Raw genomic sequence first — 115343 nt, forward strand, 5'->3', positions numbered from 1 at the left:
TCGGTGACGATTTCTTCGGTGAGCAACAGCGGCCCGAAAAGCTCGGTGCCCCAGGTGAGTTGCTTGAGGGTGACGAAGGCATGCGCCGAAGCCAGGGTGCCGATGGCACCTTCGAGCATGGTCCCGCCGTACAGGGCAATACCGGCCGCTTCGGCAATCTGCGCGGTGCGCAGCACCGCGCGAGGGCCGCCGTTCTTGGCGATCTTCAGGGCGAAGATGCTGGCCGCGCCGTCGGCTGCCAGGCTGAAGGCGTCCTCCACGCTTTCGATGGACTCATCAGCCATGATCGGCGCGGGGCTGCGCTGGTTCAGACGGATCTGTCCACCACGGTTGATCCGCGAGATCGGCTGTTCGATCAGGTCGATGCCGTTGTCGCCGAGAATCTGGCAAGCGCGGATGGCCTGGGATTCATCCCAGTACTGGTTGACGTCGACGCGCACGCTGGCGCGCTCGCCCAAAGCCCGCTTGATGGCAATAACATGCTTGAGATCGGCATTCACCTCGTTGGCGCCGATCTTCAGCTTGAAGATGCGGTGCCGGCGAATGTCGAGCATGTATTCGGCTTCGGCGATGTCCTTGGCGGTGTCCCCGGAGGCCAGGGTCCAGGCCACCTCCAGGCTGTCGCGAACACGGCCTCCGAGCAGTTCGCTGACCGGCAACCCGAGGCGCTTGCCCTGGGCGTCGAGCAGCGCGCTTTCCAGGCCGGACTTGGCGAAGGTGTTGCCCTTGGCTGCCTTGTCCAGGCGCAGCATGGCGGCGTTGGTATTCGCCGCATCCTGACCGACCAACAGCGGGCCGAGGTGGCTGTCGATATTGGTCTTGATGCTCTCCGGACTCTCGTTGCCGTAGGCCAGGCCGCCAATGGTGGTGGCCTCGCCAATGCCTTCGACGCCGTCGCTGCAACGCACGCGGATGATCACCAGCGTCTGCTTCTGCATGGTGTGCATGGCCAGCTTGTGCGGGCGGATGGTCGGCAGATCGACGATGACCGTCTGGATGCTTTCGATCAGGGCGCTTGTCATGTAACGGCTTCCATGGTTTTCGATCGGAGATTCACGCCTTGGCAACTCAAGGCGTGCTGATCGTGTGAACGAGACAATGCGTACCGATGGCTTCAGCGCATCAGTGCGAATATGACTTCATCGAACCTGTCTGGCGGTTGTCTGGCTAAACGCCCAGATACCGCTCGGATAGCTGCGGTTGTTCCGCCAGCTCTGTCGGCGTGCCCTGCCAGACCTGACGCCCTTTCTCGATGATGTGGTGGCAATCCACCACTCGCGCCATTTCCTTGAGGTTCTTGTCGATCACCAGAATCGTCTCGCCCTCAGCCTTGAGCGTGGCCAGGCAGCTCCAGATGGTTTCACGGATGATCGGTGCCAGCCCTTCGGTTGCCTCGTCGAGAATCAACAGGTTGGGATTGGTCATCAGCGCGCGGCCAACAACCAGCATCTGCTGCTCACCGCCAGATAGAGTCTTGGAAAGCTGGTCCTGCCGCTCTTCGAGGCGCGGGAACAACTTGTAGATACGGTTGATATCCCATTTCCCGGACTTACCCTGTCGCGCCGTGGCCAGCAGGTTTTCCTTGACGCTTAGGCTCCCGAAAGCCCGCCGGCCTTCCGGAACCAGCCCCAGCCCGGCTTGGGCAATACGAAACGGATCGGCTCCGCGCATTTCCTTCCCATGAATGCGGACACTGCCTGCACTGGGACTGATCAGCCCCATGATGCTTTTGACCGTTGTGGTCTTGCCCATGCCATTGCGGCCGATCAACGAGACCACCTGGCCCTCTTCGATCTTCAGATGCATGTCGAATAGCACCTGCGACAAACCATATCCCGCTTGCAATCCAGTCACTTCAAGCATGTTCTTCTCCCAAATAGGCAGCCCGAACCTGAGGGTCGTTGCGCACCTCTTCCACACTGCCGGTAAGGATGGTTTTGCCGTAGACCAACACGGTGATGCGGTCGGCCAGGGCGAAGACCGCGTCCATGTCATGCTCGACCAGCAAGATGGCGTAGCGGCCCTTGAGCTCGTTCAGCAAAGTGGTCATGCGAACCGACTCCTCGCCGCCCATGCCGGCCATGGGTTCGTCGAGCAGCAGCAGCGAAGCCTCCTGCGACAATGCAAGGGCAATTTCCAGCTGGCGTCGTTCGCCATGAGACAGCTCACTGACCAGCCGCTCGGGACGCTCCCCAAGCCCCACACGAGCTAGGTAGTCCTGTGCTGGATCAAGCAAGCTGGCGTCGCTGGCCAGCGGCTTCCAGAGGCCAAAGGTGCGACCCTCCCGCGCAGCGATCGCGAGGGCGACGTTTTCCTGCAGGCTGAATTCGGGGTACAGCTGGCTGACCTGAAAGGAGCGGGCCAGGCCCAGGCAGGGCCGGGCGTGGGCGGGCGTCGCGGTAATGTCCTGCCCGGCAAACCAGATGCTGCCGCAGTCAGGACGCAACTCGCCGGCAATTTGTGAAATCAGCGTGGACTTGCCGGCGCCGTTGGGCCCGATGATGGCATGCAGCTCACCAGGCATGATGTCGAAAGTGGCACCGTTGGTTGCCTTGACGGCGCCGAAGGATTTCTCCAGACCACGGACCGAGAGTTGCGCCGTCATGGGGTCACCTCACCCGCTTTGCTCAGATCGATTGGCTTTTTTTCGGCACGCTCGCTGACCGGCGAACGGGAACTGGACCTGGGGCGCCGCTCAGTCAACAGCAGGCCATAGATGCCGCGCTTGCCGAACAGCACTACTGCCAGCAGGATCGGCCCGAAGATGATCATCCAGTGTTCGGTCCACAGGCTCAGCACCTGCTCAAGGCCCAGGTACACCGCGGCACCAAGGATCGGACCGAGCAGCGTGCCGACGCCACCAAGAATTACCATCGCCATCAGCTCGCCGGACTTTTGCCAGGAGCCCATGTCAGGGCTGACAAACATGGCGTAATTGGCCCAGAGGATACCCGCCAGCCCTGCTCCGAGGCCGGCGATAACGAAGGCGGTCAGGCGGTAGCGTAGCGGCTTCAACCCCATGCTCACTGAACGCCGCTCGCTTTGCTTGAGGCCGCGCAGGACGAACCCGAAACGCGAACCCACCAGACGCCGGCAAAACAGCAACCAGGCCACCAATAGCGCAAGGCTCAGGTAGTAGAACTGCACCGGGTTATCCAGATCGATCAGCGGCAGCTGGTTACGCTCCATCATCAGGATGCCGTCGTCACCGCCATACAGCGACAGCGAGCCAAGCAGGTGGTAGAGCATCTGCCCGAAGGCCAGAGTGATCATGATGAACTGCACCCCGGTCGTTCTGAGCGACAGGTAACCGACCACCAGCCCGAACAGCGCGCAAACGGCCAGCGCCAGAGGCCAGACCACCAGCGCACTGTTACTGCCTTCCCAGCCCCAGAGCGGCATGAACTGGGACGTATGAAAGGCGACGATGCCGACGATGTAACCGCCCAGACCAAAGAACGCGGCATGGCCGAAGCTGACCATGGCGCCATAGCCAATCAACAAATCAAGGCTGGCGGCGGCGAGGCCGTAAATGGCCAAGCGGGTGAACAGGCTGACCAAGAAGGGCTCCTCGAGCATGCTGGCCAACAGAGGCAGCAGCGCGAAGACGCCTAGACAGAACAAGTCGATGTATACACGACGGGACATGGGTAACTCCTTCAGGCGCGTGCCGGCAGCAGGCCGCGCGGACGCACCAGCAACACCAGCGCCATGACGATGTAGGCGCTGGCTGAAATCAGCCCGGCGCTGAGGGTGCCGCTGACCGTAGCGGGTAACAGGCCATCGAGGATCTGCGGGATGAAGGCGCGCCCAAGGCTGTCGACCATTCCGATCACCAAAGCCCCGGCCAATGCGCCACGCACCGAGCCGACGCCGCCGACCACGATCACCACGAAGGTCGTGATCAGGATGCGCTCGCCCATGCCCGTCTCTACCGACAGCAACGGCGCGGCCATGAAGCCGGCGAGACCACAGAGGGCGCAACCGAAGACGAACACACAGGTGTACAGGCGCCTGATATTGACGCCCATGGCCCCGACCATTTCATGATCATCGGCACCCGCGCGGATCAGCATGCCGACGCGGGTATGGTTGATCAGTAACCACATGCCGAGCGCGACCAGAATACCGGCGCCGATGAACAGCAGCCGACTGACCGGGTACATCAGACCAGGAATCACCTCAACGAAGCTGTTGTACCAATCTGGTGTCGGCACCGGTGGTGGGCTTCGCCCGAACAACAAGGTCACCAGTTCGTTGGTGAAAAACACGACCGCGAGGGTCGCTAGCACCTGATCAAGGTGATCGCGGTCGTAGAGTTTCCGGATAACGCCGGTCTCAATTACCAGTCCATAGAGAGCGGCCCCCACTATCGCGGCTAGCCCCCCCAGCCAGAACGACCCTGTGGCGATGGCTGTGTAGGCCGAGCAGAAAGCGCCAACCATATAGAAGGTGCCATGAGCGAGGTTGATCACGCCCATGATTCCGAAAATCAGGGTCAGCCCGGAAGCCAGTAGGAACAGCAAGGCGCTGTACTGCAACCCGTTGAGAATTTGTTCGAACAACAACATGGGAAAATCCTGCGGTAGAACCCCGGCACCCACGGCGCCAGGGCTTCACATTACATGGCGCATTCAGCGGCGAAACTGTCGACTTGCGCCTCGGCGATGACCTGTACAGGCTTCTGCACCAGCTTGCCGTTCGCGTCTTCCTCGACACGCAGGAGGTGCCAGTCGATGACCAGATGGTTGTTGTTGGCGAAACTCACATTGCCGCGGATGGATTCGAAATCGGCTTTGCGCATGGCTGCACGAAAAGCCTCTACATCCTTGACACTACCGTCGGTGGCCTCCAGTGCGGAAAGCATCAACCGGGCGGTATCGTAGGATTGAGCGGCATACACGGTTGGCACGCGGTTGTACTTGTCGGTGAAATTCTTCACGAAGGCCTGGTTGGCCGGGTTGTCCGACTCGGGGTTCCACAAGGTCACGATATTGGTCCCCTTGGCCACGGCGCCTGTGGCATCAAGCATCCGCTCATCCATGGAGAAGACCGGCACGACCATGGGCGTGGTCTTGGCCAGCCCGGAGCCGCCGTACTGCTTGGCGAAGTTGATGCCCGCACCTCCCGGATGGAACTGGAACACGGCGTCCGGCGCAACAGAGCGGACCCGGGCCAGCTCCACCGAGAAATCCAGCTGATTGAGCTTGGTGTAGATCTCTGTGACTTCACCGGCAAAGGTGCGCTTGAAGCCTTCCAGTGCATCCCGGCCGCCCTGGTAGTTCGGCGCCAGGATGACCATCTTCTTGTAACCCAACTCGTTGGCTGCGACGCCGGCCATCTCGTGGATGGTGTCGTTCTGATAGGAAGCTACGAAGTAGTTTGGCTTGCAGTTTTTGCCGGCCAGGGTCGATGGGCCGGTGTTCAGGCTCACGTAGAAACCGTCATCCTTCAGTGCGGTGGTCATTACCGCTGCCAGCACATTGGAAAAGATCACCCCGGAGTAGAGGTCGATGCCGTCCATGCGCATGCGATCGACAATCTGCTTGGCACGGGCCGGTTGCAGGCCGTCGTCCTCGACGACGATCTGCACCGGTACGTCGCCGACCTTGTTGCCCGCCTCGTCGAGGGCCAGCGCGAAGCCGTCTCGCGAGTCTTCCCCAAGGTAGCCGGCCGGGGTCGAAAGGGTGGTGATGAAACCGATGCGCAGCGGCTCCTGGGCCAGGGCCGGAGCGCTGAGGCTGGCTGAGACAGCGATACTGATCAATGCACGCGAAACAATTTTTTTCATGAGGCTGCCTTATCTGTTATCCGGGCGCGTCGAGCCCTTTTTGGTAGTTCGTTTTTGGGGCAGAAAAGAAGGAAATTCATTTTTCTTGTTATCGCGCCGGCATTTTATGTGCCACAGGCGGACTAGACCTCTGTAGAACTGTCTGTGAATTTTTCGTAGTAGAGCTGACCTTGGTGCAAAGCCTGTTCGCTCAGCCAAGTCTTGATCGACTCCACCATCGGCGGCGGGCCGCAAACGTAGATGTCGGATGGCGCATTGCTAAGTGCAGTGGCGTCGAAATGATCGGTGACGTAACCGCGTTTTCCGTCCCAATCATTGTCATCGCCGCTGACCACCGGCACGAATCGAAACTGGCCTAGCCGTTGTTCATAGCGGGCGATTCGCTCGAGCTCGCAGAGATCCGTGGCGCTGCGTACGCCGTAATACAAGGAGATCGGCTGGTCGCAGCCGGTTTCGCTCAACTGATCGAGCATTCCGAGGAAGGCCGACAACCCCGTGCCGCCGGCAACGAAAATCAGTGGCCGGGCTGGCTGGCGCAGATAGAAGGTGCCAAGCGGTGCTTCGATGTTGATCTCGTCGCCCACACGACACTGCGTTCGAATGTAGTTGCTCATCGCACCATCTGGGAGCAGCCGGATAAGGAACTGCAGCTGATTGGTCGGGCTTGGGCGGTTGGCGAAGGAATAGGCGCGGGTGCTGGAGGTGCCAGGTATGCTCAGCCGCGCGTACTGTCCTGGCAGGAAATCCAGCGGCACGGCGGACTGACCAGCGTCCAGATGTAGAATCGCCGTGGTTGGAGAAACCTGCTCCACGCCGGTGACTACACCAGTCACCGGGCTTGACTCGGTCTGGCTGCAGAGGGTCGAGGCAAAGTCGAAATAGAAGGTGGCATCTGACTGGACGCGGGTCTGGCAGGTCAGCACCTTGCCCTGTGCAAGGTCTTGCGCGCTCAGGGCCTCGTCGTCGACATAGTCCTGGGTGTAGCTACCCGACTCGCAGCGACCCTGACAGGTAGCGCAGACACCCTCCCGGCAGTCCAGTGGGATCTTGATGCCATTGCGCATAGCCGCGTCGATCAGAATCTCGTTCTGCTCTACCGGAAAGAAAACCGTCTTGCCGTCGGCAAAACTGAACGCGACTTTATGCATCATATGCGAATTACCACTTGAGCGTTTGGTGGCCATAAGTTCATGAGTTGCCTTGCGAAGCAGTCTGCCGAAGCAACCATGCGCTTGAACCCTATTTGATTCCGCGCCCACCTGATGGTCTATCCCATTTATAGGCGAGGCTTATCCGGTTATTTCGACGTTCAGGCGACCACCCAACACGCCCGCCTCCTGATCCATTGGCGAGCCACGGTTGCCGTGACCTCTCGCGGCAGTCGCAACAAATCGGATACTGTTTTTTCAATATCTGGATAGATGCGGAAGGATACTTACTGCCTAATCGACTGCGAGATTAACTTTATTTATCTCAATAAATCGATCGGCACTTAAGCCGGCAACAAGAAGACATAAAAAACTGCCCAACCTAACTGGCAACTATTAGTTGCCAATCTCCAGGAAGGTAACTAGAAGATGCTTCGAAGGAATACATTCAGGCGCAGTGCAGCAGTTGCAGGCTTGCTGGGCTGCCTACCCTTGACTGTGCAAGCCGACTTTGTCGACGACAGCGCGGTCAGTCTCGGGCTTCGCAACCTCTACCTCGATCGGGATTTCAAGCAGAACAACGCCCCCACATCGCGGGTGGGCAACTGGTCTCAAGCATTCGATTTTCGGGCGATCTCGGGTTATACCGAAGGGCCTGTGCAATTTGGTCTGGACCTCTCCGCGCAATACGCATTTCGCCTCGACGGCGGTGGCGGACGCGGCCCGGACGGCATCATTCCTTACGATCGCAGCGAGGGCGAGCAAGCCAGTGAGTGGGGGCGTGCCGCGCTGACCGGCAAGATGCGCTTTTCCAAAACGGAGTTGAAAGTCGGTGAGCACCGGCCCAAATTGCCGGTCGCGTTCTTTGACGACTCCCGCCTGATGGTCACCACCTATCACGGCTTCTCGGTGGAAACCAAAGAGATCGACAACCTGTCTTTGACCGCCGGACGCTTCACCAGAATGAGCGGCCGTGAGTCTGCCGGCAGCGAAAAGATGTACCTGTTCAATGGCCCTGATGTGCGCATTCGCAGCGACGGCCTGAATTTCGGTGGCGGCACCTATGCATTCACCTCCGCGCTGTCGGCGACATACTTTTATGGGCAGCTGGAAGACATCTACGAGCAGCACTACTTCGGCCTGGCTCACCTTGCCGACCTAGGAAGTGGGTACAAGCTGAAGACTGATCTGCGCTATTTCGACAATAGCGAGGATGGCGACGCTTATTACGGCAATATCGACAACCAGTCATATGGTGCCATGACGGTCCTCAGTAAAGGCGCTCACAGCTTCGGCCTGGGTTATCAGCGCATGCTCGGTGACAGCGCGTTTCCAACACTGAGCGGTTATGCCCCACAACCGTACCTGGTGAACTGGTCAACCATCGCCTTCATCAAGCCTAACGAGAGTTCCTGGCAGGCTCGCTACGAATATGATTTCGCGGGCATGGGCATTCCCGGCATGAAGATGATGACGCGCTACATGCGCGGTACCGGCATCGACCGCGGCGGCGATCAATCGGAGAACGTCGAAAGCGAGTTCAACCTGAACCTGGGTTATGTGGTCCAGAGCGGTGCACTCAAGGGCCTCGGCTTTGAATGGCGCCATATGGATATCAAGACCCGTTACGGCGCAGGTGCCGCATCGGGCAACGACTTCAAAGAGAACCGCTTGATCACAACGTACACATTCAAATTCTGATTCGCCACGCATCCGCCCTGCTCCAGCTCACTGCGGGGCGATGCATACCCAGTTGGTCACCGACACCCTGCAAAGACAACCTTTACAGGGTGTTTTTCTTTTTAAAGAACAGCGTCTGTACAAGGAGCTAGCTCAGCGAGCAGCATTTGTTTTCACAGGTTGTCGTGGCCTGCGGGCTGACCCCAGCGCCTGCGCCACCCCATTACGAATCAACGGCAGACGGTCCAGCCGTCAAACGCGATTCGCCACCAACTCGCCAGCTACGCAGCGCCGATTCGTCTACCGCAGCCACGGAGCGCGTCCACAACCCATTGCCGAGCCCGGCAGCCTTGACCGATCCAACTCTAGACCGGCTACAACGGGTAAAAAAATGCCCCGATGCATGATCAACGGGGCAAAGGCTACAAGCAGGGAATGTTACAGATGATAGAAGTCGAGCACCGAATTGATGGTGTCGTTGAGCAGCACTACATGCTTGCGGGTGATTTTGAAGCTGTCATCGCGTTGCACGAGATTGTAGGTGGCCCAGCCGTAGAACTGCTCCGAGGTGGCTAGCCGGCAATACTGCGTCTGCCAGTTGACCTTGACCTGAAGCTGCCCTCCCTCGTGCTCGGCAATGCGCACGTTGTTGATCGCATGCATGGTGCGCGGCATCGGGTTGGCCGAAGCGGCTTTACCGGTACGGATGCGGAATACCCGGTCCTCCAACCCCGAACGATTGGCGTAGTAGATTAGTGACATACCGCGCTTCGGATCGGTGGTGTAGCGGTGCTCGGATTCCCACTGTGGCAGATGGAACTCACTGTTCTCGTCGAACATGTCCAGGTAAGCGTCCCAGTCCTGAGCATCGCAGAGCTCGGACAGACGGTAGAAGAACTGCTCCACTTGGTACTGCAGTTGCGAATTCATCATCACACCTCACGGGGTTTAAGGGATTTTGCGGCCAGACCGTCGAGCAGGAATTTCTGCCAGGCGCCGTGCTGGTTGACGTAAAGCCCCTCATGGGTGAACTCGGTGCCGGTCAAAGCGGGGGAAATCCCGATGGTCTCGCTGTTCGCGGTCGGGCCCTCAACCCACTTCTCGTAACCGCGGGAAATGTCGCTCCAGCGCTCCAGACGGGCTTCGAAGCCACGCTGTGCTTCGCGGAACTCCACCAGGTCATCCGGGGTACCGAGGCCAGAGACGTTGAAGAAGTCTTCGAACTGACGAATGCGGTTCTCGCGGTCTGCGTCGGACTCACCCTTCACACCCAGGCAGAAGCTGTGAATCTCAGTCTTGTTCCAGGCCACCGGACGGATGATGCGCAGCTGCGAGCTGATCTGGTCGAGGAAGAACATGCTCGGGTAGATATTGAGGTTGCGCAGGCGATGCATCATCCACTCGGCTTTGCCTTGGCCATATTCCTCTACGAGACGCGGCATGATGGCCGCATAACCGGGGCGCACGGCCGGGTTAGGCATATCGCTGAACAACACGCTGTGGCCATTCTTGAACGCGAACCAACCGTCATCGGTTTCGGCGTCGCCGGCACCCAGCTTGCTGTAGTCCAAGGTACTGGACTCAGTAGCCCCCTTGGATGCGTTGACCTGCTGACGATGCTGTACCGTGGCCACGTAGTTGTAGTGGACCGTACTCACGTGATAACCGTCGAGGCCGTTCTCGTTCTGCAGTTTCCAGTTGCCGTCATAGGTGTAGGTGGACTTGCCGGGCAACACTTCCAGCTCACCGGTTTTCGACTGCGCCACCATCATGTCGAAAAACACCTTGGCATCGCCCAGGTAGTCTTCCAGAGAGTCCGTGCCTGCTACGTCAAGGCTGACGAAAACGAAGCCCTTGTAACTCTCGATGCGCGCTTTCTTCAAGCCACGAGTGGCTTTGTCAAAGCCTTCCGGGTATTCGCCCGGTGCCTTGACCTTTACCAGGCGGCCATCACTTTTGTAGCACCAGGCATGGAACGGACAAGTGAAGGTCGACTGGTTGCCCTTGCCAACGCGGGTAAGAGTCGTGCCCCGGTGCTGACAGGCGTTGATCAGGGCGTTCAGTCGCCCCTCGCCATCACGGGTGATGATCATCGGCTGGCGGCCAGCGCGCATGGTCATGAAGTCATGATTGTTGGCGATCTCGCTTTCATGGCAGGCGTAGATCCAATTCTTCTCGAAGATCAGCTCCATCTCGAGATCGAACAATTCCGGCTCGGTGAACATCTCGCGCGCGATGCGGTAGATGCCCTCAACGGGGCGGAAATCCAGACAGCCCTGGATGAAGTCCTGCCATTGTGGAAGGGTTCTGCTACTCATGATTGGACCTTTGAGGTGATGAAGAGTAGCGGTGATTAAAAGCCCCTGCCCCTGTAAGGGACTATCCGGGTCGTCGATGAAAGCTATCCACTTAGTCAGGGCGCCTCAACGATCGAAGCGCTGTGCCAGCTCCCTTAGCGCTTCGGCCTGGCTGAGCAGCAGGCGACTGCTCTGCGCCCCCTCGCTAGCGCTCCCGGCATTTCTAGTGGCCAGGGTCGCGATACTTTCGATCTGGCCGCTGATGTCACCGACTACCTGCGTCTGCTGCTCCGTGGCAACGGCCATCTGGTGACTCATGGCGGAAATCTCGCCGACCGAATGCACGATGCCGTTCAACGCTTCGCGCAGCGAATCGACCTCTTGCGCGCAGGCTTCAGATAGCGAGACGCCGCGGGCAGACACGGCGACAGACTGGCGCGTGCTGCTGCGCAAATCAGCAATCAGTAGGCGCACCTGTTCGGTCGATTGCTGGGTGCGCAAGGCGAGCGAGCGCACCTCGCTGGCCACCACGGCAAACCCACGGCCCTGATCGCCCGCACGGGCTGCTTCGATGGCCGCATTCAGGGCAAGCAGGTTGGTCTGTTCCGCGATGCCATTGATGACATCGACCATACCCCCTATCGAATCGCTGGCATCGACCAGCTGCGCGATGGCATCGCCGATGCCCTTTACCGCATTGCTCAACTCCTGCATCGACTCCTGGTTATGAGCGGCCATGGCCAGGCCTCGTTCTGCCAGGGTGTGAGCATCGCCGGCAGAGCACGCGGTGTGGTGTACGTGTCGACCAATCTCCTCAACGGTGGCTGCCATCTGGCAGATTGCCGTGGCCGCCTGATCTGTTTCGGCACGCTGGGCGTCGAGCGATTCAGCGTCGTGCTGAACGCGAGCGGCGTACTCCATTGAGCTGGCTTCTACCTGTTTGCCGGCCATGCCGATGCGTAACAGCGCGGTGTGCAGCCGCGCGTTGAACCCATGCAGCGCCAGATTAGCCAGCGCAATCACGCCGTTACCCTCGCTGTAGGCCCGCGCGGAGAGCGTGCTGATGCACGCCGACGGAACACTTTGCAGCAATTGCTGCATGTCGCGCTCCTGACGCCACCTTAACCATAGTTGCAGTCCGAACAAGGGCAGCACGGCAAGCGCCCCCAGTGTCGGGGACGCGCCAGCGGCAAGCGCCAATGCGATGACTGGCGCCACGCAAACTGCCGTCAGCGCCACAGGCTTCAGGTAATCGCAGGCTATGGCCAGGTGCCGTGCGCTGCTCAGCAGCTGGCGATACAGCCGTTTGGTCCTGGCGACTTGCACGTCACTTGCGGGACGGGCCATGGCGCCATAACCGACATGCTTGTCGCCGTCGAAGACGCGCATGATGTACAAGTCCAGCCAGAATGCTTCACCGTCCTGACGACGATTCATCACCACGCCAGCCCAGGGATGATCAGCATGCAAAGACTGCCAAAGGTCGATAAAGATGGCATCCGGCGTATCAGGGTGGCGCAGGAGCGAACAGGGCTTTCCCAGCAGCCTTTCGCGGCTGTACCCACAGGCTTTTGCAAACGCGTCGTTGCACATGTCCAGCTTTCCATCCAGATCAGTGCGGAAGATGAATGACTCGGTTTGACCGGCGTCCTGAAGAGAGGAAATGGATTGCATAACGGCGCCTTTGGGGCAGATCTGGGAGGGTGTCCGACGACGACTTCGCCGGTCACGTATAGGCGCACCGATTAAACTCTCGGGGGATGGCTTGAGATATCCGCTTTTTCAGCCTTTTCTATCCAAGAGCTGCAAAGAACGAACCGCGCCCCCAAAACGAGCGCGAGCTGTGGCAAGTGCACCTTTTGTTCCCAGACCTCGAAAGCCCAGGCCTGATGCCGTAGCGCTTGGATCCTCCAGCGTTACTTTCTGCTACCCGCAAACCGGACAGAAGCCGTTGCCAAGTGCTCCCCTGCAGGCCGAAGCCGCCATTTAGTCACCCAGATCCACCATTCCTATCCGGTTATTTCTTATTCGCTATCCGTAAAGTTTGGCCGCGACGTGACTGGTATGGCGTTTGCGTTGAAGACGGCATGCGTCGTTAGAACGCAACCGAGACTAGCCTTGCAGGAAGACCGAGTGATGAGTGCGTTAAATTCGACTGTCTATCGCGACATTCAGGCTGACCACCACGACCTCGCCGGCGCTCACGCCTGGATGAACGGCATCTGTGGACCGCATCGGTTGAAGGTCAGTGCACCCCGGCATATCCATTTCAAACACATGGGACGGATGCTGAGTACATCCACGCTCGGGTATATCGAGTACGGTACTGACGTCACCGTCGGCATTGAGGATGCTCGCTCGCTCAATAGCTACAGCCTGAGCCTGCCGCTGGAAGGCGAGCAGGAACACAGCCGCAGCGGCGCCCTCGTGCAATCGGACCGAGACAGTGGCGTGATTGTCTCGCCCCATATAAACCAAGAACTGACGATGAGCGGCGAATGCCGCAAGCTACAGGTCGCAATCCCGCGCCAGGCGATGCGCCGCACCTTGGAAAGTATGCTGCATCGCTCCGCCGATGAACCCTTGCGGTTCGAGACCCGGATGGATGCGGTAAATGGTGCCACCGGTGCCTGGTGGCGAATGGTCAAGCACTTCCTGATCGAGATGCAGCACACTGGTGCGCTCTTCGGCCAGCCGTCCCTTTCCTCGGATCTGGAAACGCTGCTCATCAAGGGCCTCATACTGGCGCAACCGAACAACTACACAGCCGAGCTGAGCCGCGCCTGTCAGGTCAAGCTGCCGCATTATCTGGTGCTTGCGCAGGAGTTTCTACACGCCCACGCACGGGACGAAGTTCACCTTGATGACATCGAAGCGGCCGCCGGCATCTCCCGCTTCAAACTGTTTGAAGGTTTCAAGAAACACCTGGGCCTGGCACCCATGGCCTATCTGAAGAAATACCGTTTGACTGCAGTGCGCCAGGAGATTCTCGAAGACCGCTCTGCACGCAACATTTCAGAAATCGCCATGAGCTGGGGCTTCACTCACCTCGGGCGCTTCTCTACCGAGTACCGGAAGTTGTTCGACGAAACGCCGAGCATGACCTCACAGCGCAATGAAGCCCGCCGCAATCGCGCATTCTGAACGTAAAGGTGAGAGCCATGACCGCAATGCAGGTTTGCACGGCGGCAGGCCTGGATCTGTCCAGCCTTTGCCGAGAGCCGGTATTCACCAGCCGTTGCCGCCAGGAGAGCCACCAGCTTCTGGCGCGAGAACTGGTCGATCATGACCTGAGATGGCGCCAGGGCCCCGTGGACACGGCCTTTTTCCGCGCCGCCATCAGTCGCTGCGACCTCTATGTGCTCCGCTATGGGGCTGAAGTGGAGGTCCGACCGAAGCCCTTCACCGATTTCGTCCTCATTCAGATGCCACTGCGTGGCAGCGCCGTGCTGGAGTGCGACGGGATCACACTGGAAGCGCAGCCAGGCCAGCTGACGGTCTTGGCGCCTCAGCACGAAGCAAAGCTCATATGGCGCGCAGGCTGCGAACAGCTGATCGTCAAAGTACCGCGCAGCCTGCTGCAACCGGCCCGCGCGCGACTCGTAGCCGAAGGCAGTCTGCCCAATGCCGACATGCAGCCGCTGTTCAAGCTGGATGGTCGCCAGGGCGCGCGCGGGTTGCGCCTGCTTGGCGACTTGCTTGATCAGTTACCCGGAGACGATGACAGCGACGGCGACAATCCCCCCTGGCGTCGCCATCTGGAAGAAAGCCTGTCGATGTTCCTGCTCACTCATCAGCCGAGGGACAAACCGGCTTTGCATTGTTCGCCGATCGACCGGCAAGCACGCAAGGTTGAAAGCTTGATGCTAAGCCGGCTGACCGATGCCGTTACCTTGCAGGAACTGGCAGCCGAATGCGGAATGAGCGTTCGTAGCTTGAGCAACCTTTGTCAACGGTGTTACGGCCAACCGCCGATGGAGCGGATGCGCAACCTTCGCCTGGAAGCCGCACGCGAACGCCTGCTCGGCTCGCGCCACCTGAGCGTTACCGAAGTGGCCCTGGATTACGGTTTTAGCCATCTGGGGCGCTTTGCTAGTTATTACCGCGAGCGGTTTGGCGAACTGCCTCGGCACACCTGAACAGGGCCAAAGACGGAGGAGGTGCCTTCTCCGTACTCTGGTGCCATCCTTCGTATCCGATCGCAGGCAGCTGGTTCGAGGTACCTGTGCCGTGATCAAAAAGGCCTTGGCCCTCCCTGCGATGAGAGTCCAAGGCCGTGTTCATCGATCAGCGCCCTTCGCTAGTCGCCCAGCGGTTCATCAGAGTGTTCGACGGCAAGGTCTCGTCCAACAGCTTCTTCGCCGTCTCGATCCCGGCTACGGGCAAGCCGGTGGGGTCGAGCAGACCGATCTGCACCAATACGCTCGCCTGGTCCCAATAGATGTGCTCGTGGTAGAGCTTGTCGCCGCGGAACTTGACCACCCCGAGCATCGGGATTTCCACGTACTTCCCGGTCGGTGCCACATTGGGCAGCAACCAGTCGATCTCCGTGGTGTGAGTGAAGCACATGATGAATTCGTCGACGATCTGCGACGAGCCCACGGTACGCGAGATGGGAATGAGCTTCATATCTGGCGGATTGCCATGCACGAAATGGTGCTGGTAGAAACGGCTCAGTTCCTTGTAGCCAACACCACCGGTCATGGTCGGAATGTGGTTGACGTAAGGCTCGGCAACCATCGTGGCCATGGTCGCCGGCACGTCGCGAGTGCCGAACTCATGCTCGACATGCTTTTCCCACAGCGCTGAGAGGTTGTAGTCAGGGCCGATTTCGCGTTTTAGCGCGGCGATGCTGCGCTCATGGGCCATCAGAAAGGCCGCTTTGTCAAAATGCGTGCCGCCGAAGCGGGCGAAGGCGTGATCCACATCGGGGTAGGTGTAGAGCTCGATGTTAGAGCGTCCACTTAGGGCCTTGCCCAGCAGCTCGCGCGTGGCGCCGTCGCAATAGGCATCCAGTTCGGCGAAGTGCAGCACAAGCCGCCCTTTGATGTTGTCCGCCTCGTCCAGGTACTGGTCGATACCCATGCCGTAATAGCCGACCGAAGTAGCTGCCTGGGTACGGGTGGCGGTCAGGTAGGCGAGCTTGCCACCCATGCAGAAACCTACATAGCCAAGACCGCCCTCTTCCACCTCGGCCAGACCGCGCAGGGCGGCAAAACTAGCGTCAATGTCTTCCACGGCCTTGTCCACATCGAGACGCTGGAACAGGTCGATGGCCTTTGAGAAGTCCGCTTCCTCATAGCTCAGCTCAATACCTGGCTCGAGGCGCCAGAACAGATCCGGTACCAGCGCCACGTAACCTTCTTCAGCGTAGAGGTCGGCTATCGCCCGCATGTTGGCGTTTACGCCGAAGATTTCCTGGCCAATCACTACGCCAGGGCCACGGCCGCTGGAGGGCAGCGCCAGGTAACCGGAGAAACTGCCACGGCCATCGGTGGCGCGGATGTCGATCGTCTTGTTCATCTTCATCTCCTTCGTATTTGCAAAGCGTTTGATACCGCTATTGATCGCTGCCGAGCCGTTCGAACCAGGTACGGGGAGCGATTCCCTGGTCCGGACCGAGGATTGAAAAGCCACCGTCTACAGGAATATCCACTCCGGTAATCCACGACGCGGCCTCGCTACAGAGAAAGCAAACCGCGTTGCCCACTTCCTCACCGCTGCCGACCCGGCCAAGCGGGTGAAAGTGAGCGCCCACGCGGTCGGCCAGGCCTCGATCACCGCCGGCGAACTTAGCGACCGAAGGCGACCAGGTCCAGGCCGGTGATACACACACCACACGGATGCGCTGCTCGGCCAGCGACACGGCGAAGTTCTTGGTGAGCTGGATCAACCCGGCTTTAGAGGCGGGATACAGCGCCCTCCCGCTGGCGCCGAACTTGCCGCCGGTGCTGCCGATGTTGATCACGGTGCCGCCCGCGGTCATTTGCGCGCCGGCTTTCTGGGTAAAAATCGCGGCAGAGATCAGGTTGACGTTCAGGGTGTGCAGCCATTGCTCGCGACTGGATGCGAGCCCCTGATCCTCATAGATGCAGGCATTGTTCACTAGAATGTCGAGGCGCCCGAAGGCTGCCAGGGTTTCCTCGATGCACTGGTCGATATCTTCATCCAGCTCGACGTTGCAGGGGCAGAAGCGGCAGTACTCGCCCATTTCCGCGGCCAGCGCACTGCCGCTCTCACGGTTTCGACCGAGCAACATCACCCGCGCACCCGCCGCCAGCAAGCTGCGGGCAATGTCAGTACCCAGGCCCTGGGTGCTGCCCGTAACGATGGCGACCTTTCCGACCAGGCTTAAGGCGTTATTCATCACAGTGTCTCCATGGCAGTACGCACATCGCTTATCTGCGCGATCAGCTGCATGCTGGCGAGCGACGCTTCATGCGCGGCAGGATTGGCCGAAGCGCAGGCGTCGGCCGCGACGGTGACCTCAAAGCCGCAATCGACGGCGTGGCGCACAGTGCTTTCCACCACCGAATGCGTGGCCACACCGGCGATCAGCAGGCGGTCCGCCTGAACGGCCCGCAGGAGGATTTCCAGCGGCGTGCCGTAGAACGCATTGATCCGGGTGTGCTTGAGCACGAATTCGTCGAGGCTAGACCTTGGGGCGAGCGGCTCGTAGAAATCCGCGCCCCAACTGCCGTCCTGGACCGCGCCACTGGTGGCCACGGCTTTGAGAATCGGCGCGTTCTGGATCAAGTCGGCATAGTCCGGGCGGTAGGCCACCCGGACGTGGATGATCGGCCAGCCACGCGCCCTTGCGTCTTCGAGCAAGGCAGCTGCCGCGCCCAGTACCTTCGCGCGGGCCGGATCATCGGCCGCCAGCCCCACCCGGATGCGACCATCCGGATGCAGCACATCGTTCTGATAATGCAGGGCGAGTACGGCGGGCCGACTCATCAGACGAACACCTCGAGATTGGCGAACACGTCTTCGCAATTGACGAGGTCGACCCGCTTGAGCGCGATCTTCCAGCCACCGCCGTCCTGCTCCGCCAGCTTGTAGGTATAGCGGCCTGCAAGCTGGCGCTGTTCCAGTCGCCATTCACTGACCTGGAAGACAGCACGGACCACCAGGTGCCCGGCCGCATCGCAACCCTCTACAACGATGTTGCCGACCAGATGCGCAGTCCGGGTTGGCGGCTGCTGCGACCAGTTACGCGCGTTTTCCACCCGGCGGATACGCACCTCGCGCAGCATGCGACCTTCCCAGAACAGCGAGATGTGGTCGAAGGGGTTCGCCTGCTCGTGCTTGTGCGGCATCCAGTACATGCCGGTCTCGGTGTACAGCGCATCCCATTCCCAGAAACGACGCTCGTCCAGCAGCCGCGCTTCGTCGAAGATGAACCGCTCGATATCGCGCTGCATATCATGGCCAACCTGAACCGGCTGTAGATCGCGAGTGCCGAAGTCGAAGTTACGATCAAACTGCATGGGTGCTCTCCTTGGCGATTAGGGTGGCGGTCATGTACTGCTTCCAGGCGGCGAACTGGTTACGCATTGGCAGTTCGCTGGTGCCGTTGGTGGACACCGCGCCATCGGGCAGGATGGTGTCGCTGCCGGCATAGCGGTGCATGCTCACCCAGTCACCACCGCGGGTCAGGTTGCCTTCCTGGCAGCGGGCGTAGACCTCTACGTCGTCGGGCATCACGTTTGAAGAAGGCGAGTTGATGACATTGGCGTAGGTCAACGCGCGATCGAATACTTCCTCCGGTGCGCCCTTGAGGCGGAAGGTCTGGATCTCGACCATGGTCTGGTTCACCGACAGCGGGCGGATCACCCGGAACTGCTGGAACACGGTATGCGGCGAGCCGCTGCCATAGATCACCGTGTTGTGTCGGTTCATCCCCAGGATTTCCTGCGCCCGCTCTGCGCCGTAGGCTTGCGTCAGGCATTCGAAATGGGCACGGGAAACCGGATCGCGAGTGGCCGCTGCCGGATCGAAAATGGCTTCCATGTAGCCGTGGCCGTTGTTATAGGCACGCAGCTCGAGCTTTTCCCAGAAATCGTAAGGCTCGCCATTGCCGTCCATGATCAGCAATTCGAAAGGCATCTCGCCAATGACACTGGCCTCGCTGCGGGCCGCTTCGAAGGAGGACTCATGAGTGATCCGGGCGTGCATGGTGTCGTGCAGGTTTTCGTAGAAGACCTTCCAGTTGGAACGCTGCATCACGCGGAACACGCCCGCAGCGACCTCAACCTCACCTACCGGTGAACGGTCGCAGAGGTTGTCGATGGAGCTGATCACATCACCGAGAAAGCTCTTCAGATCCGGACCGAAATCGGCCTGGCTGGCAAACACAAAGCCGCGGTAGCTGTCGACCCGGGCCACACTCACCATCGAAAAGTCAGGGTGTTTAGGGTCGTAGCAGGTGCCTTCGAAGCCGCTCTTGAGTGGTGCCGACAGGTGATCGCCGTCGAGCTTGAACGTCCAGGCGTGGTATGGGCAGCGGAAGAACTTGCCCACGCTGCCATCACCGTCTGCCACCAGCTTGGCGCCTTTATGCGGGCAGCGGTTATAGAGAACGTTGACCTTGTTGTCAGCGCCCCGAACCATGATCACATCCTGATTGCCAATGCGTGTGGTGTGGTAATCGCCGACGGCCTTGACCTGACTTTCGTGGCCGACGTAGATCCAGGCCTGGCCGTAGATGCGCTCCATTTCCAATTGAAACAGCGTCGGGTCTGTGTAGACGCTTTTGTGCACGCTGTCGCCCCGCACCAGCGCGGCGATCTCCTCGTTCGATGGAATCATTGTTTTGTCCTCATCACAGATCGAGCACCAGTCGGCCGCCGCGAGCGCGGGACACGCAGGTGCAGAAACTCCCCGAAGCACGGTCGCGCTCGGACAGGCAGATATCACGGTGCTCGGCGTCTCCTTCGAGCACCTGGGTCACGCAAACACCGCAGTCGCCGCGGCGGCAATCGAACATGGGGTCCAGGCCGGCCGCGACCATCACGTCCAGCAGGCTTTGCCCAACCGGGACATGCAGCGTGACGCCACTCCCTCGCAGCTCCGCGTCGAAGGCGGTCTCGCCAGCCACTTCCAGGCTGCCGGCGAACAGCTCGCTATGCAGATAGTCCTCGGCCCAGCCGAGATCACGGGCGGTATCCAGTACATCGGCAATCAGCGATTTCGGGCCGCATACGTACAAATGCCGCCCGGCCACCGGCGCGGCCAACACCTCGCTCAGTGGTATGCGGCCGCTGGCCGGCTCGCCGCTGATCCAGCAGCGCGCCTCAGGCATGGCGCGGACCTCGTCGAGATAGGCCATGCCAGACGCATCCCGACCGCCGTAGTGCAGCGCGAAGCCGCGACCCTCCTGGCGTAAGGCCCGCGCCATCGCCAGGATCGGCGTGATACCGATGCCACCTGCAATCAGCAGCGCATCCTTGGCCATCTCGGAAAGCGGGAAATGATTCTTCGGTGCCTCGACCTTGAGCGACTGGCCTTCCTGGAGCCCGTGCACCCAGCGCGAGCCACCGGTGCTGGGCTGCTCCAGCTGGACCGCGATCTCGTAGTAGTTTTCCCCAGGCAGGTTCACCAAGGAGTAAGCGCGCTGCATCGGGCGCTCGCCCGGCACATGCAGTTCAATGTGGGCCCCCGGCAAAAAAGACGGGAGCGCCTGGCCGCCTTCGCTTGCCAACAGCAGCCGGCGGATGCGCGGAGTCAGGGACTCGATACGTTCGACACGTAGGGAAAGGCTAGACATGCTCGTTTCCTGATCAAACCACTCGGGTTTCGTCAGGTCACTTTAGGAACGGCCCGAGGTAGTAAATAGCCGATATCGGTAAACTACTATCCGGTAATGGCAACACTGCTCGATTGGCAGGCATGACTAGGCGATAGCCCACCAAACTGTGTGAATGCCCCGCGGCAACTGGAAGACCGAAACATCGGCTGGAGCAGAGGCTTAGCGGTCATTGTCAGGCTCTGGGCCCGAAAGCTTTTTGCCTATGCTGTCGATCTGCGCCGCGGGAATTCGTTGGCAACGGCTCACCATTGCCTCCCCCTGCGGACATCCATTCAACGGTTTCCGGGACTCACGATGCAAACATCAAGAAGTGATTGAGGACTGGGACGGCGACGGCGCTATTCGCCTGCCTGACGAGGTTTTACAGGCGATGGGAGTCGATGTTGGAGACACGCTCTACTTACTCGAAGAGTACGTAGGCACCACTCGATGCCTAGTGCCTGCCACTTTCTGATAGTCGCCTCGACACGCCTGTTCCGTAAATCCTGGACGGTGGGCCGGCGGGCATCTGCAATCGGGGCGAGCGTTCAGCGCTCAGGATTGAGCCGCTACCGGAATGAGCCCACCTTGCGCTCAGACAAGGTCAGCGCGATCTTTTTTCGCAGGTCGCATTCCGAGAACGGCTTGTGCAACGTGTGGTATTCACCGAACCGTTCCGGTATTCCGCTCGCGCCATACCCTGTGCTGAAGATGAACGGAACATTGCGGGCATGAAGGATATCGGCCACAGGGAACACCCGCTGCCCGGCCAGGTTGACGTCCAGCATCACCAGGTCGACGTTCACCGTCCTGGCCAGCTCGAGTGCGGTGGCGAGCCGAGCGACTGAGGCGACGACCTCGCAGCCAAACTCTTGCAGCATGTCCTCGATCATCATCGCGACGGCGCCCTCGTCCTCGACGACGAGTACTCTCACTCCATCGAACGGGGTCACGGATCTTCTGCTCCGACAAGAATCGAGAAGCGGCAAACGAACCCATCAGGGGCGAAGTCGATGTCGAGTGTGCCCCCCAGGTCACGCTCTATGCAGCGCGCCATCAAGCGAAACCCCAGCCCATGTCGTTCAGGTCGGGCCACCACCGGCCCGCCTTGCTCACGCCAGTCGAAGACCAGCAGCGATGCATTCGATTGTGCCTGGACGTCCCAGCTGACGCAGAGCCTACCGGTCTCGTCCGACATTGCTCCATATTTGAGCGCGTTGATCGCCAGCTCGTTGAGCGTCATGGTGAGGCTCAGCGCGACGCGCGGGCTGACCTCGATTGCCGCCCCGTCGATGGCGATACGGCCGGGCTCATGACCGACGATGGGCATCAGCACTTCACGCGCGAGGGAATCGAGCGGAGTGTCGCCCCAATGCCGCTTCGTCAACAGGTCGTGCGCCCGCGACAAGGCCAGCAGCCGCGCTTCGAACCGCTTGTAAACGTCGTCTGCGCTTCGTGCGTTCCGCGCGGTCTGGGCGGCCAGCGATTGGACGGTGGCCAGGGTGTTCTTGACTCGATGGTTGAGTTCATCGATCAGGGTCTTCTGCCTGTTCTCCGCCTGCTTGCGCTCGGTGATGTCGACAAGCATGTTGATCGCACCGACCAGGGTGCCATCTGCATCGTGCAATGGCGTCGGGTAGGGAATGAAGGGCACGCGGGTGCCATCCGGCCGCTCCGCGATCGCCTCGACGCCGCGTATGGGACGGTCTTCCCTCAGGGCGATCGCCATCGGGCACTGGTCGTGTGGCAGGGGGCTTTCGTCGGCGTTGTACAGCCGCCAGGTGACGCACCACATCTCGCCCAGTTGAGGCGTTCGGCCTGACAATTCGACCGAGGCCTGATTGAAGAAGGTGATACGGCCGTCGGCGTCGGTCGTATAAACCGCCGCCGGCAAGGCTTCGAGCAGGTTGCGCATATGCCGTTCGCTTTCCCGGATACGGTCCTCCATGCGCTGGGTAAGAGTGACATCCTGAATCACCCGCACCCCATAGCGGAAGGCGCCAGAAGGCTCCCTCACGGACGAGCTGTGGATGTCCAGGTAGACGATTTCGCCATCAGGCTTGAACGCGCGCTTTCGAAGCACGTAGCTGTCCAGCTCGCCGGCCACCTGACGCGCGTACAACGCGGCATCCTGCTCGGTGTGGTCCGCATGGGTATAGTCCAGGAACGTCATCGCCAGCAGTTGCTCGCGGCTCCGGTTCAGCATCGTGCAAATGGCGTCGTTCACGCGAACCAGGCGCCCCTGCGCATCGGTTTCGGCGATGCCTATCGTGGCGGCCTCGTAGGTCGCTGAAAGCCGATCATCGCTCTCTCTACGCGCTCTTTCAGCCAAATGGACATCGGTCACATCGATGGTGAAGCAACGGGTATTGAAGAACTTGCCCGCCTCGAAACGTCCATTGGAGGTGATCACGACATGCTTGATGGTACCGTCCTTGGCCCGTAGACGCGCCGGATAGCCTTCCAGGCATTCGCCCTTGGACAGTTTATCCAGAATGTCGCTTATAACCGGCGCATCGACATGAAACTCGGTTATGTGGCGCCCGATATATTCGTGTGCCGTATATCCAAGCAGGGACAACTCGGCCTTGTTGGCGCGAAGAATGGTCCCATCGGCGCTGACAATATGAAGTCCCACCGCGCTGTTATCGAAGAAGTCTTCCAGATCGGCACTTTTGCGCCGAAGCTCCTCGGCCATCGCATGCTGTGCCGTGACGTCCTGAAAACAATTGATCGCGCCCTGAATCGCCCCGTGTCGATCCCTGAGGGCCCTGATGTTCACCAGGGCTACGAAGCGGGAACCGTCCGGACGCTGGATGATCACCTGCCCATTGCGCGTCGCAACGCCCGTACTGAGCGCCAACGCCATGGGGCAGTCTTCGAATGCCAGTGGCGTACCGTCGTTCAGAAATAGCCGATGCGAACCGCAGAAACGATCGCCATTCACCCCGAGCACGGGTGTCCGGCCCCACAACTCGGCTGCTTCGGCGTTGTACCTGACCAGCCAGCCGTCACGGTCACAGAGATAGACCGCACCGGGGATGGCATCGAACGCGCTGGCACACAACGAAACCAGGCTGTCGTATTCGCTGAGCGCGCCGGGAAGTTGTCCTATGTTCGACATCGTGTGATCCATCCCGGCGTTATATCGGCGTATCTTCGATATCTGAAATGTGGCGAACGTCCATTACCTGTCTATGTACAACCGCTGGAAATGCATGGCGATGCCAGGGATCGCATCGAATGATGGACTCGCGAGCCTGAATCAATTGCAGGAGTTGCCCTGCGCATCGGCAGGTTCGAGTCGAACAAGGAAAACACGTACGACCTTCCATTGTCGACCATAAGCCGTAGCCGGCCTGATCGATGAATGACCGTAGGGAAGAACAGAAGTGTCCTGTTGCGGTCCAGCGCAATCGTCGAACGTCGCATGCAGAACGACTCCCGGCTGGCGGATTAACCCACCCGCCGACGCGGATGCGCCTGCCAGGGGAGTCTCCTGGCGGGCTGTCCGGACGATGAAGCCCCTCGAACGCTCTGTGGCACAACGTCATTCAAGCCGAGATGGGCATCAGCGGCGAATTTTCCGACGGGTTGCGCGCGTGACCCGGGCTCGGCAGTCGGCCAGGCCGTTGCATCGAGTCGCCCTGTGTTGAAGTTTGATGCGGTCGGCGCTTGAAGACGCGCCACGCTTCTGCCCGAGCATCGCCGCCAGGCCGGACTACAGACCGTACGGCGACCCATGGGCCGGGCCGACCCCGACCCGCTGCATCGGCGTCTACCGGTGCCGCGGCTCGGCGATCGTCGAACAGGTAGCTGCCCCGTGCGCGCCCGCGGGATGTTCGCTGTGAGAGGCCGACGCGGGCCGCACACCCGTAACGGATCGCGGCCGCGAGAACCGATCAGACCTGCACGACGCCAATCGCGACCGCGAACGCCAGCATCACCAGGCTCACGCCCCAGGCCCAGAAAAAGGTAAAGGCGATGTGCTTGCGCAACTCCACGCCCGCCAGGGCCAGCGCCAGGTAGACGCTCGGTACCACCGGGCTGATGGCAAAGCCGGTGTTCTCGCCAATCAGCATGGCCCGAGCGACGGCTTCCAGCGGCACACCGGCTGCCACCGCTACGTCACGGATGACCGGTAGCAAGGCGAAGTAGTAGGCATCCGGCGAAAAGATCATGCCCAGCGGGACGCCGAACGCGCCAATGATGACGTGCAGGAACTGCGCCGAGCCGGCCGGCAGGATATCGATCAGCGCCAGCGCCATCCCGTCGGACATTTTCGCGCCCGATAGCACGCCCAGCAGAACCGCCGCGGCCATCATCACCAGCACCATCTGCAGCGCGTCCGACGCGTGGGCCTTGAGCCGCTCGGCCTGAGCCTCCAGCGAGACGAAGTTGAGCGGCAGCGCGAGGCCAAGGCCGACCATGAAGCAGGCGTACAGCGGAAAGATGCCGGTGAACAGGCAGGCCAGGATCGCGCCTGTCAGGGCCACGTTGAGCCAGTAGCGCAGCGTCCTCGGCGACAGTGCATGCTCACGGGGTTCGGCCCGCGCGCTGTCGAAGTCGATGGTCGCCGCCGCTCCCACGGAAACAGGTTGTTGGCGTTGCGCGCGCCGCCCGAGGTAGACCGCCACCAGCAGCATGCAGGCCAGACCGACCAGTTGCACGGGCACCAGGCCCAGCCACAGCTGGGTGGCGTCCAGCCCGGAGACGGCGGCAGCTCGGGCAGTGGTACCGCCCCATGGCACCATGTTGCCAACCCCGGCAGTGGTCCCCACCAGGCAAAGCAGCAGCGCCGGGCTCATGTTCAACCGACGATAAAGCGGCAGCAGCGCCGGAATCGTCAACAGAAAGGTTGCCGCGCCCACGCCGTCCAGATGCACCACGGCGGTGACGAGCACGGTGACCACGGCCACCGCCAGCGGCTTGCCGCCGGTGCTGCGGATCAACAGATTGACCAGCGGATCGAACAAGCCACGGTCACGCATGATGCCGAAGAACAGAATGGCGAAAAGAAACAGTGCCGCCGTCGGTGCGACGGTGATCAACCCACTCTTGATGAACTCGCCGATCTGCTGCGGGCTGAAACCGGCCAGCAGGCAGATGGCGACGGGGATAGTGGTGAAGGCCACCACCGGACTGATCCGGCGCAGCAGGATCAATACGATGATGCTGAGCATCATCAGAAAGCCCAGGGTTGTAATCATGTGGTACACCTCGTCATTGTTTTTATTGTCGGGCATCGGCTCGCAGGCCGACACCTCGGATGGCAAAGCGGCGCAACGCCGCGAATCAGGTGCCCGGCGGGGCGGGCAAGCGCATCGACAGCAGCAGATAGCTCAGGCTCTTGCCGTGACGGTCGAGTCCCGGACTTCGGTTCACGCCGCCTTCCAGCGCGTCCTCCAGCACGAAGTTCAGGACCTTGAGGCTGTCGAGCGCGTGGCGACGGACACGGCTGGGCTGGCGGGTTACGAACCACTCAGCGACGCGCTCACTCGTCAGCTCACGCTGCAGCCAGGCGTAGTGCGCGTCGTTCAGCGGGAACACGGCGATACTGAGGATGTTGCCCTTGTCGCCGGCACGGGCATGGGCATAGTCGGCCAGGGTGACGAATGCGCTCATCAATACCACTCCAGGGACGTTTGGATTTCATCGCGGGGGATCAGGAAGCTCTGCGTGGTGATGCTTTCGCTGACGTGGCGCCGGACCCCGCCACCGCCTGCCGGACCGTTGGTATACAGCGACTCCACTTCGGCCAGCAGGGCATCGATCAACGCCCGGTCAGGGTGCGTGAGCCCCACCCGCACGCGAACGTCGTCCAGCTCCGACACCTGTTCCAGACGTTGCGCCAGGTACTCGCCACGCCCGTCGTTGAACAGGCTGGCCACCCCCGAAAGGTCGATCCACGGCTCGATCTGAGGCGCCAGCTGCGCGAAGCGCTGCAGCAGCACCTCCCGCGCCAGCCGGGCCCGGGCCAGGGCCCCAGGACCTGCATAGGAAATCTCGCCTTCGCCGAACCACAAGCCTCGCAAGCCGACCAGCCCCTTGAGGGTTTCCGGTCGCGGATGCCCCTGAATCCCGCTGACCTGGACGCGGTGTTCGCCCACCTGGCGAACGCTCACCTCGCCCAGATCGAGCACCACATCGGGGGTCAGGTAACGGCGCGGGTCATGCACTTCATAGAGCAACTGTTCCTTGACCGTGCGCTCGCTGACCAAGCCACCGCTGCCTTCGGTCTTGGTGATCACCAGGCTGCCATCCTCTCCGAGTTCGACGATGGGGCAGCCCAGGTTCGCCAGATCAGGCACGTCCTTGATGCCGGGGTGGGCGAAATAACCGCCGGTGACCTGGGTGCAACACTCCAGCAAGTGCCCGGCAACCGTGGCGACCGCCATCTTCTGCCAGTCGTCTCGCGCCCAGCCAAGGCCATGGCGTGCCGGCCCCACCGCCAGCGACGGGTCGGCGACACGCCCGCAGAGCACGATCTGGGCACCCTGCTCGAGCGCCTGGGCGATGCCGTCGGCGCCGGTGTAGACATTGATCGATACCCGGCCCTCAGCCGGCAGGTCGGTTGGCAACCAGCGCTCCAGCGCGGCGGTGTCGGCCTGCAACAGGTCGTCGCCGAGCACGCAGGCGATGCGTGCCTGCGGGTAGCGCGCGGCAAGCAACTCGCGCAGACGCCGGGCAGCGGCCTGCGGATTGGCCGCGCCGCCATTGGTAACGATCGGGATTCGCTGCTCGAGGCAAAGCTTGAGAATCGGCTCGATGAAATCGAACAACCGTGCGGCGTAGCCCTGGGCAGGGTCGGCTCGCTTGCGCAATTGCGCCTCAGCGAGGGTTCGCTCGGCGAGGAGTTCGAGCATCAGGTAGCGTTGGCCCTTGCGTCCGGCCAGGTCCCGGGCGAGCCGCAGCGCGGCATCGGGACGGTCATTGGCAAAGCCGGCGCCGCAGCCGATGTGGATGGTTTTTGTCATGGTGCGCTCCACTGCGGTTTGCCTGCATGGTGGAGCTGGGTCATTCTTCTGTGAATTCGAAAGGTAAGATCAATTGATCCACTATTCTTATAGGTAAACCATGAACGTCTCGTTCCGCCAGTTGCGCGCTTTCGTGCGGGTTGCCGAAAGCGGCAGCTTCACCCGTACCTCCGAGCAGTTGCATCTGTCCCAGCCCGCGTTGAGCTACACCATTCGCAAGCTCGAAGACGCGCTCGGCCTGCAGTTGTTGGCGCGTAACACCCGCATGGTGGAAATGACGCCGGCTGGGCGGCACTTTCTCGCGCAGGCACGGCGGATGCTGCGGGACATGGAGGATGCGGTACGCGATGCGCGCGAGACGCTGGCGTTGACCCGCGGCATCATTCGCCTTGGCGCACTGCCAACCGCCGCGGCGTCGTTCCTGCCGCCTGCCATCGCGGCCTTCTCCGAGCTGCATCCGGGCGTCGAGGTACAGCTGCGCGACGGCCGCGCGGGCGAGATTCTCGCCTGGGTGAACAGCGGTGAGGTCGAGGCCGGCATCAGCTCCTCGCCCGCCGAGGGGTCAGGCCTGAACTTCGAACCGCTGCTTGACGATAACCTGGTATTGCTGGTTCGCGACGATGCTGCGCGGGGTACGCAATGGCGGCACCTTCCCTATATCGCCCTCACGCCGGACACCAGCATTCGACCGCTCGCCGACGCCGCGCTACGTCATCTGGGCATGCAGCCAACGCCCGTCTGGGAGGTGGCCCATATGAGTTCTGTCGTGGCTCTGGTGCGCGAGGGGCTGGGGTTTTCGCTGCTCCCCGCCAGCTGCGCGTCGGTTTTCAATATCGAACGATGCAGCACGGTCCCGATCGAGCAACCGGCACGGCGCTCGATCGGCCTGCTGGAAACCCGCCCAGTATCCCGCTCGCCATCGTTGGCGGCTTTCATGGCGCTGCTACGCGAGCGGTTGGCGTCAGGCGGTTGAGCCAATCGCCGGGTTGTGCGAATGCGCGATGGACGGCAGATCGTGTCCGAACGTCTTTTCCAGAACGGCTGATCCGGTCGTGCAGCATCTTGCGGCGTATGCTCTGCATTCCATGGGCTGACGAGCAATCCAGATGATCGACTTCAACAACAAGGGCTTCTTCAAACTGAAGCAGAACGATGAATACGCGGAGCGGGTCAGGTCGCTTCTGCTGGACGGCGAGCAGGTCATCGACGCGTACAAGTCGATGCGCGACGGCGTGGTGTTCACGAACAAGCGAATCATCGCGGTCAACGTGCAAGGTATCACCGGAAGCAAAAAGGACTTCACCTCCCTGCCCTACAAGAACATCGTCGCCTATTCGGTGGAAACGTCCGGAACCTTCGACCTGGACTCGGAGCTGGAGATCTACTTCTCATCGCTGGGCAAAGTCAGGTTCGAGTTCACCGGCAAGGCTTCGGTCGTCGAGATATCCAGGCACATCTCCCGACACTTGCTCTGAGGCGATCCGGGCTGGGGCCGGTCACGCTTGGGCGAGCGGCCTGTACCGGGTCGTAACACCTGTGGCTGCCCGGATCGGATCAGCCGGCTTACGCGTCCTGCTCGAGCGCCTCGGCGCCCGCGCAAGCGACCTGAGCGGCCTCGCTCCGGTGAACCCCATGAACCGCTACCGCGCCGATGCACCGCTGCTCGACATAGATGGGGATCGCATCAGCGGGGAACCGACGTTGCCGACCCAGCATCGATGACGCCTCGTCGAACAGGCCGCATTGCTCGGCGGCGGTAACCTGCTGAGCCTTTCGGATGGCGCATCGGGCGCTGTCGGGCGGGCTGCCATCGAGCTTCACCAGGCCAAGCGGCTCACCTGTGGTATCGACCACCGCGATGGAAACCGCCCAACCGTTACGCTCGGCCTCGACGCGCGCCGCGCGCAGCGCCGCTTCGGTCCTTTGCGCGCCAAGCCTGAAACGGTCCTGCGATGGCGGAGGACCCACATAGATGGCGGCCTCCACATCCCACAGCCCAGACAACAGTCCGCGTCCCATAAGCCCTCCGATTACCGGTTGCTCTATTTCTTGTTATTGACCAGGCACTGCCGGGTGACATCCTCGATCCGCGTCAGCCCCAGCAGCGCCATGTCACGCTGCAACTCGGCGCCCAGCAGGTCGATCGCATGCGATACGCCCGCTTCGCCCGCGTACGCCGCGGCATAGTTGAACGGTCGCCCGATGAAGACCATCCGCGCGCCCAGCGCCAGGGCTTTGAGTACGTCGGTGCCACGCCTGAAACCGCTGTCGACCATCACCGGCAGCTCGCTGACAGCCTCGACCACGTCAGGTAAGGCCTCCAGCGCCGAAAGGGTGCCGTCGAGCTGACGTCCGCCATGGTTGGAGACGATCAGCGCATCCGCCCCCGCATCGCGAGACCGACGCGCGTCATCCGGATGCAGCACACCCTTGATCACCAGCTTGCCCGGCCACAGCCGCCGGACCAGTTCGAGATAGCGCCAATTGAGGTGGCTGCGACCCGAGAAATCCCGCTTCACGTTACCGGACAGGATCGCGACGCCGCGCGTGGCATAGTTGTTCTCGAAGTGCGGCATGCCGTGATTGATCAACGTGCGCAGGAAGGTGCCGAACAACCAGCGCGGCCGTATCAGCCCGTCGTAGGCCAGGCGCAGGCTGGGGCGCAGCGGTGAGCTGAAGCCCGAGCGCGTGTTGTTGTCGCTGTTGGGCGGCACCGGGTAATCGACGGTGATCACCAGTTTGTCGAAGCCTGCGCTGCGCACGCGCTCGATCAGCGCCTCGATGCCGGATTCATCGCCAGGCAGGTAGGCCTGAAACCAATCCGTCTTGCCATTATTGAGCACGTCTTCCATGCGGATCAGCGAGCTGCCGCTGAGGATCATCGGAATGCCGGCCTTGGCTGCTGCCTGCGCCTGCACCAGATCCCCTCGGTAGGCCGACAGGGCGCTGATACCCATCGGCGCGATGCCGATCGGCAAGGCGTAGCGTTGGCCGAGCAGCTCGGTTTCCAGCGAGATGTTCGAGACATCGACCAGGGCCCGAGGCAGGAAGGCGTACGCCTCGAACGCGCTGCGATTGGCCCGGCCGGTGTGTCCGTCTTCGGCGACGTTGGCGATGTAGCCGTAGAGGGGGCGTGGCAGATGGCGTTTCGCAACGCGGTCGAGGTCGTGCAGGTTCAGGATCGACGCCAGGCGTCGCGAATGATTACTGGGCATCGACGGGTCGTTCCTGCTGTGTTTGGCCGAATCCGCTCGGGCGGGCCTGCGGATTGACCAGATCCCGCGGACGCTCGCTATGCAAGGCCTGACAGATATTCTCCACCGCGCACGCGGCCATCGCTTCGCGCGTTTCATGGGTGGCCGAGCCGATATGCGGCAGGGTGACCACGTTGTCCATGCGCAGCAGCGGTGACGCCTGCAACGGCTCACGCTCGAAGACGTCCAGTCCCGCACCGGCGATCAATCCCTCGTCCAGTGCTCGGATCAGCCCGGCCTCGTCGACCACCCGGCCGCGCGCGATGTTGATCACGAAGGCCGAGCGCTTCATCGCACGACACTGTTCGTAGCCGAGCAGGTGTTCGGTCTGCTCGGTCAGCGGCACGGTAAGGCAGACGAAATCCGACTCCGCCAGCAATTGCTCGAACGTACGGCGCTGTATCCCCCACTGCGCCTCCAGCTCGGGTTTGGGCGACGCGTTGCTGTACAGCAGCCGCATGTTGAAGCCCAGCGCGCGACGAGCGATGGCCTGGCCGATGCGCCCGAGGCCGACCAGCCCAAGCGTCTTGCCATGCACATCGTGACCGAAGTGAGGCTCGCCGACGTGCTGGGTCCAGCGCCCCTCGCGCACCATGTTGGCCAGCTCGACCATGCGCCGCGCGCTGGCCATGATCAACATGAATCCGGTGTCCGCGGTTGTCTCGGTAAGCACGTCCGGGGTGTTGGTCAACACGATGCCGCGGCGACTCAGCTCGGCGACCGGCAGGTTGTCGTAGCCCACCGAGATGGTCGCGATGGCTTCCAGCGCCGGCGCCTGGTCGAGCACCTCCGTGGTGACCTGCAACTTGCCGCCGATCAGGCCATGAGCCTCGCGCAGGGCGGCGGCGACCGCCTCGGGCTGACGCTCGGGCTCCTCGAAATAGTCCACCTCGAAGTGTTCACGCAAGCGCTGCAGGTGCGATTCCTTCAGCCGCCGCAGGGCGACGATTCGTTTCTTGTGCATCGGTAACTCCATGGTCAGCTGTGCTTGAGGCCCGGCATGTCGAAGTGAGCATCGTCGAGCAGCGCGAAAAGCTCAGCGCGCTGTTGCTCGTCGAGTTCCACCAGCGGAGGCCGTAGCCGTGCCCAGTGTTCCTCATCGCTGCATCGCGCGGTAGCCGCCTTGAGCGCCGCGATCACCGGGAAGCGCTCGAAGATCTTGCGCGTGCGGACCAGGGCAGCCTGCTGCTCGTCAGCGTCACCGGCCTGCCAGTTCCTGGCGAGCTGCGCGATGGGGCCAGGATTGACGTTGGCCGTGGCGCTGATGCAGCCGGCGCCTCCGGCACGCAGCGTCTGCAGCAGAAAGGCTTCGCTGCCGGCGTAGACCTCGAAGCCGTCCTGGCCGAAGTGCTCGATCACCGCCTGGGTATTGGACCAGTCGCCGGAGCTGTCCTTGAGTCCGACCACCTGCTTCGGATAGGCCTTGAGCAGCCGCTCGATCAAGCCCAGCGAGAGCGGCACCTGCGAAACCGGCGGGATGTGGTAGAGGTAAATGCGCAGCCGATCGTCGCCGACCCGCTCGATCACCTCGCTGAAGTAGCGGAACAGGCCCTCGTCGGACACGCCCTTGTAGTAGAACGGCGGCAGCATCAGCACGCCCTGCACACCTTTGGCGACTGCGTGACGGGTTTGCGCCACGGTATCGGGCAGCGCGCTGCTACCCGTACCGGGCATCAGCCGTGCAGCCGGAACGCCCGCCTCGATGAGTGCATCGAGCAATTGTTGCTTTTCTTGCACGGCGAGCGAATTGGCTTCCGAGTTGGTGCCAAACACGGCCAGCCCGACGCCCTTGTCCAGCAGCCAGCGGCAATGCGCCACGAAGCGTCCGGTGTCCGGCGTGAGGTCCGCAGCAAACGGCGTGATGACCGGCGACCATACGCGCCCCTTCTCATGACTCATGGCTCAATCCTCTTCTTGTCGTTATCCCGGCAGCCCCCAGCGGCTGCCAGCGCAGGGCTTCAGGCGAGGCGCGCACGGCGCCGCAGTGGCGCGAGCATCCAGCGGAACAGGGGTGTCGCCTGCAGCACCGAGAACACCGCGATGCACAGCAGGACCACGGCGATCGGGCTGGACAGGAAGATCCGGTAATCGCCATTGCCGATCAGCATCGACTGATGGAAGCCGTTCTCCATCACCGGGCCGAGGATCAGGCCGATGACCATCGGCGCCGGCGACACACCGGCCTTGGCCAGCCAGTAGCCGAACAGGCCGAAGCCCAGCATCAGGCCCACCTCGAACAGGCTGTTGTTGATCGCGTAGGCGCCGACGATGCACAGCGCGATGATCGCGCAGGCGATGAAGCCGTCCGGAATGCGGGTCACGGCGACGCTGGCCTTGGTGAACATCAGGCCGACGGCAAGCAGGCCGATGTTGGCGAAGATCACCGCCCAGATCAGCGTGTAGGTCACGTCGCCATAGTCGGTCAGCAGGTTCGGCCCCGGCAGGATGCCCTGCACCATCAGCGCACCGAGCAGGATCGCGGTTGCCGAGCTGCCCGGAATGCCGAGTGCGATGGTGGGGATCAACGCGCCGCCGACCACCGCATTGTTCGCCGCCTCGGGTGCAGCGACCCCGGCCGGATCGCCGTCGCCAAAACGACTCTTGTCCTTGGCAAAGCGTTTTGCCTCGTTATAGGCGAACCAGCTGGCGGTATCGCCGCCCGTCCCTGGAATCAACCCCACCACCACGCCGATGCCACTGGACCGCAGAATGTTGGGCATCAGCGCTTTCAGCTCGGAAAACTTTGGGATCAACCGGTCGGTGATGCGGCTGGCGATCTTGGCGGCGCCATGGGAGTTCTCGATCAGCGACAGCGCCTGGGGGATGGAAAACAGTCCGATCAACGCCACCGTGAAACTGATGCCCGAGAACAGATTGATATTGCCGAAGGCCATGCGCGGCGTGCCGGTGGTCAAGTCCATCCCCACGGTACTGACCAGCAATCCGATGGCGCCGGAGAACAGCCCGTTGACCACCGAGCCCTGGGCCAGCGAACCGATGATGGTGATGCCGAGCACGGCGATGGCGAACAGCTCGATCGGCCCGAATTCGACGACGATGCTGCCCAGCAGGGGTGCGGCCAACAGCAAGGCAAGGCCGCTGATGGTTCCACCGATGAAGGAGGCGAACAGTGAAATGCCCAGCGCCTTGCCTGCCTGACCCTGCTGCGACATCGGGTAGCCGTCGAGCACCGTCGCCGCCGCCGAGGGCGTGCCCGGCGTACGCAGCAGGATCGCAGCGATAGAACCTCCATACGAAGCACCGACGTAGAGCGAGGCGAGCATGCTCAGGCCGGTCGCGGTGTCCATGCTGAAGGTCAGCGGCAACAGCAGGGCCAGCGCCATGGTGGCGGATAGACCCGGCATGGCGCCGACGAACAGCCCCAGAAGCGTGCCGCCAAGAATGGCGGCGACATTGGACAGGGTCAGCACATTCGCCAACCCGATCATGACGATCGAACTTTCCACGGAAAAAGCCTCGTCGAGAGTAGATAAAGGCGATCAGCCGATCGCCGGTGGTAGCAGCGGTACGGGAAGCCCCAGAAATTGCACGAACACCAGGCAGACCACGGCCACCAGAACCACCGTGCCGATCACGGCGAAACGCACCGAGACCGTACGGATCAGCAGCAGCGCCACGGCCATGAACAGCACGGTCGACAACAGGTAACCCAGCGTGCCGATGAGCGCGACGTAGGCAATCGCCAGCGCGAACACCGCAGCGGTCACCGCATAGCGCGCCGGGGCGGGCGCCTCTTCGCTGGCAGCGGGCGGCTCGGCGCCGGAGCGGTTCGCTGCGCGCCAGCGCAGCAGCTCCGAACACACCATTGCCAGCGAGAGCAGCGCCACCGTTACCGAGTAGATCAGCGGCATCTGCGCGGCGGCCTCCGGATAACCCTGCGCGTTGATGAAGAACACCACGGCCACGGCGATGCCGAAGAGCCCGAGTAGCAACCTGTTTCTGTTCATCGGCGCCTCCCCTCGTTACGTTCGGCAGATCGCATCACTGCTGCTGGCCGCCCACTTCCTTCCAGATGCCCTGGAATTCCGTCTCCATCTGCTCGAACATCTGGCCGTACTCATCGCCGGTGACGATGTCGATGTTCAGGGCGCGCTTCTTCGCATCCTCCAGGAAGGCCTGGTCGTCCTTCAGCGCCTCGAACGCGGCGATCAGCTGCTGACGCGCCTCGGCGGGAATGCCAGCCGGCGCGCTGTAGCCACGCGAGGAACCAGCGACCACGTCTACGCCCTTCTCCTTCAAGGTCGGCACGTCCGGCAGGCTGTCGACGCGCTCATCGGCGAACACCGCCAACGCCTTGAGGTTGCCGCTCTTGACCTGGCTATAAACGGTGCCGACGTTGTTGAAACTGACATCGATCTTGTTGCCCATGGCGGCCGTGGCGGACGGGCCGTCGCCCTGGAACGGCACCTTTTTGAAGGACAGCCCCGTCGCCTTCTCGATCAGCAGGGTGGTGAAGAAGTCGTCGCCCCCCATCCCCGAATTGCCGACGGTGATCCGACCTGGCTTTTCCTTGGCCGCGGCGAGCAGGTCTTCGATGCTGTTGTAAGGGCTGTCCTTGGCGACCACGGCGATGCCCGGGTCGGTCACCACGTTGGCGATCGGTGTCAGGTCCTTGATGTTGTAGGTGATCGCGTCGTTCATGATGTAGTTGGTCATCAACATCGGGGTGTTGGTGATGCTGATGACCGAACCGTCCTTCTTCGATTGCCGCGCCAGGCGCGTCCAGGCGATCGCGCCGGTGGCGCCCGGGATGTACTCGTTGACGAAGTTCACGCCCAGGTTCTTGCTCAGATAGGGCTGCACCAGCTGCGCCAGCACATCGCTGCCGCCGCCAGGCTTGAAGCCCTGCAGTACGGCGACATCGTCGCCAGCGACGTATTCGGCCTGAGCGGCGAAGGGGACGGAAAATGCCGTTACGGCGGTGAGAACGGCGGCGGACAGTTTCAAGTTGATCTTCATTTCGCTAACTCCACGTTTCTTGTTGGATTTATGGTGTCTGGCTACCGGGCCCAGACGTGGTCAGGGGCGACGACCGAGCGCCGCCGCCCCTACAGCGGTCATGCTTTTCGCTCCTCAGCGGTTGTAGTCGAGGGTCATCCAGGGCTGGCTGCCGCCAATGCTGTAGCGCGTGACGGCCTGTTCGTCGAAGTCGAAGCCGAGCCCCGGGGTCTGGTGCAGCTTGATGTAGCCGTTTTCCTGCTCAAGCTGACGGTCGATCAGCCGGCGGAAGTTAAGGACCTGGTCATCCCAGAAGAACTCCACGTAACGGGCGTTCGGCGTTGCCGCGACCAGCGGCGCGTGCACGTCATGGAACCAGTGGGGGTACATCGGCACGCCATAACCGGCCGCCATCGCCGCGATGCGGCGCCACTCGGTGATACCACCGCACACCAGCGCGTCGGTCTGCAGGATGGCCGCACCGCCCTTGTCGAGCAGCTCCTTGTGTCGCCAGCGGCCCACTTCGACCTCGCCCGTGGCGACCGGAATCGGAGTGGCCCGAGCCAGCCGCGCGTGGCTGTCGATGTCGTCGACCAGGAACGGCTCCTCAATGAAACTCGGCTCGTAGCGCTCGAAGCGGCGCACGTACTGCAGCGCCTCGGTCACATCGCTCCAGGCGTTGTTGGCATCGAGCATCAACTCGATATCCGGCCCTACGGCCTCCCGCGCGGCGGCTACACGGGCCTGCTCCTCCTTCGGAGACAGACGTCCGGTCTTCATTTTCACGGCCTTGAAGCCGAGCGAGACGTAGTGCGCCATCTCCTCGCCGAGCCGCTCGGGCGTCTTGCCATCGAGGTAGTAGCCGCCGCTGGCGTAGGCCAGTACCCGGTCCGCGCTGGCCGCGCCGAGATAGCGATGCAGCGGCAGGCCGGCGCTCCGAGCGTTGAGGTCCCAGAGCGCGGTGTCGAGGATGCTGATGGCCCGCATGACAACCCCGGCGCGCCCTTGCAACAGGGCCTCCTGATACATCGCCTTCCAGAGCGCCTCGACATCCAGCGAGTCACGACCCAGCAATACCGGTGCCAGCAACTTTTCAACGGCCACCGGCAGCAACTCGCCACCTGCGCTGCCGACGTAGCAGAACCCGATGCCGCTCACACCGTTCTCGCCGGTCACCTTGACCAGGCCGTAGTCGCGGGCATGCACCGTGCGGTTGGAAAACGACGTGACCTGGTCCAGCGGCACGCGAGCAGCGCATACGGAGATGGAACTGATTATTGCCATTGTTTTTTCGTCCTGATCTCGCTCGAATTGTCGTATGTAAGCGCTTTCATTTCTGTCCTGACAGGCCTCTGGATCGGGCCATTCGGCATATCGAGACGGCGTGAAAGCAGCCATGTAATCGCTTACATTCCAAAAATAATGCGATGTAAGCGTTTACAAAAACCTAGTTTCGGTTTTTCCTAATGTCAAACACCAATCGCTAAGCGGCCATTCAAAAAGGACACGGAAATGGGTGACTCGCCTTTCTCGGCTCTGCTGTCGCGCGCCAGCCTGCAGGACGTCGCGCGGCTGGCAGGCGTGTCGACGGCAACGGTTTCTCGGGTCATCAATGGCAGCGCCACCGTCAGCGATGACAAACGCCACGCGGTCCAGCGGGCGTGCGATGAGCTCGGCTACGTGCTCAACGCCGCCGCGCGGACCCTGGCGTCACGCCGCAGCATGACCATCGGAGCGGTCGTTCCGACGCTGGCCACCGAAACCTTCTCGCGCACGCTCGCGGCCTTCCAGCAACGGGTTCACGAAGCCGGTTACACCCTGCTGGTCGCCAGTTTCGGGTTCGATGCGCAAGTGGAACTGAAGGAGGTCCAGACCATGCTGGAGCATGGCGTGGATGCGCTGATGGTGGTCGGTCGCACGCACGATCCGAAGATGTGGGACCTCATCGAACGCAAGCGCATCCCCTGCGTGCAGGCCTGGGCGCAAGACCCTCATCGCCCGAGCGTCGGCTTTGACAACGTCGCGGTCGCGCGGCAGATGGTCGAGCACCTGTTGTCCCTGGGACACCGCAAATTCGCCATGATCGTGGGCGAGCCCTCCTTCAACGACCGTGTCGGCGACCGGATCGCAGGCACCGGCGCGCGGCTGGCCGAAGAAGGCCTGGCGATCCCCGCCCACTGGCACATGGAGACGGACCTGACGCTTGAAGGCGCGATTGTCGCCATGCAGCGGCTGTTGCGCGGCCCGACGCGCCCCACCGCGGTCATCTGTGCCAACGACCTGCTCGCCTTCGGCGCCCTGCTCGCCGCGAAGAACCTCGGCGTGCGGGTGCCCGAAGAGGTTTCCATCGTCGGCTTCAACGACTTCGACTACGCCAGGTACATGTCCCCGCCGCTGACAACGATTCGCGTGGACCTCGCGCAGATAGGCGATTTCGCCGGGGCCTACCTGCTCGAAGCCCTGGCGGGCAAGCGGCCGGTCGGCCTGATAGAAACGACCACGGAGTTGCTGGTGCGAGGGAGTTCCGGCCAGGCACCAAGCGGCCCGGAGTGAGCCGTCCACCGCCTATTCACCCTGGAGCCGATTGCCACGGCATCGTTCCAACCATCGAGAGGAAACGCCCATGAACAAGAACAATGGCAACTCGGTAGACAACGTGGCGCAGGGGATGCGCAAGGGCCTGACCAACTATGGCGACGCGGAATTCTCGCTGTTTCTGCGCAAAGCCTTCATCAAGGGGGCCGGTTATTCCGACGACGCCCTGTCGCGCCCGATCGTCGGCATCACTAACACAGGCAGCGGCTTCAACCCGTGCCATGGCAACGCACCGCAGCTGATCGAAGCCGTCAAGCGCGGGGTGATGCTGGCCGGCGGGTTGCCGGTGGATTTCCCCACCATCTCGATCCATGAGAGCTTCGCCCACCCCAACAGCATGTTCCTGCGCAACCTCATGTCCATGGACACCGAGGAAATGATCCGCGCCTTGCCGATGGACGCCGTCGTACTGATCGGCGGCTGCGACAAGACCGTCCCAGCCCAGTTGATGGGTGCCGCCAGCGCCGGCGTGCCGGCCATCCAGCTGGTCAGCGGCTCGATGCTCACCGGCTCGCACCGGGGCGTGCGCGTCGGTGCCTGTACCGACTGCCGGCGCTTCTGGGGCATGTATCGCGGCGACGAAATCGACCAGCAGGAAATCACCGAGGTCAACGACCAACTGGTCGCCAGCGTCGGTACCTGCTCGGTCATGGGCACCGCCAGCACCATGGCCTGCGTCACCGAAGCACTTGGCATGATGCTGCCTGGCGGAGCCACGCCACCGGCGGTCACCGCCGACCGTATCCGCATCGCCGAGCGCACCGGCACCCAGGCGGTGGCGATGATCCAGGCGGGATTGACGCCTGACCGCATTCTTACCCGGAAGGCCTTCGAGAATGCCCTGATGGTGCTGCTGGCCATCGGCGGTTCGACCAATGGCATCGTTCACCTGGCCGCGATTGCCGGCCGTTGCGGCATCCGCATCGACATGGACCAGGTCGACGCACTCGGCCGCAACATTCCGGTGCTGGTCAATCTCAAGCCATCCGGCACGCATTATATGGAAGACCTGCACAAGGCCGGTGGGCTGGCGCCCGTATTGCGCGAGCTGCGGCCGTTCCTGCACCTCGACGCGCTGACGGTCACCGGGCGCACGCTGGGCGAGGAACTCGACCAGCTCGCGGCCTTCGCACAGGACGTCGTACGGCCGCTGGACAACCCGATCTACCCGCAGGGCGGCATCGCCTTCCTGCGCGGCAACCTTGCGCCGGACGGGGCGATCATCAAGCAGTCGGCCGCCAGTCCCGAGTTGATGGAACATGAAGGTCGCGTGGTGGTGTTCGATGGCCTGGAAGACCTCGCCCAGCGCATCGATGACCCCGCGCTCGACGTCGAGGCGCACGACATCCTGGTCCTCAAGAACATCGGCCCGAAAGGCGCACCCGGCATGCCCGAAGCTGGCTACATCCCGATCCCTCGCAAGCTGGCGCGCGCCGGCGTGAAGGATATGGTGCGCATCTCCGATGGCCGCATGAGCGGCACGGCGGGCGGCACCATCATCCTGCACGTTACCCCCGAGGCAGCCGTGGGCGGGCCGCTGGCGCTGATCGAGAGCGGCGATCGCCTGCGCCTGAGCGTAAGCGAGCGCCGCCTCGAACTGCTGGTGAGCGACGAGGAACTGGCACGTCGGCGCGATGCCGTCGAGCTGCCCGAACGGCGCGAAGGCGACGAGCGCGGCTATCGCAAGCTGTTTCTCGAGACCGTGACGCAAGCCGATCAGGGCTGCGATTTCGATTTTTTGCGCAGCCTGGACGAATCCGGCAGCGTGCCGCTGCGCAAGTGACCCGGCAGCCCTGGCGCTGCCCTCAACGACCCCAACCTGGAGCCTGAACGTGCACTCGACAGACCCAAACGATTACCTCTTCACCCCCGCCATCGCCAGCCTCGCCGTGGTCGGTAGCCGTCAGCGCTATCCGGTCCGTCGTGTCTATTGCGTCGGACGCAACTATGCCGAACATGCGCGTGAAATGGGGCATGATCCTGATCGCGAACCGCCGTTTTTCTTCACCAAACACCCGGACAGTCTGCTGCCGGACGGCAGCGTGTTCCCCTACCCGCCTGGCACCGAGAGCGTGCACCACGAAATCGAGATGGTCGTGGCCATCGGCCGTGGCGGTGCCGATATCTCCGTCGAACAGGCACTCGAACACGTTTACGGCTACGCCGTCGGGCTGGACATGACGCGTCGCGACCTGCAAGCCGAAGCGAAGAAGATGGGGCGCCCCTGGGCGGTGGCAAAGGGCTTCGATCATGCTGCTCCCTGCTCGGCGCTGGTGCCGGCCGCGAAGATCGGCCACCCGACGGAGGGCCGTGTCTGGCTCGACGTCAACGGCGAGACCCGCCAGGATGGCGATCTGGCCTCGCTGATCTGGAGCGTACCGGAGGTGGTTGCCTACCTGTCGAGGCTGTTCGTGCTCGAACCCGGCGACCTGATCATGACCGGCACCCCGGCAGGCGTCGGACCCGTGCAACGCGGCGACAGACTGAGCGGTGGCGTCCAGGGCATCGGCACGCTCGAGATCACCGTGGGTTGAGCCCCTGGACGACCGGGCGGGTATCGTTTCGGCGTCGCCGCGTCCTGACGTGCGACGTGATTCGACAGACCCGCGCCGGTGCGACCAGACGGCGCCAGGCGGTCGCGATCAACCGACCGTCGATTCGGCTGCGCAAGCGGTACAACCTCTTCTGCAAGCGGCGGCGGGATGCTAGCGTTCAAGCCCCGAGGCTGCCTGGAGACGCCACATGCGCTCATCGCTCAGACACCGCGCGCGCGTGCTGGTCACCGTGCTGGCGACGACGCTCAGCTGTTTCGCCCTGGCCGATGCGCGCCAGAGCCACATCGATGCGACGGTAAATGAAGCCGCGCGGCGCCTGATGGCGCAGCACGCGATCCCTGGCCTGGCCATCGCGATCACCGCCCAGGGCACGCAGCATTTTTATAATTTCGGCGTGGCGTCGACCGCGACGCAGCAGGCGGTGACATCCAACACGCTTTTCGAAGTCGGCTCGCTCAGCAAGACGTTGACCGCGACGCTCGCGGCCTATGCCGACGCGCTCGGCACGCTATCGCTGGGCGACAGCCCCAGCCGCCATCTGCCCGCGCTGCGGGGCAGCAAGCTCGACGAGATCACCCTGATCGATCTGGCGACGCACACGGCTGGCGATTTCCCGTTGCAGTTGCCCGACGAGATTCGTACCGACACGCAGTTGATCGCGTATTTCAGAGCGTGGCAGCCGCGGCACGCACCGGGCAGCCGTCGCGTCTATGCGAACCCCGGCATAGGGTTGTTAGGCATGGCCGGCGCCAGCAGTCTCGGGCTTGGCTACGTCGATGCCGTGCAGACCCGGCTGCTGCCGAAGCTCGGCATGACGAGCACCTTTATCGACATCCCGCCAGCCGAGATGGCGCGCTATGCCCAGGGTTACAACAAGGACGGCGATCCCGTCCGGCTGAACCCGGCACTGCTGGCTGACGAAGCCTACGGTGTGAAAAGCACCAGCAGGGATCTGCTTCGCTTCGTCGAGGTCCAGCTCGGCGAGATCGATACCGACGGTGCGATCCGACGCGCCATCGAGACAACCCGAACCGGCTACCATCGAGTCGGCGCCATGACCCAGGCACTGGTCTGGGAGCAGTACGCCTATCCGGTGGCGCTGCAGGACCTGCTGACCGGCAACGCCAGCGCGATGGTGCTGGAAAGCCAACCCACTGCGCCGATCAGCCCACCTCTGCCCCCGCAGGACGATGTCTGGGTCAACAAGACCGGCTCGACCAACGGCTTCGGCGCCTATCTGGCCTTCATACCGGCGAAACGATTGGGGATCGTCATCCTGGCTAACCGGTACTACCCGAACGAGGCGCGGGTGAAGCTTGCCTATCGCATCCTGACCCAGCTGAGCGACTGACTCTCGCGGGCGCCAACCTGCCTGGCGTTGCCGCCCGCCAGCGGCGGTCGCGACGCCTAGCGATCGATTTCCGAGCCGTGGCCGGCAAGCCGGTCCGCTGCCGCAGTGGTTTGCTGAGCGGGCTCCGCGTCCCGGCCGTCTTCGCTGCGAATGCCCATGGCCATCAACAATGTTTCGGTCACTTCCATGAAGGAATACCCATCGGCCCATATCTGGGTCTTTACGTTCAGCCTGTCATCCATTTTTCGGTTCCTGAGCTGGAGCGTCCGTCCAGCCGTTCGTTCAGTGAATTGCCGAGCTGGCAACCGGCAACTACAGCACTGAACATGCCATCCTTCACGGTTACGATTAATCGTTTGTAATCAATTAGTTACGCAACCAGCACCTCACGCGCACGTTGCAAGTTGCATGACCGCAGCCGCAACCCCATGCGATGTGCACGCCTGGTCGCTGGCGCCCGGTATCGCCGCGCGCTCAGCCGGGTATCACCGGCCAGGCGCAACCGATTCGCAAGGCCCCAGGCGTGTTCGCGGCAGGCATAATTGCCTTCCTTGACCGAGCCCTTGCCCATGCAGATCGACGAAGAACTTACCCTCAAGAAGCTGGAGGTCTTCCTGGCCTTCATGCGCAGCGGAAACCTGAGCAAGGCGGCGGCTGAACTCGATACCAGCAACGTCAGCGTGCACCGCGCCATCCATTCGCTTGAAAGCGCGCTGCGTTGCCCGCTGTTCAAGCATGAAGGGCGCCACCTGATACCGCTGGAAAGTGCCTATGTGCTCGAAGAAAAGGCCCAGAAGCTGGTCCAGGACGTGCTCGAAACGGTGCGCCAGACGCGCGAGGCCGCAGGCTTTTCGGCTGAGCGCTTCAAACTCGGCGCGCTCTACTCGCTGACGGTCAAAACCGTGCCGCAGCTGATCATGGGGTTGAAACTGCGCCGCAGCGAACTCAACATCGACCTGATCCTCGGCTCCAACATCGACCTGTTCTACAAGCTGAAAAACATGGAGCTGGACGCCATCCTGGTGTCGCTGAACGAGAGCGTCAGCAACGATCCGGACTGCGCCCAGCTACCGCTGTTCGCCGATGACATCTTTCTCGCCGCGCCTGCCGACTCGCCCTTTGCACAACAGCCGGAAGTCGATCTGAGCGAATTGCGCGACGCGACGTTCATCACGCTCACCCAGGGCTTCGCTACGCATCAGGACGGCAACCGGGTCTTCCAGCAGGCTGGATTCGAGCCGAAGGTGGCGATGCAGGTGAACGACATCTTCACCTTGCTGAGCATGGTCAATTCGGGCGTGGGCTACGCGCTGCTGCCGGGGCGCGTTGGGATGGTGTACGAATCCAGGGTCAGGCTGGTGCCGTTGCAGGCGCGCTATCACCTGCAACAGCACATCGGCGTGGTCTTTCTCAAAGCCAAGGAACGCGACCCGAACCTGCTCGCGCTCCTCGCCGAATGCCGCATGTACAGCCTGAAAAACCCGAGTTGAGGTGCAGCGGGTGGAAACGGCAACGCTTGCACCTCGGCGCCGCTCAGCCCAGCAGACCGCGCATGATGAAGAACAGCAGTGACGGACCCAGCAGGCAGCCCAGCGCGGTATAGAACGCCGCGGTCAGGCAACCATAAGGCACCAGCCGGGCATCGGTCGCCGCCAGACCGCCGGCGACACCGCTGGACGTGCCGATCAGACCGCCGAAGATGACCGCCGCGCGCGGGTTGTTCAGGCCGATCATCGGTGCGACGAAGGGCGTTGCGATCATCACCAGAATCGCCTTCACCAGACCGGCGGCGATGGACAGCGCCATGACCTCGGAACTGGCGCCGATGGCAGCGCCGGTGACCGGGCCGACGATATAGGTCACCGCGCCGGTGCCAATGGTGGTCAGGCTGACCGCATCGGTGTAGCCGAACGCCATGGCCACGCCGACGCCAGCGACGAAGGATGAAAACACACCGACGAACAGCGCCAGCACGCCGACCATCCCGGCCCGCTTGAGCTCTTCGACACTGACGCCGAATCCGGTGGCGACAATGGCGAAGTCACGCAACATGGCGCCGCCAAGCAGGCCGATGCCGGAAAACAGGGCGATGTCCACCAGCCCTTTTTGCCCGCCGGTGACCACGCCGCCGATATAGGACAGCAGCAGACCGATCAGGATGGCGACCGCCGATCCGTGCAGGCGGCCCTTGGTGAGCTTGTCCGACAGCCAGTAAGACAGCCACATGGTGGCGCCGATGATGGCGAAGCCGCTGATCAACCCGTAACCGGACACGACTTTGAGGAGGGATTCGTACATGGCTCAGCCCCTCTGTGCGCTGGTGAGGGGTTTGCGGACTTCGGTTTCAGGCTTTTTTCCGATCCGATCCAGCACGGGCAACAGCGCGAAGGCCACCACGACGGCGGCAATACCGGCCAGGATGGCCATGGGGCCGCCACTCAAGGCGCCGTAGACATTCTGCTGGGCAGCCATGGCCACCACGATGGGAATGTAGACGGCGCTCCAGAATTTGACGCCCTGCTCCGTCTCCATATTGAACAGGCCGCGCTTTTTCAGATAGCTGCCCAATAGAATCAGCAGCACCATGGCGATACCGACACCGCCGACGTTGGCGGGTACGCCCAGCAGTTTGCCGAGCAACTCACCGACGAAAATGCCCGTCAGGGTACACAAGGCCAGAAAGGCCACTCCAAAGATAATCATTGTTTTTGTCCTTTTGGGTTGCGCTCCGCCAGCAGATACGGCGTGAAGGCGCGTGTTATCGAGGTCATTGTTGTTATCCATCGATCAGCCTGCGAGGGTGGCTTGCAGGCCTGGGTTGCACGCGGTTTATCGGCTGCGGCTAACCTCCTGACGCAACAAGGCGCCCAGTGTGTCGAGCCGGGCGCCGTCAAAAGCCGCCAGCGTACCCTGTTCGAATACCCGTCGCGCCAGTCCGGTCAGCACCGATCCGGGTGGCAATTCGATGTGCAACCGCACGCCGCGCTCGTAAGCGGTGCGCAGCGTGCCGTGCCAATCGACGACGCGGCACATGTTGAATGCCAGATCGTCGCGCAGGCGCTCGATCTCGAAAACCGGGCGCGCCGAAGAACTGCTCAGATAACGAATCCGTGGTGTACGCAGCGACACCCGGGCAAACGCGGCCGCCAGACGATCCGCCGGTACGCGCAACAGTTCGCAATGAGACGGCACACTCACGGCCAGACGGCATGCCGCCCCCGCCCCCAACGCGCGAGCACGACGACCGACCTCGGCCATGGCCGCCTCGCTGCCGGCGATCACCAGTTGGTTGTCCGAATTGATATTGGCCAGATGCACCGGCGACTGCGGCTGATGGACCTCATCCAGCAGCCGCTCGATGCTTGCCCGTTCGAGACCGAGAATGGCGGTCATGCCGTAGCCCTGTGGATAGGCGTCCTGCATCAGCTCGCCGCGCAGCGCGACCAGCCGCACGGCATCGCGGTAATCGAGTGCGTCGGCGACCACCGCAGCGGCGTATGCACCGATGGACAGGCCTGCCACGTAGTCCGGCGCCGGGCCGTCGCGCATCAACAACCTCGCACCCGCGACGCCAGCCACCAGCAGGCAGAGCTGTACGGCGCGGGTCGACGCCAGCGCCGCTTCGCTGTCGAGCTGGAGTGCATCCTCGCCGAGCGCTTCGCTGGCCTGTTGCAAGCAGTCGAGCACTTCCGGCTCCTGCGGCAAGCGATGCAACATGCCGGGCTTCTGGGCGCCCTGGCCGGGAAATGCAAACAGACTGCTCATGCTGCCTGCTCCGGGGCTTGCCAGGGATCACGGAGCAGACGCGGACCGTCATCGGCCTTGAGCATGACCCGCGCCGCGCCGCTGGCCCACTCGCGCAGCGCCACCGCGCCGAACGGGGTTTCCAATTGCATATCGACCCGACAGGAGGCGTCGTCGAGCCGCTCGCACAGCGCCCGAGCAGCGCTGATCGACAAGGGCTGCGGGACCCGCAGCAGCAGGTCCAGATCGCTCGCGGACGTGGCGACCGGCAGGCCGCTGGCGAGCTGAAAACCCACCGAGCCGGTGACGCCCCAGGCATGTCCACAGGCATCCAGCGACGAACGCAGCCTGCGCAATGCCTGAATCGCCGGCAGGTCATCAGCGGTCTCGCACGCACCCAATGCCTCCGGCGTCACGCGGCGGCGGATAGCCTCGACGGGCATCAGTGCCGCCAGACGCTGCTCCCGCGACGCACCCCGCAGCCCAACAGCGACCAGGCCGGGCGCCGTACGCGCGCGGCGCACAACCACCGGATGACCTGCCGAGAGCACGGCGATCGCCCATGCCGGAGCATCGATCGGCAACTGCTCGGGGCGCATGCCCCAGAGCAAATCATGGGGGCGTGGTGTGTCGTGCATGTGCAGCCTCCTCGTGATTGTTGTTATCGAGTCGCTGATGAATGGCAGGGGCAGTCGAAACCGCCTACGCGCGCCTTACCACTGCGCGCGCAGCCGTTCGCGCACCCGCGACGACGCTTCGCGATTCGGCGCACCGAGGCGACCGCGCAGGTCCGTGCTGCCGCCAATGTCCTCAACCGCCTTGCACAAGCAGTCGCGCACCCGCTCGAGGTCGTCGCCAGCAGGCTGCTCGATGTTCGCCACCGAGAGGGTTTCCCAGAGCAGGCCGAGGGTTGCGTAGTTGTCGATGTCATAGGCCATCGGCGGCACCGACTCGGCCAGCGCCTCGAGTTCCTCGACGCTGCGCAAGGTGATGCGCGCGGCAGCGGCCTTGCCCATCGCGTGCACCATCACGCCGGGATCGCGCAGGGCAATGATCCGCTGAGCCTGATACCCATGAGCAAGGAAGGCCCCGGACATGGCTTTGCCCACCAGCAGCGCAACCAGCGGATGCCCGGCCAGGCGTGCGCGGGCATAACCATCCACCGCACCCGCGAGTGCCTGATGGATACCCAGCGCTTCTTCGCGGCGTCCGTAGGCCTGACTCGGCACATCGACCACGGCGACCAGCACGCGCTTTTCAGCCTTGTCACGGTCCGCTTCGATGACCTCGTCCACGGCCTTGCCCAGGGCCCAGCCTTCGAGCAGGCCGACCTCGCCATTGCGGGCGCGGGGGAATGGATTCTCGGCATCCGGCACCACGGCGATATAGCGCGCGGCACGCTCGCCCAGCGCGCCGTCGACCACTTTTACCGAGGCCGGATAGCCCGCCTGCGCCTGACCACCGGCCAGGGCGTGCAACCAGTTCAATCCACGGCTCATTGGACTTCTCCTTCATAGAGGGCACGCACGGCGGCGGCGTCGAGTTGCGTGCGGGTGTCGGCGTCGGCCAGCCGCTGGAGGAACCAGGCGTGGCGGCGGCTGCGCGGCTGCACGGGTTTGCCGAGGGCGAACAGCTCGTGCAGTTGGTCGCGGATCGCATCGGCGTCGTCGGCGACGTAGGCGTCCACCAGCCCGCTGGCGTAGCGCTGCTCGCCGCCGGTCAGGCTCCAGATGAAGGGACGGTCGCGCGAATCGTATTCGTCGAGTCCGGCTTCCTGCTCGATCACCTGCGGGCCGTTGAGGCCGACGCGGGCTTCGCGGGTGACCACCAGATAGCTGCACAATCCCGCGGCGATGGACATGCCGCCGAAACAGCCGACCGAGCCGGCGACCACACCGATCACGGGCTGGTACTCGCGCAATTCGACGATGGCGGCCTGGATCTCGGCGATCGCGGCCAGGCCCAGGTTGGCCTCCTGCAGACGCACACCGCCGGTTTCCAGCAGCAGTACCGCGCGGGTCGGGATGCCCTTGCGGTTGTCTTCGGCGGCCAGCTCCAGCGCGCCTGCGATCTTCGCGCCGCCGACTTCGCCCATGCTGCCGCCCTGAAAGGCGCCTTCGATGGCGGCGATCACCGCCGGCTGGCCGTCGATGGTGCCCTTGGCCACCACCACGCCGTCGTCGGCCTGGGTGACGATGCCCTGCTTCGGCAGCCAGGGCGAGGTGACGCGATCGAACGGATCGAGCAACTCGCGGAAGCTGTCTTCATCCAGCAATGCACGAGCCCGCTGGCGGGCGCCGAGTTCGACGAAGCTGCGCGATTGCAGCAGACGGGCGACATCAGTCATGGCCGACCTCCTCCAGTCCTTGCTCAAGACGCAGGCGCACCACACCGGGGGTCGCGCCGAAATCGTGGATGTCGATGTTCAGTGCCGGCGGCGTCTGCTCGCGGAACATCCGCTCGAACAGTTGCTGCCAGCGCTGTTCGGCGCCGTTGACCGAAGTGACGACCTGGATCGCCAGCCTGCCGGGCTGGCCGGGTTCTAGCAGCACTTCAAGATCGCCCGAGCCGACCACGCCGACCAGGGCCTTGCCGCGAGCGGGTTGCCCGGCGGCGAATTCGAAAGACAGGGTTTGCATGATCAATGGCTCCCAATCGGCGCCGAGACGGCAGGCACCAGGCGGTCGAGGAATAAGGTGGCGGCGAGCAGGTCAGCCGCGCCGCCTGGTGAAGCGCGCAGGGCCAACATGTCGCGGTCAAGTTCGCGCAACTGTCGACGCCCATCGAGGCTGGCGCAGCCGCCGGCATCGAGCACGGCGCGAGCGCCCTGGCGCATGCGGTTCAGGCCTTCGAGCCCGGCACGGTGCAGCACACAGGTGTCGGTCAGTTCGGCCATGATCGCCAGCAAGGCATCGAGCCGAGCGTTCCGCTCGCCTGCGCCATGGCGGCGGCTTGCCCATAATTGCGGCAGACCGTGCTCGATGACGGCGGGAAAGCCGTGTTGCGCCTGTTCCCGTGCGCCGGGCACGCCATAAGTTCGGCAGGCCCGCGCACCGTGGCTGTCGCGATTGGCCGGAGCGGCAGGATCGCTCAGCCTGGCCAGGGCCGCCGCGCTGGCCGCGATTCGTCGAGCCCCGCAGCCAGCGGATTCCAGCATCGCCGCTGCCGTGAGCAGTCCCAGCGCCCAGATCGCGCCGCGGTGGGTGTTCACGCCGCCAGTGGCACGCAGCATGCGCGCCTCGCCGTCTCGCCCGAGTTGGCCGAGGGCTTCACGCAGCGGCTGATGGGGTTCGCCCAGGGTCTGCGCCACGTCGGCCATGGCTTTGAAGGTGGGCCACAGGGCGGTCGCCGACGCATGCATCAGGCTCAGGTTCAAATCGGTGTGCGCCCCGCTGCCCCGCCGGTCGACGAGGCCCGGCTTGGGCGACAGGTCGGCCTCGTCGATCAGCGCCTGCACCGCCTGGTCAGCCAGCCGCTCGGCCAGCGAAGGCCGTGTTGCAATGAGTGCGCTCATCACCAGCTCCTGAATTTCGCGGGCGGGTTGTAGAGCCCACCGGACCACTCCACCAGCTCGGCGATGCTCTTGGCGGCCAACAATTCGCGGGTGGCGTCGTTGCGGCGGATGCCGAGGTCTTCCGGCAGCGCAATCAGCCCTTCACGGCGCATGCGCTCGGTGTCTTTCGGGTTGTGGCGCAGACCGATGCTGGTGACGCCGGCGACCGCGGCGATCATCGCCTGGCGTTCTTCCAGCGAGCGCGCCTTGTACAGGTAGGCGATGCCTTCCTCGGTGAGCAGGTGGGTGACGTCGTCGCCATAGATCATGATGGGCGCCAGCGGCATGCCGCTTTTCTTCGCCACATCGACCGCATCGAGCTGCTCGACGAAGGTGGGTTTACCCCCTTCCTGGAAGGTCTCGACCATCTGCACCACGAGCTTCCTGCCACGTTCGAGCATGGTCACCGGGGCTTCGCCACCGGGCATGGCCATGTCCAGCCAGGCCGGTGTCGGATGCCGACGGCCACGCGGGTCGTGGCCCATGTTCGGCGCGCCACCGAAACCGGCCAGGCGACCCCGGGTGACGGTGGAGGAATGGCCATCGCCATCGACCTGCAGGGTGGCGCCGATGAACAGGTCCACCGCGTATTGACCGGCCAGTTGGCACATCATCCGGTTCGAGCGCATCGAGCCGTCGCGACCGGTGAAGAACACGTCCGGGCGCTGGGCGATGTAGTTTTCCATGCCCAGTTCGGTGCCGAAGCAATGCACGCTCTCGACCCAGCCCGTCTCGATCGCCGGGATCAGCGTGGGGTGCGGATTGAGCGTCCAGTTGCGGCAGATCTTGCCTTTCAGGCCGAGCGATTCACCGTAGGTCGGCAGGATCAGCTCAATGGCCGCGGTGTTGAAGCCGATGCCATGGTTGAGCGACTGGACGTTGTGTTTCTCGTAGATGCCGCGGATCGCCATCATCGCCATCAGCACGTGCACCGGCTTGATGTGACGGGGGTCGCGGGTGAACAGTGGCTCGATGTAGAACGGCTTGTCGGCGACCACGACGAAGTCGACCCAACTGGCCGGAATGTCGACACGCGGCAGATCGCGCGGGTCATCGACGATCTGGTTGACCTGAACGATGACGATGCCGTCCGAGAACGCGGTGGGCTCGACCAGCGCCGGGGTGTCTTCGGTACTGGGGCCGGTGTAGATGTTGCCCTCGCGGTCGGCGGTGAAGCCGGCCACCAGCGCAACGTTGGGGATCAGGTCCACCAGCAGCCGCGAATAGAGTTCGATGTAGGTGTGGATGGCGCCAACTTCCAGCAGGCCGTCTTCGAGCAACTGGCTGATGCGCAGGCTTTGCGGGCCGGCAAAGGAGAAGTCGAGCTTGCGCGCGATCTGTCGCTCGAACAGATCCAGATGTTCGGCGCGGCTGACGCTGGGCATGATCATGTGCAGGTCGTGCAGCTTGCCGGGATCGACCTGTGCCAGCGAGCGCGAGAGAAAATCCGCCTGCTTCTGGTTGTTGCCTTCGAGCACCACCCGGTCGCCCGGCGCGATCAATGCTTCGAGTGCCGCGACGATCTTGTCGCTCGGCAGAACCACGCCATCGGCGAGGCTGCGCACCTGATCGAGACGCCGGGCCTTTTCAGCGCGACGACGCGACCACTGCGGCGGTGGGGATATTGTTGTTGTCATGCTGACTCCACAGGTTTCCGCTTTGTGGAGCGCACAGTAGGGAGACGACCGGAGGGTCATCAATCAAGCGGGGATACGCATCGTTACGCTCAGGTTAACGGTTGTGCCCCAACGGGCCTTAGAACCAACCGAGGGTGACAGCCGCCAGGAGCAGGTAGCGCCCACCCTTGGCCAGTGTCACCAGCAGCAGGAAACTCCAGAGCGGTTCACGCAGGGTTCCAGCAACCACCGTCAGCGGGTCTCCGATGATCGGCACCCAGCTCAACAGCAACGACCAGCGGCCATAGCGGTGATAGCTGCGCTGGGCCTTTTCCAACTGCCGTGGGCTGACCGGGAACCAACGCTTGTGGCGCAGCCGTTCGATGGAGCGACCCAGCAGCCAGTTGACCAGCGAGCCCAGCACGTTGCCACAGGTGGCCACCCACACCAATGTCGATGGCGAGAAGTCGCTGCCGAGCAGCAGCCCGACGAGCACCGTCTCGGACTGTGCGGGAATCAGCGTGGCGGCGGCAAAGGCTGCGATGAACAGGCCGAGGTAGGCGGATAGATCGACCATGGGACTTTCGTTGGTTGAGCCGTGAATGACCCTGAGGCCGAGTCGCTGGCAAGTAAAAGGTGCAGTACCGAACCGAGCCCCGGTCAGCGCCCCGGCTGCGAGCGAAATCCCGGAACCGCGCTGGGGCCGCCCACACGGCCAGCCGGTTGCGTGCAGTTGAGATCGCGAAACGGCTGGCCGCTGAGCAACTCCCAACCGTGCCCGGGCGAGGTCTGTCGGCAGATAATGGTGCCGTCCGCCTTGCTTTGCCACTGGTAATAGGGTGCCGGAACTGCGACGGCCGCCAACGGCAGGGACAGGGCGAATGCGAGGAAGATGGCGCGCATGATGGGGTTTTCAGTGAGGGTCTGGCGCCACTTTAACCGGATCGGTCGTTGGTGCAAGCGTCTGCCTGCGCGCTCAGCCCCACAGCTTGCGCGCCTCGCGCATGAATATTTCTATGGTTTTCGGCCCAACCCCTTCGAATTCGGCCAGACGCTTCTCCAGCTCCTCGCGGCTTTTGCTCTGCTCATGGAGCGTGCCGAGCTTACCGCCGTAATCGCGGTCAAGCTTGTCGCACAACTTCAGCAAGCGCTCCGCCGTCGACTCGTCATAGCGCACGTAACGCGCCTCTCCAAGCATGCTCACCAGTTGCTGCCGGCTGCAGCTGCAGAGTTTGCGCGGCGTGTCGCGTCGATGCTTGATCACGATCACCCGATAGGCCTCGGCGGCGATGCCCTGCTGGATGCGTTTGCCGAACAGGAAGCTGGCGATGAACCACTTGAACAGCTCGCCTTCGCCCTGCTCGATGTCGATGCCGAGCGCCTTTGCGCTGATTTCCTTTGCCATGATGGACCTCGTTGAGCGGACTCACTCATGCGACGCCACGGCGCGCTTCGGGTTTCGCAGGCTTCACCAAACGGCCAAGGTAGGCGGAAATCCGCTTATCGCTCAGAGTAGATAGGCAGATTTTTGCCTGCCCGGCCCTTTCACCGAAATCGGAGCCCCATCCCAGAGCCCCTGGGGCCGATGGCACGGCTCGTGCTACACCTGTCGGGCCCGATGCGATCAAAGACAAGAAAAGCCGCACAGCGCACCCCGCTTTCCCAGCGAAAGCCTATTTGTGTGTCTCCGTCTTTTCTTGTTCGCCTGCAGCGCTATGGCTGCGGCTGATCGTCTATCGTCAGTGCTGCGAAAACCAATAACAACGAAACGGAGAAACACAATGAGACTGACCAAACACATCAGCCTGCTCGCTGCCGCAGCGGTCTTCACCGCCAGCACAGCCGCGGTCGCCGCGCCGACCTTCATCAATATCCTGACTGGCGGCACCAGCGGCGTGTACTACCCGATCGGTGTGGGCATCTCCCAGCTTTACAGCAAGGGCATCGAGGGTTCGAAAACCTCCGTCCAGGCAACCAAGGCCTCGGTCGAAAACCTCAACCTGCTGCAAGCCGGTCGCGGCGAGCTGGGCTTCGCGCTCGGCGATTCGGTTGCCGATGGCTGGAATGGCGTGGAAGACGCTGGCTTCAAGGCTCCGTTGAAGAAACTGCGCGCCATCGGCGGCAGCTATCCGAACTACATCCAGATCGTCGCCAGCAAGGAATCCGGTATCAAGACACTGGCCGACCTGAAAGGCAAATCGTTGTCCGTCGGCGCGCCGAAGTCGGGTACCGAACTCAATGCCCGCGCCATTCTCAAGGCCGCCGGCCTGAGCTACGAGGACATGGGCAAAATCGAATACCTGCCCTTCGCCGAGTCTGTCGAACTGATCAAGAACCGTCAGCTCGACGCCACCCTGCAATCGGCCGGCCTGGGCATGGCGGCGATTCGCGACCTGTCTTCGACCATGCCGCTGAACTACGTCGAGATTCCTGAAGACGTCGTCACCAAGATCAACAATGCCGCCTACCAGGCCGCGAAAATCCCGGCCGGTACCTACGACGGCCAGGAAGCCGACGTGCCGACCGTTGCCATCACCAATATTCTGGTGACCCATGAAGGCGTATCCGACGACGTCGCGTACCAGATGACCAAGCTGTTGTTCGACAACCTCGACCAACTGGGCAAGGCTCATTCGGCTGCCAAGGACATCAAGCTGGAAAACGCCACCAAGGCCCTGCCGATCCCGCTGCATCCGGGTGCCGAGCGTTACTACAAGGAAGTCGGCGCACTCTGAGTGCGCCTGGAGCGGCGAGCGCCGCTCCAATCCCGGTTCGCGGGTGCCTGGGCATTCGCGACCGATTCCCGAACCGACCTTTGCAGAGATGCTAGTAAAACCAGCGTGCGTCCACGGCAGGTTTTGTTAGCAGCTCTACGCGACCACGCTTTATCAGCTCGAGGCATTTCATGAGCGAATTACAACAAGAACAAGGCCTGGCAGGCAGTGCAGCCGATTGGCCAAAGGCACTGTTCTACGTTGCCCTGCTGTTTTCCACCTATCAGATCATCATGGCGGCGTTCCACCCGGTATCGAGCCAGGTCCTGCGCGCCGGACACGTCGGCTTCCTGCTGATGCTGGTCTTCCTGAACTTCCCGGCCAGAGGCACTGGGCGGCCCTGGCAGCCGCTGGCGTGGCTGCTGGCGCTGGTCGGGATGGGAACGGCGTTCTACCAGTGGTACTTCGAGGGCGATCTGATCCAGCGTTCCGGCGATCTGACCACGCTCGACTTCGCCGTCGGGGTGATTCTCATCGCCCTGGTCTTCGAGGCGGCGCGGCGGGTGATGGGCATTGCGTTGCCGATCATCTGCGGACTGTTCCTCGCCTACGGCCTGCTCGGCGAATACCTGCCGGGAGACCTGGCGCATCGCGGCTACGGCCTGGACCAGCTGGTCAACCAACTCGCCTTCGGCACCGAGGGCCTGTACGGCACGCCGACCTACGTGTCAGCCACCTACATCTTCCTGTTCATCCTGTTCGGGGCCTTCCTCGAACAGGCCGGCATGATCAAGCTCTTCACCGATTTCGCCATGGGCCTGTTCGGCCACAAGCTCGGCGGTCCGGCGAAAGTTTCGGTGGTGTCGTCAGCCTTGATGGGCACCATCACCGGCTCGGGCGTCGCCAACGTCGTCACCACCGGCCAGTTCACCATCCCGCTGATGAAACGCTTCGGTTACCGCGCCGCCTTTGCCGGTGGGGTCGAGGCGACGTCGAGCATGGGCAGCCAGATGATGCCGCCAGTGATGGGCGCGGTTGCCTTCATCATGGCCGAGACGATCAACGTGCCCTTCGTCGAAGTGGCCAAGGCCGCGCTGATTCCAGCACTGCTGTATTTCGGCTCGACGTTCTGGATGGTTCACCTGGAAGCCAAGCGCGCCAACCTCAAAGGCTTGCCGAAGGACCAGTGCCCGAGCGCCTGGGCCGCGGTGAAAGAGCGCTGGTTCCTGCTGATTCCGCTGCTGGTGCTGGTCTGGCTGCTGTTCTCCGGGCGTACGCCGATGTTCGCCGGAATCATCGGCCTGTCGCTGACCGCCATTGTGATCCTCGGCTCGGCAATCATTCTGAAGGTGTCTTCGTTCGGCTTGCGGATCGCCTTCTGGATCGCGCTGGGACTGCTCTGCGCGGCATTCTTCCAGCTGGGAATCGGCGTCATCTTCGGGGTCATCGGCGTACTCGTTGCGGTCTGCTGGTTCATCAAGGGCGGCCGCGACACGCTGGTGATCTGCATGCATGCACTGGTCGAAGGCGCCCGGCACGCGGTACCGGTGGGTATCGCCTGCGCCCTGGTCGGCGTGATCATCGGTGTGGTTTCGCTGACCGGCGTGGCCTCCACATTCGCGGGCTACATCCTGGCCGTCGGTGAGAACAACCTGTTCCTTTCGCTGGTGCTGACGATGCTGACCTGCCTGGTGCTCGGCATGGGCATCCCGACGATCCCCAACTACATCATCACCAGTTCGATCGCCGCGCCGGCGTTGCTCGACCTTGGCGTGCCGCTGATCGTTTCACACATGTTCGTCTTCTACTTCGGCATCCTCGCGGACCTCACGCCACCGGTGGCACTGGCCTGCTTCGCTGCCGCGCCGATTGCCAAGGAGCGCGGGCTGAAGATCAGCATGTGGGCGGTACGGATCGCGGTGGCGGGATTCGTGGTGCCGTTCATGGCGGTGTACAACCCGGCGCTGATGCTGCAGGGCGACAGCCTCTGGATGACGGCCTATATGCTGGTCAAGGCCTCATTCGCCATCGGTCTCTGGGGCATCGCCTCGATCGGCTACCTGCAGCGGCCATTGGCCTGGTGGGAACGGTTGCTGGGCTTCGCCGCCGGCGCAACGCTGATTCTGGCCATGCCGATCACCGATGAGATCGGCTTTGCCATCGGTATCCTGCTGCTGGCACAGCACATCGTGCGGGCCCGTCGTGCCGGTCCGGCGCTGGCGTGATCGGACTGTGCCTGGGACTGGCCGGGGTGGTGTGGGCGCAAGTACCCACCGCCGATTTCACCCTGGCCTGGACCCACACCATCGAGAAGATTCGCTGGGAAGAAGATTACCGCGTGACGCCGAGCGGGCTGCTGCTCGGCGAAGCACGGGTCAAGGGTTCGGGTGCCGGGATGGAGATTCCCGAAGGCGCCGAACTGCGTGACGGCACCTGGCACTACCAGCGCCAGCTTCCGCCGTTGCAACCGCTGCGTGTGGGGCGAACCCCCGAAGCAGGGGATTACCAACTGTGCTATGACCAGCGCTGCCATGCGCTGAGCGAATGGCTCGGTCCGCCAAAAGCGGAGCAGCCTGCGCTGGACCTCTGGAGTTGCGCCTCGCCAGCGCACGGCTCTAGCTGAGCGACGGCCGGTTCTCCGGCCGCCTCATCCTCAGGCTACATCAGCTCGTTTCCAGTAACGCGCCTCGCCGTACGATCGCCGCTCTGCGCGCGCGCAGCTTGCGCCACCAGATCACCACGCCGGTGATCGACAGCACGGCAATCGCGACCCCCAGCAGTGCAATCAGGATGCGTCCCGGCAGGCCAAGTATTCGCCCGCCATGGATCGCCGGCTGCAACATGTGGAACTGCTCGCCCAGGGTGCCCTGCCCGGGTATCTCCTGCCCCAGCAGGCGATTACCGTCACTGCCATGAAAGAACAGCCAGGCATTACCCTGATCGCTGTCGTGATCACCGAAACCGGCCCCGTAGAAGTTGTATTCGAAGCTGTAATACAGCTCGCCGATAGGCTCGCTCAGACCCAGCGTTGCGGCGTGCTGCATGGCGAAGTCGTAGGCCCGATGGAAGTCGTACTGGGTTACGCCGAGTGCCTCGCTGGGCAACTTGCCACGCGCCTCGTAGACGCTCGGGGCGACCGGCGAGAACAGCGACACCACCGGTTTGAATACCTGTTCGGGCAGGTTCATCGCAATACTGCTGATCGCCACGGGCGTGAGCAGCAACCACAACCAGAGCCCGCCGGCGCGATGCACATCGTGGTTGAGGCGCTGACGCTTGATCTTCCAGGCCGTCCACCATTTGCCGAAAAACGGCCTTCCCCGCGGAAAGGTGAGCACCAGCGAGACGAAGCAGTCGAGCGTCCAGAAAATCGCGACGATGCCCATCAACCAGAGGCCCCAGTTCCCCGGCAACGTCAGGTTGTAATGAAATTCCAGCATGAACGGCACGAAGTTCTGGCGTGAAAAGCAGCACTCGCCCCAGTAGCGCGTACCGACCCGTTCGCCGGTCACCGCGTCGAGATAATGCACGACCGGCTTCTCCTCGAACGGCTTGCCGGTGGCCGGATCGTTGCGCGGCACCAGGGCCATCAGCGCCGCATGTCCCGGCTCGTCCGGGAACTCCATGTACCAGACCTGCATCCGCGGATTGGCCTGTTCGACGCGCTCGACCAGCGTACCCGGCGCCAGCACCGGGCCTTCGCTGGTGGTGTGGTAGAACGCAGGGTTCAACCACTCGTCCAGTTCATGGTGGAAGGCCAGGATACTGCCGGTAATGCCTGCGAGAAACAGGAACAGCGCGGTCGCCAGGCCGATGTAGCGGTGCACGAGAACGAGGGTGGAGCGCATCGTCGGGGTTCCGTTTTTCAGAAAGCAAAAAACCGCCGGCCCGTCGAGACCGGCGGCGGCGTTACGGATCAGAAGTCGTAGGTCACGGTGGCCATGACATTGCGCTCCTCGCCGTAGTAGCACTGGTTCAGGCTGTTGCACGCGGCCACGTAGGTTTCATCGGTGAGGTTGTTGAGATTCAGGCGCACGCCCACCCCCTGCAAGCCCACGCGCGACAGGTCGTAGCCGAGCATCGCGTCATACAGCGTGTAGGACGGGATACGCAGCGTATTTTCAGCATCGGCCCAGCTCTTGCCGAAGTAGCGCGCACCGCCGCCCACCTGCAGGCCGGCCAGCGGGCCCAGATCGAAGGTGTAGTCGGCCCACAGCGACGCCATGTTCCGCGCTACGGCGTTGGGTGTGTTGCCGCGGTTGTTGACGCCTGCGGCGCCGGTGAAATCCTTGGAGTACTCGACATCCATGTACGTGTAGCTGGCGATGACGTTGACCTGCTCGATCGGACGCAGGCGGGCTTCTGCCTCTACCCCTTTGGAGGTGAGTTCGCCCACGGCCCGGTAGAAGTTCTCGTTCGAGTCCTTGTTCGCCAGGTTGGACTGCTTCAGGTCGAAGTAGGAAAGGGTGTAGAGGTCATCGGTACCGAGCGGCTGATACTTCAGGCCCACCTCATACTGCTCGCCTTCGGTGGGGTCCAGCAGGGCGATGTCGTAGACCCCGGGCGCAACCTCATTGTAGGCGGCCGTTGCGTTCGGATTGAAGGATTCCGAATAGCTGACATACGGCGACAGACCATTGTCGAACGCGTAAAGCACGCCGACCCGGCCAGTGAACTGCTCAAGCTTGGCGCTATCGCTCTGGTCACCGTAGCTGGCATCGGCCGTATGGTCGAACGAGACATCCACCCAGTCCTGCCGCATCCCCAGCGAGAAGCGCCAGTTGCCCAGGCTGATCAGATCCTGAACATAGAGACCGGTCTGTTCCAGCTCGCGTGTCTCGTCGTACTGATGGTAGAACACCGGGCTGCCGGCACCGACGGCCCCGGTATAGGGGTTGATTGCGGACAGGCCATAACCGGCGTCGTAGTCGACCTTGGTCTTGCGGCGCTGATAGTCGAGGCCGGTAACCACGGTGTGGCTCATGGCGCCGGTGTCGAAGAGAAACTGCAGTTGGTTGTCGATCGTCCAGGCGTGCAGCGCCTCGTCCGCACCGGTGTAGTAGCGCAGCAGTTCGTCCGGAGTCGCGTAGCCGTACTGGTAGACCTGCCCCGACTTCACCGTGGAGTCGAGGTATTGGAAATTCTGCCGTGCCGACAGGATGTCGTTGAAACGGTGCTCGAGCTGGTAGCCGACCATCTGCTGGTCGCGCTCGAACTTCTCATAGTCTTCATCGCCTTCGAAAAAGCTGCGCGAAATACGCTGGCCGTTGTGCGACGTCACCGTGCCATCGGCCGGCAAGCCGCCGTGGTATCCGCTTTCCGGATCCTTTTGCAACATCGCCAGCAGGGTCAGCCGGGTGTCTTCGGTGAAGTCGACGCTCACCGAGGGCATGACCGCGTAGCGTTGTTCCTCGATGCCATCGACCTGGTTACCGGCATCCTTGGCCACCCCTGCGAGGCGATAGGCGATCCGCTCGTCATCAAGCGGCCCGGTGAAATCGAACGCGGCCTGCTTGTAGTCATTGCTGCCGTAGGAAAACTGCAATTGCCGCCGGGTCTCGTGCTGCGGCTTCTTGGTCGTCATCGCCACCAGCCCGCCCGGCAGGCTGCGCCCGTAAAGCACCGATGATGGCCCCTTCAGAATGTCGATGCGCTCGACGAAGTAAGGGTCGACCTGCAGGCTGCTGTAGGTACCGCTATCGCCCAGCAGCTTCTGGCCATCCAGATAGAGGTTGTCCACCGAACCATCGGTGATGCCACGCATGGCGACATAGTCATAGCGGGTCGTCGCCCCGTAGGGCGAGCTCATCAGGCCGGGCGTATAGCGAACCGCCTGGGCGATCGAACGTGAGCCCTGGTCTTCGATCTGCTGGCGGGTTACCACCGAAACCGTCTGCGAGGTCTCCACGAGCGGCATGCTGGTCTTCGTTGCCACGCTGCTATGGGTCGCGTTGTATCCCTCCATCTCACCGAGGGCGTTACCCAGGGCGAAGCCTTCCACCACCATGGGCTTCAGCTCGACCGTGCGCGCCTGCTCCGAGCGCGGTGCCAGCGAGTAGGTGCCGCGCTCGTCGCGCACCGCCTGCAGCCCGCTGCCCTGGAGCAAAGCATCGAAGCCGTCCTCGACGCCGTACTGGCCCTGCAGGCCGCCGGACCGCTGCCCTTCGATCAGGCGCGCGTCGACCGACAGCATCACCCCGGCCTCGCCGGCAAAACGGCTGAGCGTGCTGGACAGCGGGCCAGCCGGGATATCGTAGCCCCGCACCGATTGCTGGCTGGCGGACTGCGCCATGGCCATCGGCGCGGTTGCAAGCGCAGCCAGCGGCAGGCAGAGCAGCGCGGCACGAACGGCCTGGGCGAGTGTACTGGGGCGGCGGAACGGGAGAACGATGGGGCGCATGGATCATCCTTTTTGCAGAGGCAAAATCGTGGATCGTTTCCGTTATGCCCCGCGACATCAGAAAAAGGGAACTGCAACCGAGAATTTTTTACATTCGTATTAAATCAGGCGGCGTTCGGCTCCGAGGGTTCGAGGCTCACCCACCAGGGCAGGCGTCGATTGATACGAAGCGCCAGTGTGTCGGCCAGTACCTGGAGCACCCGCTCGGTGTCGGCCAACGGATAGGCACCGACCACCCTCAGGCCGGCCACGCGGGGGTCGCAACCCAGATAACCCTGGCGATAGCGCGCCAGTTCGGTGACGAACGCGTCCAGCCGCATGTTGTCGGCCAGCAGCACCCCGCCTGCCCATGACTGACGACCTGGCTGGGCGGCGCGCTCGGGCTCGAGCCGATGGCGGTCGAAGCTGACCTGTCGGCCGCCCGTGACGGTATGCCAGCGGGATCGGTCGGCGAGCTGGATGTCCACTGCGCCATCGAACACGCTGAGCTGGATACGACCATCGCCTTGCAGCACGGAAAATCGGGCGGGGTCGTTCGCCCGCAGGCGGCCCTCGCCCGTATGCAAGCGCAGCGGGCGAGGTTCGGCCACCGCCTGCATCAGCAGTTCACCGCGATACAGCGAAAGCGTGCGGGTTCGCGCTTCGAATCCGATGTCCACCGCGCTGTCGGTGTTCAGCCACAACTGCGAGCCATCATCGAGGCGCCAGTGGCGAACTTCACCGACCGCCGTGCGCTCGTCCGCGGCCCAGCTGCGCCAGGGCATCGCACCCGCGGCGAGTGCCAGGGCACCGCCGCCGCACAGGATCGACAGCGTTTTCAAGGCGTGCCGGCGGCTTGACGGCCTGGGGCGCAACAAGGCTGTCGCAGCCGGACTGAACGGGTCGCCGGTCAACGGTCCGAGGCGTCCACTGATTCGCTCCACGCGCCGCCAGGCCTGAGCATGCTCAGGGACCGCCAGCCAGGCACGCCAGGCCTCGCGGTCGGCTTCGTTGACCGAATCCGACTGCAGCACCGCGAACCACTGGGCCGCAGCCTGCAGTACCTGATAGTCGAGGCCCATCATTCGTCCTCGGCCAGCGTCAGGCAATGCAGCATGGCCTGCGCCATGTACTTCTTGACCATGCGCTCGGTGACCTCAAGCTCAGCGGCAATCGCCGCATAGGTCATTCCACTCAACTGTGACAGCAGGAACGCCCGACGTACCCTATGCGGCAGCCGCGCCAGCATCGCGTCGACCTGCATCAGCGTTTCGACGATCAATGCCTGGGATTCTGGCGAAGGCGTGACCGCCTCCGGCTGCTGGGCGAGAGAATCGAGATAGGCTTGCTCGATCTGCTTGCGCCGCCAGTGATTGATCAAGAGCCCCCTGGCAATCGTGTGCAGATAGGCGCGCGGCTCTCGGATAGCGTCGAGTTGGGTGTCCTTGGCCAGCAGCCGCACAAAGGTGTCCTGCGCCAGATCAGCGGCCTTATGGCTGCAGCCAAGCTGCCGGCGCAACCAGCCGTTCAACCAGCCCTGGTGATCGACATACAGCCGATGCACCCATTGTTGCCGGACCATACCCTCGGTCGCCATGGTCGTTGCCCTCACCCTACGAGACGCTAATGCTAACGCTTCTCATCCACTTAGCGCTATGGCGATGACTGCCGATCGGCCGGCATGCTTTCGGATTTTTCTGGCTGGACTAGGCTTTGATGACATCGACCTGGAGTCCCGCTATGAAATACACCGTTTCGCTTTGGGCTGCCGCGCTGCTGCTCACCGCCATTCCTGCCCAGGCGCTGGAGATGCTACCCGGGCTGTGGGAGTTCTCCAGCGACAACATCGAAGTGGATGGCATGCAGATGCCCGGGATGGCGGAGATGGTCGAGCAGATGAAAGGGCTGCCAGCGGAGCAACGGCGCATGGTGGAGCAGACGCTAGCCTCCCAGGGCGTCGAGCTGGGGGCCGGCGGCGTGCGCATGTGCTTGAGCGAGGCGCAGGTGAAATCGCGTCAATTGCCGTTCCAGGACGAACCCGGCTGCAGCCAGACGCTCGATCAGCAGACCGAGACTCACTGGTCCTTCAGTTTCCAATGCCCCGACGCCAAGGGCCAGGGCGAGACCCGGCTGATCAGCGAGCGTGAGGTGACCAGCGTGATCGAGAGCGATTACCGGGTCGGCAACCAGCAGGGCAGCAGCCGCATGCAGTCACGCGGAAAATGGCTGGGCGAGGATTGCGGAGCGCTGAAACCGAGGCAGCCGTGACGGGGTTTCACGTGGAACGTCGAGCGCCACGATAGCGCCCCGCTACTCCGTCGCCCATTCGCCACCGCTGTTCTGCTCACAGGCCGGCTCGAGAAAGCGCGCATCGCTGGCCACGCCGTAATAATGGATGTCTTGCCGGTAGGGCATGTTGGACACCTGGGCGTTACGGCAGATGCCGAAGGCGCCGCCGGGACAGTGCTCGACGAATGTGACCTCTACCTGTTGATCCTTCAGCTGCGGCTGGCAGAAGCCGGCCCGGAACAAGCCCGACGGGATCGTGCGGTTCTGCTGGCAGAGCCGGACCTCGATCCGCTCATCCTGGCTATGGATAACGCAACCCTCGGCCCAGGCCTGACCGAGAAGGCCCAGCGACAGCAGCGCAAAGCAGATTGAACGCATCGAATGGCACCCCAGTTTTTCCGCGCGACTCTATCATGCAGGCGCTGAAATCGCTTCCAACCCGCCCTCCGAATGAGCACCATGGCCGCATGCTCACCCAGATACCCACACACGTCATCCACGGGCCGCTCGGCGCCGGCAAGACCAGCCTGCTCCGTTCGCTGCTGGCACAGAAACCAGCAGACGAACGCTGGGCTGTACTGGTCAACGAGTTCGGCCAGATCGGCCTCGACGCCGCCCTGCTGACCGGCAACGACGCGGGCATCAGCCTGGCCGAGGTGGCCGGCGGCTGCCTGTGTTGCGTCAATGGCGTGCCGTTCCAGATTGGCTTGAGCCGCCTTTTGCGCAAGGCGAAGCCCGACCGGTTGCTCATCGAACCTTCAGGGCTCGGCCATCCCGTCGAGCTTGTCGCACAACTGGGCGCGCCACCGTGGCACGGTGTCCTCGCGTTACAGCCGAGCGTCGCCGTGCTCGATGCAGGACTTCTCGCGAGCGGTCAGGCACTGCCGCCCGCCCAGCAACAGGCGCTACCGCACAGCGGCTTGATTGTGTTGAACAAAAGCGAGGCGCTCGATCAGGCAGACCGCCAACGCGTCATCATGCGTTTGCCTCCGCTGCCGATGCGCTGGACGTGCCAGGGCGAGCTGCCCATCGCCGTCCTGCCGGGCATCGACACACGCGCCGAAGCCACCGACCGCGTCCAGCCACTTCCTGGCGCCACTGCCGGGACGGCCGGTGACGTTTGGCTGGACCCGCGCCGGCCGTTCTGCCAGAGCCAGGGGAACCCGGACGGCTGGAGCATCGGCTGGCGCTGGCATCCCAGCCAGCGATTCGACCTGAAGCGCATCGTGCATTGGCTCGCAGGGCTTGACTGGCGTCGAGCCAAGCTGGTGCTGCGCGGGCCAGACGGCTGGTATTCGGCCAATGCGCTGAATCGCGAGCCACTCGCGTTCATGCCGAGCGAGTGGCGAAACGATTCAAGGCTTGAACTGATCTTTGCCGAGCCCCAGGACGAAGCGCGGCTGAAGGAGCTGATGGACGCCTGCCGCCTCTAGCGCAGGCTCACTCGTTGCGACGACGCCAGTCGTCCATCTGGATGACACGGCCGGCATCAGGCGGCGCGTGAAAAGGATGCGCGTCCATCTCGATAGGTCCAGGGCGAGCGCCGAACATTACGACGGTGCCCTGATGCCGCTGCTCGCCCGTGACCGTGAACTCGAAGCCATAGATTCGCGCGAATCGGCGCTGCCCGCGAGCGTCGCGGATCAGTCCGAGGCGACGAAAAGCGACATTGCCGTCGAGCAGTTCGACGTCCATCTTCGCGCAGTGGCGCCGCACCGCCGCCAGTGCCCGCTCGCGGATGCCATGCGAATGCCAAAACCAGGCGGCGACCCCCACCATTAGCAGGAAAATGAACAGGTTACCGAGCGTCAGCATGCGCCGTGCGCCCTGCTCTGGCGCAACGCCGCTGGCCCAGGCGACCGCGGCACGCTCAACTTTCCAACCAGACGTCGCGCGCCCAATGCCATACGCTCTCCCAGCTCTCGTCGGTGAGTTCATGCTCGTCGCCATCGAACAGCATGACTTCGCCTTCAAGATCGACTACATAGTAGTCGGGCCCGTCCTGGCAGATCGGCAGCAGGTCCCGAGCGACCCCTGCATCCCAGGCATTGGCGGCGACTTCAGGCAGGTAGGTATGCGACTGCGGATCGACGGCGGTCACGGGTTCGAGCCTGCCATAGACGACGTCGCTGACGGTCAACAGGAACTCGCGCAGGCCGAACGGCAGGTTGATCAGCAACTCTTCCTCGACCTCCACCAGACGATCGTCGTCCGGCAGTTCCAGCGGCACCGGTACCGGTTCGTTGAGTTCACGCAGTTGCTCGATCACTTCTTCCATGACAGTCCCCCTTCTGCAGTCGTCAGGAATGCGCCGTTTATACAAGCCCGCGCATTGGCTAGCCAGTACCAGTCGCGCTAAAGTGCGCGACCGCTCAGGAAAAACCGCTTCCCGCCGCGCCCAGGCGCAACGATGCAGGCACGGACCTGATAATCGCACGAGCGTCCGCTCGCCGCGTTCAGCCCGCTTGGGCTCGACCAGGAGATATCGTGGCATCCTCCAACGACCGCGACAGACTCGAGCAGGCCGTCGCTCTATGTGGTGAAGAACCCATCCACATCCCCGGCAGTATCCAGCCTCACGGGTTTCTGCTGGTGCTCCACGAACCCCAGCTGACCATTATCCAAGCGAGTGAAAACGTATCGCAGTGGCTGGGCGTGGACGCGCACGCGCTGCTGGGACGCCCGCTTACCGAACTGATTGGCGAATGCGGCTTCGCCGAACGCCTGGCTGCGCTGGCCGAGGATGACCACAATCCGTTCCACCTCAGCGATATCAGCTTCAGCCTGCCGGAGCGCGCCGACCCGCCATCGTTCGCCCTGATGGCGCACCGTTATGATGGAAGGCTCATCGTCGAGTTCGAGCGCGCGGGCAGTTCCGGAAAGGCCTACGACACCCTGTATCCGCTGATGCGAACCTTTGTCGTGCAATTGCAGGAGGCCCAGGATCTTGAACTGATCTGCCAACTGGCCGTACGCGAAGTCAAGCGCATCACCGGCTTCGGGCGGGTCAAGGCTTATCGCTTCGATGCTCAGGGCAACGGGCTGGTACTGGCCGAAGAAGCCGATGACGGGTATCCGCGCTACCTCGGGCTGCATTTTCCGGCCTCGGATATTCCGCCGCAGGCGCGCCAGCTCTATCGCAACAACCTGATCCGCGTGATACAGGATGCCAATTACCAGCCGTGCCCCCTGGTCCCGCCGATCAATCCGGACACCGGTCGCCCGCTGGACCTGAGTTTCGCCTCGCTGCGTAGCGTGTCGCCGGTGCACCTGCAATACATGCGCAACATGGGCACGCTTGCATCGATGTCCATTTCGATCGTCATTCAGGGCGAGCTGTGGGGCATGATTTCCTGCCACGACGCCTCGCCGCGCGCTGTGGGCTACCAGACCCGTACGGCGTGCGAACTGTTGGGGCGCATCCTGTCGCTGCAGATAGAAGCCAAAGAGGCGGCCGCGTTGGCCCAGCGCAAACTGGAACTGCGCCGGCAGATCGTCGACATGCTTTCGGCCATGGCTGACAGGGACAGCGTCGTTGAAGGATTCAAGAGCTTGCCGGCGGTTGTGCTCGATTTCGCCAGTGCCAACGGCGCCGCGATCGTCTCTGGCGATCATCACGAAACCGTCGGCGAAACCCCGCCCCCCGCGCTTCTGGCCCGACTGACCCTGTGGTTGTCACAGCAGCACGAGCGCCTGGTGTTCAGTACCGATTGCGTGACGCACGACATCCCGGCCGTGCCTGAACTGGCCGAACACTGCGCAGGACTGCTGGCGATCTCGATTTCGCGCCTGCATCCGCACTACTTGCTCTGGTTCCGCCGGGAGCAGATCAAGACGGTGAACTGGGCCGGTCAGGCCGACAAACAGCGCGACGATCAGGGCGGGCTCACTCCTCGCGACAGTTTCGAAAGCTGGCGCGAGACGGTTCGCGGCTATGCGCGCCCCTGGCAGGAAGTGGAAATGGAAGGTGCGCTCGAACTGCGCACCGCCGTGCTCGGCATCGTCCTGCGCAAAGCCGAGGAAATGGCCCAGCTCGCCGGCGAGCTGCGTGAAAGCAACAAGGAGCTCGAGTCGTTTTCCTACAGCGTCTCGCATGATCTGCGCGCCCCCCTGCGGCATATCGCCGGCTACGCGGAGCTGTTGGCCGAACTGGAGGGCAGCAAGCTGAGCGACCGCGGTATTCGCTTTCTGGACAACATCAGCGATGCGGCCCGTTTCGCGGGCACGCTGGTGGATAACCTGCTGAGTTTTTCCCAGATGGGCCGCGCGGCCCTGCGCCTGTCGGACGTCAACCTCCATGCGCTGGTCGAATCCATTCGTCGGGAACTGGCGCCGGACTGCGAAGGCCGGCAGATAGAATGGCAGGTCCGGGCAATGCCTGTGGTCGTGGCCGATGCTGCTTTTATCCACATGGCTCTGCGCAACCTGATCTCGAACGCCATCAAATACAGCCGCACGCGCGAACATGCCACGATCGAGATCGGGGCCGAACAACGCGCCGAGGAAACCATCGTCTACGTCCGCGACAACGGCGTGGGCTTCAACATGCAGTACGCCAACAAGCTATTCGGTGTCTTCCAGCGTCTGCACCGGATGGAAGAATTCGAAGGCACCGGAATCGGCCTGGCCAGCGTACGACGTATCGTCGAGCGCCATGATGGGCAGGTTTGGGCAAACGGTGAAGTCAACCAGGGCGCGACGTTCTTCTTTTCGCTGCCCAGGCTCACCTATGCGTCATCCAATTAGTACGGGACCTTTGATGCTCAAACCGATTCTTTTGGTAGAAGACAATCCTCACGACCTGGAGCTGACACTGGTCGCGCTCGAGCGCAGCCAGCTGGCCAACGATGTGATTGTCATGCGCGACGGTGCCGAGTCACTCGATTACCTGTTGCGTCGCGGCGAATATGCCCATCGCGCCGATGGCAATCCGGCCGTGCTGTTGCTTGACCTCAAGCTGCCCAAGGTGGACGGCCTGGAGGTGCTGAAGACCGTCCGCGAAACCCCGGAACTGCGCAGCATACCGGTCGTGATGCTGACGTCCTCGCGTGAAGAGCCCGACCTGATGAAGGCCTACGAACTTGGGGTGAACGCATACGTGGTCAAGCCGGTCGAATTCCGGGACTTTGTCGCGGCTATTTCCGACCTAGGCATCTTCTGGGCTGTTCTCAACGAGCCACCACCGGGTTCGTTTCGGCTAAAGCGCCAACGCCGCGGTGCGCCGGGCGACGAGGAGCCAAGCTGAAAGGCAGCTCCGAACGACTGGGCCGCCGTCTTCTATCAAGCAGTGCGACACCCGCGACAGGAAGGTTATGTCACCGAAAAAAAATATCAGCCTCCTGTTCGTTGAAGACAGTCCGCACGACGCCGAGCTGGCACTCCTGACGCTGGAACGGACCCATTACACCGTCGACACGGAAATCGTCTACGACCGTGCCGGTGTCGTCGAGGCACTGCAACGGCGCCGCTTCGATCTGATCCTTTCGGATCTCATTCTGCCCGGCTACTCGGGCAGCCAGGCGCTCCAGGACGCCAGGCAACTGGCCCCCGAAACGCCTTTCATCTTTCTATCCGGCGTGTTTGGCGAAGAACACGCCGTCAACATGATGCGCTCCGGCGCCGTCGACTACGTACTCAAGCAAAATCTGAATTTTCTGCCCAAGGCAATCGAGCGCGCGTTGAGCGAAGTGCAGGAGCGCCACGGCCGGCTTCGCGCCGAGGAGGCGCTGCGCGAGGTGGAGGTGCGCGCGCGTCTGGCCATCGATGCGGCGGGCCTGGGGATGTGGGACTACGAGCTGCAGAGCGGCACGATGATTCTCGATCATCGCTGCCGCACGATGCTCGGCCTGCCCGACGACGCCGCGGTGAACATCAAGGTGCTCGGCGCGCTCTGCCATCCTGATGATCTGCAGCGCATACGCAGGAAAATCCAGGACACCCTTACCGACGAAGGGGACAAGGAATTCACCATCGACTATCGGGTACTGCTCGACGATGGCCGGACGCGCTGGGTGGAAACCCGTGGCCAGGGCTTTTTCGAGGAGGGTGCCTGCAAGCGCTTCATTGGCGTGGTGATGGATATCACCGAACAGAAGCTGGCGACCGAAGCGCTCAAGCGCATGAACGAAACGCTCGGCGAGCGCGTCGAGGCCCGCACCCGCGAGCGCGACCGCACCTGGGAGCTGTCCCGCGACCTGCTTGCAGTGATGCGTTTCGATACCACCGTCGTCGCCCTCAATCCGGCCTGGGAAGGCACGCTCGGCTGGCCGCGCGAAACGCTCATTGACCAACCCCTCTGGTCGCTGGTCCACCCGGACGATATCAGCGCAACGCTCGAGGAGACGGATCGGATCCGTCGAGGCAACTTCACTGATCGCTTCGTCAATCGCATGCAGCACCGCGACGGCGGCTACCGCTGGCTGTCATGGACCGCGGTGCCCGAAGGCGAACGGATGTACGCCGCAGGGCGCGACATCACCAGCGAGATCGCTGCTGTGGACCGGCTCGCGGCGGCCAACCGCGAGTTGACGGAGCAGATCAGGGAACGTGAACGCATCGAGGCGACGCTGCAGCAGATGCAGCGTCTGGAGGCCGTCGGCCAGCTCACCGCTGGCGTCGCGCATGATTTCAATAACCTGCTGACCGTGATTCTCACCAGCGCCAGCTTTCTCAAGAACGACCTGGAACGCGGCGCGCCGCTGTCCAAGTCATTGAGCCGGCTGCAGTACATTCAGGAATCGGGCGAACGCGGCGCGACCCTGACCAGCCAATTGCTGGCCTTCGCTCGTCGCCAGCAGCTGGCCCCGAAGGCGGTGGATCTCAACGATACCCTGGTCGGCCTGCTCAGTCTTTTGCACAGCACGCTCGGCGGTGCCGTGACCATCGAGACCGACACCTGCGCCGGGCTCTGGCATGCCCTGGTCGATCCGACCCAGATCGAAATGATCATCCTCAACCTGGCGATCAATGCGCGCGACGCCATGGGCTCGGGTGGGCGCTTGTCCCTCAGCACCGCGAACGCGGTGATCGACACGCCAGCGCTGCGGGCAGAAGAGCCCGGCCCTGGCGAGTACGTGGTTCTGTCGGTCAGGGATACGGGCTCAGGCATGAGCGACGAGGTGCTGCAGAAAGCCTTCGAGCCGTTCTTCACCACCAAGGAGGTGGGCAAGGGATCGGGGCTCGGGTTGGCGCAGGTATTCGGCTTTGCCAAGCAGTCGGGCGGCGGTGCGCGGATAGAGACGGAACTGGGGGTGGGGACGACCGTCCGGGTTTATCTGCCGCGCGTCCAGGCGCCCGAGCTGCCGATCACGGCGCCGGAGTGCCTCCACAGCACCCCGATCGGCGATGCGTCGAATACCGTCCTGCTGGTCGACGATGACCAGAGCGTGCGCGAGGTGACCGCGCAGATGCTGGTCAATCTGGGCTATTCGGTGATCCAGGCGGAAAGCGGGCACAGGGCGCTGCAAGTGCTCAAGGACGGCACCAAGGTTGATTTGCTGCTGGCGGATTTCGCCATGCCGGGCATGAATGGCGGCGAACTGGCGCGCGCCGTCCTGTCGAGTTTTCCCAAGCTGCCGGTGGTATTCGTCACCGGCTACGCCGAGCTTGGAGAGCTGGGCATGGGCAGTTCCACGATCATCCAGAAACCTTTCCGCGAAGATCACCTGGCCAGCAAGATTCTCGGAGCGCTTACCGAAGCGAGTCCGGCCTGATGGCGTCGTTGCGCCAGTGGCTCCGCGAAACCAGTGCGCCGCTGCACGAACGCGTCGACATGACGTTCTCGCGCTTCGACCTGAGCAATGGCCTCCAATACCGCCGTTTCCTGTGCGCGCATGGTGCCGCGCTGTTCGGCCTGGAAGCGGCACTCGAACAGGGCGCTATCGAACGGCTGCTGACCGATTGGCCCGAGCGGCGCCGAAGCGCGGCGTTACACGAAGACCTTCAGGCATTGCAGATTGCGTCACCGGCGCCGCTGGTGATCGCGGCGGGAACCGGCGAAGGCTGGTACTGGGGCGTCGCCTATGTACTGGAGGGGTCGCGGCTGGGCGGCCGCGTGCTCTCCCAGCGTGTGCGCGACGGCGGTGCCGCTCGCCCACTGCGCTATCTCGCCCACGGTGAAGGCACGCCCTTGTGGCCGCGTTTCCTGACGCAGTTTGAATGCCGCGCGAAGGCGCTCGATCGGGATCAAGTGCTGGCCGGCGTGCAAGCGGCGTTCGGACAGTTTCTTCGCGCCGCCGAGCAGCACGCGCAGACCACCGATCCAGCCCCGGCGTAGCGCTCCCCGCTCGTTCGCATCGCGCCGTCCGCTCTGCCGCTGCGAACCGATGTGCCAGCCGAACCCGGACGGGTAACGCGAGTCACAACTCAGCTATCACCGTTTCGGTGTTCAGCAGGGGTCAGGTACACGCCATAGCCGGGGGAGATCATGGACAAGGCAGATCGTGCAGGTTTTGCCGTATTCATCCTAGCGATCGCATTCATCGCTTTTGTCAGCGGAGCGTTGATCACGCTTTCCCAGAGCTTTCCCTATCGCTACCTGAACGACGCCTACAAGGCCGGACAGGCCACGCTCGCCCAGCTCACCGACACTGATCTCTACACCGAAACGCACCTGTGGCGGCAAGCGCGGCGTCAGGACCGAGGCGTGACCCTCCATGATCCGCAGGGCGCGTTCGAAGGGCTGACCCTGTACACATCGGGCGACGGCAGTTACGCCAATCTGGTGGACATGCAGGGCGACGTGGTCCATCGCTGGGCGCTGCCCTACCGAGAAATATGGACGCAGAGCCCCGCCGGACGCGCACCCCGGCCGGAGGACAGGATCTACTGGGACAAGGTTCGTCTATTGCCCAATGGCGACCTGCTGGTCGTGATCACGGCCGACAACGACACGCCATGGGGCTATGGGCTGATTCGCATCGATCGTGACTCCAGGCTCATCTGGGCGTACCACGGCGCAGCCCATCATGACTTGCACCTGACGCCAGATGGCCGATTGGTCACCCTGACCCATGACTTCAGCGAGGACGAGATACCTGGACTGCAAGGTCTGGAGCGGCCATGGCTGGATGACTTCCTGGTGATCCTGGACGTTGAAACCGGCGAAGAATTGAACAAGTTGCCACTGTCCCGGGCCTTTCTCGCATCGCGCTTCGCCGAACCGCTTTACCAGACGCCGAGCTACGCGACCGGCGATCCGCTGCATGCCAACAGCGTCCACTTTCTCGACGATGCTCAAACCGCTGCCTTCGCACCGGCCAAGGGCCGCCCCGGCCAGGTGCTCGTCTCGTTCCGCAACCTCAACACCATCGCGCTGGTGGACACCGAGCGGGGCATCGTGACCTGGGCCACCACAGGACCCTGGCTGGTCCAGCACGACGCAAGGGTGCTGCCGAACGGCAATTTCACCCTCTTCGACAATGCCGCCAACTATCGGGAAGGGAACATTTCGCGGGTGCTCGAAGTGAACCCGAGCACCCATGAACTGGTCTGGAGTTATGAAGGAAACGATGAACAACCCTTTGAGAGCTATGTCCGCAGCTCTGCGCAGACACTGCCCAACGGCAACCGCTTGATCACCGAATCCGATGGTGGACGTCTGTTCGAGGTCACGCGAGAAGGAAACATCGTCTGGGAGTTCATCAACCCGGTTCGGGGCGGTGATAACGAAGCCTTTATCCCCATCGTCTCATCTGGGCAACGGATCGCTTACGAAACGCTCGACGCGGAGTTCCGCGCCGTTATCGATCAGTCGCTGGACAGGTGAACGACATGAATGCCAAGTACATCCGAAACAGCGCAAGGTCCTTGCTGCTGATAGTCGCCGCGCTTCCCCTGCTCGCGCACGCCTATGTCGGGCCGGGCGCCGGGCTGGGCCTGCTGGCGGCGCTCTGGGGTCTGGTGGCCGCAGTGGGCGTGGCCATCTTCTACGTGGTGATGTGGCCGATCCGCCGCATGCGCCGGCGGCGCAAGGCCGAGCAGGTCGCAGCGATGGCGCGCTCCAATGACACCGCAGCGCCCATCGAGACAGCGCGCAACACGGACTCGACGCATCCCTGATGCACCTGCTTGCCTGCGATCTGACAGCCGAGCGGCTCGTCGAGTGGGAGGATTGTCATGGGAATACTGGATCTGCCCGGACCGCTGTTCGCCATCATCGACAGCCTGATGGCGGCGATCCTGCCGGCCAGTGCACGTTTGCTGGTCTGGGCCGCGCTGGGCGGTGCCGGTACGCTGCTGCTGTATCGGCTGGTCTCGCCGCAGGGACGAATCGGTCAGGCCAAGCGAGAAGCGCGTGAAGCGCGGCGTCGATTGAGCGCGTTCGATGGTGAGTTCGCCGAGGCCGGCCCGCTGATACGCGGGCAGTTCAGCGCGGCGTTTCGCCATATCGGCCTGGTGTTGGGCCCGACCCTGCTCGCCATGCTGCCGCTGCTCGCATTGCTGACCTGGATCGACCATACCTACAGTTACGATTTTCCTGACCGAAACGATCCCCCGGCGACCACGGTGGAGCCCGAACCCGACTTCACTGAGTGGATCCTGGACAGCGACATTCCGCTTGTCCGGATCGGCATTGCGGGCAGCGAACAGGTGGAAATCGCGCTGACTGCACCGATCCCGGTCATCGAACAACGCCAATGGTGGAACTGGCTGGTAGCCAACCCCCTTGGCTATCTACCCGGCGATGCGGGCCTGGAGCGGGTCAGTATCGGCTTGCCCCAGCGCGCCTATCTGCCCTTCGGGCCGCCCTGGATGCGCACCTGGCTGGCCATCCTGTTACCGACCATGGTGGTGGTATCGCTCGTCACGTATCGCTGGGCGCGGGTGGAATGAACGATTCGACGGTTGCCCGCAGCCGCACCGGCGAGGCGAAGGCCGATCCCGGCTTCACAGTGCCTGCGTGGATGCACCTGCTCAGTGGCTGGATCCACCGCCACCCCGCCTTCTGGATCCGCCTCGGCAATCTGGAAACGCGCACGGTGGCCGACGCCATCGAAGACATCCGCGTGGACCGGCCAATCTTCGTTGCCGGTCTGGCGCGTTCAGGCACCACGGTACTGCTCGAGAAACTGGCCGCTCACCCACAGGTGGCCAGTCACCGCTACATCGATTATCCGCCGGTACTGACGCCCTACTGGTGGAACCGCTGGCTCGAGCGGGTGCCGCGCGCAACCGAAGTCGCGCGCGAGCGGGCGCATCGGGACGGAATCAGCATTACCTCGCAGAGTCCGGAGGCCTTCGAGGAGATGCTCTGGATGGCGTTTTTCCCGCAGGCCCACGATCCAGGCCAGAGCGCCGTGATGGGACGGCAACACACCCATCCTGCGTTCGAGCGCTTCCATCAGGAGCACCTGCGCAAACTTCTGGCTGTGCGTAAGCGACAGCGCTATGTCGCCAAGGGAAACTACAACCTTGTGCGGATGGGTTACCTGCACCGCCTCTATCCCGACGCCCGCTTCGTGCTGGCAATCCGTGACCCGGTCTGGCACATCGCGTCCTTGATCAAGCAGCACCGCCTGTTCCTGGCGGGCGAGAAATCGGAGCCCAGAGCCCTGGAACACATGCGTCGCGTGGGTCACTACGAGTTCGGGCTCGACCGCCGGGCCATCAATACCGGCGACGCCGACCTGACCCGCCGGATCACTGAACTCTGGGAATCGGGTCGCGAGGTGGAAGGCTGGGCACGGTACTGGTCAGCGATTTACGACCATGTGGCCGATGTGCTCGAAGCCGATGACGCGCTGCGCCAGGCCTGCCTGATCGTGCGTTACGAAGCCCTGTGCAGCGAGCCGCGCGAGACGTTGGCGCAAGTATTCGCCCACAGCGCGCTGTCACTGACGGCCGAAGCACTGGATGACGCGGCGGCGGACCTTCACGCGCCGGGGTATTACCGGCCGTCGTTCGATGACGACGAACTCGCCACGATTCACGCCATCACTGGACCGGTAGCGGCCCGCTTTGGCTATGCCGAAGGCACCCTTTCCAGCGGCTGACAAGGGCCGCCCTAACGCGAGGTCCCCATGGCTCGAACCAGCACGCCGCTGCGGCATCTAGAACCGTCAGGTCACCACGGGCCCGCTCGGCTGGCAGGGCCAGGTTCGCACCTCCATCGGCATGCAATGACCGTCGACAAGGCCGCTCGGGCCGCCCTCAACGGCCAGAAGCCCTGTGTCCTCTGGTTCACCGGTTTGTCGGGCGCGGGTAAATCGACCGTGGCAGATCTGGTCGAGCAGCGGCTTCACGCCTTGGGCAAGCGCACCATGATTCTGGACGGCGACAACGTGCGGCATGGCCTGAACCGCGATCTTGGTTTCAGCGACACCGATCGCATCGAGAACATCCGCCGGGTGGGAGAAGTCGCGCGGCTGATGGTCGACGCCGGGCTGATCGTCCTGGTCAGCTTCATCTCCCCTTTTCGCAGTGAACGGCAAATGGTGCGCACACTAATGGAGGCGGGTGAATTTATCGAAATCTTCGTCGACGCCTCCCTGGCGGTCTGCGAAGCGCGCGATCCAAAGGGCCTGTATCGCAAAGCGAGAGCTGGCCAGTTGCCTGACTTCACCGGCATCGGCAGCCGTTACGAGCCGCCGGAGGCACCAGAGCTGCGCCTCCCGGCCGACGAAGCGCCAGCCGAGGCGCTCGCCGAGCAGGTCATGGCACTGTTACAAGCGCGCCGGATGCTCTGAGCGCACCCGCCTGCGGGACACAGCACCGTCCCGGCGCCGTCGTGGCGTGGTGGGTGGTGCTGGTGGTTTACAAATAATTCTGACAATTTCAGCCCCTTGGATCAGGGGCTGGGCCCGCTTTGAAGTTAGCATTGAGATAATAATATTTCGACAATTCGCATGGTGAGAACGATTAGATGCAGGATTTTTGCCAAAATATTCTGACAAATCTCAACACCCAAAGAGCGTAAACGGTTGGCTACCAGAATTTCCCGCCAGAGTAAGCTCACTACGGTAAGCAGTTTCGCGGGATTCGGATGCACCCGCTCTGAGGCCAGCGAGTGTTTACGATCAGCTCGCAAATCGTCTGCTGGGTCTGTTCTTCGGAATCGCGCCGGATGATAAACCTTCCACCGTTGCAGATTTTGTCATCGTAGGGCCACGCTTCGAAGGCTGCTTCCTCGCATCACTTGAATATTCTAGCGTCTGTTACTCCACAGGCCTTCGCTGTACACATACCGACCCATGTCATGGCGATTTGCTGGTCACTCAGGAGCTCGGGCTTCGACCTGCGGACCTCCTTCATTCCTCCCGCAGCCTCGGGGTACGCAAACATCCCACCGAATTTCGTCTCGCCATGCTTGAAGTTGAAAGTATTGATATCATATGGACCAAAATGTCTAAACACTGACCTTAGAGGTAATGATAAATGTCCCGACTGGCAGAGTACCGTAAACTGGAAGAGCAATTGAAGTCGCAAATGGCCGAACTTGAGGCCATGAGAAACGACAAGAGCCTTAAAAAGGATATGGAATTTGAAGATAAGCTTCGCTCGCTGATGGGTGAATACAGCATTACTCTACCTAGCTTGATCAATATTCTTGACCCGCAGTTTGGGACTCGTCGCGCTCCGGTTCAGCAAGGCCCGACACCACGCCGTGCTCGTCAGGTCAAGACATACAAGAACCCTCACAGCGGTGAAATAGTTGCGACCAAAGGTGGCAATCACAAGGTCCTGAAAGGCTGGAAAGCAGAATATGGAACGGATGAGGTCGAAAGCTGGATCCAGTGATAGCTTAGATCCCTCTGGTTTCAATAAGAGGTCTAATTAAGGCCTCTTAAGTTACGCATGAATATGCATTGGCCGATCCGCCGAGCAGCACAAAGCAGTACGCCACGGATTAGCAGAGGTGGCCCGCTAGTTATATTGGCCATATCGCAAATCGCTAAATAGCGTGATTTTTAAAAGCCTGGCGCCTCGATCAGATAGCCCATTCCGCGAGCAGTTTGTATCAGCTTCGGCTCGAACTCATCATCAATCTTTGCCCTTAACCGGCGTACCGCCACCTCGATCACGTTGGTATCGCTATCGAAATTCATGTCCCATACTTGGGAGGCGATAAGTGACTTTGAGAGTACTTCCCCGCGACGCCTAAGCAATAGCTCAAGCAGCGCGAATTCCTTTGCAGTTAGGTCTATTCGTTTCCCCGAGCGCACCACCCGGCGCCTCAGCAGGTCCACCTCTAGGTCCAGGAGCTTGAGTATTGTTTGGTTGGGGGCATGGTTGCCGCGGCGAAGCAACGTACGGATCCTGGCTAGCAATTCGGAAAATGCAAACGGCTTGATGAGATAATCATCAGCGCCCAGCTCCAATCCCTTCACTCGATCCTGAACCCCGTCTCTGGCGGTGAGGAAGAGCACGGGGACCTCATTACCGGCAGCGCGGACTTTCTGTAAAACCTGCCACCCATCCAGGCCAGGCATCATCACGTCTAAGATGAGCAAGTCGTATGTGGTATGAAGCGCGTACTGAGCAGCATCGGTCCCGTTCTCTACTCGATCGACAGTGAATCCCGCCTCCGTGAGCCCCTGCTGTAGGTAGGTGCCTGTTTTCGGCTCGTCTTCAGCAACAAGAAGCTTCATGAAAGTACTCCCTCCGGCATTTGGAACAGTGTGCCGATTGTAAGGGCGTGCAGCCAGTACCTTACAGAAACGTAATGCTCGCATCATCTGTCTGACAGCTTGTAGCGTTAACGTCTACATCAGCAGTTGCTCCCACACTCTGCTTTTTGGCCTTTTCCATGCTCCTTTGGCCTATCGGCGCCTAGATGGCGCCTTTTTTTTGACTGCTGGAAACAAGGCCACTTGCGCTTTCGCTTGTGCTCACTGCTTGTCTGCATTGCTGACGAAACCGTAATGTCTAAATCAGGGTTCTGACAGGAACGCTCGGTTAGCTTAGACACAAGCCCAAGCCTCTGTTTATGGAGCTGCGCTGGGTCTCCCGTGTCTTCGAACGAGGTAACAAGTAATGAAATTTTTCAAATCCCTTTCTGTACTGCTCGCTATCGCAGCAAGCTCTTCCTATGCAATGGCAGAAGGTGGTGGTGATCGTACCTTTGCTCGTATGGAGCAGGCTCGCCAAGCAGCGATCGCTAGTTATCAGGCTGACCAGAAGGACCAAGCCCAAGAGGTAGCCTCAGAGGCAACTTCAGCGAAGCACGCTCACGCTAATTGCTGAAGCGAAACCTTCCGTAAATGTGATCACGCAGATCTCTGAACTGTGGCAGCTACTACGAATGTTGAAGCTGCCACGGTGTTGGCACTGCAATATCAGTTGTTAGAACCGACGAGTCGGTATTAGCTACGCTGAACCTTGTCTCGTTAAAAAACGTGACCTAGCATCCCCGCACCAAGCGGATGAACCGTATATTGGCTAGTTAAAAATCAATCCTCTTTTAACGGCCAAGTTGATAATTGTTGAATCCCCTACTTTGCTCGGTCAATCGAGGCCTTCTACATGGCCCGCATAAACTGAAAAAACGTGCTGAAAAGAGTGAAGGAGCATCAAAGAACCCCTAGAGAACCGCTCGTTTATGACGGGATTCTTATCAAGCCTGCGACTTCAATAAAGCCAGTTAAAGTGACCGGAAACCTGCTCGCAGGCGCTTTCTTGGGCGCATTCAGGCGCGCTTTAAGCTTACAAAAATGTAATCACGCCTCTTTCTCAGGTATGCCATCTTTACGATTAAAGGCGAGTCGCTTGATACGGCAGACCGTGCGCGAGCTTCTAAGATCAATTAACGCTGGCAACACCAACCCTTAGGGCTGGTTTCGGCTTGGCTCCTTAGCTTGATTGGAACGTACACATGCAACGTAAAACCTCTAGGCGAACCTTTGTTAAAGGCTTGACCGCCGCGGGCCTCCTTGGCGGTCTTGGCTTGTGGAGAGCCCCAGTTTGGGCAGTGAATAGCCCCGGCCAGCCCAGCGTACTAACCGGCACAGAGTTCGATCTACTGATCGGCGAGACGCCAGTTAACATCACCGGCGCGGCCCGGACGGCAATGACCATCAACGGGACTATTCCAGGGCCGCTTCTACGTTGGCGTGAAGGGGATACCGTCACGCTGCGAGTCAGGAATAAGCTGAGCGAAGATACATCGATTCACTGGCACGGCATGATCTTGCCGGCCAACATGGATGGCGTGCCTGGATTGAGCTTCCACGGCATCGCTCCCGATGGCATGTATGTATATAAGTTTCAGGTTAAACAGAACGGAACTTATTGGTACCACAGTCATTCGGGGCTGCAGGAGCAGGCAGGCGTCTACGGCCCGTTGGTCATCGATGCCAAGGACCCGGAGCCGTTCAGCTATGACCGCGACTACGTGGTGATGTTGACTGATTGGACCGATGAGGATCCCGCCCGTGTTCTAGCCAAACTCAAGAAGCAGTCGGATTACTACAACTTCCACAAGCGCACCGTCGGAGACTTTATCAACGACGTAAGCGAAGACGGCTGGGCGGCCACGATTGCGAATCGGAAAATGTGGGCTCAGATGAAAATGAGTCCCACCGACCTCGCCGACGTAAGCGGCTACACCTATACCTATCTAATGAACGGCCAAGCACCCGACGGGAACTGGACCGGTATCTTTAAGCCAGGCGAGAAGCTTCGTCTGCGGTTCATCAACGGCTCGGCCATGAGCTATTTCGATGTCCGCATTCCAGGGCTGAAGATGACTGTAGTCGCAGCCGACGGCCAATACGTCAACCCAGTTAGCGTCGACGAATTCCGAATTGCCGTGGCTGAAACCTACGATGTGATTGTCGAGCCTGCGACCGAGGAGGCTTACACGGTCTTCGCTCAATCGATGGACCGCACAGGGTACGCCCGTGGCACGCTAGCGGTTGCCGAAGGGCTGAGCGCTCCTGTTCCCGAAACCGATCCTCGCCCACTAATCACCATGGACGACATGGGGATGGATCACGGCAGCATGGGCGGTATGGCGGGCATGGACCATGGCGGCGGCATGCAGGGCGACATGGGCGCGATGGACCATAGCAACATGTCCGGCATGAACCACGGTGACATGCAGGGGATGGGCAGCATGGGCGCAATGTCCGGAATGGATCACAGCAAAATGGCTGGGATGTCAGGGATGGACCACTCTGGGATGGCGGGGATGAGCGCAGGTATGCAATCGCACCCGCCCTCAGAGTCCAATAACCCACTGGTGGACATGCAGACCATGAGCCCGACTCATAGGCTGAACGATCCCGGCATTGGCTTACGAGACAATGGCCGCCGAGTCCTGACCTATGCCGACCTGAGAAGCACCTTTCCCGATCCGGACGGCCGCGAGCCCAGTCGGACGATCGAACTACATCTGACCGGTCACATGGAGAAATTCTCCTGGTCATTTGACGGCATAGAGTTCTCTGATTCTGAGCCGCTGCGTCTCAAATATGGCGAGCGGGTACGCATCACTTTGGTCAACGACACCATGATGACCCATCCGATTCACCTCCACGGTATGTGGAGCGATCTTGAAGATGAGAATGGGCAGTTCATGGTTCGCAAGCACACGATCGACATGCCTCCCGGTTCGAAGCGCAGCTACCGCGTAACAGCTGATGCGCTCGGTCGCTGGGCCTATCACTGTCACCTACTGCTTCACATGGAAATGGGCATGTTTCGTGAAGTCCGAGTGGATGAATAAGAGGAACCTTATATGGGAAATTCTATGAAGCGTAAAACTCTTATCGGCAGCGCTTTTATGTTTAGTTTGCTGGGCGTAATGAATATGTCAGCTGCGTTTGCAGAGCAAAAGCATGATCAGCACAAGCAATCATCGGCTTCATCGCAGAATCCAGGCAACAAGCCGGCATCTCAGACACAAGGCACCTCTAACTCAAAAATGAACCACGGCGACATGGATCATGGCTCGATGGACCATGGAGAAATGGAGCACGGCAAGATGGATCATGACCCCAAGGCCACTGATACTGAGGTGGATTCGCACCATGACCACTAGACCTTCTCGCTTTGCTCTGATTGCGCTCGGAGTTTCGTTGAGCGCAGCGGCTGGAGGGACAGCCAACGCTGCCGAGATGATGGATCACTCGATGCATCAAACCCCTCCTGCTGAGGCAGCTCAAGCCCCTGCATCTTCAGCCAAGCCCGCAGCTAAGAATCATGGCTCCGGTGGGCAAATGGACCATTCTGCGATGGGTCATGGTGCGATGGACCATAGCACGATGAACCATGGCCAAATGAAGCATGACGATACGCTCGAAATGCCCGGCATGGTTCATCCCTCGTTCATTCCAGTATTGACCGATGCGGATAGAGAAGCGGCTTTCCCTGGTCTTCAAGGTCATACGGTCCATGACAAGTATCTGGCCTGGTTCCTTCTGCTAGATCAACTTGAGTACCAGAACGCAAATGAAGGTAGCACCCTCAGTTGGGAAGCTACTGCCTGGGTTGGTGGCGATATCAATCGGTTCTGGTTTCGCTCGGAAGGTGAGCGAACGAATGGCGTTACTGAAGACGCGGAAATTCAGGCGCTCTACGGGCGTGCCATCAGCCCCTGGTGGGATGTGGTAGCAGGTGTTCGCCAGGACTTTAAGCCCGAGTCGCCGCAGACGTGGGCGGCTTTAGGCGTCCAGGGGATGGCTCTGTATGGCTTTGAGGCGGAAGCCACCGCCTTCGTCGGTGAAGGTGGGCAAACAGCAGCACGTTTTGAAGGCGAGTACGACATTCTCCTCACTAACCGGCTGATCCTCCAACCGACTGCCGAGCTCAATTTCTATGGCAAGGACGATCCTGCGCGCGGAGTAGGCGCTGGTCTCGCAAACACAGAGGTGGGGCTGCGCCTCCGATACGAAATCGTTCGTGAGTTCGCACCGTACATCGGCGTCACGTGGAGCCGGGCATACGGTAATACCGCTGATATGGCGAGAGATGACGGCGAAGATCTAGATGAGGCGCGGTTCGTTGCTGGCATCAGGCTTTGGTTTTAAGGACCTTCGATGAAAAGAATAATTATTAGCTTCGCTGCCTTCTGTGCTCTAGGCCTGTTGGTAGTGGCCGGAGTTGTTTTCTCAGGACTGATTAGCGTTGCCGCGGATGATCCTCATACGGGAGTCGTGCACGCATTCCTGGAAACTGCTCGCAATCGCTCGATTGAGGTTCGCTCCGAAGACATAGCCGTGCCATCTCTCGACGATGAAGACCAAATCCGCGCCGGGGCGGGGAACTACGACTCGATGTGTGTGGGTTGTCATTTGGCGCCAGGCATGGCTGAGACCGAGCTAAGCAATGGCCTTTATCCCGCTCCACCCAGCCTGGCTGAAGCGGGGCTATACGATGACCCAGCAAAAACATTTTGGGTCATCAAGCATGGCATTAAGGCCACTGGGATGCCCGCGTGGGGTAAAAGCATGGCTGACCCGTACATCTGGGGAATGGTGGCTTTTCTGCAGAAGCTTCCTGAGTTAGATGAAGGAGCGTATCGAGCACTCGTTGCGTCTAGCGGTGGTCACCAGCATGGTGGTGGGGAGACCCCAGCTGGGCATAGTGAGCAACACGGCGAGATGGCCTCGGGCGACCACCATCAGGGCGACAGTGGCGGCTCGGATCACCATGGCTCCAGCAGCACAGGTGGAGCATCCGGCCAATCAGGCTCCGGTCATCATGGTAATAACGAAAGCGATGACCATCATGCGTCCGAGGAGCCCCAGGCGGTTGAGCACAGCAATGGCAGTGACAGTGCCGATGCGGAAGGCAAATCCCCTTCAAAAAACCATGTGCACGCAGACGGGAAGCAACACGAGCACTAACATCCGGTATATGTGTGCCTATGCGGTTCTGATCGAGGCTCTAAGAAAGGCGGTTCAGCAAGCAGAGGATCGGCCCTAGGCCATCCTAGTCGACGCAACGGTACCGGAGGGCTTTGCAATTGCTTCCTTCCTAAAAGTTAGGCCGCAAGGCCAGTAACTTACCTAGTTAAGCGGCTTGCGCTCCGGCCGTTCCCCAACGAATGCTCCCAGTCGTGGCGACAGGGAGCTCCCTCATTTTCAACTCAATCATCTCGAACAGACTAGCGAAGCCGTACAGGCAATCTGACGGCCACATCGCCACCAACTGCGCCCGCAGATCCCCGGTGCGGTTGGACTTACCTTACAACATTGTAATGAGGTTTTTCGAAACGGGCTCGGTAGGAGCGTGTCGTAATTCAGTGTCTGCTAACAGGCTGATGAGCCATATCGGCCAGTAAGCAAACGACGAAATACAACTATCGAACCCTGGAGAACGTAAATGACAAACTCAATGTTCGCATCCTGTATCCAAGCTTGTTCGAACTGTGCCCTAGTGTGCGAAATGTGCGCCTCTGCTTGCCTACGCGAGGATGATGTAAAAATGATGGCTCGCTGCATCGAGCTTGACCGCGACTGCGCGGACATTTGCAGGTTGGCTGCCACACTGATGAGCCGCGAAAGTGAATATGCTAAGGAGTTCTGCGCCCTTTGCGCCAAGATCTGCCGTGCATGCGGAGAGGAATGCGCGAAGCATGAAATGGATCATTGCCAAGAGTGTGCGAAGGCGTGCATGAACTGCGCTGAGGAATGTGAGCGAATGGCAGGATAACATCCGTAACTCACTGCTCTGGCACTACTAAATTGGGAGTGTCAGAGCCCCTCGAAGAATAAGAAAAGCCATGGTGCGCTTAATGTTCGCGCCTCCATGACATATCGAAAAAGTGCGTACGATACCCGCAACTGCCAAGAGCGAATCAATCCCTGTCCAGCAGCATTTCATTCCAAAGCGAAATACGATAGTTACGCGCTAGCAACTCTTACTTAGCCACCGATGATCGCCACCGTAACGGTCTATTCTCTTGCCACTGTCTCCCGATTGAGCGCTGAAAACTAATTGAGTGAATTAGCATGAAAGCTCCTGGCAAAAAGGCGGTCCAACAACAACCAAGCGGGCCATGCGACCTTATTTTGCTGGGAGAAAACGAAAATGGTTTTGCGAATATTCCCATCGCAGCGATTGGCTTTGCTGCTAGTACTGCTCGCCGTTCTGCAACTCAGTGGCTGCGCCGTTTCCCCGCGCCTGAAACCAAGCGACCAGCCAAGCGTTGCTCGCAAAACCTTTGTCATCACTGGTGCCTCCAGTGGCTTCGGCCGCGGCGTGGCGCTCAAGCTTGCCGCTCTGCAAGGCGACGTGGTGCTAGCGGCCCGCCGGACCGACGTGCTCGAAGAACTGGCCGCGCAGATACGCATGGCTGGAGGATCGGCACTGGTGGTGACCACCGACGTGAGCAACCCGAACGAGATACAGGACTTGGCACGAGCCGCCATCGAGCGTTTCGGCAGGATCGACGTTTGGATTAACAACGCTGCGGTCGGAGCGCTGGGTCGTTTCGAGGACGTTCCCGTCGAGGACCATGCGCGGATCGTGGATGTCAATCTTAAGGGCATGATCTATGGCAGCCACGCAGCCATGCGCCAGTTCAGAGCTCAAGGCTTCGGCACGCTTGTCAACGTGGGCTCAGTCGAGAGCGAGATACCGCTGGCTTATCATGCCTCCTCCGCAGCGACCAAAGGTGGCGTCATAAATCTCGGCGCGGCAATCGCTGAGGAGATTCGCCTGAGCGGTAGCGAGACCATCAATGTCGCCACCGTCATGCCCTGGGCTGTGGACACACCGTTTCTGGGAATCAATTTGCCCTTTCTAGTTCATTGATCAGGGACTTCATTTCTGCGATTTCTCGGCGCTGAGCGTCGATGATTTCGTCAGCTAACTTGCGGACGCGAGGATCTGAAATCTGAGCTCGTTCACTTGTTAGGATTGCTATGGAATGGTGGGGGATCATGGCCTTCATGTAGTCCGTGTCGTCTACCGTCGCTTGCCCACGTACAAGCCATAGTGCAATGGTAAAAGCTACTGCACTTCCTGCCAATATCGCTAGGTTTACTGACTTACGCTTATACATGTTGAGCATGAATGCGAGCATGACTACTGCCATTACCGCGCCCATCACTAATGCCATCCAAGCGCGAGTCTCGCTCCAAAAAACATGCTCGAACGAGTAAGTATTTAAGTACATCACGCCATACATAATGATCGTAGACGTGGCTACCATCGCTGCAAAGCGCCAGTAAGACATTTGCATAGTTAGACCTCTTTAATGATTGCTGCTGGATCGGCGACTCAACGTGTTCGCGCAGCCCTGCTTAGAAGTGGCTTTCGAATGCTCTCCTAAAAACGGACAAGCCGAAGATGATGAGGTTTCGATTTTTTGAGAAGCTTACAAAAATGTAATCATCGACCGCTTTAAGACCGGCTTAAAGCGCTGCCAGCGCTGTACTACGCGTAATGTTCCCCTGAACTAATCAATCGCTAATAGCTTATAAGCAGACAATACCAACGTCGCGCTATGGACCACTGCGCGAAAGAGCGGGCCCACTAAGATGGCCTTCAAGCCTTGAGACCCGACTACTCGGCTTAGCAAGCCCAAAGAGTTATCGTGAGCAATAGAACACTCGGAGAGAACAATTCAGCACCAGCATATGCCACGTTCTTGTCGAGTGTGACCGCAGGGTTAGTATTCGCACATTAGATGTGTGGCGGCTAAGACGGCTGGGTGTAGCTGGCTCCAAAACTGAGCGGCGAGGTTATTCTGTCCAAGCCGCGCCTTTCGTGGCGCGCGGGACCTCACTCACTTTGAAACAACAGACCTTCGATTCGATCATGTTCTTCCGGTGTTGGCAGGGCAGATGAGTCAACATTGCCAATACTATTTGGCTGACCATTTCTGGTGGGCCAACTTCAGGGTGGTAGGCGCCATCTGCGTCGAAAGCAACCCAGCCGTACAATTCTCGGATGACTTCGGAAGGATGGCCATCTTCCATTGCCACATACCAGTCCGCCAATCGGAAACGCTTACCGGCAAGCTTAGAAGTAGCCATTTCGGCTCGAACCAGCGCCAGATATAGCGGGTGCGGCAGTTCTCTACGGCGCCGGTTTCGTCGAGCAAGAACGTGAACGAGGCGTGCGACCGTTGCTCTGTAGAACCGGCTCGCTCCTCTTCCTCGCCTAAGGTAAAAACGGGAGCAAAACCGCCCCCCTCTGTTCTGAAGTTGGTCGTCTGGCCTTGGTAGACCCTGGCAGCGTTCCACTGCACCTCGCCAGCATAAGCGTAAGCGCGCAGATCAAACTTCATCGATCGTACCTGAGGGTCGGCGACGATTCTACGCTCGCCAGGAGCTACAAGGGACTGGGCCACGTAGTTTCCGCCAACGATTTCTTCCCAAACGCGCTTGGTGAGCTTGTCTCCTCGGTATGCACCGCGACTACCATACCCGCTGACAGGCTTGAAAAAGAGGCTACGGCGGTTTTGCCACAGGTGCTCTGCATTACCATGCTCGACAGGAACGGTAAGCGGGACGTATTGGGCCAATACGGTTCGGATTTGCTGATCAACGCTAATCTCTTCCAAAAAACGTGCGTTGGTTAGGTCAACCAACCTGCGTTTGTCGGCGTAAAGGGCATAGGCCTGAGGGTGTGGCGTTACCGTCACGACATCAGCCAAATAAGCGCTGCGCAGCGCGCTGCAATTGTCGCCTTCCAGATAGAAATCGGTGAGTCGGTTGTAGACGAGATCCACAGGCTTTCCGTCGACCAAGAGGGACTCGTTGTGAAAGGCCAGATCGGCTGGGTCTGCGATTAGGCAGTCGATTCCTGCTGACTCGAATAACCGCTGAAAAAGAAGGAACTCCGGATACAGATATTGGGCTTGTGGGCTTTCATCCAAGATCACCACGCGCGTGAGCGGACGTTGCTCGCCGCTCGTAGACCATTCCTGGGCGAACATATCCAGAATCGAACGCTCGAAGCCGCCGGGTCCATCCTGACCTGGCGAAAGCCCGACTACGCCGCTGCAACAACTACGCTGCGCGCGGGCGAGCAATACGTTTAGCATCGCTCCGCCCGCATTTGTGTTTATTTCGATGAGCCCAAGCTTGTCATCATCCAGATGGAAGTCGTAGCCAAAGAAGACGCCGCGCGCACCCCGAGGATCATGTCGTGCAATAGGAGGTGCAGAATCCAGAGCATGCTCACGCCAACCGGGCGAACTCACGGTCTGCTCGATGGCCTGAATAACCTCATTAACCTGGCGCAGCCGCAAGGATGAAACAAAGACCGGTCGTGCTGCAAACACATGGGGGCAACGTGACTTCAATAGCTCCGACAGCTCTGAATTCCCAAGCTGTTCGGTCAATGAGTTTACGAGCGCAGCTTGATCTAGGCTTACGCAGAAGCACGCTTCGTTGAGCGCTGCGGCTGTCGAACCGCATTTTCTTGATGAGGACGCTTGCACGTGAAACCTCCAGAACCAAATATACAGGTACGAAAGCCTTGGCCTCCTCCGGTTCAGCCGGGCATTTGTATAAGCGTAGATCAGCGTCGTTGCCAGCACTTTGCCATTAACTAGACATCAGCCTTGGAAGCGTCATTGTGAAAGTCGTGTGCCCCTCAGCTGATTCGCAAGCGATGCGCCCCTTGTGGGCCTCAACAATCGACCGTGTGATAGCCATGCCGAGGCCCGCATTAAGGGTAGTACCTTCGCGCCTTGCGGTATCCACCCTGTAAAATCTGTCGAATATTCGAGTGTGAAGCTCGGCTGGAATAGTAATGCCGCGGTTGGTTATAGCTGTCGAAACCGAGTTACCACTCTCGCTTATTTCAACCCTGATAATGCTGCCTTCCTCTGCATACCGAACTGCGTTCGAGACTATGTTTGAGATGGCCCGTCTTAGCATTGATTTATCGCCATGTACCGACCCATCGCCTGAAAGCGTGATTTCGACCTTCTTGTCCTCGGCTGCGAGCTCGTAATATTCGATAACACTCGTGGTCATCTCAGCCATGCTGGCCCCTTCGGCACTGGGCGTAATCTTCCCATTGTCCGCTTTGGCGAGGAACAGCATGTCATCGACCATCTTTGACATGCGCCTAAGTTCTTCGAGGGCGGAATACAAGATATCCTTGTAGTCGGTATTTTCGCGGTCGCGCAAGAGCGCGACCTCCATTTGGGTCAGCATGCTGTTCAGCGGCGTTCTTAGCTCATGCGCGATGTCCGCTGAGAAACCTGACAACCTGAGGAATGAGTCATCCAAGCGCGAGAGCATTTCATTGAAGTTGTCTACGAGTTCATGAAGCTCGCCTGGCACTGACTCGGTTGGAATTCTGGTATCCAAACAATTGGCAGTTACTGTAGAGGAAGTCTTAGAGAGTTCATCGATCGGTTTTAAACCCTTCCTGATCAGAACCACACCTAAAGCGCCACTCAAAAGTGCACTGACCACCAGCGTATAAGCGAACCATTGCTGAATCATTTCGAAGAAGTGGACTCGATGCGTTACATCCAAAGCCAGATAGATGACTGTGTCTTGCCCTTCGACCCACTGGTTTACTTTTCTGGTAATGCCACTGTACTGATGCCCAGCGAAATTTACTGTCCAACGTTCCTCTTGGATGTCCGTGACAAGTGGTAGCAAGCTCTCAGAGAGATTGTGATGTGAGTAGACTGTCTTGCCGTCTACTACAACTGCAGTTGCGAAGCCAAAGGAGTGCTCAATAACGGCATCGATCCTTGAAGCGGTCTCAGGCCCAAATGCTGAGCTGTTGAGCAGCGTACGCTCTACTGCAGCGGCCTTTTCATTCAGCACTTGTTCATCTTTGCGTTCGAAATGGAGCTGGCAAAAATAATTGAAGCTGATTGCGGCCGCCATCAGCACAACCGTAACCACAAGCATGAAAGCTATCGCCATTCTGCTCGTCAGTGACACTTTTCCCATCAGTACGGTCCTAGTTAGGCCATCACTCACAAGAAAGCAGGCGGGCACCCAGAAAAGGTGCCCGGCCTGCTTCGATCATGTTTGCTCGCACTCTCGTATCCTAAGCAGCGTCTGAATTTTCGCCAGTTTGCGAGTGGCCGGCTTTGGCCCCCTCCATCATTTCACGACACTCTTTCATCATTCCATGCATGTCGCCCATCATTTCCATATGCTTGTCGCCGCTCATCATGCCGGTTTCTGAATGGCTTTGGTCCGATTTATCTACCGCTGCGAAACTCAGTCCGCTCGCCAGGGTGATTGCGATTGCTGTAACGGTGATGGCCTTTCGCATGTTAAATCTCCAAGTTCAGTGGGTTATTCGCTTTTTCTTAATAAGGTGTTTTCGCCAACGTTGGGCTCCTCGGGCTTGTCGCATTTACCGCTAGACATATGCTTCATGCATACGACCATCATCAACAAGCAGGGCAAGAGAAAGAGCAGGCTTGGCAGCGTTGTTGCCAACGCCGCAGTGCTTTGGTTCAGTAGCATGTAGCCAACCACAGCTGCGGTTAACCCCGTTACGACCGGATTGCGCTGCAGTACGCTTTTAATCTTGGATATTATGCCCCTCATCTAACTATCCCTCGGATATTAAGCTTGGCAGATTAGCCATTGTTCACGCCAACTGGGGTGCTCAGAAACTCTACCGTATGGATCTTCCCGTCAGGGGTCTTGACCGTCATCTCATACGTCTGGACTTGGGCGCTTGTTCTATAGTTTTGAATCATTCGAGTCGTGCCGGTCGCGCCAGCAGGTGCGATGCTCAGCACTTGGCCTTCTTTTACAAGCTCCTTAAGGGTGGGCTTTGCTCCTGCCGAGTCATTTAAGCGATTCAGCGTACGTTCGCTTCCGCCTTCGGCCATTGCAAGCGAGGAAGCAACGGTCAGAATAAAAGGAACGATTACTTTGGTTATGCGGTTCATGGTTTGCACCTCTTGGTTAGTTGATGCCTGTAGATTAAAGGCTTGCTACTTACAAGAAGCTGTTGCCAAGGTTACAAAGCTGTAATCCCTCATTTTCGTGTTGGTACGACCGCCGCGCCTGCGGCAGTCGTTTTCAACTTCTACTGCTTATCGATGCGGGTAATGGTGGAATCCATGCTCTTCGAGGAGAACTCGAATTCGACCTGGTCCCCTTCTTTCAACTTTTGGAGCTGATCAGGCTTCGCTTTGAAGCCCATCGTCATAGAAGGCCAACCCAGCGCTTCGACCGGGCCGTGTGCAATGGTCACGGTGCCGCTCTCGGTGTTCACTTTCTTGACCGTGCCGATGGCTGTAGCGGTCTGTCCCGCCGACTTCTGGTCCATTGGCATGTTCATGCCTTTGTGATCCATCGGCATGCCGTCCATTGGCTCCTTGTCGGCGGCATAGGCGACTGGCACCAGGAAGAGTGAGGCAAGGGTGATGTGCTTAATGTTCATGGATGTTCTCCAGTGGGGTTGGTTGCTTGCTGGGTGGTAACTCGCAATTGCCGGCGGCGCATCAGCAGGTAAGCTGCCGGCAGAACGAACAGGGAGAGCAAAGGGGCGGTGATCATCCCGCCCACCATGGGCGCGGCGATGCGGCTCATGATTTCGCTGCCGGTTCCGCTACCCCAGAGGATGGGCAGCAGGCCTGCGATAATCACTGCTACGGTCATGGCCTTGGGGCGTACCCGCTGCACAGCGCCTTCGCGGATTGCGTCGAGCAGTACGCCTTCGCCATGGGCTCCAGCGTTAACCCGATCTGTCCATGCGTTCTTCAAATACAGCAGCATAATGACGCCGAACTCAGCAGAAACGCCTGCCAGTGCGATGAAGCCGATACCTGTCGCGACGGAGAGGTTGTACCCCAACAGGTACAGGAACCAGACGCCCCCGGTCAGGGCGAATGGCAGCGTAGCCATGATGAGCAGCGCCTCGCCAAAGCGGGAAAATGTGAGGTAGAGCAAGACAAAAATGATCAGCAGGGTAGCCGGCACGACGAGCTTAAGCTTCGCGTTAGCGCGCTCCATGAATTCGAACTGGCCGGAATAGCTGATGCTCATGCCGGGCTCGAGCTGGACACCTTCGCTGATCTTTTCCCTCAGATCGCCAACCACAGCCGCCATGTCGCGGCCACGGACGTCGACGTAAACCCAACCCGACAGCCTCGCGTTTTCGCTTTTGAGCATTGGCGGCCCGTCGGTCACCTGTACCTTGGCCACCGTCCCCAAGGTGATCTGACTGCCTTGCGGCGTATAGATAGGCAGGTTGCGCAGATCGGTTATCGAGTCGCGCCACTCCCGACCATAGCGGAGGTTGATCGGATACCTGGCGAGCCCTTCCACGGTTTCACCAATGGTTTGGCCACCGATGCCACCTGCCACGATCGATTGCACATCCGCAATATTCAGGCCGTAGCGTGCGGCGGCAACACGATCGATATCCAAATCAATGTACCGGCCGCCGGTCAGTCGTTCGGCTAGCGCCGAACTGACCCCAGGCACCGTTTTGGCGATCTGCTCGACCGCCAGGGTCGCTTTGTCGATTTGCGCGAGGTCAGTGCCATATACCTTCACGCCTATCGGGCTCTTGATACCTGTCGCCAGCATGTCGATGCGGTTTCGAATGGGCGGGATCCACAGATTTGCCAGCCCTGGCACCTGCACCGTGCGATCCAGCTCTTCCACCAATTTTTCAGGCGTCATTCCAGGACGCCATTGATCCTTTGGCTTGAACTGGATGGTGGTCTCGAACATCGTCAGCGGTGCTGGATCCGTCGCAGTATCGGCTCGGCCGGCCTTGCCGAACACATGAGCGACCTCGGGCACGGTTTTGATAAGGCGGTCCGTCTGCTGCAGAAGCTTGGAAGCCTTCTGAGCTGAGAGGCCTGGAAGCGCCGTGGGCATATAAAGCAGGTCGCCTTCATCCAGCGGGGGCAAGAACTCACCACCGAGGCGAGTTACGGGCCACAAGCCAGTCAGGAAGACCAGAACCGCCACTAGCAGGGTCGCCTTAGGCCAACGTAGCACCGCATCCAGGGCAGGCTTGTAGGCCCAGATGAGGCCACGGTTGAGTGGGTTGCGGTGTTCATCCGGGATTTTGCCCCGTATCCAATACCCCATGAGTACTGGAACCAGCGTGACGGAAAGGCCAGCGGCCGCCGCCATTGCGTAGGTTTTGGTGAACGCCAGCGGACCGAACAGTCGGCCTTCCTGCGCCTCCAGGGTGAACACTGGTATGAACGACAGCGTAATGATCAGCAGGCTGAAGAACAGTGCCGGCCCGACTTCAACGGCCGCGTCAGTGATTACCTTCCAGTGCTCTTGGCCCTTCAAAGTTGAGCCAGGATGCCGCTTGTGCCAGCCCTCGATGTGCTTGTGGGCGTTTTCGATCATGACGATTGCCGCGTCGACCATCGCTCCGATCGCGATCGCGATGCCGCCCAACGACATGATGTTTGCGTTTATGCCTTGCCGCTGCATGATGATAAAAGCGATCAGGATGCCAATCGGCAACGAAACGATGGCGACCAGAGATGAGCGCAGGTGCCACAGGAATATTGCGCAAACCAGCGCAACGACAATGAATTCCTCGATGAGCTTGTGGGTGAGGTTTTCAACGGCACTGTCGATCAGCTTGCTACGGTCGTAAGTCGTGACGATTTCGACGCCTTCGGGAAGACTCGCTTTGAGCTCATCGAGCTTGGTTTGAACCGCAGCAATCGTTTCCCGAGCGTTCTTGCCGCTACGCAGGATAACGACTCCACCGACTACCTCACCTTCGCCATCAAGCTCGGCAATACCCCTGCGCATTTCCGGGCCGAGCTGGATATGCGCAACGTCCCCTAGCGTCACAGGCACGCCGCCGTCGAGACGCAAAGGAATGGCTCGAAAGTCCTTAAGTGTCTCCAGATACCCGGTCGCACGGACCATAAACTCGGTTTCCGCGAGTTCCAGAACACTCCCCCCAGTTTCACGGTTGGCCTCATCAATCGCCTTAGCGATCTGCTGCTGCGTCACGCCCCTGCTGGCCATGCGTACGGGATCGAGTACGACCTGGTACTGCTTGACCATCCCGCCTATGGGCGCGACTTCCGCCACGTTGGGCAGTGTCTTGAGCTCATAGCGTAGAAACCAGTCCTGTAGGGAGCGCAGCTGCGAGAGGTCATGTTTGCCCGTTCGGTCCACCAACGCATACTGGTAGATCCAACCAACACCCGTGGCATCAGGCCCCAACGCGGGTTTGGCGGCGGCGGGAAGCCGGCTCTGCACTTGACTCAGGTACTCCAGCACCCGCGAACGGGCCCAATAGAGGTCTGTGCCGTCCTCAAACAGGACGTACACGTAGCTATCCCCGAAGAAGGAGTAGCCGCGGACTGTCTTCGCGCCGGGGACAGACAGCATGGTCGTCGTCAGTGGGTAGGTGACCTGATTCTCGACAATCTGGGGCGCCTGCCCTGGGTATGGCGTGCGGATGATGACCTGAACGTCGGAAAGGTCTGGCAACGCATCGACAGCGGTGTTCTTAACCGACCAGATACCCCAGGCGACCGCAAACAAAGTGGCGAGCAAGATCAGAAAGCGGTTGGCCACTGACCATCGGATTATGGCTGCGATCATTGCTGGCCCCCGAGCTTCTCGATGCGCTCGATGACCAGGCCTTCGTCGCTTTCATGCACGCCTACACGGACGCGGTCGCCCGTTTGCAAGCCTGATAAGAGGGACTGATCGGCAACCGGAAAGGACATGGTCATCCCAGGCATGTTCAGCGTCTTGAACGGCCCATGCGACAGGCCAACCATGCCATCTTCTAGGCTGACGACCGCACCTTCAGCCTCGTGCAAAGCAGGCCCGGTGGAAGATGTAGGCTGCTCCAAACCCTGAGCGGTCAGCCCGCGTAGGCTCGCCTCTGAATCAAGGAGGAACTGACCGGACGCCACGACCTGTTGGCCGGCTTCCAGGCCTTCAAGCACCTCTGTCTGGTCATTGAACTCGCGACCGGTACGGACCTCAATGGGACGGTAACGGCCTTCATTCTCGGCCAGCATCACCAATGCTCGCCGTCCGGTGCGAATGACCGCTTCGGACGGAATGACCAAGACATCTTCGACGTTGCGACTCAACGTCACCTCAGCCGTCATGCCGGGACGAAGCCGTTGTTGCGGGTTAGGTAGCTCGACCCGGACACGCACAGTGCGGCTATCCAGGTTGGCCTGCGATAGTACCGTCTGGATCGTTCCTTCCAGCGTTTCACCCGCAAAAGCGGGCAGGCGCGTTGTTACTGATTGCCCTGGCGCTAAATTTGCGATCTGCGCCTCTGGTACTGCAACTTCTAGCCAAACCGTGTCCAGCCCGTTGACGCGCGCAAGAGTAGCGCCGGCGGGTACGGTCATGCCCTCGCGAACATCGAGGCTGTTCAACACGCCGCCGATCGGACTCGTTACGGTCCAGACGGCGCGCGCCTTACCGGTCCGTTCCAGCTGCGCAATGACCTCTGCCGGCATGCCAGCAAGGCGCAACCGCTGACGGGCCGCTGCGAGCAGCTGGGGTTCGCCGATCTTTCTCAGCGCCAGGTACTCTTCCTGTGCAGCAACCCACTCAGGGATAAGCAGATCTGCAAGCGGCGCCCCTTTTTCAATGACGTCTTCCGGCGCTCGGTCGTAAACGCGCTCGACGAAGCCCCCGGAGCGCGCCTGCACGACAGCCACGTTTCGCTCGTCGAACATCAATGCACCTGTGGCTTCGAGCGATTGGCGAATTGACTCACGCGTTGCGGCCACCAGGCGCATACCGAGATTTTGCGTCACGCTTGGGTCGATGCTGATCGAGGCCCCGTCGCCTCCCTCATCGGCATACCGCGGGACAAGCTCCATGTCCATGAAGGGGGACTTCCCAGGTTTGTCGAACTTTTGCTGGGGCACCATAGGGTCATACCAATAGAGAACTTCCTTACCTTCTTTTGCAGGCGATTGTCCGAAGGCTGCGGTAGACAGGCCGAATAAGGCTGTAGCGCTAACCATCAGCGGGAGGCTGAGGACGAGTGCCAGCCGCTTGAATTGAAAGGTCATGGTCGGGTATCTCCAAAGGCGAAATGCAGGCGGGCGTTGCTCAGTGATCGGTCGCGGGCCACGTCGATCTGCCGCAGCCGGGTCTCGACAAGCTGGCGGCGCGCATCGATGACAGCGATCAATACGCCTTTCCCTGCGCGGTAGTCGGCCATGGCAAGGCGGACTTTCTCTTCAGCGAGGGGGAGAAATGTTTGTTCGAGGCGAGTAAGTGCTCGATCCAAGCGTTGGTATTCAGCCAGGTCTGCGGCCAGCTCCTGGTTATGCATACGCAACGTTGCCTGGCGCTGCGCCTCGATCTGTGTGAGGCGAGCTCGCTCGGCCGCGATCTTTGGATCTTGTCGAGAGCTGGTAAACAGCGGCAGGTCGAAGCTGACGCTGAGATTGACCATGTCGCCGTACTCCCGGCCACGACGCAGATAATCAACTCCCCAACTCCAGTCCGGTGTTTTCTCAGCGACGGCCTGGCGAACTTTAGCCTCAGCTTCACGAGTCATCGGGTCGAAGGCGAGCAAAGCCGGATGGCGGTTCAGGTTGTGCTGATAGTGATCAACGTCGGTATGCCATCGCGGCCAGTCGCCTGTAAGCGGCTGGTCTGCTGGCTCGCCTATCCAGCGGCGGAGGTCGGCCCGCGCAACAGCCTGGTTGCGCATCAGCTCATCCTCTTGTTCCGCAAGCAATGCTGCCTCTTGCTTCGGAAGTACGCTGTCTGCGGTTTGGCCACTGCCGCCAGCAATGCGCGCCTGAACAGCCCGAAAAAGTAGCTGATTCTCGCTGTAGAGCTGTCTGAAAAGGCTCAGCTTTTGCTCGACTGCGAAACTAGCGATCCATGCCTCGGCGGTCGCCTGGCGCACGCTGAGACGTTCAATCGTTTGCTGAACATTTGCGAGCGCAACACTAGCCTGCGCAGCCTCGACACGGGCGCGCCTTTTCGCTCGGTTTGGCACATCTTGCATGACCCCGACCATTCGCATGGTCATGGCCTCTTGGTCCAATTGCCAACGCGAGTCACCTTCAATGGGAACGTTTTGCAGCCCAAGCCTAAGTTTAGGGTCAGGCAGCTCGCCGGCAGGAATTGCAGCGCTGCGTGCGGCTTTGAGATTGGCGGCTTGCGCATCCAGCGAAGGCGCGTCTTGCTCGGCCAAACTCAGGGCTTGTTCTAAGGTTAGAGCTGACGCGAACTCGGGGAATGAGAGCGCGCCGATGATCAAGGCGGCCACGTAGGGAGGCGCCCAGCGGATACGGGATTTCATTTAGACAGGATTCCTGATCTTCCATGCGAGCCGAAGGCGCGCGGTAGCCGGCCCGAATGCTCACATCCGGGCGGTTCCTAGAATTTGATCGGAATCAGACGCGGGGAGGATGCCAGACGGCGTCCAGATGGCGAGAAAGTACCTGGTCGTTATAGGGCGTATTAGCCGGTTTACCCGCAGGGACCAGCTGCGCCTTTGCAACAACGATCTGAAGAAGGCTGACAGTTTTACATTCTTGTCCCGTCTTGCAGACGGTCGTCTTCCCTTGCTCATGCCCTTCACAGCACTCGGGCTCAGCGCCGCTGACGCCAGCCATCGACGCGTGGCTGGCTGCCATAGCCTCCATGCCTACCCTATCAGGCATTACGTGATGCGCTGACGACCCAACCGGCATGAGCAATTGCGCCATCCCGTTGATTGGAAGCGCGAGCACTAGCAGCAGGACAAGGAAGGAGCGCATGTAGGACTTCATATTTCCAGCTTACGGGGCAATTCATGAGCAATCAATGAGGCAATCGGTCGCTTCGCAACCGAAGCCTAAGCCTAAGCCTAAGCCTAAGCCGACAGGCTTCAAACTACACGCGTTTGACGGAGCCGGAGTGCGTTGAACACAACCGATGCTGAGCTGAGGCTCATGGCCAGGGCAGCAATCATCGGAGACAGCAACAGTCCGAAGAACGGATAGAGCAGACCTGCGGCAATCGGGATGCTCAACCCGTTGTACATAAAGGCAAACAGAAGGTTCTGACGCATATTGCGAACTGTCGCCACCGAAAGCGTGCGCGCGCGCAGTATCCCCATCAGGTCACCTTTAACGAGCGTAACTTGGGCGCTGTTCATGGCGACGTCAGTGCCCGTGCCCATCGCTATGCCGACATCAGCCCTGGCGAGCGCCGGCGCATCATTTATTCCGTCGCCTGCCATGGCGACTACTTTACCTAGGGCTTGTAGCTTAACCACCAGCGCCTCCTTGTCCTGCGGCTTCACTTCGCCATGCACCTCATCGATCGATAGCTCACGAGCCACCGCGCGGGCAGTAGTAAGCCCGTCGCCGGTGGCCATGATGACTTGCACGCCCTCCGCTTGGAGCCGAGCTACAGCTTCCTTGGAAGTCGGTTTGATTGGGTCCGATACGGCCAGCAAGCCGGCAAGTGCCCCATCAACAGCCAGGTAAACAATGCTGGTACCGCTCTCGCGCATTTTTTCTGCCTGATATTTCAACGGCTCGACGCTCACACCCGCATCTTCCATAAGCGCGGTGTTGCCTAGCTGTAGCTGCTTGCCTTCCACCAGACCACGGACTCCGATACCTGACCCTGACTCGAAGGTCTCTGGCTTCGCCAGCTGGATACCTTCGCTTCTGGCATGGTCTACGATCGCGTGGGCTAGGGGATGCTCACTACCTTGATCCAAGCTGGCAGACAAACGGATGACTTCCTGCGAGTCAAACGGCGTGACGCCTATGGCCCGATCGAAGACAGGTCGGCCCTCGGTCAAGGTTCCTGTTTTATCGACAATCAGCGTGTCTACCTTACGGACATTTTCGATGGCGCCTGCGTCTCTGAAAAGCACTCCACTTCCAGCCGCTTTGCCTGTGGCAACCATGATCGACATAGGCGTTGCCAGGCCAAGTGCGCAAGGGCAAGCAATGATCAGAACCGCAACTGCATTGATCAGGCCGAATACCCAGCCCTGGTCAGGCCCGAACAGGCCCCATGCAAAGAATGTCAGCAAGGCGATACCGATGACCGTCAGCACGAAATAACCTGCAACCGTGTCTGCCATTCGCTGCATGGGTGCTTTGGAGCGTTGTGCATTCGCAACCATCTGGACGATTTGTGAAAGCATGGTCCCGGAGCCAACCTTAGTGGCTCGCATGACAAGCGAGCCGCTCGTGTTCATCGTCGCGCCGATAAGCGAATCGCCTGTCCGCTTCGTCACCGGAACCGGCTCGCCCGTTAGCATGGATTCGTCGACGGCGCTCTCGCCCTCTAACACCTCTCCATCAACGGGTACCTTTTCACCAGGACGAACGCGCAGATGGTCGCCCTCGTGAACATGTGTGAGCGGGATGTCCTCCTCGGAACCATCCTTGGCGATACGGCGAGCTGTTTTGGGTGATAAGCCAAGCAGGGACTTGATTGCGGAAGATGTCTGAGAGCGGGCCTTCAGTTCGAGCAGCTGACCTAAAAGCGTCAGTGAAATGATGACCGCTGCGGCTTCGTAGTAAACGCCTATCCGGCCGCCCACAGTGAATGACTCTGGAAATATGCTCGGTAAGACGGTTGCTACGATGCTGTAAATATACGCAGCCCCTGTGCCAAGCCCGATCAACGTCCACATGTTTGGGCTGCGATGCTTAACTGATGCGAAACCGCGCACGAAAAATGGCCAACCTGCCCACAAGACAACCGGGGTCGTAAGGGCTAGTTCAACCCAGTTCTGGCTAGCGCCGTGAAACAGCGGTATCGCATGTCCCGCCATTGCCAACAGGGTTACTGCTACGGTCAGGGGCAGAGACCACCAGAATCGCTTCGAGAAGTCCTTGAGTTCGGGATTCTCCTCCTCGTCGAGTTCAGGGATCAGAGGTTCCAATGACATCCCGCAGATAGGGCAATCACCTGGACCCATTTGGCGGATCTCAGGGTGCATCGGGCAGGTGTACTCGGTCGTTGCATCACCGGCGGACGCCTTCTGTGCGGGCGGCGTGGATGCCTGAGGCGATGACCCATGAGCCTGCTGTGCAGCAAGATATCTAGCAGGGTCAGAACGGAACTTGGTCCGGCACCCCTGGCTGCAGAAGCGGTAAGTGGTTCCTTGGTAATCCTGCTCATGCTCGCTGTTCTCTTTCACCTTCATCCCGCAGACCGGGTCTGTGAGCGGTGCTGATCCTTTCGTTTGGTCAGGCTGATGGTGGCAATGCGAGGAGGACATGCGAGCTCCTTGGATGAGTTAGTTAGCAGCGAACGTGGCAAGTACACCGACGGTTACGGAGTATTCTTCCAGTCTTGCTGAGTCTGACAGCCACCATATGAAAAGCGTCCTGACCTAAAGCTGATGCGCTGATTACATTTTTGTAAGCTTGCCGGGCACTTAAGGGCGACTTGCTGTTAGGAAGGCGGCATTTCCGCATGTGCGCTATAAGGCGGTCCGTCGATATGGATCCGCATAGAAGGACTGAACTGATCAACTACGCCTCGTACCGCTGAGTGTCATGCGGAGATGCAAAGTGGCGAATACCCACGTGATGGTGGCGAAGTTCGCCGACCACCTGCCGTTGTACCGGCAGGAGAAGATATTCGGCCGCGCCGGCTTGGCGATTGCGCGCTCCACGCTGGTTCGATGGGTCGGACTTGGGTAATTCGGCTTAACCAACCTAGACATAACTCACAAAGCTGATAAGTGCTCATAGAGGATCGTTGAACCTACCACCATCAGCACAATGCCACCGACGATTTCCGCACGCTTGCCCACGAGAGTACCCAGTGCGCGTCCTAGCAATACGCCGATAGTCACCATGAACGTTGTGGCCACGCCAATGGCCAGCGCTGCTACCAGGATATTAACGTCTACAAATGCTAGACCTACTCCCACTGCAAGTGCATCGATGCTGGTCGCGAAAGCTGTGATAGCCAGGATGAAGAAGGAATGTTGGTCAGGCTTTTCTTGCCCGACTTCATCGTGCTTGATGCCGTTGTAGATCATGTGAAAACCGAGTACCAGCAACAGCGTGAACGCAATCCAATGATCCCAGCTTTCAACAAATTGGGTAGCCACCTGGCCAATGCCCCAGCCGATGATCGGGGTGATGGTCTCGATTACACCAAAGATCAGGCCGGTACGCAGCGCTTCAATAAGGCGCGGTTTATGAAGACTGGCGCCCTTGCCGAGAGCCGCTGCAAAGGCGTCTGTGGACATTGCAAGCGCGAGAAAGAAGAGGGAAATCGGGTTCACGGTTAACTTCCGGTCGGGCTAGGAGTCAACGACACAACCACACGCCCGACTTAGGCATGGATGCATCGTTGGTCTCGCCAACCAGAAGGTGTTCGTGCCACGGCATGATGCCGAAGATGTTGACACGAACGCTCTAGACCGGAGTCAGGAGCAGGCTACTCCCCAACAAGGGGCGCGACTATAACCTTATGAATGTCAGAAAAATATCAAATCTTGAGATGCTTAAATGTCAAAGCTCCTCCGCCTTTGCCGAGCGGTTCCAGTCAGACGACAGTAGCTCGGCCATACACGGCCACCATCGTCTTGGCTTCTGGAATTTTGGAGGTGTGTTGGCCGGACGCTTACTCGGCAATGGCTAAATCGCTTCATGATGAACTTATGCCATTAGTGGCGCTCTGAGACTAAGCGCGTTGTTAGCCTTTGGCCTCCCCTCCCAAAGGTCAGCAACGTGTCAATCCAGCTTAGGATTGACACCCTCGCTGGGCTGTCGCGACGGAGTTCGCATCGTTTCAAAGGATGATGAAATGAGAATACCGCAGGGTGCGGTAAAAGGAACTGGACGCAGCCCGTTAAAAGGCCCTGTAGTGATACAGGGCCTTTTTTAAAAAGTGGTACTGCGTGGTATTCGATTCAATCGCGGAGCACAGAGTTCTAATTCATGGCGAACTTCACCCACGAGCTTTTTGATCCCGTGAGAGGAGCCCATCCTATGAAGGTTTATCCCGCAACAACCAGATGTGGCTCGCCTGTAGCTGCATCGTAGATGCGTATCCTTGCGCTCGATGAGTCATGCGAGCAACGGCATGAGTGCGGGCCGACCGCAAACCCAACCATCACCGCCAACGCCGGTTAGGAAACAGGGCTGCGCTTGATAAGCGCTAATAACAGCGCGATACAGACCACAACGCCGCATAAGATATACGAGTGCAATATTCAGCTGGGTCCTGAAGGCTCCGAATCCGGTACTTGTATTACGAGCAGCGCACGCCGCCAATGTTCCGTCTGAGCGTCGGTGCCGCTTATGTGTCTAGGTTTGTCGTGGTTTACAACTAGGAATGCGTGCTGTCGAAAAAAGATCCCTAATTATGCGAAACGTTATACTTTTGGCTTTTCTAGCTATACGGCTACCGGCCCGGAAGCATCTTCAGTAGTGAGTGACGAGTGCCCAGGCCCCACTTAGTAAGGACAGCCAAATGAGGACGACCACGATTGCCGCGCCCCAACTCACAGGGCGAGGTGAGTGGCTGGAATCCCACTCCTCGGCCTGGAGTCGGCACTTCTCCAGCACTGGGGCCGGCAATAGACGAATAACCAGCCAGATCCCCAAAGGCAACAAAATGACATCGTCTAGATAACCTAATATCGGGATAAAGTCGGGAATCAAATCAATCGGACTCAGGGCATAGGCGACTACCGCAATAGCTACAACCTTTGGTAGCCAGGGAGTGTCGGGGTGCTTGCAGCTGAACCACAACACCATTACCTGCCGCTTAAGAGCCCTGGCCCATTGGAGGACGCGCTGTAATTTTTTGCTCATGAAATTTCCTTTATCAAATAGTGGCTATTCTATCTACTAGATATGGGCTTCCAACTCCGAACGGTACTGTCTTGGGAAGCATGGCGTGCCGACATTCTCATATAAGACGGAATTCGAAGGCCAAAACTACATACGGGGCTTTCCAAGCAGGTCGAGGCAGCATAGCTCCCGAGCTCCCGGGGATTCGCCATGCATTGGTTTGGGCAGACTTGCGTGGATCTTCCAATCATTACTTTGACAAAAATTTCATCCGCGATTGATTATCGTCTCGACGGAGTTGGCTCAACGGCCTGTCGCGCACGGTTTTCGTGGCGGATAGGCTAATAAGGAGTAATGCCATTGAAGTTGAAGAATCTCTACGCCATTAACGTGCGCAGACCAAAACCACGCACGCCTATGCGGGAAGTAATTAAACCATGCGGCATGCTTATAGCCGGCCTACTGGCAGCGGTATCGCTGGCGGGTTGCCAAAGCACTCATGAGCAACTGATCGCCGAGGGTTATCCCGTGGAGTTTGCTGACGGTTTCGAGGCCGGATGCAGCAGTGGACGGCAAGCCGCAGGTGCGCTAGATAAATTTCGAAAAAATGTCCCTCGCTATCTCGCCCAACCCCTTTATGCAGAAGGCTGGAACGACGGCTTTCGTCAATGCGAGGCCACGGCGGACCGCTCCGCTGAACGCGAGGCGTGGGACCGAAACTGGAGCGACCGCGACAGGGAATGGCGGCACCATGTCGACCAAGCCAAGGGGCAGGCATTGCGACGCAAATGAGTCGCTTAAAGAACGGCGCCGCAGCTTTCCAGCATCTGTAAGGCTGCCATTTCGCTGTGTTTTGTCCGCCTTGATAGGTTGGATGGGGAGTTATCGCAGGTTATATGGGCGGAGCCCGCACCTTGACGCGAGAGCTAGTACCAGCCGCTCCGGCAGTTTCTGCAACCGATCGATACAAAACCAGCCGGTAGGTCAATAGGCAGATCACCCAGTCGAACAACAGTGTCCAGACATTGTGGGAAAGAAAGTGGGCGCCCTGCATCATGCGTCCAACGGAGAACACTGCTCCCAAACCCAGAGCTAGCCCAAGAGCCCATGCCGCCGCGCGCGGTCGGCGGTCGCGGAGAAAAAAATAGAGAGCAATCAGCGAAAACCCGGCAGAAGCGTGTCCTCCCGGCCAGCAACGTCCGGGTTTGAGGGTCGGGGCACGCTCGCTCAGTAACGGGGTGTAGGTTTCCACGCCCCCGAAATCGCTTAGGCTCCATGGGCAATGAACAGCCGTAAGCGCCTTCAGTGGCGTAACAATACTGGTGGATAAAGCCAGCGCAAGTACCAGATAGCCCAGCGGTCGGCGCCAGACTTTCAACCTTGTCGGCAGCAAGCTCAGCAAAAAACCGAGAATAGCCAGAGCTCCGATTCCGATCACCGCTTGCTTGGCGCGGTCGTGCAGTACATCTTCAAGAAACCAGCTGTGCCGGCCGATGAACCCGTTTTCTGGGTCGTAGAATAGTGTAGCGACCGCAAAATCGATTTCGGTCGGTTCGCTGATCAGCAAGAGAGTCATCAGCAGGAGCGGGATACCCAGACCTAAATAGAAGTTGAAGGGCTTGGAGCCTTTCGAGGTGAGGCAGGACATAGCGTCACTCCTAGCGGTGCCCCCGACAGCGGGGGGGCAAGAGGGGGCGATAACTTATCGCTTGCTGAGCTGGGTCTGGTTCGATCGATCTGGCTGCCAGCTCAGCAACCCTCGCGTAAAGGCGTAACTTGCACCCTGATAGAAGGCAATGTCTCGCCGGGCCAACGGGTCGGTGATCTGGACGTCTGATTCATGGCTCAGCCGCAACGCATTGTCATGGCGACGCACCGCCCGCCGAGGGCTCAATATGGCCAGATCCTCACCATCGAACAGCCCTAGGTGCTGATAGTTACCAATCAAAGCCCGTCCAGGGGTAGCGTCCGCGCGCAGTACGTTGCGGCCGTAGAACGTCGAGGTGTAATCCATGTTGAGGAGGCCGAGCAGGGTTGGTGCCAAGTCGATCTGGCTGGTCAGCCCGGCAAACTCCTGCGGCTCGATGACCTTCGGCGCGTATACGAAAAGCGGAATATGGTAGTTGGCCACCGGCAGGTCTTCGGTTCCGGCACTTCCAGCCGTGTGGTCGGCTACGAAGATGAAGATGGTTCGATCGAACCAAGGCTTTTGCCGCGCCTGCTCCAGGAACTGCCCTATCGCATAGTCTGTGTATTTCACCGCACCGGCCCGACCATCTCCAGATGGAATGTCGATTCGCCCTTCGGGGTAGGTGTAAGGGCGATGGTTGGACGTTGTCATCAGTTGCAGGAAAAACGGCTTTCCGGTCGCGTGATCTGCATCTGCCTGTTTTATCGCCTGAGCGTAAAGATCCTCATCGGCGACGCCCCAGGCATTCTTAAAGTGAATCTCTGACTCTGAAACGCTGCTCTGATCGACGATGCGATAGCCGTTACCGCCGAAGAAAGCATTCATATTGTCGAAGTAACCGCGTCCGCCATACATAAAGACGCTGTCGTAGCCCTGCTCCTTGAACTGCTGCCCCAGGCTGGCGAACCCGCTCTCACGTCCGATCCGCTTAACAATCGAGCGCCCCGGAGTCGGCGGGATCGCCAATGTGATCGCCTCTAGTCCGCGATCAGTACGCGTGCCTGTGGCATAGAAATTACTAAAAAAAAGACTCTGTTGCCGGAGTTCGTCCATATTTGGCGTAAGCCCACGTCCATCTCCAAAGCTCCCCAAGTATTTAGCGCTCAGACTTTCGATGGTCACAAGAACAACATTGAGTTTCAGCGGCTCGCCGGGGTTGTCAATCATCCGGCGGACGTCTAGCGAATCGGTGCCTATAAAGCGGGCGTTAGGCTCACTGACCTCCTGCCGAAGCTGAGCGGCCACCTCCTGTTTGGGCAGCGTCGCGTAGAACTGCGGGTATTCCAGCTCGTTGTTGCGAAACGCCGCGAAGAATTGAAACGGACCGTTGCTCGCCAACTCCCGTTGATAGGCGTTGCCGCCGATGCCGCGGGGAAAATCCTGACCCACGGCCAAAGTAGTGGCAACGGCAGCGAACAATATGGCGGCCAGCGTCGTCCAGGTATCCCGCCACCGTAACAGTGGGGCCTGCAACGCGGCATCGGTGGCCTTACGCAGTAACACCGTACCTACAACGGCTATCAAGGCCAGGAATGCCAGCAGAGGATAAATTGGATAGGACTCGAGGATGTTATTGATTACCTCGTCCGAATAAACCAGGTAGTCGACCGAAATAAAGTTGAAACGCACGCCGAACTCGTCCCAGAAGAGCCACTCAGCCACGGCTGTGAACAGCATTGCGAACAGGCTAATTGCAAGCAGCGTATGCATGAACCCGTTATGCCATGGGTGCTCCCACAGCCGGCGCGGACAGAGGACTAGATAGAGTGTCAGCGGCAGTGCCGCGTAGAGCAAAAAAGCGACGTCATACATCACCCCGATGCCATAGATACCGAACAGTTGAACGACACCGGAGTTTGCATCGCCTAAGTGGCCAATCAGTAGCGCGCTGCGGGTCAAAAAAAACACCGCCAGCCATGTTGTCAAAATCAATGATAGATAGCGAAGCTGAGCATATCGGAGGTGCGGCATCGTATGATCCTTGGTGGATGAACGTGCCGCACTTTGCCCATCTGCCCGTGAGCCCTTCGTAAAAACGCTGTGAAAAAAACGTCAACTTTCGCTGTGAGCCGTACCTATGCGCATCCTCGTAATCGAAGACAATCGTGACATTCTCGCCAACGTACTCGACTACCTGCAGCTCAAGGGTTTTACCGTCGACTGTGCTAGGGATGGGCTAAGTGGGCTACATCTGGCCGCCACCGAGCAGTACGACCTTATCGTTCTGGATATCATGCTGCCGGGCATCGATGGCTATCAGGTCTGCCAGCGTCTTCGCGAAGACGCTGGACGGGAGACACCGATCATTATGCTTACCGCGCGCGATGCCTTGAACGACCGCTTGCAGGGCCTCAACGCCGGCGCTGACGATTACCTGATCAAGCCCTTCGCATTATCAGAACTGGTGGCAAGAATCGAGGCCATCCTTCGACGCAGCCAGGGCAGCCGGAAACGGATGCTTCAAGTCAGCGACTTGAGCCTCGACCTCGATACGTTGCATGCGGTCCGTGCTGGACGGACCCTAAAGCTCAATCCGGTCGGTTTAAAGCTACTCCAAATTCTCATGCGCAGGAGTCCTGCGGTGGTCCGTCGGGACGCGCTTGAGGATGCGCTTTGGGGGGAGAATTTGCCCGACAGCGATAGCTTGCGCAGCCACATCCATCAGCTCCGCCAAGTTATCGACAAACCCTTCGACAAGCCGTTGTTGCAAACCATCCACAGCGTCGGCTATCGCCTTTCGGAGCAACCGGATGTTAGCTAAACAGCCTTTCGCCCGGCGCATCGTTATCGCATTCACCCTGATGACCTTGATCGTGAGCGGACTCTTCTCCCTCGGCATCGTCGGCATCGTGCACTCTGTTGAGGAACATCTGGTTTCTGAAGAGCTCGACCGTGAGCTGAACATCGTCTTACAGGAAATCGGGCAGGGGCTGCGCCCACGCCTTGACTCCAGCACACGTTTCTTTGCCACAAGCTCGATCGAATTTGCGATTCCAGCGCAATTTTCGCGAACCCAGCCGGGTTTCAGCGAGGTAGTAAACGGCGACGAGGCGTTCTATGTTTACACCCGTGAGGTTGGCAGCGAACGCTATTTATTGGTACAGGAGCAGCACGAGTTCGAAGCCCGTGAGCAAGTGTTATTCGACGTGGTGTTGGCTGGTTTCTTGTTAAGTGTCGCAGGTGCGTGGCTGCTTGGCCGTATAGTTGCGAAGAAAGTTATGGCGCCAGTGACCAGGCTGGCTCAGCAGGTACAGCATCGCGACCAGCTTCACCCGATCGCCCCTCTCCTGGCGCCGGACTATGCTGATGACGAGATCGGACACCTAGCCTCCGCGTTCGACAGTACACTTGTACAGCTGAGGCGCTCTCTGGAACGCGAGCGCCTCTTCACCAGCGATGTCAGCCACGAATTGCGCACTCCCTTAATGATTGTAAGCTCTTCGTGTGAATTGCTGGAGGCCTCCCCCCTCGGCACGCGGGAAAGTGAACAGGTAGCGCGCATCGGCCGCGCGGCTGAAGAAATGAGCGATTTGGTACAAACGTTCCTTACGCTTGCCCGAAGCAAACCTGAAGAAGCCTCGCTGGCTGGAGAAGCCACCTTGGAGAGCGTTGCAGACGAACAAGGCAAACGCTGGGGCGCGGCGATACTAGACAAAGGCCTTCGGTTTGAGTTGCTGATAGAAGATATTGACGCCACGCCTTACAACCACACCTTCCTGCGTACGGTAATGTCCAATCTTCTGCGAAACGCGTTGCACTACACCGACGAAGGTTGGGTACGTCTGATTATCGGGAAGGGTGGGTTCCGGATTGAAGACAGCGGCCCAGGTATACCCCTTGACCAGCACGAGCGCATCTTCGACCCGTTCGTGCGGGGCGATCATCCCCGTGGTGAGGGCTTGGGCCTGGGGCTTTCATTGGTCAAACGAATTTGTGCGCACCAAGGCTGGACCATCAGGGTCTGCGACCTGCCGCCCTGTGGCAGCAGCTTTCGAGTCGTGTTGGACCAAGATCAACAATCGTGAGCGTTGACGTTTTTTTCACGTGGTTTTGACGGCCGCTTGATTCAGGCCTCTCTAGATTATCGGGCGTACTCCTTTGTGGAAGGCCCGACATGTCCAAACCCCCTCCGATTGAGCTTGAGTTTTCGCGCAAATATGACCAAGAACATGCGGTGCAATACCTGCACAAGCATCACGATGGTCTGGCTAGGCGGCTCTCCCATTGGCGTGATGAACAGCTAGCCCGGCGGGCGCTCAAGCAGGCCGATGAGCCCGATCTCGTGCTCGACCTGCCATGCGGTGCGGGACGCTTCTGGCCCCTGCTGGCGGAGCAGCCCAACCGTGTGGTTCTGGCGGCCGACAACTCGGCATATATGCTGGCCACGGCACAGGCATCGCAACCCGCTGAGGTCGTCTCGCGGGTCGAGACGTTTCAGACCTCGGCCTTCGATATCACCCTGGGTCCGAATGCGGTCGATTGCATCTTCTGCATCCGCCTGCTTCATCACATCGCCGATGCGGAGCACCGCTTGGCCATACTCCGTGAATTTCATCGGGTAACCCGCGACACCGTCATTATCTCGCTTTGGGTGGACGGCAATTACAAGGCTTGGAAACGCAAACGCCTGGAAGCCAAACGCGCCAGTCAGGGCCGAGGGTCGGAAAACCAGAACCGCTTCGTAGTAAAGCGCCAAGTGATCGAAGCGGAATTCCGCGAGGCTGGCTTCCAGATTATCGGCTACCAGGACTTCCTGCCGGGCTACGCGATGTGGCGCGTTTACACGCTACGCAAGGTGGCTTGACGATGAGGGCCTTGATCGAACTGCAACCATCCCAGAGCTCCGATACGCGCTTCGACCGTTGGTGGCACAGCGAAGGCGAGTGGGTAGAACCGCCCAACCAGCGCCGCGGTGGTGAGAGCGGCGTCAGGCGTCTGGTGCCACGCGACACGCACCGGCCCGTTCTCTATTGCAAGCGCCAGGCTGGGCACATCTATCGTTCGGTGCTCCATCCATTCGGGCGCCCGACCGCATTACGCGAGCAACAAGCTATTGAGGCGTTTCGCCGAATCGGAATCCGCGTCCCAAATATCGTCTATTGCGCTTCGAGAAAAAATTCGGGCCAGTGGCAAGCCGTGCTAGTCACGCAGGCATTGGACGGGTTTATCAGCCTGCAGGAATGGTATGGGTCTGCCCGCCAAGAGCAACACGACAACGCACTAAACAGGCAAATGCTAGAGCAACTGGCGTCTACCCTGGCACGCCTGCACCTTGCCGGCTGGCAGCACGGTTGCTGCTATCCCAAGCACATCTTCGTAAAGGTTTCTAATTCCAGCGTGGAAGCACCGGTCGAGGTTGCCTTGCTCGATTTGGAGAAGAGTCGGCGGCGTTGGCGCATTTCGGCGGCTTCGCAGCACGATTTGCGACAGCTGTACCGCCATAAAGAGGAAATGCCACAAGAGGACTGGTTGCTTTTCCACCAGACCTATCTCCGGTCGCTCGGCGCTTCTCTCGGGGAACGTATAGCATGAGCGATGAGCCGATCGCTTGTGAAGCTAATGCGCAGGCCCTCAAAGGGCGCTCGGGCCTCGGCCGGATCTTCTATGCAACTGGCTATTCGCTGGCCGGCCTGAAAGCCGCTTATGTCGGTGAAGCAGCATTCCGCCAGTTACTCCTGTTAAACCTGATACTGATTCCCATTGCATGCCTGCTCGACGTGAGCAGCAGCGAGCGGGCCATACTAATCATGGTGGCCATCCTGGCCTTGATTGTGGAGTTGCTCAACTCGGCGATCGAAGCGGCTATTGACCGTATTTCTCTGACTATCCATCCGCTCTCCAAGCGCGCCAAAGACATGGGCAGTGCTGCCCAGTTTCTCGCGCTGACGCTTATAGCGATTGTCTGGGGAGTGGTCCTTTTATGATCGGGACCCGTTTGGCAAACACCGCTCGGCACCCGCTACGCAGCTACCTGAAATTGATGATTGGCGTTCTCATCGTCCTGGCACTAGCACTGGCGTTTCCAGCATGGCGTCACTTGGCGCCGGTAACCGCCGAAACTGGCTGGACTCATAGCGTGTACCGGGACTCGATCGAGAGGGTCAGTGCCTTGGCTAAGGACGACCGGAACGAACTCTACGCGACCCAGGAATACCACGGTGGCAAAGGGACCGTTTTGCTGCAGCAGGCGGACGGAAGATTTATTCAGGTCATGCAGGGGCTGTCCAAGCCGGATGGCTTGCTGTCCTATCGCGGCGGTCTCGCCATTAGCCAGGAAGGTGGAAATCTACCCGTCCTTTGGATGCATGGCGGCCAAACCAGCAACCTGCTGCTCGGCCAGGGTGTCGAACAGCTCGCCAGCGATGGGCATTACCTTTACGCCATTGAGGACCAGAGCAGCGGCCGGCTGTTGCGCTTCGACCCACAGAGCGGCAAGACCGTTGTGCTCCGTGATGGGCTTAACGAAGCGGAGGCGGTCACCGTTTGCCCCGACGGACAGCTGTTTTACGCCGAGAAAACGCGTGGTTGGGTCAAGCGCCTAAAAGAAGACGGCGCGGATGAGACCGTTTGGTCCGGCCTTAACCAACCCGGCTATCTCCTCTGTACTGAGGAGGGTCTCTGGGTCAGCGAGGACGCCACCCACATGGCTCGTCTGTTGCTGATGGACAAGAGCGGAACCCAGCATGTCGTTCTCGACCATCTGCGCTCGCCACAAACGCTGCTACCTGTCGCTCCTCGCCGCTATCTGCTCGCTGAGCAGGGCCGCAATCGCATCCTAGAACTGAATCGCCTCTGAAGGTTCCCTATGTACCAAAACCAGCGGCCTGCGGGTCGTGCGGCGGCGCGTGCAGCAACGCCAAGCACTCTCGAACACCTCACTTTTGCCATATCGAGCGCAATCGTCCTTCTCGCTCTCTTTTCACTGCTGCGACTAGGACTGCTTATCTACAACCACGAGCTAATCGGCGATACGTCTACGGCGAGCTTTGCCGAGGCTTTTCTCAACGGTTTGCGCTTCGACTTGCGCGTCGTCATCTATCTCTGCGCTCCCCTGATTCTTGCGTTGCTGAGCACGCGGTTGATGGCTGCCCGCCGCTGGCAGCGTTATTGGCTAAGCGTCGCAGCCAGCTTGACGATATTTCTAGGCATTGTAGAGCTGGATTTCTACCGGGAATTCCATCAACGCCTGAACGGATTGGTCTTCCAGTACATACAGGAAGACCCCGCGACTGTGCTGAGCATGCTCTGGCACGGCTTTCCTGTGGTGCGTCTCTTGCTGGCCTGGATGGCTCTGAGCGGGGCGGCTTTTATACTCTTTGCCTGGTTAGATCGGCTGACTCGGCGGCGCTCACCCGGCGGCCGATCAAACGAGTCTCAGCGCAGTGGCCGACTCTTGCACTCATGGCCTGCTCGCAGCTTGGCATTACTGCTATGCCTGACCTTTTCTGTCGCCGGCGCCCGCGGTACCCTTCGCCAAGGCCCACCTCTGCGTTGGGGCGACGCTTTCACCACCGAATCGATGTTCGCCAACCAGCTTGGCTTGAACGGCACGCTGACCCTCTATGCGGCAGGAAAAAGCCGCCTCTCCGCCGAGCGGGACAACATCTGGGAACCCTCCATGCCGGCCGACAAGGCCGTCGTCGTCACCCGCGACCTGCTGCTTGGTCCGAACGAGCAACTTGTCGACTCAGACCCAGCCGCCGTTCGGCGGGACTACCAGGCCCCCGCCGATACTCGCCTGCCGATCCGCAACGTGGTGGTGATTCTGATGGAAAGCTTTGCAGGCCATTTCGTTGGTGCGCTTGGCAGCCAGGCTGGCATAACTCCAAACTTTGACCGATTGGCAAGGGACGGTCTGCTGTTCCGCCGATTCTTCTCCAACGGTACCCATACCCACCAAGGCATGTTCGCCACCATGGCCTGCTTCCCCAATCTGCCCGGGTTCGAATATCTGATGCAGACGCCGGAGGGGGGGCATCAGTTTTCTGGTCTGCCACAATTACTTGGCGCTCGTGGCTATGAGGATCTCTACGTCTACAACGGCGATTTCGCCTGGGACAACCAGTCAGGATTCTTCAGTAACCAGGGCATGACCAGGTTCATAGGGCGCAACGATTATGTCGACCCGGTCGTCTCCGACCCTACGTGGGGCGTATCCGATCAGGACATGTTCGATCGCGCGGCTGCAGAGTTGCTCAAACAGGACGGAAGTAAGCCCTTCTACGCCTTGCTCCAGACGCTTTCTAACCATACGCCCTACGCGCTTCCCGCTCCCCTACCGGTGGAGCCGGTCGACGGCCATGGCTCACTGGATCAGCATTTGACCGCGATGCGGTATTCCGATTGGGCATTGGGCCAGTTCTTCGAGAAAGCCAGGAAAGCACCCTATTTCAAAAACACTCTCTTCGTCGTCGTGGGCGACCATGGCTTCGGTGCGCAAGAGCAGCTGACTGAGATGGACTTGTATCGCTTTCATGTCCCCCTACTGCTGATCGCCCCCGGCATCCAGGAACGATTCGGCAGCACTGAGGACATTGTCGGCACCCAAGTAGATGTGGTGCCAACGATTATGGGGCGGCTGGACGGGACGGTGCGCCATCAGTGCTGGGGGCGTGATTTGCTGAGCCTGCCACCTGGCGATCCAGGCTTTGGCATCATAAAGCCTTCGGGCGGTGATCAAACGGTTGCCATGCTGAGCGGCGATCGTATCGTAGTACAGCCCAAAGGACTGGAGGCGCGGGTTTACCGGTACCGCCTGGGTGCGCAGCCTCGAAGCACGAGGCTCGAACGCAGTTCAATGGATCAGGCACTTCTCGAGCAATTGAGCGCCTTCATTCAGACCGCGACTGCGAGCCTGATCGGCAACACGGCGGGTGCCAGCGGCAGCTCCAATAGCAAAAACGCGGGCGGGAATGAAGAAGAGCAACTGCCAGATAAGCCCTGATAGCGAGCTATAGCAGAAGCGTATGAGGCTACTTCGTTTGAGATGGGAAAGTCTCTCGCTACGTACGGGGCGGCCATAGGGAGACCCGCCGCTGTTGGATTGATGAGCATAGATCTACTGCCACCGGTCCGAATCCTCACCCTTAGGTCAATAAAACTTCTGGAATACATTTAGCGAATGCAACGGCGTGCCGATAAGCGAGCCAGGCAGTTGCCGTTCACTTAGGAACTAGAAAGATGTCGCTACGTAAACTTAAAGTGGCAACACGTTTTGGCATTGGCTTTGGCTTGATAGCGCTGATAGTCCTAACCCTTGGCGTCGTATCGATAACCCGTATGGGCGATATGCGTGCAAAGGCTTTGGAGGTCGATGAAAACTGGCTGCCGGGAGTGGAGGCCACAGGCGAGATTAGTAAGAACATGGTTCGTCTGAGGGAAATGACCCTTCGCTCGGTCGTGTACACAGATCCACAAATGCAGGCAGAAAACCGCAAAACCGTTGACGAGCTACGTGGCTGGATTACTAAAGAACTGGCTGCATACGAAAATTTCATCGGAAACGATGCGGAGCACGATGCCTTCAAGCGCTTCAAGCAGGCCACTCTGAGTTACATGCCACTGCAGGCGGAGGTAGTCCAACTTGCTTCGAATGGTCAACGCAATGCCGCTATGGAAATTCTGAATGGCGAAATCAACAAGCACGCAGAAGAGCTTATGGCGGGCCTGAACGACCTTATTAAAGTCAATCGCGACGGGGCTTCGGCTGCGGCTGCTGAATCTGCCTCAGTCTATAAAAGCTCAGTTATATTGACGGGTATTGCGATAGGTATTGCCATGATGCTCATGATAATTCTAGCAATTCTCTTCACACGGAGCATAACGGTTCCTCTTGACCAGGCTGTACAGGCTGCAGAAGCTGTTGCACGTGGTGACCTGACAAAAGATATCGAGATTCAGGGTAATGATGAGCCGGCGCGCCTTCTTCAAGCATTGAAAAACATGCAAGGGAAATTGCGCGAAACCATCAAGAGTATTTCTCACTCGTCGAGCCAGCTAGCATCGGCGGCCGAAGAATTGAACGCGGTTACTGAGGATTCGACCCGAGGTCTACACCAACAGAACTCAGAGATCGAACAGGCGGCTACTGCTGTAAATGAGATGACAGCCGCAGTTGATGAAGTTGCAAGGAACGCAGTAGCTACCTCGGAAGCGTCACGGGACTCGGACCGGACGGCCAAGCGTGGTCGTGAGCAGGTCATCAAGACAGTCGGTGCAATCGACGCCCTAGCGGCCGATGTGACCGGCACTGCCGTACAGGTCGAAGAGCTCGCTAGCAAGGTCAACGAGATTGGCAGAGTGCTGGACGTTATCCGAGCCATTGCAGAGCAAACCAACCTTCTTGCACTGAACGCTGCTATTGAAGCTGCTCGTGCGGGCGAAGCAGGGCGCGGCTTCGCTGTCGTGGCTGATGAAGTTCGTGCGCTTGCTCATCGCACTCAACAATCGACACAAGAAATCGAGCAAATGATCTCTGGAATTCAGCAGGGTGCTGGGCGGGCTGTCAGTGCAATGCAGTCGAGTAACGAACGCGCTCGATCTACCCTCGATGTGGCTAAAGCGGCAGGCGAAGCACTCGATGAGATATCAGAAGCCATCAGCCTGATCAGCGAGCGTAACCTCGTGATTGCTAGTGCTTCAGAAGAGCAAGTCCAAGTTTCACGCGAGGTTGACCGTAACCTCGTGAACATACGGGACCTCTCAGTCCAGACGTCTGCCGGAGCGAACCAGACCAGCGCGGCCAGCCGCGAGCTTTCTTCTCTTGCTGTGGATCTGAATGCACTGGTGAACCGTTTCGTTGTTTGATGGACGGTTGGGCGAACGTAACGGTTCAGGTATCACCCAGTTGCCATTGTTGAAATGGCCATCCGGCTCGCTGCGGAACCGCAAAGAATTGTTCAGCGTCCAACAAGGAGATGAAGCATGGACCAAACCACCCTACTCTTCAGCGAGCTAGCCGACCGGATGCGGCTGGAGCTATCGAACCGCCGTTTTTGGCCTCTATTCGTCAGTGCGGGTGTTGTAGCGCTCCAGGCGCTGGCGGTCGCCGCCAAGCGTGGTCTCATGCAGGTGTACCGTTGGTGGAGTCCTAAAGGAGAAGCGTTGGCGCTACCAGAGTGAGGGGTTTGAGACGTGACGGTTGTGCAACGGCCAGAAGCGGTCGGTCAAACGCTGTAGGGAATCTGGCATCTCATTTTGCAGCAATGAGGCGATCCGAGGCATGCGATGGGCCTACCGGATCAAGGAAAACGAACAATCACAACAATTCGATGCCGAAGCGGCGCATTGCTAAAGCGAACAGGGCGAAACACAGGCACGTGGCCAATGCGTAACCCGCCAGTGCCAGCCAGAAGCCGAAGCGAGACATTAGGAGCGGGAACATCAACAGCGCCGGTAGCGTGGGGATCACATACCAGAAGGTGTACCAGGCATGGTTGGCGATCTTCTGTCCAGGTTGATGCTCGATGTGCAGCCAGATCAAGGTCAGCACCGTGACTATGGGCAGGGCGGCGATGACCCCGCCAATACGGTCGCCATGTTTGGCCGCTTCGGATACCAAGACCACCATTAGTGCAGTAATCAGGTATTTGGTCACTATCCAGGTCATGGCGTGCTCCGCTGGGCGGCGAAAGAAGATCAAAGGTACTTGGTGATCTGCTTGAAGTCGCTTAGAGCGGTGGTGTCACCCTGCTCGGTGGCCGCGAGCGCATGCTCCAGACAGTGATCGATATGGTCCTGGATCAAGGTGCGCTTGGCCTGGCAGACCGCTTTTTCTACCGCGTGTAGCTGCTGGGCAAGGTCCACACAGGCGCGACCGGCCTCGATCATGCCCACGATGCTGCGCAGATGACCTTCGGCACGCTTCAACCTTTTGATGATATCGCTATGACTTTGGTGCTGATGGGCGTGTTCTTGATCGCTCATGCCTTGAGTCCCATGCCTCGATGACTTACGCTTTGATCCTATCCCCCCCGGGGGGATATGGCAAACCTGTCGTTATCGTCGGGCGGCCAGCCGAATCTGTAATTGAAGACACATCGCATGCTCAGTAAACCGGTCAGTGCTCAGTTAACGTTTGCCCTTGCTCTCGTCATGCTAATGGCATGGGCCGGGCATAGCGTCGCGCTTGGCCCTGGGATGAGCCAAGGTGCGTGGAGCGGCGAGGACCGTGCTCATGCGCATTCCCACATCACGGGTATTTCGGCCTGTGCCAAATGCACGGATCACTACCACTCCACGCTTACTGCCGACCACGTGCACGAAACGCCTTACCTGACCACGCTCCTCATCCTCAGTACGCTGCCAGAGCGTCCGCAGCCGATAGAATCCACGCGCTACGCCATCCCTCCTAGTCC

Annotated in this window: 108 protein-coding genes, 2 pseudogenes and 1 riboswitch (1 of these 111 running past the window's edge); of the genes and pseudogenes, 44 read left to right on the top strand and 66 right to left on the bottom strand. The window is 60.4% G+C overall.

Annotated elements, in window-relative coordinates; genetic code table 11:
* The 7 genes from GQA94_RS02795 to antC form a co-directional block, all read right to left on the bottom strand.
* A protein-coding gene (locus tag GQA94_RS02795; protein WP_158186641.1) for a muconate cycloisomerase family protein crosses the window boundary here: on the bottom strand, positions 1–1022 show its 5' portion. It extends 100 nt beyond the left edge of the window; only the first 1022 of its 1122 coding nucleotides appear in the window; its start codon is at positions 1020–1022; its stop codon lies beyond the left edge, outside the window.
* Between the two features lie 145 nt (positions 1023–1167).
* Positions 1168–1863, bottom strand: a complete 696-nt coding sequence (locus tag GQA94_RS02800; RefSeq protein WP_158186642.1) for an ABC transporter ATP-binding protein — start codon at positions 1861–1863, stop codon at positions 1168–1170.
* Positions 1856–2605: an ABC transporter ATP-binding protein gene (locus tag GQA94_RS02805; protein WP_158186643.1), complete on the bottom strand. Its 750-nt coding sequence runs from the start codon at positions 2603–2605 to the stop codon at positions 1856–1858. Before GQA94_RS02805 ends, GQA94_RS02800 begins: the two co-directional genes overlap by 8 nt.
* Positions 2602–3648, bottom strand: coding sequence for a branched-chain amino acid ABC transporter permease (locus tag GQA94_RS02810; RefSeq protein ID WP_158186644.1), 1047 nt, complete (start codon positions 3646–3648; stop codon positions 2602–2604). The genes GQA94_RS02805 and GQA94_RS02810 overlap by 4 nt, the downstream gene beginning before the upstream one ends.
* A gap of 11 nt (positions 3649–3659) precedes the next feature.
* Positions 3660–4571 carry a branched-chain amino acid ABC transporter permease gene (locus tag GQA94_RS02815; protein ID WP_158186645.1) on the bottom strand — a complete coding sequence of 304 codons (912 nt, stop codon included), beginning with the start codon at positions 4569–4571 and terminating at the stop codon, positions 3660–3662.
* Positions 4572–4621: 50 nt separating this feature from the next.
* Entirely contained in the window at positions 4622–5791 is a 1170-nt protein-coding gene (locus GQA94_RS02820) for an ABC transporter substrate-binding protein (protein WP_158186646.1), read from the bottom strand.
* A 122-nt stretch (positions 5792–5913) separates the two neighbouring features.
* On the bottom strand, positions 5914–6942 hold the full coding sequence (antC, locus tag GQA94_RS02825) for an anthranilate 1,2-dioxygenase electron transfer component AntC (protein WP_158186647.1): 1029 nt from the start codon (positions 6940–6942) through the stop codon (positions 5914–5916).
* A gap of 426 nt (positions 6943–7368) precedes the next feature.
* Between antC and GQA94_RS02830 the strand changes: the two genes are divergently transcribed.
* On the top strand, positions 7369–8640 hold the full coding sequence (locus GQA94_RS02830) for an OprD family porin (RefSeq protein ID WP_158186648.1): 1272 nt from the start codon (positions 7369–7371) through the stop codon (positions 8638–8640).
* 417 nt (positions 8641–9057) lie between these two features.
* Here the strand turns inward: GQA94_RS02830 and antB are convergent, their stop codons facing one another.
* From antB to GQA94_RS02845, 3 genes are all read right to left on the bottom strand, one after another.
* Positions 9058–9549: an anthranilate 1,2-dioxygenase small subunit gene (gene antB / locus GQA94_RS02835; RefSeq protein ID WP_158186649.1), complete on the bottom strand. Its 492-nt coding sequence runs from the start codon at positions 9547–9549 to the stop codon at positions 9058–9060.
* Between the two features lie 2 nt (positions 9550–9551).
* Positions 9552–10937, bottom strand: a complete 1386-nt coding sequence (gene antA / locus GQA94_RS02840; protein WP_158186650.1) for an anthranilate 1,2-dioxygenase large subunit — start codon at positions 10935–10937, stop codon at positions 9552–9554.
* 105 nt (positions 10938–11042) lie between these two features.
* Positions 11043–12590 carry a methyl-accepting chemotaxis protein gene (locus GQA94_RS02845; RefSeq protein ID WP_158186651.1) on the bottom strand — a complete coding sequence of 516 codons (1548 nt, stop codon included), beginning with the start codon at positions 12588–12590 and terminating at the stop codon, positions 11043–11045.
* A 462-nt stretch (positions 12591–13052) separates the two neighbouring features.
* Here GQA94_RS02845 and GQA94_RS02850 point away from each other — a divergent pair, with 462 nt between their 5' ends.
* Positions 13053–14060 (top strand): AraC family transcriptional regulator, encoded by a 1008-nt coding sequence (locus GQA94_RS02850; protein ID WP_158186652.1) that lies wholly within the window; start codon positions 13053–13055, stop codon positions 14058–14060.
* A 17-nt stretch (positions 14061–14077) separates the two neighbouring features.
* On the top strand, positions 14078–15055 hold the full coding sequence (locus tag GQA94_RS02855; protein ID WP_199270090.1) for an AraC family transcriptional regulator: 978 nt from the start codon (positions 14078–14080) through the stop codon (positions 15053–15055).
* A gap of 148 nt (positions 15056–15203) precedes the next feature.
* Here the strand turns inward: GQA94_RS02855 and GQA94_RS02860 are convergent, their stop codons facing one another.
* From GQA94_RS02860 to GQA94_RS02885, 6 genes are read right to left on the bottom strand one after another with little or no spacing between them, the layout of a single operon-like run.
* On the bottom strand, positions 15204–16439 hold the full coding sequence (locus GQA94_RS02860; protein WP_158186653.1) for a dienelactone hydrolase family protein: 1236 nt from the start codon (positions 16437–16439) through the stop codon (positions 15204–15206).
* A gap of 37 nt (positions 16440–16476) precedes the next feature.
* A complete protein-coding gene (locus GQA94_RS02865; RefSeq protein ID WP_158186654.1) occupies positions 16477–17283 on the bottom strand; it encodes an SDR family oxidoreductase in 807 nt (268 codons plus the stop codon).
* Entirely contained in the window at positions 17283–17873 is a 591-nt protein-coding gene (locus GQA94_RS02870) for a cysteine hydrolase family protein (RefSeq protein ID WP_158186655.1), read from the bottom strand. Before GQA94_RS02870 ends, GQA94_RS02865 begins: the two co-directional genes overlap by 1 nt.
* Positions 17873–18406, bottom strand: a complete 534-nt coding sequence (locus GQA94_RS02875; RefSeq protein ID WP_158186656.1) for an aromatic-ring-hydroxylating dioxygenase subunit beta — start codon at positions 18404–18406, stop codon at positions 17873–17875. Before GQA94_RS02875 ends, GQA94_RS02870 begins: the two co-directional genes overlap by 1 nt.
* The gene (locus tag GQA94_RS02880) at positions 18396–19727 is read right to left on the bottom strand and encodes an aromatic ring-hydroxylating dioxygenase subunit alpha (RefSeq protein WP_158186657.1); all 1332 of its coding nucleotides are present in this window, start codon (positions 19725–19727) and stop codon (positions 18396–18398) included. Before GQA94_RS02880 ends, GQA94_RS02875 begins: the two co-directional genes overlap by 11 nt.
* A 13-nt stretch (positions 19728–19740) precedes the next feature.
* Positions 19741–20685, bottom strand: a complete 945-nt coding sequence (locus tag GQA94_RS02885; protein ID WP_158186658.1) for a PDR/VanB family oxidoreductase — start codon at positions 20683–20685, stop codon at positions 19741–19743.
* Between the two features lie 352 nt (positions 20686–21037).
* On the opposite strand from GQA94_RS02885, the pseudogene GQA94_RS23355 reads away from it, so the two are divergent.
* Positions 21038–21166: pseudogene (locus GQA94_RS23355) on the top strand (AbrB/MazE/SpoVT family DNA-binding domain-containing protein); the annotation flags it as partial.
* A 109-nt stretch (positions 21167–21275) separates the two neighbouring features.
* Here GQA94_RS23355 and GQA94_RS02895 read toward each other — a convergent pair.
* From GQA94_RS02895 to GQA94_RS02915, 5 genes are all read right to left on the bottom strand, one after another.
* On the bottom strand, positions 21276–21659 hold the full coding sequence (locus GQA94_RS02895; RefSeq protein WP_158186659.1) for a response regulator: 384 nt from the start codon (positions 21657–21659) through the stop codon (positions 21276–21278).
* A complete protein-coding gene (locus GQA94_RS02900; RefSeq protein ID WP_158186660.1) occupies positions 21656–23830 on the bottom strand; it encodes a PAS domain-containing sensor histidine kinase in 2175 nt (724 codons plus the stop codon). Before GQA94_RS02900 ends, GQA94_RS02895 begins: the two co-directional genes overlap by 4 nt.
* A gap of 778 nt (positions 23831–24608) precedes the next feature.
* The gene (locus GQA94_RS02905) at positions 24609–25916 is read right to left on the bottom strand and encodes a CitMHS family transporter (RefSeq protein WP_158186661.1); all 1308 of its coding nucleotides are present in this window, start codon (positions 25914–25916) and stop codon (positions 24609–24611) included.
* An 85-nt stretch (positions 25917–26001) separates the two neighbouring features.
* Positions 26002–26331, bottom strand: a complete 330-nt coding sequence (locus tag GQA94_RS02910; protein WP_199270091.1) for an AtuA-related protein — start codon at positions 26329–26331, stop codon at positions 26002–26004.
* Positions 26331–27683, bottom strand: coding sequence for an acyclic terpene utilization AtuA family protein (locus GQA94_RS02915; protein ID WP_158186663.1), 1353 nt, complete (start codon positions 27681–27683; stop codon positions 26331–26333). Before GQA94_RS02915 ends, GQA94_RS02910 begins: the two co-directional genes overlap by 1 nt.
* A 100-nt stretch (positions 27684–27783) precedes the next feature.
* On the opposite strand from GQA94_RS02915, the gene GQA94_RS02920 reads away from it, so the two are divergent.
* Complete coding sequence (locus tag GQA94_RS02920) at positions 27784–28656, top strand: LysR family transcriptional regulator (RefSeq protein WP_158186664.1); 873 nt, start codon at positions 27784–27786, stop codon at positions 28654–28656.
* Between the two features lie 133 nt (positions 28657–28789).
* Complete coding sequence (locus tag GQA94_RS02925; protein ID WP_158186665.1) at positions 28790–29158, top strand: PH domain-containing protein; 369 nt, start codon at positions 28790–28792, stop codon at positions 29156–29158.
* An 88-nt stretch (positions 29159–29246) separates the two neighbouring features.
* Here GQA94_RS02925 and GQA94_RS02930 read toward each other — a convergent pair whose 3' ends face one another.
* The 8 genes from GQA94_RS02930 to GQA94_RS02965 all read right to left on the bottom strand — a co-directional run bounded on the left by GQA94_RS02930 (position 29247) and on the right by GQA94_RS02965 (position 37180).
* Positions 29247–29702 (bottom strand): GlcG/HbpS family heme-binding protein, encoded by a 456-nt coding sequence (locus GQA94_RS02930; RefSeq protein WP_158186666.1) that lies wholly within the window; start codon positions 29700–29702, stop codon positions 29247–29249.
* A gap of 23 nt (positions 29703–29725) precedes the next feature.
* On the bottom strand, positions 29726–30898 hold the full coding sequence (locus tag GQA94_RS02935; protein WP_199270092.1) for an alpha-hydroxy acid oxidase: 1173 nt from the start codon (positions 30896–30898) through the stop codon (positions 29726–29728).
* Positions 30888–31901, bottom strand: coding sequence for a 2-hydroxyacid dehydrogenase (locus tag GQA94_RS02940; protein WP_158186667.1), 1014 nt, complete (start codon positions 31899–31901; stop codon positions 30888–30890). Before GQA94_RS02940 ends, GQA94_RS02935 begins: the two co-directional genes overlap by 11 nt.
* Before the next feature lie 14 nt (positions 31902–31915).
* Complete coding sequence (locus GQA94_RS02945; protein ID WP_158186668.1) at positions 31916–32836, bottom strand: dihydrodipicolinate synthase family protein; 921 nt, start codon at positions 32834–32836, stop codon at positions 31916–31918.
* A 59-nt stretch (positions 32837–32895) separates the two neighbouring features.
* Positions 32896–34404 carry a tripartite tricarboxylate transporter permease gene (locus GQA94_RS02950; RefSeq protein ID WP_199270094.1) on the bottom strand — a complete coding sequence of 503 codons (1509 nt, stop codon included), beginning with the start codon at positions 34402–34404 and terminating at the stop codon, positions 32896–32898.
* 33 nt (positions 34405–34437) lie between these two features.
* Positions 34438–34905, bottom strand: coding sequence for a tripartite tricarboxylate transporter TctB family protein (locus GQA94_RS02955; RefSeq protein WP_158186669.1), 468 nt, complete (start codon positions 34903–34905; stop codon positions 34438–34440).
* A 34-nt stretch (positions 34906–34939) separates the two neighbouring features.
* Entirely contained in the window at positions 34940–35917 is a 978-nt protein-coding gene (locus GQA94_RS02960; RefSeq protein ID WP_158186670.1) for a Bug family tripartite tricarboxylate transporter substrate binding protein, read from the bottom strand.
* 114 nt (positions 35918–36031) lie between these two features.
* On the bottom strand, positions 36032–37180 hold the full coding sequence (locus tag GQA94_RS02965) for a mandelate racemase/muconate lactonizing enzyme family protein (RefSeq protein WP_158186671.1): 1149 nt from the start codon (positions 37178–37180) through the stop codon (positions 36032–36034).
* Between the two features lie 228 nt (positions 37181–37408).
* Between GQA94_RS02965 and GQA94_RS02970 the strand changes: the two genes are divergently transcribed.
* The 4 genes from GQA94_RS02970 to ampC all read left to right on the top strand — a co-directional run bounded on the left by GQA94_RS02970 (position 37409) and on the right by ampC (position 42397).
* Entirely contained in the window at positions 37409–38449 is a 1041-nt protein-coding gene (locus GQA94_RS02970; RefSeq protein ID WP_158186672.1) for a LacI family DNA-binding transcriptional regulator, read from the top strand.
* A 115-nt stretch (positions 38450–38564) separates the two neighbouring features.
* Positions 38565–40274, top strand: a complete 1710-nt coding sequence (locus GQA94_RS02975) for an IlvD/Edd family dehydratase (RefSeq protein ID WP_199270134.1) — start codon at positions 38565–38567, stop codon at positions 40272–40274.
* 49 nt (positions 40275–40323) lie between these two features.
* Positions 40324–41025 (top strand): fumarylacetoacetate hydrolase family protein, encoded by a 702-nt coding sequence (locus GQA94_RS02980; protein WP_158186674.1) that lies wholly within the window; start codon positions 40324–40326, stop codon positions 41023–41025.
* Between the two features lie 208 nt (positions 41026–41233).
* Positions 41234–42397 carry a class C beta-lactamase gene (gene ampC, locus GQA94_RS02985; protein WP_158186675.1) on the top strand — a complete coding sequence of 388 codons (1164 nt, stop codon included), beginning with the start codon at positions 41234–41236 and terminating at the stop codon, positions 42395–42397.
* A gap of 56 nt (positions 42398–42453) precedes the next feature.
* Here ampC and GQA94_RS02990 read toward each other — a convergent pair whose 3' ends face one another.
* Positions 42454–42639 carry a hypothetical protein gene (locus tag GQA94_RS02990; RefSeq protein ID WP_158186676.1) on the bottom strand — a complete coding sequence of 62 codons (186 nt, stop codon included), beginning with the start codon at positions 42637–42639 and terminating at the stop codon, positions 42454–42456.
* Between the two features lie 327 nt (positions 42640–42966).
* Between GQA94_RS02990 and GQA94_RS02995 the strand changes: the two genes are divergently transcribed.
* Positions 42967–43887 (top strand): LysR family transcriptional regulator, encoded by a 921-nt coding sequence (locus GQA94_RS02995; RefSeq protein ID WP_158186677.1) that lies wholly within the window; start codon positions 42967–42969, stop codon positions 43885–43887.
* 43 nt (positions 43888–43930) lie between these two features.
* Here the strand turns inward: GQA94_RS02995 and madM are convergent, their stop codons facing one another.
* The 12 genes from madM to GQA94_RS03055 all read right to left on the bottom strand — a co-directional run bounded on the left by madM (position 43931) and on the right by GQA94_RS03055 (position 52715).
* Positions 43931–44695 carry a malonate transporter subunit MadM gene (madM, locus tag GQA94_RS03000; RefSeq protein WP_158186678.1) on the bottom strand — a complete coding sequence of 255 codons (765 nt, stop codon included), beginning with the start codon at positions 44693–44695 and terminating at the stop codon, positions 43931–43933.
* Between the two features lie 3 nt (positions 44696–44698).
* Positions 44699–45100 carry a malonate transporter subunit MadL gene (gene madL, locus GQA94_RS03005; protein WP_158190009.1) on the bottom strand — a complete coding sequence of 134 codons (402 nt, stop codon included), beginning with the start codon at positions 45098–45100 and terminating at the stop codon, positions 44699–44701.
* Positions 45101–45226: 126 nt separating this feature from the next.
* Positions 45227–46162: a malonate decarboxylase subunit epsilon gene (gene mdcH / locus GQA94_RS03010; RefSeq protein WP_158186679.1), complete on the bottom strand. Its 936-nt coding sequence runs from the start codon at positions 46160–46162 to the stop codon at positions 45227–45229.
* Positions 46159–46779, bottom strand: a complete 621-nt coding sequence (locus tag GQA94_RS03015) for a malonate decarboxylase holo-ACP synthase (RefSeq protein ID WP_158186680.1) — start codon at positions 46777–46779, stop codon at positions 46159–46161. Before GQA94_RS03015 ends, mdcH begins: the two co-directional genes overlap by 4 nt.
* A gap of 75 nt (positions 46780–46854) precedes the next feature.
* Positions 46855–47640 (bottom strand): biotin-independent malonate decarboxylase subunit gamma, encoded by a 786-nt coding sequence (gene mdcE, locus GQA94_RS03020; protein WP_158186681.1) that lies wholly within the window; start codon positions 47638–47640, stop codon positions 46855–46857.
* A complete protein-coding gene (locus tag GQA94_RS03025) occupies positions 47637–48488 on the bottom strand; it encodes a biotin-independent malonate decarboxylase subunit beta (protein ID WP_158186682.1) in 852 nt (283 codons plus the stop codon). Before GQA94_RS03025 ends, mdcE begins: the two co-directional genes overlap by 4 nt.
* On the bottom strand, positions 48481–48780 hold the full coding sequence (locus tag GQA94_RS03030; RefSeq protein ID WP_158186683.1) for a malonate decarboxylase subunit delta: 300 nt from the start codon (positions 48778–48780) through the stop codon (positions 48481–48483). The genes GQA94_RS03025 and GQA94_RS03030 overlap by 8 nt, the downstream gene beginning before the upstream one ends.
* Before the next feature lie 2 nt (positions 48781–48782).
* On the bottom strand, positions 48783–49655 hold the full coding sequence (locus tag GQA94_RS03035; protein WP_158186684.1) for a triphosphoribosyl-dephospho-CoA synthase: 873 nt from the start codon (positions 49653–49655) through the stop codon (positions 48783–48785).
* A complete protein-coding gene (gene mdcA, locus GQA94_RS03040) occupies positions 49655–51331 on the bottom strand; it encodes a malonate decarboxylase subunit alpha (protein ID WP_158186685.1) in 1677 nt (558 codons plus the stop codon). The genes GQA94_RS03035 and mdcA overlap by 1 nt, the downstream gene beginning before the upstream one ends.
* A gap of 118 nt (positions 51332–51449) precedes the next feature.
* Complete coding sequence (locus GQA94_RS03045; RefSeq protein WP_158186686.1) at positions 51450–51887, bottom strand: YqaA family protein; 438 nt, start codon at positions 51885–51887, stop codon at positions 51450–51452.
* A gap of 83 nt (positions 51888–51970) precedes the next feature.
* A complete protein-coding gene (locus tag GQA94_RS03050) occupies positions 51971–52213 on the bottom strand; it encodes a hypothetical protein (RefSeq protein WP_158186687.1) in 243 nt (80 codons plus the stop codon).
* A 73-nt stretch (positions 52214–52286) separates the two neighbouring features.
* Positions 52287–52715, bottom strand: a complete 429-nt coding sequence (locus GQA94_RS03055) for a DNA methylase (RefSeq protein ID WP_158186688.1) — start codon at positions 52713–52715, stop codon at positions 52287–52289.
* Positions 52716–53091: 376 nt separating this feature from the next.
* On the opposite strand from GQA94_RS03055, the gene GQA94_RS03060 reads away from it, so the two are divergent.
* From GQA94_RS03060 to GQA94_RS03070, 3 genes are all read left to right on the top strand, one after another.
* Entirely contained in the window at positions 53092–54045 is a 954-nt protein-coding gene (locus GQA94_RS03060) for a TAXI family TRAP transporter solute-binding subunit (RefSeq protein ID WP_158186689.1), read from the top strand.
* 170 nt (positions 54046–54215) lie between these two features.
* The gene (locus GQA94_RS03065) at positions 54216–56249 is read left to right on the top strand and encodes a TRAP transporter permease (RefSeq protein WP_158186690.1); all 2034 of its coding nucleotides are present in this window, start codon (positions 54216–54218) and stop codon (positions 56247–56249) included.
* Positions 56246–56647 (top strand): DUF1850 domain-containing protein, encoded by a 402-nt coding sequence (locus GQA94_RS03070; RefSeq protein ID WP_158186691.1) that lies wholly within the window; start codon positions 56246–56248, stop codon positions 56645–56647. The genes GQA94_RS03065 and GQA94_RS03070 overlap by 4 nt, the downstream gene beginning before the upstream one ends.
* A 40-nt stretch (positions 56648–56687) precedes the next feature.
* Here the strand turns inward: GQA94_RS03070 and GQA94_RS03075 are convergent, their stop codons facing one another.
* The 4 genes from GQA94_RS03075 to GQA94_RS03090 form a co-directional block, all read right to left on the bottom strand.
* The gene (locus tag GQA94_RS03075) at positions 56688–57872 is read right to left on the bottom strand and encodes a PepSY-associated TM helix domain-containing protein (RefSeq protein ID WP_158186692.1); all 1185 of its coding nucleotides are present in this window, start codon (positions 57870–57872) and stop codon (positions 56688–56690) included.
* 68 nt (positions 57873–57940) lie between these two features.
* Positions 57941–60424, bottom strand: a complete 2484-nt coding sequence (locus GQA94_RS03080) for a TonB-dependent siderophore receptor (protein WP_158186693.1) — start codon at positions 60422–60424, stop codon at positions 57941–57943.
* 104 nt (positions 60425–60528) lie between these two features.
* Entirely contained in the window at positions 60529–61485 is a 957-nt protein-coding gene (locus tag GQA94_RS03085; protein ID WP_158190010.1) for a FecR domain-containing protein, read from the bottom strand.
* Positions 61485–62000, bottom strand: coding sequence for a sigma-70 family RNA polymerase sigma factor (locus tag GQA94_RS03090; RefSeq protein WP_158186694.1), 516 nt, complete (start codon positions 61998–62000; stop codon positions 61485–61487). The genes GQA94_RS03085 and GQA94_RS03090 overlap by 1 nt, the downstream gene beginning before the upstream one ends.
* Before the next feature lie 143 nt (positions 62001–62143).
* Between GQA94_RS03090 and GQA94_RS03095 the strand changes: the two genes are divergently transcribed.
* Positions 62144–62671: a DUF3617 domain-containing protein gene (locus GQA94_RS03095; protein WP_158186695.1), complete on the top strand. Its 528-nt coding sequence runs from the start codon at positions 62144–62146 to the stop codon at positions 62669–62671.
* A 42-nt stretch (positions 62672–62713) separates the two neighbouring features.
* Here the strand turns inward: GQA94_RS03095 and GQA94_RS03100 are convergent, their stop codons facing one another.
* Positions 62714–63070, bottom strand: a complete 357-nt coding sequence (locus tag GQA94_RS03100) for an NADH:ubiquinone oxidoreductase (RefSeq protein ID WP_158186696.1) — start codon at positions 63068–63070, stop codon at positions 62714–62716.
* 89 nt (positions 63071–63159) lie between these two features.
* Here GQA94_RS03100 and GQA94_RS03105 point away from each other — a divergent pair, with 89 nt between their 5' ends.
* Positions 63160–64125 carry a CobW family GTP-binding protein gene (locus tag GQA94_RS03105; RefSeq protein ID WP_158186697.1) on the top strand — a complete coding sequence of 322 codons (966 nt, stop codon included), beginning with the start codon at positions 63160–63162 and terminating at the stop codon, positions 64123–64125.
* Between the two features lie 7 nt (positions 64126–64132).
* Here GQA94_RS03105 and GQA94_RS03110 read toward each other — a convergent pair whose 3' ends face one another.
* Positions 64133–64507: a DUF3301 domain-containing protein gene (locus tag GQA94_RS03110; protein ID WP_158186698.1), complete on the bottom strand. Its 375-nt coding sequence runs from the start codon at positions 64505–64507 to the stop codon at positions 64133–64135.
* Between the two features lie 55 nt (positions 64508–64562).
* A complete protein-coding gene (locus tag GQA94_RS03115) occupies positions 64563–64970 on the bottom strand; it encodes an SMI1/KNR4 family protein (RefSeq protein WP_158186699.1) in 408 nt (135 codons plus the stop codon).
* Positions 64971–65179: 209 nt separating this feature from the next.
* Here GQA94_RS03115 and GQA94_RS03120 point away from each other — a divergent pair, with 209 nt between their 5' ends.
* The 10 genes from GQA94_RS03120 to GQA94_RS03165 all read left to right on the top strand — a co-directional run bounded on the left by GQA94_RS03120 (position 65180) and on the right by GQA94_RS03165 (position 76429).
* Positions 65180–67438: an ATP-binding protein gene (locus GQA94_RS03120; RefSeq protein WP_158186700.1), complete on the top strand. Its 2259-nt coding sequence runs from the start codon at positions 65180–65182 to the stop codon at positions 67436–67438.
* A gap of 13 nt (positions 67439–67451) precedes the next feature.
* Positions 67452–67937 carry a response regulator gene (locus GQA94_RS03125; RefSeq protein ID WP_158186701.1) on the top strand — a complete coding sequence of 162 codons (486 nt, stop codon included), beginning with the start codon at positions 67452–67454 and terminating at the stop codon, positions 67935–67937.
* 67 nt (positions 67938–68004) lie between these two features.
* A complete protein-coding gene (locus GQA94_RS03130; protein ID WP_158186702.1) occupies positions 68005–70404 on the top strand; it encodes a hybrid sensor histidine kinase/response regulator in 2400 nt (799 codons plus the stop codon).
* Positions 70404–70967 (top strand): biliverdin-producing heme oxygenase, encoded by a 564-nt coding sequence (locus GQA94_RS03135; RefSeq protein ID WP_158186703.1) that lies wholly within the window; start codon positions 70404–70406, stop codon positions 70965–70967. The genes GQA94_RS03130 and GQA94_RS03135 overlap by 1 nt, the downstream gene beginning before the upstream one ends.
* 150 nt (positions 70968–71117) lie before the next feature.
* Complete coding sequence (locus GQA94_RS03140; RefSeq protein WP_158186704.1) at positions 71118–72458, top strand: arylsulfotransferase family protein; 1341 nt, start codon at positions 71118–71120, stop codon at positions 72456–72458.
* A gap of 5 nt (positions 72459–72463) precedes the next feature.
* Complete coding sequence (locus tag GQA94_RS03145) at positions 72464–72751, top strand: hypothetical protein (protein WP_199270095.1); 288 nt, start codon at positions 72464–72466, stop codon at positions 72749–72751.
* 57 nt (positions 72752–72808) lie between these two features.
* Complete coding sequence (locus GQA94_RS03150; protein WP_158186705.1) at positions 72809–73525, top strand: hypothetical protein; 717 nt, start codon at positions 72809–72811, stop codon at positions 73523–73525.
* Entirely contained in the window at positions 73522–74685 is a 1164-nt protein-coding gene (locus GQA94_RS03155; protein WP_199270096.1) for a sulfotransferase family protein, read from the top strand. Before GQA94_RS03150 ends, GQA94_RS03155 begins: the two co-directional genes overlap by 4 nt.
* A 126-nt stretch (positions 74686–74811) precedes the next feature.
* Positions 74812–75378 (top strand): adenylyl-sulfate kinase, encoded by a 567-nt coding sequence (gene cysC, locus GQA94_RS03160; RefSeq protein WP_272870212.1) that lies wholly within the window; start codon positions 74812–74814, stop codon positions 75376–75378.
* Positions 75379–76066: 688 nt separating this feature from the next.
* Positions 76067–76429 (top strand): histone-like nucleoid-structuring protein, MvaT/MvaU family, encoded by a 363-nt coding sequence (locus GQA94_RS03165; protein ID WP_014822230.1) that lies wholly within the window; start codon positions 76067–76069, stop codon positions 76427–76429.
* 170 nt (positions 76430–76599) lie between these two features.
* Here the strand turns inward: GQA94_RS03165 and GQA94_RS03170 are convergent, their stop codons facing one another.
* The gene (locus GQA94_RS03170; RefSeq protein WP_158186707.1) at positions 76600–77280 is read right to left on the bottom strand and encodes a heavy metal response regulator transcription factor; all 681 of its coding nucleotides are present in this window, start codon (positions 77278–77280) and stop codon (positions 76600–76602) included.
* 385 nt (positions 77281–77665) lie between these two features.
* Here GQA94_RS03170 and GQA94_RS03175 point away from each other — a divergent pair, with 385 nt between their 5' ends.
* The 7 genes from GQA94_RS03175 (at position 77666) to GQA94_RS03205 (ending at position 84391) form a co-directional block, all read left to right on the top strand.
* Complete coding sequence (locus GQA94_RS03175) at positions 77666–77875, top strand: co-regulatory protein PtrA N-terminal domain-containing protein (RefSeq protein ID WP_158186708.1); 210 nt, start codon at positions 77666–77668, stop codon at positions 77873–77875.
* Between the two features lie 628 nt (positions 77876–78503).
* Positions 78504–80357: a copper resistance system multicopper oxidase gene (locus GQA94_RS03180; protein WP_158186709.1), complete on the top strand. Its 1854-nt coding sequence runs from the start codon at positions 78504–78506 to the stop codon at positions 80355–80357.
* A gap of 24 nt (positions 80358–80381) precedes the next feature.
* Positions 80382–80672, top strand: coding sequence for a hypothetical protein (locus tag GQA94_RS03185; RefSeq protein ID WP_199270097.1), 291 nt, complete (start codon positions 80382–80384; stop codon positions 80670–80672).
* Positions 80662–81660, top strand: a complete 999-nt coding sequence (locus GQA94_RS03190; protein WP_158186711.1) for a copper resistance protein B — start codon at positions 80662–80664, stop codon at positions 81658–81660. Before GQA94_RS03185 ends, GQA94_RS03190 begins: the two co-directional genes overlap by 11 nt.
* Before the next feature lie 9 nt (positions 81661–81669).
* Positions 81670–82479, top strand: a complete 810-nt coding sequence (locus GQA94_RS03195; RefSeq protein ID WP_158186712.1) for a c-type cytochrome — start codon at positions 81670–81672, stop codon at positions 82477–82479.
* A 478-nt stretch (positions 82480–82957) separates the two neighbouring features.
* On the top strand, positions 82958–83287 hold the full coding sequence (locus GQA94_RS03200) for a four-helix bundle copper-binding protein (protein WP_041754615.1): 330 nt from the start codon (positions 82958–82960) through the stop codon (positions 83285–83287).
* Between the two features lie 549 nt (positions 83288–83836).
* Positions 83837–84391, top strand: a complete 555-nt coding sequence (locus GQA94_RS03205) for an SDR family NAD(P)-dependent oxidoreductase (protein WP_233270211.1) — start codon at positions 83837–83839, stop codon at positions 84389–84391.
* On the opposite strand, the gene GQA94_RS03210 is transcribed toward GQA94_RS03205, so the two are convergent.
* The 10 genes from GQA94_RS03210 to GQA94_RS03260 form a co-directional block, all read right to left on the bottom strand.
* A complete protein-coding gene (locus tag GQA94_RS03210; RefSeq protein ID WP_003292642.1) occupies positions 84366–84821 on the bottom strand; it encodes a DUF305 domain-containing protein in 456 nt (151 codons plus the stop codon). The genes GQA94_RS03205 and GQA94_RS03210 overlap by 26 nt on opposite strands.
* A gap of 624 nt (positions 84822–85445) precedes the next feature.
* Positions 85446–87029 carry a hypothetical protein gene (locus tag GQA94_RS03215; RefSeq protein ID WP_233270212.1) on the bottom strand — a complete coding sequence of 528 codons (1584 nt, stop codon included), beginning with the start codon at positions 87027–87029 and terminating at the stop codon, positions 85446–85448.
* Between the two features lie 106 nt (positions 87030–87135).
* Positions 87136–88509 carry a heavy metal sensor histidine kinase gene (locus GQA94_RS03220; protein WP_158186714.1) on the bottom strand — a complete coding sequence of 458 codons (1374 nt, stop codon included), beginning with the start codon at positions 88507–88509 and terminating at the stop codon, positions 87136–87138.
* 100 nt (positions 88510–88609) lie between these two features.
* Complete coding sequence (locus tag GQA94_RS03225) at positions 88610–88840, bottom strand: hypothetical protein (RefSeq protein WP_014822242.1); 231 nt, start codon at positions 88838–88840, stop codon at positions 88610–88612.
* Positions 88841–89153: 313 nt separating this feature from the next.
* Positions 89154–89471, bottom strand: coding sequence for a co-regulatory protein PtrA N-terminal domain-containing protein (locus tag GQA94_RS03235; RefSeq protein ID WP_014822244.1), 318 nt, complete (start codon positions 89469–89471; stop codon positions 89154–89156).
* Positions 89472–89611: 140 nt separating this feature from the next.
* Positions 89612–89968: a copper-binding protein gene (locus GQA94_RS03240; RefSeq protein ID WP_158186716.1), complete on the bottom strand. Its 357-nt coding sequence runs from the start codon at positions 89966–89968 to the stop codon at positions 89612–89614.
* Positions 89965–93129, bottom strand: coding sequence for an efflux RND transporter permease subunit (locus tag GQA94_RS03245; protein ID WP_158186717.1), 3165 nt, complete (start codon positions 93127–93129; stop codon positions 89965–89967). The genes GQA94_RS03240 and GQA94_RS03245 overlap by 4 nt, the downstream gene beginning before the upstream one ends.
* Positions 93126–94577: an efflux RND transporter periplasmic adaptor subunit gene (locus GQA94_RS03250; protein ID WP_158186718.1), complete on the bottom strand. Its 1452-nt coding sequence runs from the start codon at positions 94575–94577 to the stop codon at positions 93126–93128. The genes GQA94_RS03245 and GQA94_RS03250 overlap by 4 nt, the downstream gene beginning before the upstream one ends.
* Positions 94574–95827 (bottom strand): TolC family protein, encoded by a 1254-nt coding sequence (locus GQA94_RS03255; RefSeq protein WP_158186719.1) that lies wholly within the window; start codon positions 95825–95827, stop codon positions 94574–94576. Before GQA94_RS03255 ends, GQA94_RS03250 begins: the two co-directional genes overlap by 4 nt.
* Positions 95828–96397: 570 nt before the next feature.
* Positions 96398–98761, bottom strand: coding sequence for a heavy metal translocating P-type ATPase (locus GQA94_RS03260; RefSeq protein ID WP_158186720.1), 2364 nt, complete (start codon positions 98759–98761; stop codon positions 96398–96400).
* A 307-nt stretch (positions 98762–99068) separates the two neighbouring features.
* Here GQA94_RS03260 and GQA94_RS03265 point away from each other — a divergent pair.
* A pseudogene (locus tag GQA94_RS03265) lies at positions 99069–99179 on the top strand (IS66 family transposase); the annotation flags it as partial.
* A gap of 35 nt (positions 99180–99214) precedes the next feature.
* Here the strand turns inward: GQA94_RS03265 and mntP are convergent.
* A complete protein-coding gene (gene mntP, locus GQA94_RS03270) occupies positions 99215–99781 on the bottom strand; it encodes a manganese efflux pump MntP (RefSeq protein WP_158186721.1) in 567 nt (188 codons plus the stop codon).
* A gap of 4 nt (positions 99782–99785) precedes the next feature.
* Positions 99786–99954, bottom strand: a riboswitch (yybP-ykoY riboswitch).
* 971 nt (positions 99955–100925) lie between these two features.
* Positions 100926–101318 (bottom strand): YkvA family protein, encoded by a 393-nt coding sequence (locus tag GQA94_RS03280; protein WP_158186723.1) that lies wholly within the window; start codon positions 101316–101318, stop codon positions 100926–100928.
* A 423-nt stretch (positions 101319–101741) separates the two neighbouring features.
* On the opposite strand from GQA94_RS03280, the gene GQA94_RS03285 reads away from it, so the two are divergent.
* Entirely contained in the window at positions 101742–102089 is a 348-nt protein-coding gene (locus tag GQA94_RS03285; protein ID WP_199270135.1) for a hypothetical protein, read from the top strand.
* Between the two features lie 100 nt (positions 102090–102189).
* On the opposite strand, the gene GQA94_RS03290 is transcribed toward GQA94_RS03285, so the two are convergent.
* Positions 102190–102945 carry a phosphatase PAP2 family protein gene (locus GQA94_RS03290; protein WP_158186724.1) on the bottom strand — a complete coding sequence of 252 codons (756 nt, stop codon included), beginning with the start codon at positions 102943–102945 and terminating at the stop codon, positions 102190–102192.
* Between the two features lie 54 nt (positions 102946–102999).
* On the bottom strand, positions 103000–104958 hold the full coding sequence (locus tag GQA94_RS03295; protein ID WP_158186725.1) for an LTA synthase family protein: 1959 nt from the start codon (positions 104956–104958) through the stop codon (positions 103000–103002).
* A 106-nt stretch (positions 104959–105064) separates the two neighbouring features.
* Here GQA94_RS03295 and GQA94_RS03300 point away from each other — a divergent pair, with 106 nt between their 5' ends.
* The 9 genes from GQA94_RS03300 (at position 105065) to GQA94_RS03340 (ending at position 114108) form a co-directional block, all read left to right on the top strand.
* Positions 105065–105748, top strand: coding sequence for a response regulator transcription factor (locus GQA94_RS03300; protein ID WP_158186726.1), 684 nt, complete (start codon positions 105065–105067; stop codon positions 105746–105748).
* The gene (locus GQA94_RS03305; RefSeq protein WP_158186727.1) at positions 105738–107012 is read left to right on the top strand and encodes a sensor histidine kinase; all 1275 of its coding nucleotides are present in this window, start codon (positions 105738–105740) and stop codon (positions 107010–107012) included. Before GQA94_RS03300 ends, GQA94_RS03305 begins: the two co-directional genes overlap by 11 nt.
* Positions 107013–107101: 89 nt before the next feature.
* Positions 107102–107791 carry a class I SAM-dependent methyltransferase gene (locus GQA94_RS03310; protein ID WP_158186728.1) on the top strand — a complete coding sequence of 230 codons (690 nt, stop codon included), beginning with the start codon at positions 107102–107104 and terminating at the stop codon, positions 107789–107791.
* Between the two features lie 2 nt (positions 107792–107793).
* Positions 107794–108519, top strand: coding sequence for a lipopolysaccharide kinase InaA family protein (locus tag GQA94_RS03315; protein WP_158186729.1), 726 nt, complete (start codon positions 107794–107796; stop codon positions 108517–108519).
* Positions 108516–108911: a diacylglycerol kinase gene (locus GQA94_RS03320; protein ID WP_158186730.1), complete on the top strand. Its 396-nt coding sequence runs from the start codon at positions 108516–108518 to the stop codon at positions 108909–108911. The genes GQA94_RS03315 and GQA94_RS03320 overlap by 4 nt, the downstream gene beginning before the upstream one ends.
* On the top strand, positions 108908–109783 hold the full coding sequence (locus tag GQA94_RS03325) for a hypothetical protein (RefSeq protein ID WP_199270098.1): 876 nt from the start codon (positions 108908–108910) through the stop codon (positions 109781–109783). The genes GQA94_RS03320 and GQA94_RS03325 overlap by 4 nt, the downstream gene beginning before the upstream one ends.
* A 9-nt stretch (positions 109784–109792) precedes the next feature.
* The gene (locus GQA94_RS03330; RefSeq protein WP_158186731.1) at positions 109793–111931 is read left to right on the top strand and encodes an LTA synthase family protein; all 2139 of its coding nucleotides are present in this window, start codon (positions 109793–109795) and stop codon (positions 111929–111931) included.
* Between the two features lie 236 nt (positions 111932–112167).
* Positions 112168–113793 (top strand): methyl-accepting chemotaxis protein, encoded by a 1626-nt coding sequence (locus tag GQA94_RS03335; protein ID WP_158186732.1) that lies wholly within the window; start codon positions 112168–112170, stop codon positions 113791–113793.
* A 117-nt stretch (positions 113794–113910) separates the two neighbouring features.
* Complete coding sequence (locus GQA94_RS03340) at positions 113911–114108, top strand: hypothetical protein (RefSeq protein ID WP_158186733.1); 198 nt, start codon at positions 113911–113913, stop codon at positions 114106–114108.
* A gap of 136 nt (positions 114109–114244) precedes the next feature.
* Here the strand turns inward: GQA94_RS03340 and GQA94_RS03345 are convergent, their stop codons facing one another.
* Positions 114245–114595, bottom strand: a complete 351-nt coding sequence (locus tag GQA94_RS03345) for a DUF3147 family protein (RefSeq protein WP_127838693.1) — start codon at positions 114593–114595, stop codon at positions 114245–114247.
* A gap of 29 nt (positions 114596–114624) precedes the next feature.
* Positions 114625–114912, bottom strand: coding sequence for a metal-sensing transcriptional repressor (locus GQA94_RS03350; protein ID WP_158186734.1), 288 nt, complete (start codon positions 114910–114912; stop codon positions 114625–114627).
* Between the last annotated feature and the right edge of the window lie 431 nt (positions 114913–115343).

Origin of the sequence: Stutzerimonas stutzeri (assembly GCF_009789555.1) — a bacterium.
GTDB classification, from domain to species: Bacteria; Pseudomonadota; Gammaproteobacteria; order Pseudomonadales; family Pseudomonadaceae; genus Stutzerimonas; species Stutzerimonas stutzeri_R.

Coding starts and splice junctions, on each gene's coding strand:
- GQA94_RS02800 (WP_158186642.1), bottom strand. CDS start 1,863: ATGCTTGAAGTGACTGGATTGCAAGCGGGATATGGTTTGTCGCAGGTG.
- GQA94_RS02805 (WP_158186643.1), bottom strand. CDS start 2,605: ATGACGGCGCAACTCTCGGTCCGTGGTCTGGAGAAATCCTTCGGCGCC.
- GQA94_RS02810 (WP_158186644.1), bottom strand. CDS start 3,648: ATGTCCCGTCGTGTATACATCGACTTGTTCTGTCTAGGCGTCTTCGCG.
- GQA94_RS02815 (WP_158186645.1), bottom strand. CDS start 4,571: ATGTTGTTGTTCGAACAAATTCTCAACGGGTTGCAGTACAGCGCCTTG.
- GQA94_RS02820 (WP_158186646.1), bottom strand. CDS start 5,791: ATGAAAAAAATTGTTTCGCGTGCATTGATCAGTATCGCTGTCTCAGCC.
- antC (WP_158186647.1), bottom strand. CDS start 6,942: ATGATGCATAAAGTCGCGTTCAGTTTTGCCGACGGCAAGACGGTTTTC.
- GQA94_RS02830 (WP_158186648.1), top strand. CDS start 7,369: ATGCTTCGAAGGAATACATTCAGGCGCAGTGCAGCAGTTGCAGGCTTG.
- antB (WP_158186649.1), bottom strand. CDS start 9,549: ATGAATTCGCAACTGCAGTACCAAGTGGAGCAGTTCTTCTACCGTCTG.
- antA (WP_158186650.1), bottom strand. CDS start 10,937: ATGAGTAGCAGAACCCTTCCACAATGGCAGGACTTCATCCAGGGCTGT.
- GQA94_RS02845 (WP_158186651.1), bottom strand. CDS start 12,590: ATGCAATCCATTTCCTCTCTTCAGGACGCCGGTCAAACCGAGTCATTC.
- GQA94_RS02850 (WP_158186652.1), top strand. CDS start 13,053: ATGAGTGCGTTAAATTCGACTGTCTATCGCGACATTCAGGCTGACCAC.
- GQA94_RS02855 (WP_199270090.1), top strand. CDS start 14,078: ATGACCGCAATGCAGGTTTGCACGGCGGCAGGCCTGGATCTGTCCAGC.
- GQA94_RS02860 (WP_158186653.1), bottom strand. CDS start 16,439: ATGAACAAGACGATCGACATCCGCGCCACCGATGGCCGTGGCAGTTTC.
- GQA94_RS02865 (WP_158186654.1), bottom strand. CDS start 17,283: ATGAATAACGCCTTAAGCCTGGTCGGAAAGGTCGCCATCGTTACGGGC.
- GQA94_RS02870 (WP_158186655.1), bottom strand. CDS start 17,873: ATGAGTCGGCCCGCCGTACTCGCCCTGCATTATCAGAACGATGTGCTG.
- GQA94_RS02875 (WP_158186656.1), bottom strand. CDS start 18,406: ATGCAGTTTGATCGTAACTTCGACTTCGGCACTCGCGATCTACAGCCG.
- GQA94_RS02880 (WP_158186657.1), bottom strand. CDS start 19,727: ATGATTCCATCGAACGAGGAGATCGCCGCGCTGGTGCGGGGCGACAGC.
- GQA94_RS02885 (WP_158186658.1), bottom strand. CDS start 20,685: ATGTCTAGCCTTTCCCTACGTGTCGAACGTATCGAGTCCCTGACTCCG.
- GQA94_RS02900 (WP_158186660.1), bottom strand. CDS start 23,830: ATGTCGAACATAGGACAACTTCCCGGCGCGCTCAGCGAATACGACAGC.
- GQA94_RS02905 (WP_158186661.1), bottom strand. CDS start 25,916: ATGATTACAACCCTGGGCTTTCTGATGATGCTCAGCATCATCGTATTG.
- GQA94_RS02910 (WP_199270091.1), bottom strand. CDS start 26,331: ATGAGCGCATTCGTCACCCTGGCCGACTATGCCCATGCCCGTGCCGGC.
- GQA94_RS02915 (WP_158186663.1), bottom strand. CDS start 27,683: ATGACAAAAACCATCCACATCGGCTGCGGCGCCGGCTTTGCCAATGAC.
- GQA94_RS02920 (WP_158186664.1), top strand. CDS start 27,784: ATGAACGTCTCGTTCCGCCAGTTGCGCGCTTTCGTGCGGGTTGCCGAA.
- GQA94_RS02925 (WP_158186665.1), top strand. CDS start 28,790: ATGATCGACTTCAACAACAAGGGCTTCTTCAAACTGAAGCAGAACGAT.
- GQA94_RS02930 (WP_158186666.1), bottom strand. CDS start 29,702: ATGGGACGCGGACTGTTGTCTGGGCTGTGGGATGTGGAGGCCGCCATC.
- GQA94_RS02935 (WP_199270092.1), bottom strand. CDS start 30,898: ATGCCCAGTAATCATTCGCGACGCCTGGCGTCGATCCTGAACCTGCAC.
- GQA94_RS02940 (WP_158186667.1), bottom strand. CDS start 31,901: ATGCACAAGAAACGAATCGTCGCCCTGCGGCGGCTGAAGGAATCGCAC.
- GQA94_RS02945 (WP_158186668.1), bottom strand. CDS start 32,836: ATGAGTCATGAGAAGGGGCGCGTATGGTCGCCGGTCATCACGCCGTTT.
- GQA94_RS02955 (WP_158186669.1), bottom strand. CDS start 34,905: ATGAACAGAAACAGGTTGCTACTCGGGCTCTTCGGCATCGCCGTGGCC.
- GQA94_RS02960 (WP_158186670.1), bottom strand. CDS start 35,917: ATGAAGATCAACTTGAAACTGTCCGCCGCCGTTCTCACCGCCGTAACG.
- GQA94_RS02965 (WP_158186671.1), bottom strand. CDS start 37,180: ATGGCAATAATCAGTTCCATCTCCGTATGCGCTGCTCGCGTGCCGCTG.
- GQA94_RS02970 (WP_158186672.1), top strand. CDS start 37,409: ATGGGTGACTCGCCTTTCTCGGCTCTGCTGTCGCGCGCCAGCCTGCAG.
- GQA94_RS02975 (WP_199270134.1), top strand. CDS start 38,565: ATGCGCAAGGGCCTGACCAACTATGGCGACGCGGAATTCTCGCTGTTT.
- ampC (WP_158186675.1), top strand. CDS start 41,234: ATGCGCTCATCGCTCAGACACCGCGCGCGCGTGCTGGTCACCGTGCTG.
- GQA94_RS02990 (WP_158186676.1), bottom strand. CDS start 42,639: ATGGATGACAGGCTGAACGTAAAGACCCAGATATGGGCCGATGGGTAT.
- GQA94_RS02995 (WP_158186677.1), top strand. CDS start 42,967: ATGCAGATCGACGAAGAACTTACCCTCAAGAAGCTGGAGGTCTTCCTG.
- madM (WP_158186678.1), bottom strand. CDS start 44,695: ATGTACGAATCCCTCCTCAAAGTCGTGTCCGGTTACGGGTTGATCAGC.
- madL (WP_158190009.1), bottom strand. CDS start 45,100: ATGATTATCTTTGGAGTGGCCTTTCTGGCCTTGTGTACCCTGACGGGC.
- mdcH (WP_158186679.1), bottom strand. CDS start 46,162: ATGAGCAGTCTGTTTGCATTTCCCGGCCAGGGCGCCCAGAAGCCCGGC.
- GQA94_RS03015 (WP_158186680.1), bottom strand. CDS start 46,779: ATGCACGACACACCACGCCCCCATGATTTGCTCTGGGGCATGCGCCCC.
- mdcE (WP_158186681.1), bottom strand. CDS start 47,640: ATGAGCCGTGGATTGAACTGGTTGCACGCCCTGGCCGGTGGTCAGGCG.
- GQA94_RS03025 (WP_158186682.1), bottom strand. CDS start 48,488: ATGACTGATGTCGCCCGTCTGCTGCAATCGCGCAGCTTCGTCGAACTC.
- GQA94_RS03030 (WP_158186683.1), bottom strand. CDS start 48,780: ATGCAAACCCTGTCTTTCGAATTCGCCGCCGGGCAACCCGCTCGCGGC.
- GQA94_RS03035 (WP_158186684.1), bottom strand. CDS start 49,655: ATGAGCGCACTCATTGCAACACGGCCTTCGCTGGCCGAGCGGCTGGCT.
- mdcA (WP_158186685.1), bottom strand. CDS start 51,331: ATGACAACAACAATATCCCCACCGCCGCAGTGGTCGCGTCGTCGCGCT.
- GQA94_RS03045 (WP_158186686.1), bottom strand. CDS start 51,887: ATGGTCGATCTATCCGCCTACCTCGGCCTGTTCATCGCAGCCTTTGCC.
- GQA94_RS03050 (WP_158186687.1), bottom strand. CDS start 52,213: ATGCGCGCCATCTTCCTCGCATTCGCCCTGTCCCTGCCGTTGGCGGCC.
- GQA94_RS03055 (WP_158186688.1), bottom strand. CDS start 52,715: ATGGCAAAGGAAATCAGCGCAAAGGCGCTCGGCATCGACATCGAGCAG.
- GQA94_RS03060 (WP_158186689.1), top strand. CDS start 53,092: ATGAGACTGACCAAACACATCAGCCTGCTCGCTGCCGCAGCGGTCTTC.
- GQA94_RS03065 (WP_158186690.1), top strand. CDS start 54,216: ATGAGCGAATTACAACAAGAACAAGGCCTGGCAGGCAGTGCAGCCGAT.
- GQA94_RS03075 (WP_158186692.1), bottom strand. CDS start 57,872: ATGCGCTCCACCCTCGTTCTCGTGCACCGCTACATCGGCCTGGCGACC.
- GQA94_RS03080 (WP_158186693.1), bottom strand. CDS start 60,424: ATGCGCCCCATCGTTCTCCCGTTCCGCCGCCCCAGTACACTCGCCCAG.
- GQA94_RS03085 (WP_158190010.1), bottom strand. CDS start 61,485: ATGGGCCTCGACTATCAGGTACTGCAGGCTGCGGCCCAGTGGTTCGCG.
- GQA94_RS03090 (WP_158186694.1), bottom strand. CDS start 62,000: ATGGCGACCGAGGGTATGGTCCGGCAACAATGGGTGCATCGGCTGTAT.
- GQA94_RS03095 (WP_158186695.1), top strand. CDS start 62,144: ATGAAATACACCGTTTCGCTTTGGGCTGCCGCGCTGCTGCTCACCGCC.
- GQA94_RS03100 (WP_158186696.1), bottom strand. CDS start 63,070: ATGCGTTCAATCTGCTTTGCGCTGCTGTCGCTGGGCCTTCTCGGTCAG.
- GQA94_RS03105 (WP_158186697.1), top strand. CDS start 63,160: ATGCTCACCCAGATACCCACACACGTCATCCACGGGCCGCTCGGCGCC.
- GQA94_RS03110 (WP_158186698.1), bottom strand. CDS start 64,507: ATGCTGACGCTCGGTAACCTGTTCATTTTCCTGCTAATGGTGGGGGTC.
- GQA94_RS03115 (WP_158186699.1), bottom strand. CDS start 64,970: ATGGAAGAAGTGATCGAGCAACTGCGTGAACTCAACGAACCGGTACCG.
- GQA94_RS03125 (WP_158186701.1), top strand. CDS start 67,452: ATGCTCAAACCGATTCTTTTGGTAGAAGACAATCCTCACGACCTGGAG.
- GQA94_RS03130 (WP_158186702.1), top strand. CDS start 68,005: ATGTCACCGAAAAAAAATATCAGCCTCCTGTTCGTTGAAGACAGTCCG.
- GQA94_RS03135 (WP_158186703.1), top strand. CDS start 70,404: ATGGCGTCGTTGCGCCAGTGGCTCCGCGAAACCAGTGCGCCGCTGCAC.
- GQA94_RS03140 (WP_158186704.1), top strand. CDS start 71,118: ATGGACAAGGCAGATCGTGCAGGTTTTGCCGTATTCATCCTAGCGATC.
- GQA94_RS03145 (WP_199270095.1), top strand. CDS start 72,464: ATGAATGCCAAGTACATCCGAAACAGCGCAAGGTCCTTGCTGCTGATA.
- GQA94_RS03150 (WP_158186705.1), top strand. CDS start 72,809: ATGGGAATACTGGATCTGCCCGGACCGCTGTTCGCCATCATCGACAGC.
- GQA94_RS03155 (WP_199270096.1), top strand. CDS start 73,522: ATGAACGATTCGACGGTTGCCCGCAGCCGCACCGGCGAGGCGAAGGCC.
- cysC (WP_272870212.1), top strand. CDS start 74,812: ATGACCGTCGACAAGGCCGCTCGGGCCGCCCTCAACGGCCAGAAGCCC.
- GQA94_RS03165 (WP_014822230.1), top strand. CDS start 76,067: ATGTCCCGACTGGCAGAGTACCGTAAACTGGAAGAGCAATTGAAGTCG.
- GQA94_RS03170 (WP_158186707.1), bottom strand. CDS start 77,280: ATGAAGCTTCTTGTTGCTGAAGACGAGCCGAAAACAGGCACCTACCTA.
- GQA94_RS03175 (WP_158186708.1), top strand. CDS start 77,666: ATGAAATTTTTCAAATCCCTTTCTGTACTGCTCGCTATCGCAGCAAGC.
- GQA94_RS03180 (WP_158186709.1), top strand. CDS start 78,504: ATGCAACGTAAAACCTCTAGGCGAACCTTTGTTAAAGGCTTGACCGCC.
- GQA94_RS03185 (WP_199270097.1), top strand. CDS start 80,382: ATGAAGCGTAAAACTCTTATCGGCAGCGCTTTTATGTTTAGTTTGCTG.
- GQA94_RS03190 (WP_158186711.1), top strand. CDS start 80,662: ATGACCACTAGACCTTCTCGCTTTGCTCTGATTGCGCTCGGAGTTTCG.
- GQA94_RS03195 (WP_158186712.1), top strand. CDS start 81,670: ATGAAAAGAATAATTATTAGCTTCGCTGCCTTCTGTGCTCTAGGCCTG.
- GQA94_RS03200 (WP_041754615.1), top strand. CDS start 82,958: ATGACAAACTCAATGTTCGCATCCTGTATCCAAGCTTGTTCGAACTGT.
- GQA94_RS03210 (WP_003292642.1), bottom strand. CDS start 84,821: ATGCAAATGTCTTACTGGCGCTTTGCAGCGATGGTAGCCACGTCTACG.
- GQA94_RS03220 (WP_158186714.1), bottom strand. CDS start 88,509: ATGGGAAAAGTGTCACTGACGAGCAGAATGGCGATAGCTTTCATGCTT.
- GQA94_RS03225 (WP_014822242.1), bottom strand. CDS start 88,840: ATGCGAAAGGCCATCACCGTTACAGCAATCGCAATCACCCTGGCGAGC.
- GQA94_RS03235 (WP_014822244.1), bottom strand. CDS start 89,471: ATGAACCGCATAACCAAAGTAATCGTTCCTTTTATTCTGACCGTTGCT.
- GQA94_RS03240 (WP_158186716.1), bottom strand. CDS start 89,968: ATGAACATTAAGCACATCACCCTTGCCTCACTCTTCCTGGTGCCAGTC.
- GQA94_RS03245 (WP_158186717.1), bottom strand. CDS start 93,129: ATGATCGCAGCCATAATCCGATGGTCAGTGGCCAACCGCTTTCTGATC.
- GQA94_RS03250 (WP_158186718.1), bottom strand. CDS start 94,577: ATGACCTTTCAATTCAAGCGGCTGGCACTCGTCCTCAGCCTCCCGCTG.
- GQA94_RS03255 (WP_158186719.1), bottom strand. CDS start 95,827: ATGAAATCCCGTATCCGCTGGGCGCCTCCCTACGTGGCCGCCTTGATC.
- GQA94_RS03260 (WP_158186720.1), bottom strand. CDS start 98,761: ATGTCCTCCTCGCATTGCCACCATCAGCCTGACCAAACGAAAGGATCA.
- GQA94_RS03280 (WP_158186723.1), bottom strand. CDS start 101,318: ATGAGCAAAAAATTACAGCGCGTCCTCCAATGGGCCAGGGCTCTTAAG.
- GQA94_RS03285 (WP_199270135.1), top strand. CDS start 101,742: ATGCTTATAGCCGGCCTACTGGCAGCGGTATCGCTGGCGGGTTGCCAA.
- GQA94_RS03290 (WP_158186724.1), bottom strand. CDS start 102,945: ATGTCCTGCCTCACCTCGAAAGGCTCCAAGCCCTTCAACTTCTATTTA.
- GQA94_RS03295 (WP_158186725.1), bottom strand. CDS start 104,958: ATGCCGCACCTCCGATATGCTCAGCTTCGCTATCTATCATTGATTTTG.
- GQA94_RS03300 (WP_158186726.1), top strand. CDS start 105,065: ATGCGCATCCTCGTAATCGAAGACAATCGTGACATTCTCGCCAACGTA.
- GQA94_RS03305 (WP_158186727.1), top strand. CDS start 105,738: ATGTTAGCTAAACAGCCTTTCGCCCGGCGCATCGTTATCGCATTCACC.
- GQA94_RS03310 (WP_158186728.1), top strand. CDS start 107,102: ATGTCCAAACCCCCTCCGATTGAGCTTGAGTTTTCGCGCAAATATGAC.
- GQA94_RS03315 (WP_158186729.1), top strand. CDS start 107,794: ATGAGGGCCTTGATCGAACTGCAACCATCCCAGAGCTCCGATACGCGC.
- GQA94_RS03320 (WP_158186730.1), top strand. CDS start 108,516: ATGAGCGATGAGCCGATCGCTTGTGAAGCTAATGCGCAGGCCCTCAAA.
- GQA94_RS03325 (WP_199270098.1), top strand. CDS start 108,908: ATGATCGGGACCCGTTTGGCAAACACCGCTCGGCACCCGCTACGCAGC.
- GQA94_RS03330 (WP_158186731.1), top strand. CDS start 109,793: ATGTACCAAAACCAGCGGCCTGCGGGTCGTGCGGCGGCGCGTGCAGCA.
- GQA94_RS03335 (WP_158186732.1), top strand. CDS start 112,168: ATGTCGCTACGTAAACTTAAAGTGGCAACACGTTTTGGCATTGGCTTT.
- GQA94_RS03340 (WP_158186733.1), top strand. CDS start 113,911: ATGGACCAAACCACCCTACTCTTCAGCGAGCTAGCCGACCGGATGCGG.
- GQA94_RS03345 (WP_127838693.1), bottom strand. CDS start 114,595: ATGACCTGGATAGTGACCAAATACCTGATTACTGCACTAATGGTGGTC.
- GQA94_RS03350 (WP_158186734.1), bottom strand. CDS start 114,912: ATGAGCGATCAAGAACACGCCCATCAGCACCAAAGTCATAGCGATATC.